The 100,499-nt window shown below is 64.0% G+C and carries 96 protein-coding genes and 1 tRNA gene; 53 read left to right on the top strand and 44 right to left on the bottom strand.

The features are described from left to right. Positions 1 to 95 precede the first annotated feature (95 nt). From mce to FJ414_RS22940, 6 genes are all read left to right on the top strand, one after another. Complete coding sequence (mce, locus tag FJ414_RS22965) at positions 96 to 500, top strand: methylmalonyl-CoA epimerase (RefSeq protein WP_140646677.1); 405 nt, start codon at positions 96 to 98, stop codon at positions 498 to 500. Next, positions 497 to 781 carry a DUF1467 family protein gene (locus tag FJ414_RS22960; protein ID WP_140646676.1) on the top strand — a complete coding sequence of 95 codons (285 nt, stop codon included), beginning with the start codon at positions 497 to 499 and terminating at the stop codon, positions 779 to 781. Before mce ends, FJ414_RS22960 begins: the two co-directional genes overlap by 4 nt. A 573-nt stretch (positions 782 to 1,354) precedes the next feature. Then, positions 1,355 to 2,683, top strand: coding sequence for a proline--tRNA ligase (gene proS / locus FJ414_RS22955; RefSeq protein WP_140646675.1), 1,329 nt, complete (start codon positions 1,355 to 1,357; stop codon positions 2,681 to 2,683). Next, positions 2,680 to 3,966, top strand: a complete 1,287-nt coding sequence (locus FJ414_RS22950) for a lipoprotein-releasing ABC transporter permease subunit (protein ID WP_140646674.1) — start codon at positions 2,680 to 2,682, stop codon at positions 3,964 to 3,966. Before proS ends, FJ414_RS22950 begins: the two co-directional genes overlap by 4 nt. Then, positions 3,966 to 4,646: an ABC transporter ATP-binding protein gene (locus FJ414_RS22945; protein ID WP_140646673.1), complete on the top strand. Its 681-nt coding sequence runs from the start codon at positions 3,966 to 3,968 to the stop codon at positions 4,644 to 4,646. Before FJ414_RS22950 ends, FJ414_RS22945 begins: the two co-directional genes overlap by 1 nt. 580 nt (positions 4,647 to 5,226) lie before the next feature. After that, positions 5,227 to 6,477 carry an SRPBCC family protein gene (locus FJ414_RS22940; protein ID WP_140646672.1) on the top strand — a complete coding sequence of 417 codons (1,251 nt, stop codon included), beginning with the start codon at positions 5,227 to 5,229 and terminating at the stop codon, positions 6,475 to 6,477. A gap of 155 nt (positions 6,478 to 6,632) precedes the next feature. Here the strand turns inward: FJ414_RS22940 and lipB are convergent, their stop codons facing one another. Continuing rightward, the gene (gene lipB / locus FJ414_RS22935) at positions 6,633 to 7,376 is read right to left on the bottom strand and encodes a lipoyl(octanoyl) transferase LipB (RefSeq protein ID WP_140646671.1); all 744 of its coding nucleotides are present in this window, start codon (positions 7,374 to 7,376) and stop codon (positions 6,633 to 6,635) included. A gap of 182 nt (positions 7,377 to 7,558) precedes the next feature. On the opposite strand from lipB, the gene FJ414_RS22930 reads away from it, so the two are divergent. Continuing rightward, positions 7,559 to 7,643, top strand: a tRNA-Leu gene (locus FJ414_RS22930). Between the two features lie 154 nt (positions 7,644 to 7,797). Here FJ414_RS22930 and sucD read toward each other — a convergent pair. From sucD to FJ414_RS22905, 5 genes are all read right to left on the bottom strand, one after another. After that, on the bottom strand, positions 7,798 to 8,697 hold the full coding sequence (sucD, locus tag FJ414_RS22925) for a succinate--CoA ligase subunit alpha (protein ID WP_040981997.1): 900 nt from the start codon (positions 8,695 to 8,697) through the stop codon (positions 7,798 to 7,800). A gap of 13 nt (positions 8,698 to 8,710) precedes the next feature. Then, positions 8,711 to 9,898 carry a malate--CoA ligase subunit beta gene (locus FJ414_RS22920; protein ID WP_140646670.1) on the bottom strand — a complete coding sequence of 396 codons (1,188 nt, stop codon included), beginning with the start codon at positions 9,896 to 9,898 and terminating at the stop codon, positions 8,711 to 8,713. Between the two features lie 21 nt (positions 9,899 to 9,919). Beyond that, entirely contained in the window at positions 9,920 to 10,882 is a 963-nt protein-coding gene (locus FJ414_RS22915; protein WP_140646669.1) for a CoA ester lyase, read from the bottom strand. A gap of 10 nt (positions 10,883 to 10,892) precedes the next feature. Further along, positions 10,893 to 12,083: an aminotransferase class V-fold PLP-dependent enzyme gene (locus FJ414_RS22910; protein ID WP_140646668.1), complete on the bottom strand. Its 1,191-nt coding sequence runs from the start codon at positions 12,081 to 12,083 to the stop codon at positions 10,893 to 10,895. A 135-nt stretch (positions 12,084 to 12,218) separates the two neighbouring features. Beyond that, a complete protein-coding gene (locus FJ414_RS22905) occupies positions 12,219 to 12,890 on the bottom strand; it encodes a response regulator transcription factor (protein WP_140646667.1) in 672 nt (223 codons plus the stop codon). Between the two features lie 361 nt (positions 12,891 to 13,251). Here FJ414_RS22905 and mgtE point away from each other — a divergent pair, with 361 nt between their 5' ends. After that, entirely contained in the window at positions 13,252 to 14,670 is a 1,419-nt protein-coding gene (mgtE, locus tag FJ414_RS22900) for a magnesium transporter (RefSeq protein WP_140646666.1), read from the top strand. A 143-nt stretch (positions 14,671 to 14,813) separates the two neighbouring features. After that, positions 14,814 to 15,200, top strand: coding sequence for a MerR family DNA-binding transcriptional regulator (locus FJ414_RS22895; protein WP_140646665.1), 387 nt, complete (start codon positions 14,814 to 14,816; stop codon positions 15,198 to 15,200). A 316-nt stretch (positions 15,201 to 15,516) separates the two neighbouring features. Here FJ414_RS22895 and FJ414_RS22890 read toward each other — a convergent pair whose 3' ends face one another. Both FJ414_RS22890 and FJ414_RS22885 read right to left on the bottom strand, forming a co-directional pair. Continuing rightward, a complete protein-coding gene (locus tag FJ414_RS22890; RefSeq protein WP_140646664.1) occupies positions 15,517 to 15,996 on the bottom strand; it encodes an isoprenylcysteine carboxylmethyltransferase family protein in 480 nt (159 codons plus the stop codon). After that, on the bottom strand, positions 15,993 to 16,994 hold the full coding sequence (locus FJ414_RS22885) for a DUF1624 domain-containing protein (RefSeq protein WP_140646663.1): 1,002 nt from the start codon (positions 16,992 to 16,994) through the stop codon (positions 15,993 to 15,995). The genes FJ414_RS22890 and FJ414_RS22885 overlap by 4 nt, the downstream gene beginning before the upstream one ends. Here FJ414_RS22885 and FJ414_RS22880 point away from each other — a divergent pair. After that, entirely contained in the window at positions 16,994 to 17,197 is a 204-nt protein-coding gene (locus FJ414_RS22880; protein ID WP_140646662.1) for a hypothetical protein, read from the top strand. The genes FJ414_RS22885 and FJ414_RS22880 overlap by 1 nt on opposite strands. A gap of 26 nt (positions 17,198 to 17,223) precedes the next feature. Next, positions 17,224 to 18,423, top strand: a complete 1,200-nt coding sequence (locus FJ414_RS22875; protein WP_140646661.1) for an MFS transporter — start codon at positions 17,224 to 17,226, stop codon at positions 18,421 to 18,423. On the opposite strand, the gene FJ414_RS22870 is transcribed toward FJ414_RS22875, so the two are convergent. Next, on the bottom strand, positions 18,392 to 19,582 hold the full coding sequence (locus FJ414_RS22870; RefSeq protein WP_140646660.1) for an aromatic ring-hydroxylating dioxygenase subunit alpha: 1,191 nt from the start codon (positions 19,580 to 19,582) through the stop codon (positions 18,392 to 18,394). The two genes, FJ414_RS22875 and FJ414_RS22870, sit on opposite strands and share 32 nt — an antisense overlap. A gap of 197 nt (positions 19,583 to 19,779) precedes the next feature. On the opposite strand from FJ414_RS22870, the gene FJ414_RS22865 reads away from it, so the two are divergent. The 3 genes from FJ414_RS22865 (at position 19,780) to cobO (ending at position 21,768) form a co-directional block, all read left to right on the top strand. Further along, positions 19,780 to 20,466, top strand: coding sequence for a gamma-glutamylcyclotransferase (locus FJ414_RS22865; RefSeq protein ID WP_140646659.1), 687 nt, complete (start codon positions 19,780 to 19,782; stop codon positions 20,464 to 20,466). Positions 20,467 to 20,597: 131 nt separating this feature from the next. Continuing rightward, positions 20,598 to 21,137, top strand: a complete 540-nt coding sequence (gene cobU, locus FJ414_RS22860) for a bifunctional adenosylcobinamide kinase/adenosylcobinamide-phosphate guanylyltransferase (RefSeq protein WP_140646658.1) — start codon at positions 20,598 to 20,600, stop codon at positions 21,135 to 21,137. A gap of 1 nt (position 21,138) precedes the next feature. Then, positions 21,139 to 21,768, top strand: a complete 630-nt coding sequence (cobO, locus tag FJ414_RS22855; protein WP_140646657.1) for a cob(I)yrinic acid a,c-diamide adenosyltransferase — start codon at positions 21,139 to 21,141, stop codon at positions 21,766 to 21,768. On the opposite strand, the gene cbiB is transcribed toward cobO, so the two are convergent. After that, on the bottom strand, positions 21,765 to 22,772 hold the full coding sequence (cbiB, locus tag FJ414_RS22850) for an adenosylcobinamide-phosphate synthase CbiB (RefSeq protein WP_140646656.1): 1,008 nt from the start codon (positions 22,770 to 22,772) through the stop codon (positions 21,765 to 21,767). The two genes, cobO and cbiB, sit on opposite strands and share 4 nt — an antisense overlap. Between cbiB and cobD the strand changes: the two genes are divergently transcribed. Both cobD and FJ414_RS22840 read left to right on the top strand, forming a co-directional pair. Next, the gene (gene cobD / locus FJ414_RS22845) at positions 22,771 to 23,826 is read left to right on the top strand and encodes a threonine-phosphate decarboxylase CobD (RefSeq protein ID WP_140646655.1); all 1,056 of its coding nucleotides are present in this window, start codon (positions 22,771 to 22,773) and stop codon (positions 23,824 to 23,826) included. The two genes, cbiB and cobD, sit on opposite strands and share 2 nt — an antisense overlap. Next, positions 23,823 to 24,332 (top strand): tyrosine phosphatase family protein, encoded by a 510-nt coding sequence (locus FJ414_RS22840; RefSeq protein WP_140646654.1) that lies wholly within the window; start codon positions 23,823 to 23,825, stop codon positions 24,330 to 24,332. Before cobD ends, FJ414_RS22840 begins: the two co-directional genes overlap by 4 nt. Before the next feature lie 12 nt (positions 24,333 to 24,344). Here the strand turns inward: FJ414_RS22840 and FJ414_RS22835 are convergent, their stop codons facing one another. Further along, positions 24,345 to 25,142 carry a creatininase family protein gene (locus FJ414_RS22835; RefSeq protein ID WP_140646653.1) on the bottom strand — a complete coding sequence of 266 codons (798 nt, stop codon included), beginning with the start codon at positions 25,140 to 25,142 and terminating at the stop codon, positions 24,345 to 24,347. Positions 25,143 to 25,203: 61 nt separating this feature from the next. Then, a complete protein-coding gene (locus tag FJ414_RS22830) occupies positions 25,204 to 25,587 on the bottom strand; it encodes a RidA family protein (RefSeq protein ID WP_140646652.1) in 384 nt (127 codons plus the stop codon). 253 nt (positions 25,588 to 25,840) lie between these two features. Here FJ414_RS22830 and FJ414_RS22825 point away from each other — a divergent pair, with 253 nt between their 5' ends. The 7 genes from FJ414_RS22825 to FJ414_RS22790 all read left to right on the top strand — a co-directional run bounded on the left by FJ414_RS22825 (position 25,841) and on the right by FJ414_RS22790 (position 32,626). After that, positions 25,841 to 26,845: an ABC transporter substrate-binding protein gene (locus tag FJ414_RS22825; RefSeq protein ID WP_140646651.1), complete on the top strand. Its 1,005-nt coding sequence runs from the start codon at positions 25,841 to 25,843 to the stop codon at positions 26,843 to 26,845. Positions 26,846 to 26,860: 15 nt separating this feature from the next. Then, positions 26,861 to 27,682 carry an ABC transporter ATP-binding protein gene (locus FJ414_RS22820; protein WP_140646650.1) on the top strand — a complete coding sequence of 274 codons (822 nt, stop codon included), beginning with the start codon at positions 26,861 to 26,863 and terminating at the stop codon, positions 27,680 to 27,682. Beyond that, the gene (locus FJ414_RS22815) at positions 27,669 to 28,520 is read left to right on the top strand and encodes an ABC transporter permease (protein ID WP_140646649.1); all 852 of its coding nucleotides are present in this window, start codon (positions 27,669 to 27,671) and stop codon (positions 28,518 to 28,520) included. The genes FJ414_RS22820 and FJ414_RS22815 overlap by 14 nt, the downstream gene beginning before the upstream one ends. Before the next feature lie 33 nt (positions 28,521 to 28,553). Next, positions 28,554 to 29,852 (top strand): cytosine deaminase, encoded by a 1,299-nt coding sequence (locus FJ414_RS22810; RefSeq protein ID WP_140646648.1) that lies wholly within the window; start codon positions 28,554 to 28,556, stop codon positions 29,850 to 29,852. Continuing rightward, positions 29,852 to 31,252: an FAD-binding oxidoreductase gene (locus tag FJ414_RS22805; RefSeq protein ID WP_181181685.1), complete on the top strand. Its 1,401-nt coding sequence runs from the start codon at positions 29,852 to 29,854 to the stop codon at positions 31,250 to 31,252. The genes FJ414_RS22810 and FJ414_RS22805 overlap by 1 nt, the downstream gene beginning before the upstream one ends. A 205-nt stretch (positions 31,253 to 31,457) precedes the next feature. Continuing rightward, positions 31,458 to 32,039, top strand: coding sequence for an NAD(P)H-dependent oxidoreductase (locus tag FJ414_RS22795; RefSeq protein ID WP_140646647.1), 582 nt, complete (start codon positions 31,458 to 31,460; stop codon positions 32,037 to 32,039). Next, positions 32,039 to 32,626 (top strand): NAD(P)H-dependent oxidoreductase, encoded by a 588-nt coding sequence (locus FJ414_RS22790; RefSeq protein WP_140646646.1) that lies wholly within the window; start codon positions 32,039 to 32,041, stop codon positions 32,624 to 32,626. Before FJ414_RS22795 ends, FJ414_RS22790 begins: the two co-directional genes overlap by 1 nt. 144 nt (positions 32,627 to 32,770) lie before the next feature. Here the strand turns inward: FJ414_RS22790 and FJ414_RS22785 are convergent, their stop codons facing one another. The 5 genes from FJ414_RS22785 to FJ414_RS22765 all read right to left on the bottom strand — a co-directional run bounded on the left by FJ414_RS22785 (position 32,771) and on the right by FJ414_RS22765 (position 40,434). Further along, positions 32,771 to 35,218 carry an FAD-dependent oxidoreductase gene (locus FJ414_RS22785; protein ID WP_140646645.1) on the bottom strand — a complete coding sequence of 816 codons (2,448 nt, stop codon included), beginning with the start codon at positions 35,216 to 35,218 and terminating at the stop codon, positions 32,771 to 32,773. Continuing rightward, positions 35,215 to 36,396, bottom strand: a complete 1,182-nt coding sequence (locus FJ414_RS22780; protein WP_140646643.1) for a pyridoxal phosphate-dependent aminotransferase — start codon at positions 36,394 to 36,396, stop codon at positions 35,215 to 35,217. Before FJ414_RS22780 ends, FJ414_RS22785 begins: the two co-directional genes overlap by 4 nt. After that, a complete protein-coding gene (locus FJ414_RS22775) occupies positions 36,396 to 37,295 on the bottom strand; it encodes a homocysteine S-methyltransferase family protein (protein ID WP_140646641.1) in 900 nt (299 codons plus the stop codon). The genes FJ414_RS22780 and FJ414_RS22775 overlap by 1 nt, the downstream gene beginning before the upstream one ends. Next, the gene (locus FJ414_RS22770; protein WP_140646640.1) at positions 37,292 to 39,745 is read right to left on the bottom strand and encodes an FAD-dependent oxidoreductase; all 2,454 of its coding nucleotides are present in this window, start codon (positions 39,743 to 39,745) and stop codon (positions 37,292 to 37,294) included. The genes FJ414_RS22775 and FJ414_RS22770 overlap by 4 nt, the downstream gene beginning before the upstream one ends. A 101-nt stretch (positions 39,746 to 39,846) precedes the next feature. Next, positions 39,847 to 40,434 (bottom strand): XRE family transcriptional regulator, encoded by a 588-nt coding sequence (locus tag FJ414_RS22765; RefSeq protein WP_246672481.1) that lies wholly within the window; start codon positions 40,432 to 40,434, stop codon positions 39,847 to 39,849. Between the two features lie 236 nt (positions 40,435 to 40,670). Here FJ414_RS22765 and FJ414_RS22760 point away from each other — a divergent pair, with 236 nt between their 5' ends. Further along, positions 40,671 to 41,375 (top strand): nitroreductase, encoded by a 705-nt coding sequence (locus tag FJ414_RS22760; RefSeq protein WP_140646639.1) that lies wholly within the window; start codon positions 40,671 to 40,673, stop codon positions 41,373 to 41,375. Positions 41,376 to 41,397: 22 nt separating this feature from the next. Here FJ414_RS22760 and FJ414_RS22755 read toward each other — a convergent pair whose 3' ends face one another. The 5 genes from FJ414_RS22755 to FJ414_RS22735 form a co-directional block, all read right to left on the bottom strand. Further along, the gene (locus FJ414_RS22755) at positions 41,398 to 42,840 is read right to left on the bottom strand and encodes an MFS transporter (RefSeq protein WP_140646637.1); all 1,443 of its coding nucleotides are present in this window, start codon (positions 42,838 to 42,840) and stop codon (positions 41,398 to 41,400) included. Positions 42,841 to 43,000: 160 nt separating this feature from the next. Then, positions 43,001 to 43,588 carry a sarcosine oxidase subunit gamma gene (locus FJ414_RS22750; protein WP_140646683.1) on the bottom strand — a complete coding sequence of 196 codons (588 nt, stop codon included), beginning with the start codon at positions 43,586 to 43,588 and terminating at the stop codon, positions 43,001 to 43,003. A gap of 7 nt (positions 43,589 to 43,595) precedes the next feature. Next, complete coding sequence (locus FJ414_RS22745; protein ID WP_140646635.1) at positions 43,596 to 46,604, bottom strand: sarcosine oxidase subunit alpha; 3,009 nt, start codon at positions 46,602 to 46,604, stop codon at positions 43,596 to 43,598. Beyond that, positions 46,601 to 46,879: a sarcosine oxidase subunit delta gene (locus FJ414_RS22740; protein ID WP_140646633.1), complete on the bottom strand. Its 279-nt coding sequence runs from the start codon at positions 46,877 to 46,879 to the stop codon at positions 46,601 to 46,603. The genes FJ414_RS22745 and FJ414_RS22740 overlap by 4 nt, the downstream gene beginning before the upstream one ends. 14 nt (positions 46,880 to 46,893) lie before the next feature. Continuing rightward, the gene (locus FJ414_RS22735; protein ID WP_140646632.1) at positions 46,894 to 48,153 is read right to left on the bottom strand and encodes a sarcosine oxidase subunit beta; all 1,260 of its coding nucleotides are present in this window, start codon (positions 48,151 to 48,153) and stop codon (positions 46,894 to 46,896) included. Positions 48,154 to 48,345: 192 nt separating this feature from the next. Between FJ414_RS22735 and FJ414_RS22730 the strand changes: the two genes are divergently transcribed. The 16 genes from FJ414_RS22730 (at position 48,346) to FJ414_RS22655 (ending at position 67,695) form a co-directional block, all read left to right on the top strand. Further along, the gene (locus FJ414_RS22730; RefSeq protein WP_140646631.1) at positions 48,346 to 50,835 is read left to right on the top strand and encodes a mechanosensitive ion channel family protein; all 2,490 of its coding nucleotides are present in this window, start codon (positions 48,346 to 48,348) and stop codon (positions 50,833 to 50,835) included. Between the two features lie 190 nt (positions 50,836 to 51,025). Beyond that, positions 51,026 to 51,289 (top strand): hypothetical protein, encoded by a 264-nt coding sequence (locus FJ414_RS22725; RefSeq protein ID WP_027167119.1) that lies wholly within the window; start codon positions 51,026 to 51,028, stop codon positions 51,287 to 51,289. A 249-nt stretch (positions 51,290 to 51,538) separates the two neighbouring features. Beyond that, entirely contained in the window at positions 51,539 to 52,972 is a 1,434-nt protein-coding gene (locus FJ414_RS22720; RefSeq protein ID WP_140646630.1) for a UbiA family prenyltransferase, read from the top strand. Beyond that, positions 52,972 to 54,324: an FAD-binding oxidoreductase gene (locus FJ414_RS22715; protein WP_140646628.1), complete on the top strand. Its 1,353-nt coding sequence runs from the start codon at positions 52,972 to 52,974 to the stop codon at positions 54,322 to 54,324. Before FJ414_RS22720 ends, FJ414_RS22715 begins: the two co-directional genes overlap by 1 nt. 123 nt (positions 54,325 to 54,447) lie before the next feature. Continuing rightward, the gene (locus FJ414_RS22710) at positions 54,448 to 54,876 is read left to right on the top strand and encodes an EamA family transporter (protein ID WP_140646626.1); all 429 of its coding nucleotides are present in this window, start codon (positions 54,448 to 54,450) and stop codon (positions 54,874 to 54,876) included. Next, the gene (locus FJ414_RS22705) at positions 54,873 to 55,880 is read left to right on the top strand and encodes an NAD(P)-dependent oxidoreductase (protein ID WP_140646624.1); all 1,008 of its coding nucleotides are present in this window, start codon (positions 54,873 to 54,875) and stop codon (positions 55,878 to 55,880) included. Before FJ414_RS22710 ends, FJ414_RS22705 begins: the two co-directional genes overlap by 4 nt. 32 nt (positions 55,881 to 55,912) lie before the next feature. Then, entirely contained in the window at positions 55,913 to 57,379 is a 1,467-nt protein-coding gene (locus tag FJ414_RS22700) for an aspartate aminotransferase family protein (RefSeq protein WP_181181686.1), read from the top strand. 12 nt (positions 57,380 to 57,391) lie between these two features. Further along, complete coding sequence (locus tag FJ414_RS22695) at positions 57,392 to 58,624, top strand: hypothetical protein (RefSeq protein ID WP_140646620.1); 1,233 nt, start codon at positions 57,392 to 57,394, stop codon at positions 58,622 to 58,624. Beyond that, positions 58,621 to 59,373, top strand: a complete 753-nt coding sequence (locus FJ414_RS22690; protein WP_140646618.1) for an FkbM family methyltransferase — start codon at positions 58,621 to 58,623, stop codon at positions 59,371 to 59,373. The genes FJ414_RS22695 and FJ414_RS22690 overlap by 4 nt, the downstream gene beginning before the upstream one ends. A 156-nt stretch (positions 59,374 to 59,529) precedes the next feature. Then, complete coding sequence (locus FJ414_RS22685) at positions 59,530 to 62,091, top strand: FAD-dependent oxidoreductase (RefSeq protein WP_140646616.1); 2,562 nt, start codon at positions 59,530 to 59,532, stop codon at positions 62,089 to 62,091. A gap of 107 nt (positions 62,092 to 62,198) precedes the next feature. Beyond that, positions 62,199 to 62,963: a site-2 protease family protein gene (locus FJ414_RS22680; protein ID WP_140646614.1), complete on the top strand. Its 765-nt coding sequence runs from the start codon at positions 62,199 to 62,201 to the stop codon at positions 62,961 to 62,963. Positions 62,964 to 63,022: 59 nt separating this feature from the next. Further along, positions 63,023 to 63,964 carry a phosphoribosylaminoimidazolesuccinocarboxamide synthase gene (locus tag FJ414_RS22675; RefSeq protein ID WP_140646612.1) on the top strand — a complete coding sequence of 314 codons (942 nt, stop codon included), beginning with the start codon at positions 63,023 to 63,025 and terminating at the stop codon, positions 63,962 to 63,964. A 79-nt stretch (positions 63,965 to 64,043) separates the two neighbouring features. Next, positions 64,044 to 64,886, top strand: coding sequence for a DUF1194 domain-containing protein (locus FJ414_RS22670; RefSeq protein ID WP_140646610.1), 843 nt, complete (start codon positions 64,044 to 64,046; stop codon positions 64,884 to 64,886). A gap of 223 nt (positions 64,887 to 65,109) precedes the next feature. Beyond that, positions 65,110 to 66,060 carry an ABC transporter substrate-binding protein gene (locus FJ414_RS22665; RefSeq protein WP_140646608.1) on the top strand — a complete coding sequence of 317 codons (951 nt, stop codon included), beginning with the start codon at positions 65,110 to 65,112 and terminating at the stop codon, positions 66,058 to 66,060. Positions 66,061 to 66,127: 67 nt separating this feature from the next. Beyond that, positions 66,128 to 66,901: an ABC transporter permease gene (locus tag FJ414_RS22660; protein ID WP_140646682.1), complete on the top strand. Its 774-nt coding sequence runs from the start codon at positions 66,128 to 66,130 to the stop codon at positions 66,899 to 66,901. Next, entirely contained in the window at positions 66,898 to 67,695 is a 798-nt protein-coding gene (locus FJ414_RS22655; protein ID WP_140646606.1) for an ABC transporter ATP-binding protein, read from the top strand. The genes FJ414_RS22660 and FJ414_RS22655 overlap by 4 nt, the downstream gene beginning before the upstream one ends. A 15-nt stretch (positions 67,696 to 67,710) precedes the next feature. Here the strand turns inward: FJ414_RS22655 and FJ414_RS22650 are convergent, their stop codons facing one another. From FJ414_RS22650 to FJ414_RS22640, 3 genes are all read right to left on the bottom strand, one after another. After that, on the bottom strand, positions 67,711 to 68,649 hold the full coding sequence (locus tag FJ414_RS22650; RefSeq protein WP_348639758.1) for a GlxA family transcriptional regulator: 939 nt from the start codon (positions 68,647 to 68,649) through the stop codon (positions 67,711 to 67,713). 305 nt (positions 68,650 to 68,954) lie between these two features. Next, entirely contained in the window at positions 68,955 to 69,089 is a 135-nt protein-coding gene (locus FJ414_RS32025) for a hypothetical protein (protein WP_112099240.1), read from the bottom strand. Between the two features lie 349 nt (positions 69,090 to 69,438). Further along, complete coding sequence (locus FJ414_RS22640; RefSeq protein ID WP_140646602.1) at positions 69,439 to 69,624, bottom strand: hypothetical protein; 186 nt, start codon at positions 69,622 to 69,624, stop codon at positions 69,439 to 69,441. A 219-nt stretch (positions 69,625 to 69,843) separates the two neighbouring features. Here FJ414_RS22640 and FJ414_RS22635 point away from each other — a divergent pair, with 219 nt between their 5' ends. After that, complete coding sequence (locus FJ414_RS22635; RefSeq protein WP_040981895.1) at positions 69,844 to 70,743, top strand: LysR substrate-binding domain-containing protein; 900 nt, start codon at positions 69,844 to 69,846, stop codon at positions 70,741 to 70,743. A 1-nt stretch (position 70,744) separates the two neighbouring features. Here the strand turns inward: FJ414_RS22635 and FJ414_RS22630 are convergent, their stop codons facing one another. Together FJ414_RS22630 and FJ414_RS31565 are read right to left on the bottom strand one after the other, a co-directional pair. Next, positions 70,745 to 71,710, bottom strand: a complete 966-nt coding sequence (locus FJ414_RS22630) for an alpha/beta hydrolase (RefSeq protein WP_140646600.1) — start codon at positions 71,708 to 71,710, stop codon at positions 70,745 to 70,747. 311 nt (positions 71,711 to 72,021) lie between these two features. Continuing rightward, positions 72,022 to 72,207 carry a hypothetical protein gene (locus tag FJ414_RS31565; protein WP_181166902.1) on the bottom strand — a complete coding sequence of 62 codons (186 nt, stop codon included), beginning with the start codon at positions 72,205 to 72,207 and terminating at the stop codon, positions 72,022 to 72,024. Positions 72,208 to 72,501: 294 nt separating this feature from the next. Here FJ414_RS31565 and FJ414_RS22620 point away from each other — a divergent pair, with 294 nt between their 5' ends. Then, positions 72,502 to 73,524 carry an acyltransferase gene (locus FJ414_RS22620; protein ID WP_246672480.1) on the top strand — a complete coding sequence of 341 codons (1,023 nt, stop codon included), beginning with the start codon at positions 72,502 to 72,504 and terminating at the stop codon, positions 73,522 to 73,524. Positions 73,525 to 73,533: 9 nt separating this feature from the next. Here the strand turns inward: FJ414_RS22620 and FJ414_RS22615 are convergent, their stop codons facing one another. Beyond that, positions 73,534 to 75,603, bottom strand: a complete 2,070-nt coding sequence (locus FJ414_RS22615; protein WP_140646597.1) for an ASKHA domain-containing protein — start codon at positions 75,601 to 75,603, stop codon at positions 73,534 to 73,536. 89 nt (positions 75,604 to 75,692) lie between these two features. Between FJ414_RS22615 and FJ414_RS22610 the strand changes: the two genes are divergently transcribed. After that, positions 75,693 to 75,935: a hypothetical protein gene (locus tag FJ414_RS22610; protein ID WP_246672479.1), complete on the top strand. Its 243-nt coding sequence runs from the start codon at positions 75,693 to 75,695 to the stop codon at positions 75,933 to 75,935. A 79-nt stretch (positions 75,936 to 76,014) separates the two neighbouring features. Here the strand turns inward: FJ414_RS22610 and FJ414_RS22605 are convergent, their stop codons facing one another. The 8 genes from FJ414_RS22605 to FJ414_RS22570 all read right to left on the bottom strand — a co-directional run bounded on the left by FJ414_RS22605 (position 76,015) and on the right by FJ414_RS22570 (position 81,493). Then, on the bottom strand, positions 76,015 to 76,989 hold the full coding sequence (locus tag FJ414_RS22605) for a methyltetrahydrofolate cobalamin methyltransferase (RefSeq protein ID WP_140646596.1): 975 nt from the start codon (positions 76,987 to 76,989) through the stop codon (positions 76,015 to 76,017). An 80-nt stretch (positions 76,990 to 77,069) separates the two neighbouring features. Beyond that, positions 77,070 to 78,161, bottom strand: a complete 1,092-nt coding sequence (locus FJ414_RS22600) for a methylenetetrahydrofolate reductase (RefSeq protein WP_140646594.1) — start codon at positions 78,159 to 78,161, stop codon at positions 77,070 to 77,072. Then, positions 78,158 to 78,748, bottom strand: a complete 591-nt coding sequence (locus tag FJ414_RS22595) for a methylenetetrahydrofolate reductase C-terminal domain-containing protein (RefSeq protein WP_140646593.1) — start codon at positions 78,746 to 78,748, stop codon at positions 78,158 to 78,160. The genes FJ414_RS22600 and FJ414_RS22595 overlap by 4 nt, the downstream gene beginning before the upstream one ends. Then, entirely contained in the window at positions 78,741 to 79,043 is a 303-nt protein-coding gene (locus FJ414_RS22590) for a virulence factor (RefSeq protein WP_127863411.1), read from the bottom strand. Before FJ414_RS22590 ends, FJ414_RS22595 begins: the two co-directional genes overlap by 8 nt. A 173-nt stretch (positions 79,044 to 79,216) precedes the next feature. Then, positions 79,217 to 79,795: a GNAT family N-acetyltransferase gene (locus tag FJ414_RS22585; RefSeq protein ID WP_348640019.1), complete on the bottom strand. Its 579-nt coding sequence runs from the start codon at positions 79,793 to 79,795 to the stop codon at positions 79,217 to 79,219. Then, entirely contained in the window at positions 79,720 to 79,986 is a 267-nt protein-coding gene (locus FJ414_RS22580) for a DUF1778 domain-containing protein (protein ID WP_140646592.1), read from the bottom strand. Before FJ414_RS22580 ends, FJ414_RS22585 begins: the two co-directional genes overlap by 76 nt. 53 nt (positions 79,987 to 80,039) lie before the next feature. Next, entirely contained in the window at positions 80,040 to 80,822 is a 783-nt protein-coding gene (locus tag FJ414_RS22575) for a formyl transferase (RefSeq protein WP_140646591.1), read from the bottom strand. 95 nt (positions 80,823 to 80,917) lie between these two features. Next, positions 80,918 to 81,493 (bottom strand): DUF4893 domain-containing protein, encoded by a 576-nt coding sequence (locus FJ414_RS22570; RefSeq protein ID WP_140646590.1) that lies wholly within the window; start codon positions 81,491 to 81,493, stop codon positions 80,918 to 80,920. 125 nt (positions 81,494 to 81,618) lie between these two features. On the opposite strand from FJ414_RS22570, the gene FJ414_RS22565 reads away from it, so the two are divergent. Beyond that, the gene (locus tag FJ414_RS22565; RefSeq protein WP_140646589.1) at positions 81,619 to 82,533 is read left to right on the top strand and encodes an NAD(P)-dependent oxidoreductase; all 915 of its coding nucleotides are present in this window, start codon (positions 81,619 to 81,621) and stop codon (positions 82,531 to 82,533) included. 10 nt (positions 82,534 to 82,543) lie between these two features. On the opposite strand, the gene FJ414_RS22560 is transcribed toward FJ414_RS22565, so the two are convergent. Continuing rightward, positions 82,544 to 83,173 (bottom strand): DUF1638 domain-containing protein, encoded by a 630-nt coding sequence (locus tag FJ414_RS22560; protein WP_140646588.1) that lies wholly within the window; start codon positions 83,171 to 83,173, stop codon positions 82,544 to 82,546. A 53-nt stretch (positions 83,174 to 83,226) separates the two neighbouring features. On the opposite strand from FJ414_RS22560, the gene FJ414_RS22555 reads away from it, so the two are divergent. Beyond that, on the top strand, positions 83,227 to 83,361 hold the full coding sequence (locus FJ414_RS22555; protein ID WP_140646587.1) for an entericidin A/B family lipoprotein: 135 nt from the start codon (positions 83,227 to 83,229) through the stop codon (positions 83,359 to 83,361). An 85-nt stretch (positions 83,362 to 83,446) separates the two neighbouring features. Here FJ414_RS22555 and FJ414_RS22550 read toward each other — a convergent pair whose 3' ends face one another. After that, on the bottom strand, positions 83,447 to 84,145 hold the full coding sequence (locus tag FJ414_RS22550) for a B12-binding domain-containing protein (protein WP_140495658.1): 699 nt from the start codon (positions 84,143 to 84,145) through the stop codon (positions 83,447 to 83,449). Between the two features lie 271 nt (positions 84,146 to 84,416). Between FJ414_RS22550 and FJ414_RS22545 the strand changes: the two genes are divergently transcribed. The 6 genes from FJ414_RS22545 to FJ414_RS22520 all read left to right on the top strand — a co-directional run bounded on the left by FJ414_RS22545 (position 84,417) and on the right by FJ414_RS22520 (position 90,962). Continuing rightward, entirely contained in the window at positions 84,417 to 85,991 is a 1,575-nt protein-coding gene (locus tag FJ414_RS22545; RefSeq protein WP_140646586.1) for a trimethylamine methyltransferase family protein, read from the top strand. Positions 85,992 to 86,080: 89 nt separating this feature from the next. Next, positions 86,081 to 86,770 carry a 4Fe-4S dicluster domain-containing protein gene (locus FJ414_RS22540; protein WP_140646585.1) on the top strand — a complete coding sequence of 230 codons (690 nt, stop codon included), beginning with the start codon at positions 86,081 to 86,083 and terminating at the stop codon, positions 86,768 to 86,770. Between the two features lie 103 nt (positions 86,771 to 86,873). Then, the gene (locus FJ414_RS22535; protein WP_140646584.1) at positions 86,874 to 87,605 is read left to right on the top strand and encodes a dienelactone hydrolase family protein; all 732 of its coding nucleotides are present in this window, start codon (positions 86,874 to 86,876) and stop codon (positions 87,603 to 87,605) included. Between the two features lie 182 nt (positions 87,606 to 87,787). After that, complete coding sequence (locus FJ414_RS22530; protein WP_140646583.1) at positions 87,788 to 88,348, top strand: RNA polymerase sigma factor; 561 nt, start codon at positions 87,788 to 87,790, stop codon at positions 88,346 to 88,348. A gap of 2 nt (positions 88,349 to 88,350) precedes the next feature. Further along, the gene (locus tag FJ414_RS22525) at positions 88,351 to 90,537 is read left to right on the top strand and encodes a VWA domain-containing protein (protein ID WP_140646582.1); all 2,187 of its coding nucleotides are present in this window, start codon (positions 88,351 to 88,353) and stop codon (positions 90,535 to 90,537) included. 140 nt (positions 90,538 to 90,677) lie between these two features. Next, the gene (locus FJ414_RS22520; protein WP_246672478.1) at positions 90,678 to 90,962 is read left to right on the top strand and encodes a hypothetical protein; all 285 of its coding nucleotides are present in this window, start codon (positions 90,678 to 90,680) and stop codon (positions 90,960 to 90,962) included. An 8-nt stretch (positions 90,963 to 90,970) separates the two neighbouring features. On the opposite strand, the gene bmt is transcribed toward FJ414_RS22520, so the two are convergent. The 3 genes from bmt to FJ414_RS22505 all read right to left on the bottom strand — a co-directional run bounded on the left by bmt (position 90,971) and on the right by FJ414_RS22505 (position 93,605). Then, positions 90,971 to 91,993: a betaine--homocysteine S-methyltransferase gene (gene bmt / locus FJ414_RS22515; protein ID WP_140646581.1), complete on the bottom strand. Its 1,023-nt coding sequence runs from the start codon at positions 91,991 to 91,993 to the stop codon at positions 90,971 to 90,973. A gap of 83 nt (positions 91,994 to 92,076) precedes the next feature. Continuing rightward, positions 92,077 to 92,679 carry an urea carboxylase-associated family protein gene (locus tag FJ414_RS22510; RefSeq protein ID WP_140646580.1) on the bottom strand — a complete coding sequence of 201 codons (603 nt, stop codon included), beginning with the start codon at positions 92,677 to 92,679 and terminating at the stop codon, positions 92,077 to 92,079. A 68-nt stretch (positions 92,680 to 92,747) separates the two neighbouring features. Further along, positions 92,748 to 93,605, bottom strand: coding sequence for a helix-turn-helix transcriptional regulator (locus FJ414_RS22505; RefSeq protein WP_140646579.1), 858 nt, complete (start codon positions 93,603 to 93,605; stop codon positions 92,748 to 92,750). Between the two features lie 242 nt (positions 93,606 to 93,847). Here FJ414_RS22505 and FJ414_RS22500 point away from each other — a divergent pair, with 242 nt between their 5' ends. Together FJ414_RS22500 and FJ414_RS22495 are read left to right on the top strand one after the other, a co-directional pair. Next, complete coding sequence (locus FJ414_RS22500; RefSeq protein ID WP_181181684.1) at positions 93,848 to 94,849, top strand: fatty acid desaturase; 1,002 nt, start codon at positions 93,848 to 93,850, stop codon at positions 94,847 to 94,849. Positions 94,850 to 94,926: 77 nt separating this feature from the next. Next, a complete protein-coding gene (locus tag FJ414_RS22495) occupies positions 94,927 to 95,763 on the top strand; it encodes a PhnD/SsuA/transferrin family substrate-binding protein (protein WP_140646577.1) in 837 nt (278 codons plus the stop codon). On the opposite strand, the gene FJ414_RS22490 is transcribed toward FJ414_RS22495, so the two are convergent. The 3 genes from FJ414_RS22490 to FJ414_RS22480 all read right to left on the bottom strand — a co-directional run. After that, on the bottom strand, positions 95,731 to 97,071 hold the full coding sequence (locus FJ414_RS22490; RefSeq protein WP_140646576.1) for a Xaa-Pro peptidase family protein: 1,341 nt from the start codon (positions 97,069 to 97,071) through the stop codon (positions 95,731 to 95,733). The genes FJ414_RS22495 and FJ414_RS22490 overlap by 33 nt on opposite strands. Positions 97,072 to 97,086: 15 nt before the next feature. Beyond that, entirely contained in the window at positions 97,087 to 98,598 is a 1,512-nt protein-coding gene (locus FJ414_RS22485; protein WP_181181683.1) for a glycosyltransferase family 39 protein, read from the bottom strand. Positions 98,599 to 98,683: 85 nt separating this feature from the next. After that, positions 98,684 to 100,499, bottom strand: a 1,816-nt coding sequence (locus FJ414_RS22480) for an FAD-dependent oxidoreductase (RefSeq protein ID WP_140646574.1), incomplete at its 5' end; no start/stop codon positions are given.

The raw sequence follows: 100,499 nt of genomic DNA, 5'->3' as shown, positions 1-100,499 counted from the left end.
TGTATAGTGCCTAGTGCCTACTGCCTACTGCCTACTGCCTACTGCCTACTGCCTACTGCCTACTGCCTACTGCCTACTGCCTAGGGAAACCGCCAATGCTTGGACGCCTGAACCATGTCGCGCTTGCCGTGCCGGATCTGGCCGCGGCAATGGCCGCCTATCGCGATACGCTGGGCGCGCGGTTGAGCGCGCCGCAGGCGCTGCCCGAGCATGGCGTGAGCGTCGTGTTCGTCGATGTCGGCAACACCAAGATCGAGTTGCTGGAGCCGCTGGGCGAGACTTCACCCATCGCCGCGTTCCTCGAGAAGAATCCATCCGGCGGCATGCATCACGTCTGCTACGAGGTCGACGACATCCTGGCCGCTCGCGATCATTTGAAGCAAAGCGGCGCGCGCGTGCTGGGCGACGGCAATCCGAAGATCGGCGCGCACGGCAAGCCGGTGCTGTTCCTGCACCCCAAGGATTTCTTCGGCACGCTGGTCGAACTGGAGCAGATATGAACTGGATACTGTTCGCCGCGCTGTTCTTCGTCATCTGGTGGATGGTGCTGTTCGTTGTTCTTCCGTTCAGCTTGCGCACCCAGGACGACGACCAGGATGTCACGCTTGGCACCGTTTCCAGCGCGCCGCGGGGCCCGCATATGCTGCGCGCCTTCGTCCGCGCGACGATCGTGACGGTGGTCGTGATGGGCATTCTCTACGGCTTGACGATGGGCCTGGGGTATAGCTTCGACGACGTCATGCGGATCATGCCGGACTTCACGCCGGACGTCAGTCACTGAAGGCGACAACGCAGTTTCCGCAAGTATTGAGCAGCATACGCGCGCCAAGGTTGAAATCGGAAGCCGGCTTCCGATTCAACGGCTAATCACGCCTGATGCTGTTTGGCAGATGGTTGCGCTAAGCAGATGATTGCACAAAAAAAATGCAAGGCACAAGGCCTTGCAATTTAAACGCGTCCGATCTGTTTCCGGTGTCCGGCGGCAGCGAGTTACCGCGCCTAGATCGCATCCTCCCAAGACTTTGACCGCGTAGGAGAGCAGATTTTTCTCCGCCCTCTCGGTTATCGGCGCACACTAGACCAAGGCAGGTGAAAATGTCACGAAGAATTTTGCCTCGAAACAGGCAATATCGTGCTGCACTGCACAATAGTGCGGCAGGGCTTGCTTGTGAATCGATCAAAAAGCCATTTGCGGCACTTTGCAGCCAAAATCGCCTTTTTGGTAAGGTGCAGAAGGCCCCGATACTTTGGGGCACTCGGGTTTCCATTCGGCCATGAAATGGCTATGAAGCCCGGGCAAGCAGCCTCGGTTGCGCCGATTCCCGCGCCGCCATTTTCACTCACGGACCAGTCCATGCGTTTGTCGCGCTATTTCCTGCCCATTCTCAAAGAAAATCCCCGCGAGGCCGAAATCGTCTCGCACCGGCTGATGCTGCGCGCCGGCATGATCCGGCAGCAGGGGCAGGGCAGCTTTTCGTGGCTGCCGCTGGGCAAGCGCGTGCTGGACAAGGTCTGCCGGATCATCCGCGAGGAACAGAACCGCGCCGGCGCGCTGGAAATCCTGATGCCGACCATCCAGTCGGCGGATCTGTGGCGAGAAAGCGGCCGTTACAACGACTATGGCAAGGAGATGCTGCGCATCAAGGACCGCCAGGATCGCGACATGCTCTACGGGCCGACCAATGAAGAGATGGTCACCGAGATTTTCCGCGCCTATGTGAAGTCCTACAAGGACCTGCCGCTCAACCTCTACCACATCCAGTGGAAGTTCCGCGACGAGGTGCGCCCGCGCTTCGGCGTCATGCGCAGCAGGGAGTTCCTGATGAAGGATGCTTACTCCTTCGACCTCGATTTCGAGGGCGCCAGGGCCGCCTACAACCGCATGTTCGTCTCCTATCTCAGGACGTTCACACGCATGGGGCTGCAGGCCATTCCGATGCGCGCCGACACCGGCCCGATCGGCGGCGATCTCAGCCATGAGTTCATCATCCTGGCCGACACCGGCGAGAGCCAGGTGTTCTGCGACCGCGCCTATCTGTCGCTCGACGTGCCGGGCGCCGGCACCAACTTCTCCAACGATGCCGAGATCGGTGACATCGTGAAGAAGTGGACGACGCCTTATGCCGCCACCGACGAGATGCACGACGAAGCGGCCTGGGCGAACGTTTCGCCAAGCGAGCAGGTCTCGGCGCGCGGCATCGAAGTCGGCCACATCTTCCACTTCGGCGAGAAATACTCCAAGCCCATGGGCGCCAAGGTGACCGGACCCGACGGCAAGGACCACTACGCCTCCGGCGGCTCCTATGGCATCGGTCCGTCTCGGCTGGTCGCGGCGATCATCGAGGCGAGCCATGACGAGAACGGCATCATCTGGCCGGAGGCGGTGGCGCCCTTCGATATCGGCCTGATCAACATGAAGGTCGGCGACGGCGAATGCGACCGCGTCTGCGACGAGCTTTATGCGGCGCTCACTTCGGCCGGCAAGGACGTGCTCTATGACGACACCGACCAGCGGCCCGGCGGCAAGTTCGCCACCGCGGATCTGATCGGCCTGCCATGGCAGGTGATCGTCGGACCGCGCGGCGTGGCCGCCGGCGAGGTCGAGATCAAGAACCGCAAGTCGGGCGAGCGCGCCACACTGCCGATCGCGGAAGCCAAGAAACGCCTGGGTATCGCCGCATGAGCGAGCCGGCGGCAGCGGCCAGGTCAGCGGCGGGCGCTTTCTCCGGCTTCGAGCGCATGGTGGCCTGGCGCTATCTGCGCTCGCGCCGCAAGGAGACGGTGATCTCGGTCATCGCCTCGATCTCCTTCCTCGGCATCATGCTGGGTGTCGCGACGCTGATCGTCGTCATGGCCGTGATGAACGGTTTTCGCGCCGAATTGCTGACCCGCATCCTCGGCGTCAACGGCCATCTCATCGTGCAGCCGCTCGATTCGCCGCTGGAGGATTACGCCCAGGTGGCGAGCCGCATCAACGGTGTTTCGGGCGTCAAATACGCCATCCCGCTGATCGACGGCCAGGTCCTGGCGCAAGGCAATGTCGGCGGCGGCACGGGCGCGCTGGTGCGCGGCATCCGCGGCGAGGATCTCGGCAAGATTTCGATCGTCGCCAGCAACATCAAGCAGGGCACGCTCGACGGTTTCGACACCGGCGACGGCGTGGCGATCGGCAAGCGTATGGCGGAAAGCCTCGGACTGGTGCTCGGCGACACGATCACGCTGATCTCGCCGGACGGCGACGTGACGCCGCTCGGCACCACGCCGCGCATGAAGGGCTACAAGGTGGCGGCGATCTTCGAGGTCGGCATGTCGGAATATGACAGCTCGATCGTCTATATGCCGTTCTCCGAAGCGCAGCTCTATTTCAACATGGACGGCCGCGCGCAGACCATCGAGATCTATGTCGACAATCCCGACAATGTCGACGCGCTGAAGCCGCTGGTCGAGCAGGCGGCGCAGCGGCCGGTCGATCTCGTCGACTGGCGCCAGCGCAACGAGACCTTCTTCTCGGCGCTGCAGGTCGAGCGCAACGTCATGTTCATGATTCTCACGCTGATCGTGCTGGTGGCGGCGCTCAACATCATTTCCGGCCTCATCATGCTGGTGAAGGACAAAGGCCACGACATCGCCATCCTGCGCACGATGGGCGCCTCGCGCGGCGCGATCCTGCGCATCTTCCTGATGACGGGGGCGGCGATCGGCGTCACCGGGACCATCGCCGGCGTGCTGCTCGGCGTCGTCATCTGCCTCAACATCGAATCAATCCGCCAGTTCTTCTCCTGGATGACCGGCAGGATCCTGTTCAACCCCGAGCTCTATTTCCTCAGCCAGCTGCCGGCGAAGATGGATCCGCGCGAGACGACCTACGTCGTCATCATGGCGCTGGCCCTGTCGTTCCTCGCGACGGTGTTTCCGGCCTGGCGGGCCGCCCGGCTCGATCCGGTCGAAGCCTTGAGGTACGAATGATGGCCGAGGCCATTATCGAGTTGAAGGGTGTCGAGCGGCACTATGTCCAGGGGCCGCGCAAGCTCACCATCCTGAACGGCGCCGACTTTTCGCTGCGGCGCGGCGAGATGGTGGCGCTGGTGGCGCCGTCGGGCACTGGCAAGTCCACACTGCTGCATACGGCGGGGCTGCTGGAGCGGCCCGATGCGGGCGACGTGATCCTCGCCGGCCGTGCCTGCGGCCGGCTGTCGGACGAGGAGCGCACCGCGATCCGCCGCAACGATGTCGGCTTCGTCTACCAGTTCCATCATTTGCTGCCGGAGTTCTCGGCGCTCGAGAACATCATGATGCCGCAGCTGATCAAGGGGCTTTCCTCCAAGGACGCTTCGGAGCGGGCAGCCCAGCTTCTCGACTACATGCAGATCGGCAAGCGTGCGCAGCACCGGCCGGCCGAGCTTTCAGGCGGCGAGCAGCAACGCGTCGCCATTGCCCGCGCGGTCGCCAATGCGCCGCTGGTGCTGCTGGCCGACGAGCCGACCGGCAATCTCGATCCGGTCACCGCCTCCTATGTGTTCGATGCGCTGGAAGCGCTGGTCAGGCAGTCGGGCCTCGCGGCGCTGATCGCCACCCACAACCACGAGCTGGCCTCGCGCATGGATCGGCGCGTGACGCTGGCCGAGGGTAAGGTCGTGCCGCTTTAGGCCAAACCGATATTCGGATGAGGCTGGCCTGCGGATGGCAGCTTCCGGCCTTCGCCGTCCGAAGCCCTCATAAGTGTCTCCGCTCTATGAAGGCTACCGCCGGCGTGGGCCGGTTCTCGGAACCCGCCATCCTCGACTCAGTCCGATCCGAATCTCGGCTCGGCCTGGCTCTGCGCAAATACCCCCAATCGTGCGCTAACCTTTCCTTAACCCTGCAGAAATGGACGGCCCGGATTCGTTCGGCGCGGTGTGTGGCGGCCGTTGACATTCGAACAAAATCAGAACAAACTACGAACATACTAACAACGGAGAGAGTTATGTCTGATCTGGTTCAGGATGTCGTCTCGCTGGTTTGCATGAGCACCTTCCTCGTTTCCATGGCGATCTGGATCGGCGCCATGTGATCGGGCGGCCTAGCCGCTGCCGGGACGGGCAAATGCCCGACCGTTGTTCGGGCGGGCAAGAGCCCGCCCTGGGATAGGCAAGGGCCCGCCCGGTGATGGGCAAGAGCCCACTCCTTGTTAAGTCTTTCTTGGCCGCGCCGACGCTAGGTTGCTCCCTCAGGATAGGAGCGAATTTGGTGTCGGTCATCGTTACGGTCACCCTCGTGGCCGGCAATCTCGGATTGATCTTTCTTTTGATGACCGTGCCGCTCGGACTGTGCACGGTGACGGTCAGCCGCGTGATCAAGGCCGACCGCGATCGCCTCTGGCAGGCGCTGTGGCCGTTCGGCGGCGGCGCCGGATGGTCCGGCGAGATCCTTTCCGCCGAGCCGCTGGACGGCGAGGGGACGGCGCTGATCAAGCTGTCCTGGGAAGGGCGCGACGGCCGGCCGATCGAACGCAAGGCGCGGTTCGAGGATGTGAGGGAAGGCAGCCGCTTTTCGATGCGGGTTATCGAGGACACTGCGCTCGATCCGTCGTTCTGGGCAAACTATCGCGAGACCGCCGAACTCGTGCCCAAGGATGATATGACGCGGGTCACGCTTACTCAAACCGATCGCTACCGCGGCGTCGCGTTCCTGGTCTTCCGTTTCTTCGCCATGCGCCGCGAGCTCAGCAAGCTGGAGGTCTGGGCGGCTACCGGCACGTATCGCAAGGGCGGCTGGTTCGAGCATCCGCTGAGCCAGATCGGCTTTGCCGTGCTTTCGGCCCTGATCCTGTGGCCGTTCTTCGGCCTCAATATCGGCGGCCTGGCCCTTGCCGCGATCCTGACCTCGGTGGTCGCCCTGCACGAGCTCGGCCATATGGCGGCCTTCCGGCTGACGGGGCATCGCCGGGCACGGATGATCTTCATTCCGCTGCTTGGCGGCATTGCCATCGGTGGCAGGCCCTATGACAGCCGCTTCGAGGTCGCCTTCGTGGCGCTTATGGGCGCAGGCTTCTCCGCTTTCCTGGTGCCGGTGCTGATCGCCGCCAGCGGCTTCGCCAACGGCGAGGGACATCGGCTTGTCGCCATGCTACTGGCAACGCTCGCCGGCTGCGCATCCCTGTTCAACATCGCCAATCTGGTGCCGGTGTGGAAATTCGACGGCGGCCAGGTGCTGCGTCAGATCTGCCCGGGTCCGGCAGCACTCGCGCTGGCGTCCTTCCTGCTGCTCTCGGCGCTTCTGGCGCTCGGCTGGCGGGCCGGTTTTTCGCCGAGCTTCCTGCTGATCGCCGGCGCGGTGTTCGCGATCCTCAGCCTGATCACCATGGGCAGCGGCGTGAAGCCCCGACACGAGCTGAAGCCGATCCGGCCCCTCGACCGGCTGGCCATGGCCGGCGCGCTGCTCGCCGTCTTTGCCATCCACGGCTACGGGATGCTGTGGGCATCCGCGCAGCTGATGTAGAGTATGTTGATATTCAGATGAGTCCGGCCTGCAAACGGCAGCTTCCTGCGCTTCCGGTGCTCACGTACTTAAGTACGCTCCGCTCCGGTTCTCGGAACCCACCGTTTTCGGCTCGGCCTGACCTGAATCTCAACACACTCCAGGCGGAGCGATGTTCAGCCGGCCTTGCGAGCAGGCTCTGCAGCCGGAACGGCGGAAGGCCCGAACACATCCTCGAAGGCGGATTTCAGCGCCAGATCGAGGTCGGCCATCGTGACGGGCAGGCCGAGATCGACAAGGCTGGTCACGCCGTGGTCCGAAACGCCGCAGGGCACGATGCCGCTGAAATGGCCAAGCTCCGGTTCGACATTGAGGGCGATGCCGTGGAAGCTCACCCAGCGCCGTAGCCGGATGCCTATTGCCGCGATCTTGTCTTCGGCGGGTGAGCCGTCCGACAGGGCAGGGCGATCCGGCCGCACCACCCAGACGCCGACGCGGTCCTCGCGCCGCTCGCCGCGCACGTTGAAGGCGGCAAGCGTGCCGATGATCCATTGCTCGAGCGCCGCGACGAAGGCGCGCACATCCTCGCGCCGGCGCTTCAGATCGAGCATGACATAGGCCACGCGCTGGCCGGGGCCGTGATAGGTGTATTCGCCGCCGCGGCCCGCGGCAAAGACCGGGAACCGGTCGGGGTCGATAAGGTCCTCGATGCGGGCGCTGGTGCCGGCGGTGTAGAGCGGCGGATGCTCGACCAGCCAGACCATTTCGCCTGCCGCGCCGCTGCGGATCGCTTCGGCGCGAGCCTCCATGAAGGCAAGGGCATCCGGATAGGCGGTAAGGCCTGGCTCGATCACCCATTCAACCGGCGCCGAGCCGGGCAGGGGCAGGAACGACGTGGCGATCTGGCTGCGTTCTGTCATGGAACTTTCTCGATGCTCCTCCCATATGGCGGCAATCGGTCAAAACGTCCAGTTTCACCAGCATGAAGCCGGGCCGCGGAGGGTTGTGCAAATCAGCGACGAATATTCCGCTCAGCGCACTTGTTTCGCCGGAAACGATTTGCTACAGGCCCCGAGCCGGACGGTTCCGGCTCCTACCACGTGCGGTCGTGGCGGAATTGGTAGACGCGCAGCGTTGAGGTCGCTGTGGGGCAACCCGTGGAAGTTCGAGTCTTCTCGACCGCACCAAAATCTCCCCAAAAAGGCCAATGGAATCCGGCGCTGGCAGGCGACTGTCGCCACGGCTGCGTTGTCTTGCTCGCCAAACGAAAGCGGCGGCGGGTCATGAAGACCGCCACCGCCTGGAATTCCCGACCAATCCAAAGCCATCAGGCAGGACCGATTAAGCCGCCTTCTTCGTCCGCGCCAGCGTGTCGGCCACCACTTCGCCGAAGGAGGCGGGGGTCGGCACGATGACGACGCCGGCTTCCTTCAGGATCTCGACCTTTTCCTGCGCCGACTCGCCGAAGGCGGAGATGATCGCGCCGGCATGGCCCATGCGCCTTCCCTTCGGTGCGGAAAGCCCGGCGATGTAGGCGATCAGGGGCTTGCGCATATTGTCGCGCGCCCAGATCGCGGCTTCGGCTTCCTGCGGGCCGCCGATCTCGCCGATCATCACCACGGCGTCGGTGTCGTCATCCCGCTCGAAGAGCTGCAGGATGTCCTTGAAGGACGAGCCGTTGATGGGATCGCCGCCGATGCCGACGCTGGTCGACACGCCGATGCCCAGCGCCTTCATCTGCGAGGCGGCCTCGTAACCCAGCGTGCCGGAACGGCCGACGATGCCGACGCGCCCCGGCAGGTAGATGCTGCCCGGCATGATGCCCATCAGCGCCTGTCCGGGGGTGATGACGCCGGCGCAGTTCGGGCCGACCAGCCGCATGCGGTCCTCGAAGCGGTAGCGGCGCATGTAGCGCTTGACCCGCATCATGTCCTGCGAGGGGATGCCGTCGGTGATGCAGACGCAGAGTTTGATCCCGGCGTCCGCGGCCTCCATGATCGAATCGGCGGCGAAGGGCGGCGGCACGAAGACGATGCTCGCCTCGGCGCGGGTCTCGCGCACCGCGCCCTTGACCGTGTTGAAGACAGGCAGGCCGAGATGCGTCTGGCCGCCCTTGCCGGGAGTGACGCCGCCGACCAGCTTGGTACCGTAGCGCTTCATGTCGTCGGCATGGAAGCTGCCGATCTTACCGGTGAACCCTTGCACGATCACGCGCGTGCTGCGGTTGAGCAGGATTGCCATTTCTCGACCTCCCTCAGGCTGCTTTTTTGTTCTTGGTGGCTTCGCGCCAGGCGGCGACGGCCTTTTCGGCGGCTTCGGCCAGCGTGTCGGCGACGATCACCGCCTCGCCGGAATCGGCCAGGATCTTGCGCCCTTCCTCGACCTTGGTGCCGGAAAGGCGCACCACCAGCGGCACATCGACGCCGACCTCGCGGATCGCCTTGATGACGCCTTCGGCGACCCAGTCGCAGCGGTTGATACCGGCGAAGATGTTGACCAGGATGGTCTCGACATTCTTGTCGCCGAGCACCGCGCGGAAGGATTTCGCCACCCGCTCCGGCGAGGCGCCGCCGCCGATGTCGAGGAAGTTGGCAGGCTCGCCGCCGGCGATCTTGATCATGTCCATCGTCGCCATGGCGAGGCCGGCGCCGTTGATGATGCAGCCGATATTGCCGTCCAAGCCCACATAGGAGAGGCCGCGGTCGCTGGCGAACGTCTCGCGCGGGTCTTCCTGGCTCTTGTCGCGCAGCTCCGAGATTTCCGGGCGACGAAACAGCGCGTTCTCGTCGAAGGACATCTTGGCGTCGAGCGCGACGAGGCTGCCGTCGCGCGTCACCACCAGCGGATTGATCTCCAGCATCGTGGCGTCGTAGTCGCGGAACACACGGTAGCAGCCGAGGATGGTTTCGGTCGCCTTGCCGATCAGATTGTCCTCGAGCCCGAGGCCGAAGGCGATCTCGCGCGCCTGGAAGCGCTGCATGCCGACGCCCGGATCGACAGTGGCGCGGATGATCGAATCCGGCGCCGCCTCGGCGATCTCCTCGATCTCCATGCCGCCGGCGGCCGACGCCACGATCATGACGCGCTCTTCCTTGCGGTCGAGCACGAAGCCGAGATAGAGTTCCTGCGCGATGTCGACCGCTTCCTCGAGATAGAGCCGCGAGATCAGCTTGCCGCGCGGGCCAGTCTGCTGGGTCACCAGCTTGCGCCCGAGCATGGCTTCGGCCGCGTTGGAGATCTCCTCGTCGTTCGAGCAGAGCTTGATGCCGCCGGCCTTGCCACGGGCGCCGGAATGGACCTGTGCCTTCAGCACCCATTTCGCGCCGCCGATCTCCCTGGCACGGTAGGTCGCCTGTTCGGGGCTGTAAGCGAGGCCGCCGCGCGGCACATGCACGCCGTGGCGGGCAAGCAGTTCCTTGGCCTGGTATTCGTGGATGTCCATCTTGTCCTCCCGGTATTTTTTCTATTGCGCGGCAGCGTGCTGCTGACCGGCGCGCTCGATAGCCTCGTTGACCACCAGCACGTTGCGCGCCATGCGCTCCGAAGCGGCGTCGATCATCTTGCCGTCGAGGGCGGCGGCGCCCTTGCCGAGCGCTTCCGCTTCCTTCAGCACTTCGAGGATGCGGCGGGCGCGCGTGACTTCCTTTTCCGGCGGCGAGAACACGTCGTTGGCCAGGGCGATCTGCGAGGGATGGATCGCCCATTTGCCCTCGATGCCGAGTGCCGCGGCGCGCCGGGCGGCGGCCTTGTAGCCTTCGGGGTCGGAGAAATCGCCGAACGGCCCGTCGATGGCGCGCAGGCCATAGGCGCGGCAGGCGACCGTCATGCGCGACAGCGCGAAATGCCACTGGTCGCCGGGATAATCGGGGTTGAGGCCGCCGATATTGACGGTGCGCGCCTTGTTTGAGGCGGCATAGTCGGCGACACCGAAATGCATGGCTTCCAGCCGGCCGGGCGCGGCGGCGATCGCTTCGACATTGGCCATGCCGAGCGCCGTCTCGATCAGCGCTTCGAGACCGACACGGGTCTTGAAGCCCTTAGCCATCTCGATCTGGTTGACCATGGCCTCGACCATATAGAGGTCGGCCGGCACGCCGACTTTCGGCACCAGGATCGTATCCAGCCGGTCTCCGGCCTGCTCCATGACATCGACGACGTCGCGGTACATGTAATGCGTGTCGAGGCCGTTGATGCGAACCGAGACGGTCTTGCCCTTGGCGCGCCAGTCGATGTCGTTGAGCGCCTGGATGATGTTCTTGCGGGCGCGCTCCTTGTCGGGCGGCGCGACCGCATCCTCGATATCGAGGAAGACGAAGTCGGCGGCGCTGTTCGCCGCCTTGTCGATCATCTCCGGGCTCGAACCCGGGACGGCGAGCTCGCTGCGCTGGAGTCTCAGCTTCTTCAGATGGTTGATGGTGTGGCTCATGGTCCGCTCCTCACGCCGCCTTGGCGACAGGGACGCCGGCCGTGCGGCGGAAGTGCTCGATCGCCGCGGCTACGCCCGAGCCGGGCGCCAGACGCACGCCGCAATCGAGCAGCGCCATTTCGGCCGCCGACAGCGAGGCGCAGACCATCACCTCGTTCAGCCAGCCGAGATGGCCGATGCGGAAGACTTTTCCGAACACCTTGTTCAAGCCGCCGCCGAGCGACGTCTGGTAGGCCTGGTAGGCGCGCTTGACGACATCGCCGCTATCGATGCCTTCCGGCACCATAATGGCGCTGACCGTGTCGGAATGCCATTTCGGCGCCTTGGCGCAGAGCTTCAGGCCCCAGGCGTCGACCGCCTTGCGCACGCCTTCGGCAAGGCGATGGTGGCGGGCGAAGATGTTGTCGAGCCCTTCCTCCTCGATCAGGTCAAGCGAGGCGCGCAGGCCGCGCAGCAGCTGAGTCGCCGGGGTGTAGGGGAAATAGCCGGCATCGTTGGCGCGGATCATGTCGTCGAAGGAGAAGAAGCAGCGCCGGTGCGTCGAAATCCGCGAGGCGGCCAGCGCCTTCTTGCTGACCGACAGGAAACCGAGGCCGGCCGGCAGCATGAAACCTTTCTGCGAGCCGCTGACGGCGCAGTCGACGCCCCATTCCTCCTGGCGGAAGTCGATCGAACCGATCGAGGAAACGCCGTCGACGAAAAGCAGGGCAGGGTGATTGGCGGCGTCGAGCGCGGCGCGGCAGCCGGCGACGTCGCTGGTGACGCCCGTCGCGGTCTCGTTCTGCGTGCAGAAGACCGCCTTGATAAGGTGCGCCTTGTCGGCCTTCAGCCGTTCCGCATAGATTTCGAGCGGAACGCCGGTGCCCCATTCGCAGTCGATGATTTCGACCTCGAAGCCGAGGCGCTCGGCCATGTCGACCCACAGATGCGAGAACTGGCCGAAGCGCGACATCAGCACCTTGTCGCCGGGGCTGAGCACGTTCGTCATCGCCGCTTCCCAGGCGCCGGTGCCGGAAGAGGGGTAAATGAAGACGCGGCCGCTTTCGTTCTTGAAGACTCGTTTGATGTCCTCGAAGAGCGGCAAGGTCAGGTCCGGGAAGGAGGCGGCGCGCATATCCTCCATCGGCAGGTTCATGGCCTGCCGGACTTGTTCTGGAATGTTGGTAGGCCCCGGGATGAAAAGATGCGTGAACCCAGCCATGCGCGAAATTCCTCCGATCGTTTGGGATTGTGGAGGCAGTTTCGTTTCGATGAGGCCTTGCAACAACACCTTGCCGGGTAAGTTGTTGGCCCTTGCGGGTGGGTTGATCCTACCCGATTGGCCTACCCGGGCGGCCTAACCGAAAGGCGGTTTGGACGTGCGGCGTTTCTCGCTGGAATAAAGCGCGACGGCCATGGCGCGATTGCGCACGTCCAGCTTGTCGTAGAGATTCTTCAGGTGATACTTCACCGTGTTCTCGGAAATCCCGGTCCGCGTTGCGATCTGCAGGTTGGTCCAGCCGTCGGAAAGCACCGCCAGCAACTCGCGCTCGCGCACGGTGAGCCGGGACAATGGGGTGTCGTTGACCTTGTTGATGTCGATATAGGGGATGCAGATGCGGCCATGCGCGACCGCAAGGATCGTCTCGAAGATCACCGGCGGATCGTCGAACTGGAAGCAGTAGCCCTGCGCGCCAAGACGTACGCATTGCTTTAGAATGCCGATATCGTGGTCGTTGGAAAAGATCGTGATGCGCACGCCAAGCTCGCGGCCCTGAACTTCCGTAAGCACATCGGCGCCATCCATGTCGGCGAGCTTCCAGCCGACGACGGCGACGTCGAATTTCGTGGCGGCGGCCAGTTCCAGAAATTGTGCGCCGCTGTGCACGGCATCGAGCAGATCGAAACGCCCGTCGCATTCCAGCATTTCGCGCAGCGCCGAAACAACGAAAGGATTGCGCTCGGCGACGACCACGCGAACGCGCCGCTCGGTATTTCCTTGGTTCGTCTTTGCGGACTTGATGTTCAAGGGCAGCGTTTGTCCTCGGACCGTTTAGCGATGCATTGATCCTGCTGGATCATGCATCATGACAATTCTGCCTCAATGGGGAAGGGGTGCTCTTTCCCCAGCGACATGCGCTGTCGCGTCGGCTGAAGCGATTGTCACGCCTGCGAGGCGGGCGCCGTATACTGCTCTTGTGGGGGTGCGAGTGGAAGACAACCGCCACATTTCCTTGGCTATTCCGTGCGCTAGAGCGACATCTTTCCAAGACGAATCCTATTGCCGCGCTATCTGCCGCACAGGGTTTGGATTTCCCGAAAAGCGGTTTCCACTTTTCGGGATCATGCACTAGACCTCATTTCGGGATTCCTCATTGCGGGAGGCGCTGGTGGAAGGCCAGGACAGACAGACGACCGGCGCCGCGCCCGCCGAGGAACACCATGCCGACATCTATGGCGAGGACGGCGCTGTTCGCGCCTCCTTCCTTGCCCAGATCGGCGCGGCCATCGCCGACCGCGATACGATCACCCTCAAGCGCGAAGTCGACGACCTGCACCAGTCGGAGCTCGGCGACGTGCTGGAGGCGCTTCACCCCGAACAGCGCCGCGCACTGGTCGAACTGCTCGGCTCCGATTTCGACTTCTCCGCGCTGACCGAGGTCGACGAGGCGATCCGCCTCGACATCGTCGACAACCTGCCCAACGCGCAGATCGCCCAGGCGGTGCAGGAGCTCGATTCCGACGACGCCGTCTACATCCTCGAGGACCTCGAGAAGGAAGACCAGGACGAGATCCTGTCGCAGCTGCCTTTCACCGAGCGCATCAGGCTGCGGCGCTCGCTCGACTATCCGGAGGAGACCGCCGGCCGGCGCATGCAGACCGAGTTTGTCGCCGTGCCGCCGTTCTGGACGATCGGCCAGACCATCGACTACATGCGCGAGGACAAGAACCTGCCCGAGCGCTTCAGCCAGATCTTCGTCATCGACCCGAGTTTCAAGCTGCTCGGCGCCATCGACCTCGACCAGATCCTGCGCACCAAGCGCGCGATCAAGGTCGAGGAGGTCATGCATGAGACCCTGCACGCGATCCCGGCCACGATGGACCAGGAAGAGGCGGCACGGGAGTTCGAACAATACAACCTGCTTTCCGCCGCCGTGGTCGACGAGAACGTGCGGCTGGTCGGCGTGCTGACCATCGACGACGTGGTCGACGTCATCCAGGAGGAGGCGGAAGAGGACCTTCTGCGCATGGGCGGCGTCGGCGACGAAGAACTGTCCGACACGGTGCTCGCCACCTCGCGCTCGCGCGTGCCCTGGCTGCTGGTCAATCTTGTGACCGCCTTCCTCGCCGCTTCGGTGATCGGCCTGTTCGACCGCACGATCGAGCATATCGTGGCGCTGGCGGTGCTGATGCCGATTGTCGCCGGCATGGGCGGCAATGCCGGTTCGCAGACCATGACCGTCACCGTGCGCGCGCTGGCAACCAGGGATCTCGATATCTACAACGCGGCCCGCATCATCCGCCGCGAGGTCGGCGTCGGTTTCATCAACGGCATGGTGTTCGCGGTGCTTATCGGCATGGTCGCCGGTTTCTGGTTCCGCGACCCCAATCTGGGCGGCATCATCGCGGCGGCGATGATCATCAACATGTTCGCCGCCGCGCTGGCCGGCATACTCATCCCGCTGGTGCTCGACCGCTTCAAGATCGATCCGGCGGTGGCCTCCGCGGTCTTCGTCACCACCGTCACCGACTGTGTCGGTTTTTTCGCGTTCCTGGGGCTGGCGACGTGGTGGTTTAGAGTGCCCTAAACCAACATGCCCGGCGTTAATTGACTTTTACGTAAATGCCGTGCGAGGTTGCCCTTGGGTCACGCGCCGATTCCGGCGCGGGATGGGTCTGATCGGAGGGAAGGGCGACGCTCCAGCGGCGATGCCCGGGCTTGGGAGCAGGAATGCGGGAATATTATACGATCACCGAGCTGACACGCGAGTTCGACGTGTCGACGCGGACGTTGCGTTTTTACGAGGACGAAGGGCTGGTGCAGCCTGTAAGGCGCGGCCGCACGCGGCTGTTCCGGCCGTCCGACCGGCACCTGATCCGCCAGATCATGCGCGGAAAAAGGCTCGGCTTCTCGATCAACGAGATCCGCGAGATCATCCAGATGTACAAGGAGCCGCCCGGCGAGATCGGCCAGCTCAAGCTGATGATCAAGCGCATCGAGGAGAAACGCGAGGACCTGCGCCAGAAGCGGCGCGACCTGGAGGAGACGCTGGCCGAACTGGACCAGGCTGAAGAGTCCTGCGTGGAGCGGCTGGCTGAGCTGGGTGTGAATACGTGAAGCGCGGTGAGCAGGAGTTTTGCAGGGCCACTATCGCAAACGTTCGAGATTAGCCGGTGCCTCTCAGCTTCGTCATCCACGGGCGAAGCGGACGCGGAGACCCGAGGATCCATTCCGTGACCTTGATCGAAGAGCGCAGCAGAGCAGAAGTCTGCACCGTTGCAACGCCTTGATGTCACCTGTGGTCTGCGAGCGTCGCTTCGCTCCTTGCTCCGCCATAGAATGACGACGGGAGAGACGTTGCGCCTAAAGGCGAAGCACCCAACCTTAGCCGCTAAAGAAGCATGACCCCGCACCGATCCAAGCGAGGCAGCCCTCAAATCCAGCGTCGGACCCGCTTGGCGTAGTCGCGGTATTTCTTGCCGAACTTCGCCGCCAGGATCTTTTCTTCCTTCTCGATCGCCAGCTTTTGCGTCGCGAAAGCGGCGAGGAAGGCAAAGAGCAGGAACCAGGCGATGCCGGTGATGAAGGCGACGCCGATCAACAGCAGCGTGTTGGCAAGATACATCGGGTTGCGGGTGATGCCGAAGGGGCCCGACGTCACCAGATGATCGGGCTCGGCGTTCGGATCGAATGTTGTTTTCGCCCGCATCATGACGCGGATGGCCGTGATCCACAGCATGGCGACGCCGAACAGCGCCACCCAGCCGACGCCGAACAGGAGATCGCCGAAGATGTCGCCGATCCAAGGCAGCGGGTAGAGCATGCCGAGGGCGACGCTGAGCGCGATCGCCACGACATAGATCACCGGCGGCCAGGGAATGATCCCGTGTCTGGACTTTACGATGCCCGTCATTGCTGCCCTCCCTCCATCTGGTCCTCCGTCGCGGCGGTGCAGGTTTCCGCCAGGTCGGCCAGATGCGATTTCCAGACGCTGGACTGGTCGTTGGCGTAGAGCTTGTCGAGAGACCCTTCGCCCTTCAGCGTGTCCAGCATGCAGCCACAATAGCTCGTACAGAACTTGCTGTCCCGCTGCTGTTCGCACTGCGCCTGGCAAGCCGGCAGGAAGCCGGCTTCCCTATCCTGAGGGGCTGCCGGCATGACCTGCGAGAACAACCATACCGAGCCGAACAGAAGCGGTTGGTGGATGAGGTAGAAGGCAAGGCTGTGCCGGCCGATGAAGGTCAGCGGGTTCGACCAGCGGTCGGGCGCCCATGTTCCCAAGCGGGCGAGCAGGCCCGACGCCGAAGCGAGCTTCACCGTGGCCACGCCCGCAAGCACCGCGCCAAACCATGGGAAAAGCGGCACATAGTCGTTGGAACGCGGGTTGCTGGCGGAAAGGCCCACCCACCACAGCGCCGGATGGTCGAACAACTCCGACCGCAGATAGTAGGGTGCCGCAATGACGGCCGCGGCGATGATTGCCGTCAGCAGCCAGGGCAGCCTGAGAAAGGCGAGGCCGAGCAGGCTCGCCAGCGCGATCTCGTGCAGGATGCCGAAGAAGATGAAGCCGTCCGGGGTGACGAAATAAGTGACCGTCGAAATGGCGATCGCCGCCACGGCGACCATGGCAAAACGCTTCCAGAAGCCTGGCCAGCGGATCTGACGGCCATGGGCGAGGAAGAGGCTGACGCCGACCAGGAACAGGAAGGTCGAGGCAATGCAGCGCGCGTAGAACTTCCACCAGCCGAAGGCGGTGAGGGCTGGCGCGGTGTAGCCGAAATTTTCGAGGTCCCAGGTGAAGTGGTAGCTCGCCATCGCGATCAGTGCGATGCCGCGCAGGATGTCGATGGCCTGGATGCGGCCGCGCTTGGGGGGATCCTGAACGGGTTCGCCGGTCGTTTGAACGCTCATTGATCTCGCAATCCGATTCAGTCCTGCCGAACGACTATCACGGTTCAAGCCGACGACAGAAGCAGGCGGCCATCAATGCGTTTCATGGCAGCCATGAAATTTCGCTTTATGCCAGCGCCGGAAAGCCTTTGGCAGGCTTCGCTTTTCGGCCTCTGGGGGTCGGTTTCCTGCTACAGGCCAGCAACTGGCCCGGCCAGATTTGAGGGGTGATTCACGTCCCGGAGGGCCGATGTCCACCCATGTGCGCCATCCGATCTGGCTTCCGGCCTTGCGGCCGGCGGATGCGCGCACCTTCGCTTCACTCTATGCGGTGGAATCCTTCGCTCGCGCCACCGTCTCCAGCGTGATCCCGATCCAGGCCTACGAGATCCTCCACAATGAGCGGATCGTCTCGATGCTCTACACCATCGTGTCGTTGATGGGCCTTTCGGTCACGCTGTTCATGCCGATGCTGATCCGCCGCTTCGCGCGGCGCTGGGTCTACACGGCCGGCTGCGTGCTGCTGGCGATCGGCTCCGCCTTCTTCGTCACTCATACGCTGCCCGGACAGATCGCCGGCATGCTTTGCCGCGTCATGGGGGCGAGCGCGCTGTCGATCACGCTCAACCTCTACATCATGGACCACATCCGCAAGACCGACTTCATGCAGGCGGAATCGCTGCGCATGGCGTGGTCGATGTTTGCCTGGACTGGCGGCCCGACGCTCGGCATCTTCCTCTACACGCATTTCGGCATCTATGCCGCGCATGGCGCGGTCGTGGTGTTCGCGTTCGCGCTGCTTTGCCTGTTCTGGTTCTACCGATTGACCGACAACCAATCGATCCGGCCCGGCAAGTCGCGCCCGGCCAATCCGCTTGCCAATATCGGCCGCTTCGTGAAGCAGCCGAGGCTCAGGCTCGCCTGGCTGATCGCCTTCGGCCGCTCCTGCTTCTGGACGACGTTCTTCGTCTACGGTCCGCTGTTCATGGTGATCACCGGCCAGGGCGAGCTCGCCGGCGGACTGCTGGTTTCGGCCGGCAACGCGCTTCTGTTCGTGGCGATCTTCTGGGGCAGGGCCGGCAAGCGCTTCGGCGGAAGGCGGGTCATGACCTTCGCCTATTTCGCCATGGCCGCCATGCTGTTTGCGGCAGGTGGCGTCGGCGAGGCCGCACCGCTGCTCACGGCCGCGCTGCTGCTGGGTGGCGCGCTCTTCACCATCGCGCTCGACGCGCTCGGCTCGACCGCCTTCATGCGCTCGGTGCGCACTTATGAAAGAGCGCAGATGGCGGCGGTCTACCGCACCTATCTCGACTTCTCCGAACTGACGCCGCCGCTGGTCTATTCGGTGGTGCTCGCCTTCTTCGGCCTCGGCTCGGTGTTCGTCACGCTCGGCATCCTGGCCGCCTTCTGCGGCTTCGTCACCTGGCGCTATCTGCCGAAGGCATTTTGAACGCCGCGTGACGGCCGCGCACCCAATCGTGGAAGCGGTGCAGGTCGTATTCTTCCGGCATCAGCACACCGGCCTCGTGGCGCATCGAGCGCAGGCCTTTCTGGTTGACCTCGCAGATCGCGGCGTCTTCCTCCAGCACCTGGGTGCCGAAGGCGACGATGTTGTCGATGTCGGTCTCTGCCAGCGCATCCGGGGCGAACAGCCATTCGGCGGTGAGCTCGGTCTGCTCGGGGCCGAGCGGGGAGAGCCGCACGGTGCGCATGTAGTCGACATGGCCGACGATGAACATCGAGGGCAGCGAGGTGGCGTAGGTCTGGCCGGCGGCGCGCTCGGCCGGGGTCAGGCCGGAAAAGACCGGGCCGTGCACATGGCCGTCCTTAGACCAGGTTTCGGCGCCGGCGCGCAGGCGGCCCGAGAATTCCGGATCGTCATTGTCGGCATGGCGCGACCATTCGGGATCGTCATGCCTTGCCATCAGGCCGCGGCCATAGATCGGCACCAGCCGCGACAGGTCCTTATGGACGCCCGGGCAGTGCAGGCATTCGTTGAAATTTTCCCAGAAGATCTTCCAGTTGCAGTTCATCACCTTAGTCAGCCGGTAGCCGGTGACGAGCGTTTCCAGCGGCCAGTTGGAAAGGTCGCCGGAGGCGCGATCGAAAGAGGTTTCCGCCGAGCCCTCGGGCTCCTCGGCGAGGTTGATGAAGACGAAGCCGCGCCAGAGCGAGAGCGCCACGCGGTAGAGCGGATAATCGGCCTTGTCGAAGCCGTCGGGCAAAGATTTCGACGGCACGCGCACGAGATCGCCGCGCAGCGAATAGGACCATGCGTGGTAAGGGCATGTCAGCAGCCTGGCCTTCAGCCGCCCGGCGCTTTCCTGGCAAAGCTGCGAGCCGCGATGCCGGCAGGTGTTGTGGAAGGCGCGCAAGACGCCGGTCTCGTCGCGCAGCACGACGATCTCCTGGCTGCCGATACCGAAGGTTCGGAAGGCGAGGGGCTCCGCCAGATCGGTCTCGCGGCAGACCATCAGCCAGCTCCGGTACCAGATGGCGCCCAGATCGCGCCGGTAGGCGTCGGCGTCCCAATAGGCTGCCGACGGCAAGGTCGGCTGCAGGCTGGTCAGGCCGTTGTAAGGGTCGCGCTCGCTCGGATTGGGCTGCATCGGCTTCTCCCTGCCAGAGCAGCCCAGCGCTCAATGGGATCGCTGACCTGCTCTAACTCTTTGTTTTTATGCAATTCCGGACGGTTACGCACTTTTCCTGGAATTGCTCTGATGCCAGCCGACACCCGGGCAAAGCTGTTGTCAATTGCCGGCTCCGCGCATTGTGGCGGCCACGGGAGGACCTTAAGGTCGAACGCATGCTGCCAAGAACCATGTCGCTTACCGAGGAACTGGTCGCCCGTTGCTTTCGCACGGTCGAGGATGCGGGACCGGATCCCGATGCCGCGCATCTGGATGACGCCGACTATGACGCAATGGCGCGCATGCTGGAGGCTCAGCTTCCAGCCACCGAACCGCTCTGGCTGTTTGGCTATGGCTCGCTGATCTGGAAGCCCGAGATCGAGCATGTCGAGGAGCGGGTGGCCCTGCTGCGCGGCTGGCATAGGTCCTTTTGCATGAACATGACGCGTTGGCGGGGGACCAAGGCAAGTCCGGGCCTGATGATGGCGCTGGACCGCGGCGGGCAGTGCAAGGGCGTCGGCTTTCGGCTCGGCGACGGCCACAGGCGAGAGCAACTCGACAAGATCCTGCGGCGCGAGGTGACGCTGAAGCCGACCAGCTACCATCCGCGCCTGCTCAATATGACGAGCGATGGCGGCGCGCTGCGGGCGCTGGCCTTCGTCATCAACCGCCAGGGCACCACCTATGCCGGCCCGTTAAGCGAGGAGGCGATTGTCGAAAGGCTGGCGACCTCCTGCGGCCATTGGGGCTCGGGCGCCGACTATCTCTACAACACGGTGAAGAATCTCGAGCAGCGCGGCATCCACGATGCGCATCTGTGGCGGTTGCAGCAGCTCGTCGCGGCGCGGATCGCCGCCGCGTAGCACCCGTGACCTGTGCCGCAATCGCGCCGGGCGGTGGCGGAATTTGGTTTGCCGGCCGGAGGGCTTCTGCCTAAAGTCGCGCCGTCGGCCTGATGGCCGCGACAATATTCATCCAACGGTGAAGGCAGGGAATGACTGGCGCGACAGCCGCGAGCGCAGCTTCCAATCGGAAACTGACTTTCGTCCTCGGCGGCGCGCGCTCGGGGAAGAGTTTGCATGCCGAAAGTCTGACGACGGCCTTTTCGTCACCCTGGGCTTACATAGCCACGGCACAGGCTTATGACGACGAGATGCGCGAGCGCATCGCGCTGCATCGGTCGCGGCGCGGCGAAGGCTGGGTCACCGTCGACGCGCCGCTCGAACTGGTCGGCGCAATCGAAGCCTTGCCGGACCACCAGCCGGTGCTGATCGATTGCCTGACGCTGTGGCTCACCAATCACATGCTGGCCGAACATGATGTCGAGGCCGAATGCCAGCGGCTGGCGGATATGCTGTCGCGGCCGCGCGGGCCGTGGTTCGTGGTCTCGAACGAAGTCGGACTAGGCATCGTGCCCGACAATGCGCTGGCGCGCCGGTTCCGCGATGCCGCCGGCCGGCTCAACCAGCAGGTCGCGGCGGTAGCCGACAGCGTTCTCATGATGGTGGCGGGGCTGCCGCTCAAGGTGAAATGACATGGCCGAAATCGAAGACAAGACCATTGACGACAGGGACGTCGAACGCCACCGCGCCAAGATGGCGAAGCGCAAGGCGGTGCAGGATGCCGAAGTGGCCGGCAAGACGATCGAGAAAGGGTTGCTGATCGTCAATACAGGCCCGGGCAAGGGCAAGACCACGGCCGCGTTCGGTCTGGCGCTGAGGATGCTTGGCTATGGCAAGCGCGTCGGCGTCGTCCAATTCATCAAGGGAAAATGGCACACCGGCGAGAAGGACGCTTTCGCCGCGTTCGGAAACCGCGTCGTCTGGCATGCGATGGGCGAGGGCTTCACCTGGGAGACGCAGGACCTCAAGCGCGACATCGCCGCCGCCGAAGCCGCCTGGGCCAAGGCGCTGGAACTGATGGCCGATCCGTCGATCAGCCTCGTGGTGCTCGACGAACTCAACATCGCGCTGCGCTACGACTATCTCGACCTGGAAAAAGTGGTCGCGGCGCTGAAGGCGCGCCGGGACGATCTGCATGTCATCGTTACCGGCCGCAACGCCAAGCCGCTGCTGGTCGAGGCGGCCGATCTCGTCACTGAAATGGGGCTGACGAAGCACCATTTCTCGGCGGGCGTGAAAGCCCAGCAGGGAATCGAGTTCTAAAGTGCGCTGGCGCCCTGACCACTGATCTGGATGGTCAGATAGATCACAACCGCCGACAGGGTCGCGAACAGGCCGAGCAGCAGCCAGTCGGCCACGCGATAGAGCTTCAGCGCCTGGCGGATGTCGGTGCTTTCGGCCTCGCGGCGGCCGCCTTCGCCCATGAAGGCGTCCTCCACGACCTCGCCGTCATAGCTGCGCGGTCCGGCGAGGGACAGCCCGAGCGCGCCGGCCATCGCCGCCTCCGGCCAGCCGGCATTGGGCGAGCGGTGTTTCCTGGCATCGCGTCGCATGACCTGCCAGGCGCCGCGCGGATCGGCGCCTGGGACAAGAAAGGCCGCCAAGACGATGAGCAGGCCGGTGAGCCGCGATGCGGGCAGGTTGACCAGATCGTCGAAGCGGGCGGCGGCCCGGCCGAAGGCCTCATATTGCGGCGTGCGGTGGCCGATCATCGAATCGGCGGTGTTGGCGGCCTTGTAGGCCGCGCCGCCGCCAAGGCCGCCGATGCCGGTCCAGAAGGCAGGTGCGACGATGCCATCGGAGAAATTCTCGGCCAGGCTTTCGATCGCGGCGCGCGCGACGCCCGCTTTGTCGAGCTTTTCGGGATCGCGGCCGACGATGCGTGAGACGGCGATGCGGCCGAGCGTCAGGCCGCCGGTCTCCAGCGCGTCGGCGACCTCCTCGACATGCTCGGCGAGGCTTTTCTGCGACAGCAGCGAGGAGCCGAGGATCGCGGCAATGACGAGGCCCGTGGGGAACATCATCCAGAGCAGGACATGCAGCCCCAGGCCGATCAGGCCGGGCACCAGCAGAATGACGAGCAAGGCCTGGACGCCGCGGCGGCGACGCAATTCGTCGGAATCCGTCGCGCGGTTGAGCCGGCGATCGAGAAAGGATATCAGCCTGCCGATCCAGGTTACCGGGTGGCCGATGGCGTTGAACAGCCAGTCCGGGTAGCCGAGGGTACGTTCGACGGCGAGTGACAGGAAAGCGATCAGGATTGACATGAAGCTTCTAAGCGGAGCGATTGCAGCGGTTGATCATGGCGGCAGCCTTGGCCGCGCAAGCGCGCTTTTTCCTCATGCGCCAAAACCTTTCGTGGACCTCTCGACAGGTATCAATCCGCACTCCTATCCGCTTTTCGATCTGCCCGCCACCGCCCTGTCCCGATTGCCGGAGGCAGGACAACTGCGTGAATTGGCCGAAATTGCGGCTTCGGCCTATGGCGCGCCGTCAGCGGCACATGTGGCGGCGGCGCCCGGCACGCAGATTTTGCTGCCGCGCGTCGCTTCGCTGGTGCGACCCGGCAAGGCGCTGGTGCTCGGCCCGACCTATGCCGAACACGCCCGGGCCGCGGCCATCGCCGGCCATGCGGTTGCGGAGGTCAGCGATTTCGACGCGCTGGGCGAGGCGGACCTTGCGGTGCTGGTCAATCCCAACAATCCTGACGGGCGGCTGATCGAAAAGGCCCGCCTGCTCGACCTTGCCGCGCGGCTTCGCGCCAAGAGCGGGCTGCTCGTCGTCGACGAAGCTTTCATGGATGTCGGCCCGATCGAGCAAAGCCTGGCCGGCGATGTCGGGGCGGGCGGTATCGTCGTGCTGCGCTCATTCGGCAAGTTCTTCGGCCTCGCCGGCGTGAGGCTCGGCTTCGCGCTGACGGATCAGCTGACGGCCGAGCGGCTGGATGCGCAGCTGGGGCCCTGGGCGGTGGCCGGTCCGGCGCTCGAATATGGCATCCGCGCGCTGTCGGATGCGGGATGGCAGGAGGACATGCGGGTACGTCTCGCCTCCGATGCCAAACGACTCGACGCGCTGCTTGGAAAGTCCGGTGTGCCAATCTCCGGCGGCACATCACTGTTCCGCTATGTGTCTTTCAACGATTCTCCAAGCCTGTTTTCGGCGCTCGGCGAGCGTGGCGTGCTGGTCCGTCACTTCGCTGAGCGGCTTCACGTTCTGCGCATCGGACTGCCGGGCAGCGAGGCGGAATGGCAGCGCCTCGAAGGCGCCCTTGCCACGTGGGCCGCGTGGCGCAAGGATGCACCGAAGGAGTTCGGGCAATGATCCACGTCTGTTCGCTGTCGAAGGTCGACGAGACCGTGGCAAGGACCGGTGCGCAGCGGTTGTTGTCGCTGCTCGCCGCCGGCACCGAAGTGCTCCGCCCGGCCTCGATCCCGGCGGAAAACCACCTGCATCTCGTCATGCACGATATCGCCGTCGCGCAGGAAGGCATGACCATGCCCGGCGAGGAGCATGTGCGGGCCTTGCTCGATTTCGCCTATCGCTGGGACCGGGCAAAGCCGCTGGTGGTACATTGCTATGCCGGCGTCAGCCGCTCGACCGCGTCGGCCTATATCATAGCGGCGGCGCTTTCGCCCAAGCGCGACGAGATGGAACTCGCCCGGACGCTGCGTTTCCTCTCGCCGACGGCGACGCCCAATCCACGGCTGATCGCCGTTGCCGACATGCTGCTTCAGCGCGACGGCCGCATGATCGCGGCGATCGAGGCGATCGGGCGCGGCGCCGATGCGTTCGAGGGGATACCCTTCGAACTAACGATTGAAAGTTGAGTCGCGTTTTATCTACGACAGCCAGTCTGCAAGCTTTGCCTTGCGGACATCCCTGACCAGGTTGATAAAGCCGTCGGCTTGCATTTCCGCCGTCAGGCGGCCCTTCTCGGCCGTGGCGATAGAGGCATCGCCGACCACGCCATTCGGGTTGAGGTCGCTGGCGATCCAGGCGAAGGCGTGCGTTCCGGTGTGTCGCAGCAGGGCGAATTCCTTTTCGGCGCGGGCGACATTGGAGACGAAGTCATCCGCCTTGGTCATGTCGACGAGATCAGGGCGGAAGTGCAGCATCAACGAGGTCTCGACATCGCCACCATGGATGCCGTGGCGGTCCTCGAGCTCGGTGTACATGCCGGCCGGGCGGCCGAAACGCTGCCAGCTCGTCTTCACCGACAGCATTTTGGCGCGCACGCGCAATTCGCGCGAAACGATGCCCATGATCTCTTCATTGCCGCCATGAGAATTGACGATGATCAGTTTCCGGACCCCGGCGCGGGCGACGGAGAGGCCAAGCTCGGTCCAGGCATCGACCAAGGTGGTGGCCGGCAAGGTGAGTGTTCCCGGCGCGTGCAAGTGCTCGTTCGACTTGCCGACCGCCTGCACCGGCAGGATGCGGATGTCGAGATCGTCGGGCAGGCGCGCGACCACCGCCTCCAGCATGCCGACCATGATCGAGGTGTCGGTCGAGACCGGCAGATGCGGGCCGTGCTGCTCGATCGCCGCCACCGGCAGCACGGCGATAGTCGCTTCGGCGTCGATCGAGGCATATTCGGTCGTCCGGTAGTCGCCCCACCACACACGTCTTGTCGTCACTTTTCGTCTCCCGATTGGTCTGCTGTCCGGCCTGAGGTCTAAAGACTATCCCCGGCAACAGCTAGCCTGCTGCCAGAACTTCGACCTCGACCTTGAATTCCGGACGCGCAAGGCCGGAAACGATCATCAGCGTCGAGGCCGGCGCCGGGTCCGAAAACAAGCGGTTGCGGACATCCATATAGGCCTGCAGATGTGCGCGGTCGGTGACGAAGGCGTTGATGCGAACGGTGTCGTTCAAGGTCAGCCCGGCTTCGCTCAGAATCGCGGCGATGTTCTTGAAGCAGAGCTCGGCCTGGGCGCCGGCGTCCTCGGGAACATGGTCGTCAGCCCCGATGCCCAGTTGTCCGGAGCACAGCACCAGCCGTTTTCCGGCGGGTATCTCAACGCCGTGGCTGTAGCGGGCGAAGGGCGGCTTGATCGTCTTGGGGGCGAGGTATTTCAGCATGGCATTCTCCTGTGCGCCCGCAGACTAAGGCTCGATTCGTGAAACCTTCAAGATGCGGTGCATGCCGCCAGAGCGATTATGGACAGCCGTCCAAAAAATAGGCACGATGCCTCGCGTACAGCATGACCCTTCCGGTCTCGGCAATGACTGCCGCGCAAGCGGGCGGCCCGGGCGGTGGCATGTGTCTTGCTTCTTGAACCAATGGTATCGAGCCCAGCGCGTTGCGCGCCGGAGCCAAGAGAGGGTGAGTTTTATGATCGGAAATGGGAAGGTCCTGGCGGGCTCGATCGCCTTGCTGGTGGCGGGCACACTGAGCGCGGCCGCGAACGAGAAGGTGACGTTCGGCACCAACTGGCTGGCCGAGCCGGAGCATGGCGGCTACTACCAGGCCGTTGCCGACGGCACCTATGCCGCCTGCGGCCTCGACGTCACCATCATGCAGGGCGGCCCGCAGGTCAGCGGCCGGCCGATGCTGCTTGCCGGCAAGATCGATTTCTATATGGGCGGCAATCTGCTTTCGGCCTTCGACGCGGTGCAGCAGGGCATTCCGATGCGTGTCGTCGCGTCCGACTTCCAGAAGGATCCGCAGGTCATCATGTCCCAGCCGGGGCAGGGGCTCGACAAGTGGGAGGACCTGAAGAGCGCCGACCAGTACATCATGGGTGACGAGGGTGCGCAGACCTTCTTCCAGTGGATGGTCACAGATCTCGGCTTCGATGCCGCCAAGCGCGTGCCCTATACGTTCAATCCGGCGCCCTTCATCGCCAACAAGAAGTCGATCCAGCAGGGCTATGTGACGTCCGAGCCGTTCGCGGTGCAGAAGGCGGGCGGCTTCGTGCCGAACCAGTTCCTGCTCGCCGACTATGGCTGGGATACGTATTCGACCACCATCGAGGTGATGCAGGATACGATCGACAAGCGGCCGGAGGTTGTGCAGTGCTTCGTCGATGGCTCGGCCAAGGGGTGGTACAAGTACCTCTACGGTGACAACAAGGCCGCCAACGATATGATCAAGAAGGACAATCCGGACATGACGGATGAGCAGATCGCCTTCTCGATCGAGCAGATGAAGAAGTTCGGCGTCGTCGATTCGGGCGATTCGGAAAAGCTCGGCATCGGCACAATGAACGAAGCCCGCATCCAGAGCTTCTACGACAAGATGGTCAAGGCCAAAGTCGCGCAGCCGGGCATCGACATCAAGAAGGCCTACACGCTGGCCTTCATCAACAAGGGTGTCGGGCTGGAGCTGAAGAAGTAAGGCGGCCTGCCTGAGATGATCCAGGAGAAAGTGGCTGAGACGCCGGCGGCATCGGGAGAGACCCCGATGCTGCTTGCCCTGCGCAATGTCGGCAAGGTCTTTTCCAACGGCGTGACGGCGCTGAGCAAGGTCGACCTTACGATCCGCGAAGGCGATTTTCTAAGCCTGCTCGGCCCCTCCGGCTGCGGCAAGTCGACGGCGCTCAGGCTGATCGCCGGCCTGTCGACGCCGACCTCCGGCCAGCTCGACTGGCGCGGCTCGATCGACCGCTCGAACACCGGCTTCGTCTTCCAGGAGCCGACGCTGCTGCCCTGGGCCAGCGTCTTCAACAATGTCTGGCTGCCGCTCAGGCTGAAGGGCGTGTCGCGCGCCAAGGCGGAGCCGGCCGTGATGGAGATGCTGTCGCGCGTTCATCTCACCGGCTTCGAGAACGCCGTGCCGCGTGAGCTTTCGGGCGGCATGAAGATGCGCGTCTCGATCGCGCGGGCCATGGTGACCAAGCCGCGCATCCTTCTGATGGACGAGCCCTTCGCCGCGCTCGACGAGATCACCCGCTTCAAACTCAACAATGATCTCTTGGAGCTTTGGCAGGACGAGCGCTTCACCGTCGTCTTCGTCACGCACAGCGTGTTCGAAAGCGTGTTCCTGTCCAGCCGCGTCGTCGTCATGGCCGCGCGTCCGGGCCGCGTCTTCGGCGAACTCGCCGTCGATGCGTCTTATCCGCGTGACGAAGCGTTCCGGACCTCGCCGGACTATGCCGCGCTTTGCCGGCAGGCCTCGGACGTGCTGGTGAACGCCATCAACTCAACCGCCGGACCGCGCCATGACGGCCATTGAAGACGCCACGCTGAAGCTCGATCCGGAAGAGGCGCGCCGCGCCCGCCAGGAGCGGCTGGAGCGCATCGGCAGATGGGTGCTGCCGCTGGCGATTATGGTGTTGGCGATCGTGCTGTGGGATCGCATCTGCGTCTGGAACGAGATCCCGCAATATATCCTGCCGCGGCCGGGAGTGGTGCTGCAGACGCTGCACAACGACGCGGGGCTGTTGTTCTCGTCGCTCTTGGTGACGCTCAGGATCACCTTCCTCAGCTTGGCTCTCGCCGTGATCGGCGGCGTCGGGCTAGCGGTGCTGTTCGCGCAATCGAAATGGGTGGAGATGTCGTTCTTCCCCTTCGCCATCGTGCTGCAGGTGACGCCGATCGTCGCCATCTTCCCGCTGATCAACATCTATGTGAACAACCAGACCGTCAAACTGCTGCTCTGCGCCTGGATCGTCGCTTTCTTCCCGATCCTGTCAAACACCACGCTCGGTCTGAATTCGGTCGACCGGAACCTGCGCGACCTGTTCAAGCTCAACGGCGCGACGCGCTGGCAGCAATTGCGCTATCTGCGCCTGCCGGCGGCGATGCCCTATTTCCTCGGCGGGCTGAAAATCGCCGGGGGCCTGTCGCTGATCGGCGCGGTGGTGGCCGAATTCGTCGCCGGTGCGCAGGGGCAGTCGTCCGGGCTTGCATCGCGCATCATCGAGGCCGGCTATCGGCTCAACGCGCCGCGCCTGTTCGCTGCGCTGATCCTGATCTCGCTGACCGGCATATTGATCTTCCTGGTGCTGTCGCTGGTGTCGCATCTCATCCTGCGCCGCTGGCACGAGAGCGCGCTGAAGCAGGAGCGCTAGGGTGGTTCGTCTCGTCACCCAAGGGGGTTGCAGTTGATTCCGGACAAAGCGTCATACCGGCTTGCCAATGTCCGGCTGCATGCATCGCTGACGCCCGGCCTCGCCACGGCCTTCGACAGCGACGGCTTCGCGCTTGCCGACATATCTGTCGCCGACGGCAAGATCTCCAGCATTGCCTCGCATGGCAAATCGAAGCTCCCGGCCGACGCGATCGACCTTGCCGGCCGGATCGTGCTGCCGTGCTTCGTCGATTGCCACACCCATATCGACAAGGGCCATATCTGGCCGCGAAAGCCCAATCCGGACGGCACTTTCATGGGCGCGCTCAATGCCTCCGGCGTCGACCGCGCCGCGCGCTGGAGCGCCGAGGACGTCGCGCGGCGCATGGATTTTTCGCTGCGCTCGGCCTACGCGCATGGCACCAAGGCCGTCCGCACGCATCTCGACAGCGTGCCGCCGCAAGAGGAGATCTCCTGGCCGGAGTTCGAGGCGATGCGCGAGAAGTGGCGCGGGCGCATCGAGCTGCAGGCCGCCTGCCTGCTCGGCATCGAAGGCGTGCGCGACAAGAAATGGTTCGAGAAATTGGCGAAACGCGTCGCCGCGGCCAAGGGGGTGCTCGGCGTCGTGACCTATATGGTGCCCGACCTCGAGGAACTGCTTGACCAGGTGTTCGCCCAGGCGATCGAGCATGGGCTTGATCTCGATTTCCATGCCGACGAGACCGACGACGTCGCGGCCATCTCGCTGAAGAAGATCGCCGAGGCGTCGCTGTGGAACGGCTTTGAGGGCAACATCCTGGTCGGCCATTGCTGCTCGCTCTCGCGCCAGCCGGACCTCGAGGTTCTCGACACGCTGGACAAGGTGGCGAAGGCGCGGCTTGCCGTGGTGTCGCTGCCGATGTGCAATCTCTATCTGCAGGACCGCCGCAGCAATCACACCACCCCGCGCTGGCGCGGCGTGACGCTGCTGCACGAGATGAAGGCGCGCGGCATCAAGGTGGCGGTTGCTTCCGACAACACGCGCGATCCCTTCTACGCCTATGGCGATCTCGATATGCTGGAGGTCTACCGCATGGCGACGCGCATCCTGCATTTCGACCACCCGGTCGGCGACTGGCCGAAGGCTGTAGCGGCGACGCCGGCCGAAGTGATGCGGCTCGACGGCGCCGGCACGCTGGCCGCCGGCGGCAGCGCCGACTTCGTTGTCTTCAAGGGGCGGAGCTGGACCGAATTGCTGTCGCGGCCCGAATCGGATCGCATCGTGGTGCGCGACGGCAGGGCGATCGAACGCCAACTGCCCGACTATGCCGAACTCGACGAACTGATGGTGTGATGATGGATATCGCAGAGCTGAAGCGCGATCTCGACGGGATCAAGGTCGACGACCATCCGGCCATCGTCCAGCAGAAGAGCCGCGACTTCTATTGGTACAGCCCGGTGCTGAAGGCGCAGCTCGACCATGTCACCGGCGATCTGATCGTCACGCCGAAGAACGAGGACGAGGTCATTCGCGTTCTGGCTGCCTGTCATCGGCACGGCGTGCCGGTGACGCCGCGCGGCAGCGGCACCGGCAATTACGGGCAGGCGATGCCGCTGTCGGGCGGCGTGGTGCTCAACCTTGCCGAGATGAACGAAATCAAGACGATCGCGCCGGGGCGCGTGGTGACTGGACCTGGCGCGGTGCTGGCCGACATCGATAAGGCGACGCGGGTGCAGTCCGGCCAGGAACTGCGCATGTCGCCTTCGACCTACAATACTGCTTCCATTGGTGGCTTCGTCGCCGGCGGTTCGGGCGGCGTCGGCTCGATCCGCTGGGGCGGCTTGCGCGACCTCGGCAACGTCATTCGCCTGCGGACCGTGACGATGGAGGCCGAGCCGCGCGTCATGGAACTGACCGGCGAGGACGTGCTCAAGGTCATGCACGCCTACGGTACCAACGGCATCATCACCGAGGTCGAGATGCCGCTGACGGCCTCCTACGATTGGATCGACGTCATCGTCGGCTTCGACGATTTCATGGATGCGGCCGGTTTCGGCAACGATCTCGCCGTTCAGGACGGCATTTTGGCCAAGCTGATCACACCGATCGCCGCGCCCATCCCTTACGACTATTTCAAACGGCACCAGAAATTCTTCCGGCGCGAGCAGAGCATCGTGGTGTGCATGATCGCGCCGCACGCGATGGACGCCTTTGTCGCATTCGTGCGCAGCGGCAAGGGCGAGATCGTGTTCCGGGCCGACCAGGGGGCCGATCTCAAGGGGCTGCCGCCGGCCTATGAGCTGACCTGGAACCACACGACCCTGCGGGCGATCCGGGTCGATCCGACGATCACCTATCTGCAGACTCGCTATCCGTCGCCGGACCATCTCGCCCATGTCAAGGCGATGGTCGACCGTTTCGGCGACGAGGTGCCGGCGCATTTGGAATTCATCCGCTTCGACGGCGCCATCGGCGTCGCAGGACTGCCGCTGGTGCGCTACACCACAGAAGAAAGGCTCGACGAGATCATTCGCATCCATGAGGACAATGGCTGCTGGATTTTTAACCCGCACCGCTACACGCTGGAGGAAGGCGGTATGAAGCGGACCGATGATGTGCAGCTTGCCTTCAAGCGCGATACCGATCCGCAAGGCCTCCTCAACCCGGGCAAGATGATCGCCTGGGAGAATCCCGGCTACGACTACCGCTCCGGCAAGCCGTTCCTGTTCAAGGGACTGCAGGGAGCTGGGTGAGGAGAGGTTTGCGCTTGAACACCCCCCTCTGTCCTGCCGGACATCTCCCCCGCAAGGGGGGAGATTGGCAGCTTGGGCGCTGCGGCCAACCTGCCGCGCTGATAATTGGCGAAAGCGATGCGGCAGTCCGATCTCCCCCCTTGCGGGGGAGATGCCCGGTAGGGCAGAGGGGGGTGCCTCGCGCTGACGTTCGGGATGTTGTCCCGTGAAAATCCTCGTGCTCTTCGCGCATCCGGTGGAGACCAGCTTCAACGCCGGCCTGCACCGGACGATCGTCGAGCGGCTCGCCGCGGCGGGTCATGCTGTCGACGATTGCGACCTCTATGCCGAGGATTTCGATCCGCGGCTGACGCGCGCCGAGCGGCTCGGCTACCACGACCCGCGCGGGCCGGACGACCCGGTCGCCCCCTATGTCGAAAGGCTGCGGAATGCAGAAGCGCTGGTGCTGTCTTTCCCGGTCTGGAATTACGGTTATCCGGCGATCCTGAAGGGCTTTTTCGACCGGGTCTTCCTGCCCGGCGTGTCGTTCAAGCTGGTCGACGGCAAGGTGCGGCCGACGCTGCACAATATCCGTAAAATGGCGGCCATCACCACCTATGGCGGCAGCCGTTTTCGCGCCATGCTGATGGGCGACCCGCCGCGCAAGATCGTCAAGCGCATGCTGCGGGCCACGATCAAGCCCGGCGCTTCCGTCTCCTATCTCGCGCATTATTCGATGAACCTCTCCACCGACGAGACGCGCGACGCCTTCATGGCGAAGGTCGCCGCCACGATGGACGCCTTCTGATGCGCGTGCTGGTGGTCTATTGCCATCCGGTGCCGGAGAGCTATTGCGCGGCGATCCGCGATACTGCCGTCGAGGTGCTGAAGGCAAAGGGTTGCGATGTAAGATTGCTCGACCTCTATGCCGAGAATTTCGACCCGGTGATGAGCTGCGAGGAGCGGCGCTTCTACAACGACCGGGCGCCGGAAGACCCGGCGCTCAAGCCGCATTTCGAGCATCTGAAATGGGCGCAGGCGATCCTCTTCATCTATCCGACCTGGTGGTACGGCCTGCCGGCGATGCTGAAGGGCTGGTTCGATCGGGTCTGGGCGACCGACATCGCCTTCCAGCTGCCGGCCGGAAAGGGCCGCATCAAGTCGCTGATGACGCATGTCACCAAGGTCGGCGTCATCACCACTTGCGGCGCGCCGACCTGGTGGAGCGTGGTCGTTGGCCAGCCCGGCCGCAAGACCATCCTGCGCGGCATGCGGGCGCTCTGCGCCACGCGCTGCAGGACGTTTTTCCTCGCCCACTATCTGATGGATTCCTCGACGCCGAAGAGCAGGGCGGCGTTTTTGGCGAAGGTTAGGGCGAGGCTGGAGCGGTTTTAAGATTAGCGTCCTTCTCCCCGTTCAACGGGGAGAAGATGCCGGCAGGCAGATGAGGGGCGGCGCTTCACTTGCAGAACTTGGCGCTGCCCCTCATCCGCCCTTCGGGCACCTTCTCCCCGTAAACGGGGCGAAGGGAAGGTGGCGCTACATCCTTACCCGTTCCGCCTTAGGATCATACATCGGCTTCAGCGAGGCTTCCGCCGCGAAGCGCTCGCCGGCGATCTCGATCTCGTAGGATGAGGCAAGCACGTCCGCCTCGCTTTCGCCCTCGCACGGCACGTAACCCAGGCCGATCGCGCCGCCGAGATGGTGACCGTAATTGCCGGAGGTGATCGGGCCGACGATCTTGCCGTCGCGCAGGATCGCCTCGTTGTGGAAGAGCAGGGGCTCGGGGTCTTTCAGGCGGAACTGCACCAGCCGGCGTGACAGGCCGGCTTCCTTCTTCCTGAGCACCGCGTCGCGGCCGATAAAGCCGGCTTTGCTCGTCTTGACGGCAAAGCCCAGGCCGGCCTCCAGCACATTGTCCTCGTCGGTGATGTCGTGGCCGAAATGGCGGAAGGCCTTTTCGATGCGACAGGAATCGAGCGTATGCAAGCCGCAAAGCTTCAGGCCGACATCGGCGCCGGCTTCAGCGATCGCCTCGAAGACATGGGCGGCCTGCTCCGTCGAGACGTAGAGTTCCCAGCCGAGCTCGCCGACATAGGTGACGCGATGCGCTCGGGCGAGGCCCATGCCGATCTCGATCTCCTGGAAAGTGCCGAACGGATTGGCTTCGTTGGAAAAATTGTTCGGGCTGACCTTCCGGATCAGGTTTCGCGCTTCCGGTCCCATCAGGCAGATGACGGCTTCGGCGGTGGTCACGTCGGTGATGACGACGAATTCGTCGGCGACATGCTTGCGCAGCCAGGCAAGGTCGCGCTGCAAGGTGGCGCCCGGCACGACGAGGAAATAAGCTGTTTCGGAAAGTCGCGTCACGGTGAGGTCGCTCTCGATGCCGCCCTTGGTATTGAGCATCTGCGTGTAGACGATCTTGCCCGGAGCCACGTCCAAATCGTTGGCGCAGAGACGCTGCAGGAAGGTACAGGCATCGCGGCCCTCGACGCGGATCTTGCCGAAGGAGGTCATGTCGAACAGGCCGACGCCGTTGCGCATGGCCTGATGCTCGTCGCGCTGGTTGTCGAACCAGTTCTGCCGCTTCCAGGAATAGCGGTATTCGCGCTCCTGGCCGTCACGCGCGAACCAGTTGGCGCGCTCCCAGCCCGCCACCTCGCCGAAGACGGCGCCGCGCGCCTTCAAATGTTCATGCAAAGGCGAGCGGCGCACACCGCGCGAGGTCGCCATCTGGCGATAGGGGAAATGGTCGGCGTAGAGCAGGCCGAGCGTTTCCGACACGCGCTCCTTGAGATAGCGGCGGTTCTTCTGGAAGGGCTGGGCGCGGCGGATGTCGACTTCCCAAAGGTCGAAGGGCGCCTCGCCGTCGTTGATCCATTGCGCCAGCGCCATGCCGGCGCCGCCCGAGGAGACGATGCCGATCGAATTGTAGCCGGTCGCCATCCAGTAGCCGGCAAGTTCCGGCGCCTCGCCGAGATAGTAGCGATCGTCGGGGGTAAAACTCTCCGGACCGTTGAAGAAGGTGTGGATGCCGGCGGTGCCCAGCATCGGCATGCGGTTGACGCCCATTTCGAGGATCGGCTCGAAATGATCCATGTCCTCGGGCAACTGATCGAAGCAGAAATCCTCGCGGATGCCGTCCATGCCCCAGGGCTTCGCCACCGGTTCGAAGGCGCCGAGCATCATCTTGCCGGCGTCCTCCTTGTAGTAGGCGCACTCGTCCGGCACACGCAGCACCGGCAGGCGGGAGAGGCCGGGGATCGGCTCGGTGACGAGATAGAAATGCTCGCAGGCATGCAGCGGGATGGTGACGCCGTTCTGCCGGCCAAGCTCGCGCGCCCACATGCCGGCGCAGTTGACGACGATGTCGGTTTCGATCGTGCCTTGCTCTTCGCCCTGCGCCCAGGAGACGCCGGAGACGCGACCGTTCCTGGTGTGGACCTTGGTGACCTTGACGTTCTCGATGATCGCAGCACGCCGCTGGCGTGCGCCCTTGGCCAGCGCCATGGCGATGTTGGCCGGATCGCACTGGCCGTCGAGCGGCAAATGCACCGCGCCGACCACGTCCGAGACATTGAGATGCGGGTACATCTCCTTGACTTCGCTCGGCGAAATCTCGCGCACGTCGACATCGAAGGCGCGGGCGAGCGATGCCTGCCGATAGATCTCGTGCTTGCGCTCTTCGGTCAGCGCGACGGTGATCGAGCCGACCTGGCGCATGCCGGTGCTGACCTCGGTCTCGGCTTCGAGCTTGACGTAGAGGTCGGCCGAGTATTTCGCCAGCCGCGTCATGTTCTGCGAGCCGCGCAATTGGCCGATCAGTCCGGCTGCATGCCAGGTGGTGCCGCTGGTGAGCTGCTTGCGCTCCAAGAGCACGATGTCGGTCCAGCCGAGCTTGGCTAGGTGATAGGCGACCGAGCAGCCGGAGACGCCGCCGCCGATGATGACGGCGCGGGCCTTACTGGGGATGGCCTTGGTCATGCTGCCTCGCGGCGGTAGTTGGAGGCGAAGCGGCGCACGCGAAGCGCTGCTTCCTTGAGGATGGGTTCGGGCTGGCAGAGGCTGATGCGGATGTGCCCGGCCGCAGCCTCGCCGAAGCTCGATCCGGGCATCACGCCGACCTTTTCCTTGTCGAGCAGCGCCCAAGCGAATTTCTCGTCGTCGGGCTCGACGGCGGAGACATCGAGCATGATGTACATGCCGCCTTCGGAGCCGCGCACGGTGACTTCGTTGGCGCCGCGTATGGCATCGAGGAAGACGGTGCGTCGCGCGGCATAGCGTTCGGCGATGTCCTTCACGCCATAGTGGTTCTCCAACGCCTCGGCGCAGGCGATCGAAATGAAGGCCGGCAGGCCATAGGTCGTGACCAGATTGAGGTCGGTCATCAGCGCGATCATCGCTTTCGGCCCAGTCAGCCAGCCCATGCGCCAACCGGTCATGCCGTGGCTTTTCGACATGGAGTTGATGACCAGCGTGCGCTCGGCCATGCCGGGCAGCGAACGCGGCGAGATATGCTCGCCGCCGCCAAGCGTCCAATAGACTTCGTCGGACAGCAGCCAGAGATCGTGCTCCTTGCAGACTTCCGCCAGTTGTTCGAGCCGCTCGCGCGAATAGACGGCACCTGTCGGATTGTTCGGCGTGTTGATCAGGACGGCGCGCGTGTTGGGCCTGAGCGCCGCGCGGATCATGTCCGCGCGGGGCTGGAAGCCATCTTCGGCAGGCGTCTCGACCACGGTGAAGCTGGCGCCCGCGGCGCTGAAGGTGTTGGGATAGGTGGCGTAATAGGGCGCGACGACGATGGCGTGGTCGCCAGGGTCGAGCACGCCCTGCACGGCAGCGTAAAGCGCTGCCTGGCCGCCAGGCGTGGCGATGACCTCGTCGGGTTCCGTGAGGATGCCGGCGCAAGCGGTCGCGGCGGCGGCCATCGCCTTGCGCAGGCGCGGCAGGCCAGGCAGCGGCGTGTAGTGATGGTTGCTGCCGCGGACGGCGGTGACGCAGGCTTCGATCGTTTCCGAAGGCGTGTCGAAGTCGTGGTCGCCGACCGACAGCATGATGATGTCCTCGCCGGCCTGCTTGCGGGTCCAGGCGGAGAAATGAACCTCCCAGCCATCCTTGCCGGAGGGCACGATGCCGGTAATGCGCTTGGACGGTCTGGGCATCAGGAAACTCCCGAAATCTGGTGGCCGGCCCGCGTGAGCTTGTCACGCAGGGCGGCGATATGGGCGGGGCCGACCTCGCAGCAGCCGCCGACAATGCCGGCGCCGGCATCGACCCAGCCGATGGCCTGGTCGGCATAGGCTTGCGGATCGAGATCATGGCGGGCGTGCAGCACGTCCACCGTCCCGCCATGCTTCAATGCCTCGACCGAAGTGAAGCCGTTGGCATAGGCACCCACCTGTCCCCCCAGGGCAACGAGTTCGGGCAAGGCGGCGGCGATGGCTTCGGGCCGGCAGCAGTTGAGCAGCCGGGCCGCGACCGGCAGGTCGTCGAGAGCGTTGACGGCGGCAGCAATGGTTTCGCCGCTGCGCAGGCGGGGCGTGCCGTGGTCGGCGAGCGTCCAGGACACCCATACGGGCTTGCCGCTTTCCGAGGTGGCGATGACCGCTGCGCGGGCCTCCTCGGCGGAAGCCATCGTCTCGCACAGGAACAGATCGACGCTGTCGGCCTGCTCGGCGACGATGCGGCGATAGATATCGAGCGTCTCTTCGAAGGAGATGGTCAGCGCCGGCGCGTAGCTTCCGAACAGAGGCGACAGGCAGCCGGCTATGGCTGCGTCGCCCGCTTCGTCGCGAGCCTGCCTCGCCAGTTCGATGCCGCGCTTCTGCAACGGCTTGAACAGATCTTCGGCGCCCTCGCGCGCCAGGCGTTCCGGCGTTGCCGAATAGGTGTTGATGGTGATGACACGTGCGCCGGCACGGATGAATTCCGCGTGCAGGTCGCGCACCAGGTCCGGTTCGTCGATCAGCACCCTGGCCGACCACAACGGCGTCGGCTCGGACCTGCTGCGCCGAACCAGTTCCTGGCCCATGCCGCCATCGGTGAGGATGACGGAGGTCATGCCCGCAACCTCTCATTCTTCGGATCCCACAGCGGCTCGTCGTTCTGGACGACGGCCTTGAAGCGATCGCCAAAAATCTCGATTTCGATGGCCGTGCCCGGTTGCGTGAGATCGGCGCGCAGCATGCCAAGCGCAATCGACTTGCCGACGCGGTGGCCCCAGCCGCCCGACGTCGTCTCGCCGACGATGCTGCCGCCGTGCCAGAGCGTCGACATATAGGGCGCGTCGCAATCGCTGGGATTTTCGACGACCAGCGTGACGAAACGCTTCGTCACGCCCTGCTGCTTTTCATTGAGCAAAGCCGCCTTGCCGCAAAAGTCGGGCTTGTCCCATTTGACGAAGCGCTCCAGGCCGCCCTGCAGGATCGAATAGTCGGTCGAGAGATCGCCCTTCCAGGCGCGGTAGCCTTTCTCCAGCCGCAGCGAATCCAGCGCATACATGCCGAAGGGTTTCAGCCCGTGCCTCTGGCCGGCGGCCCAGACGGCATCGAAGACTGCCGTCGTGTCGGCGACCTTGGTGTGGATCTCCCAGCCGAGCTCGCCGGCGAAGGAGACGCGTACCAGTTTCGCCCAGCGTCCGGCGATGGTCGTGTCCTGATGCGTCAGCCAGGGCAGCGTCAGGTCGGCCTCGCAAACCTCGCCCAGAATCTTTCGCGAATTCGGACCGGCGAGGATCTGGGTCGAGTATTCCTCCGTCCGGTCGGTCAGCGTGAAAGCTGCGTCGGCGGGCATGCGCGACTTCAGCCATTCGAAATCGTGCCACTGCGCCACCGCGGCGGTGATCAGCGTCATCTTGTCCTCGCCGTGGCGTACCACCGACATTTCGGTGACGATGCGGCCCTTGTCATCGGCGAAATAGACGAGGCCGATGCGGCCGGGCTTCGGCACCAGGCCTGTGACCTGCCTTGCCAGCCAGTCGGTCGCGCCCGGACCTTCGAGGTTGAAACGCGAGAAGCCAGGCAGGTCGAGGATGCCGGCGGCGTCGCGTACGGCGAGGCATTCTTCGCGCACCGCGCGGTGCCACGGACCTTCGCGGCGGAAAGTCAGCGTCGCTTCCTCGGACGTGTCGTCGCCCGGCCCGGCATACCAGGTGGCGCGCTCCCAGCCATTATAGGCGTCGAACTGGCCGCCCAGCGCCTTGATGCGCTCATGCAGCGGCGAAAGCTTGCGGTTGCGCCCTTCGGGCCAGGCATGACGCGGGAACTGGATGGCGTATTCGTTGCCATAGATTTCCATGCCCTTGGCGACGCAATAGTCGGGGGCCGAGGCAAAGCTCGTGAACCGGCGCGGATCGCAGGACCACATGTCCCATTCGGTCTGGCCCTCGGTGACCCACTCGGCCAGCACCTTGCCGGCGCCGCCGCCTTGCGCGATGCCGAAGGTGAAGACGCAGGCCTCGAAGGCATTCGGCACGCCGGGCATCGGCCCGATCAGCGGGTTGCCGTCCGGCGCGTAGGGGATCGGCCCGTTGATCACCTTGGAGAGGCCGGCGGTGCCGAGGATCGGCACGCGGGCGACGGCATCGGCGAGGTAGTGCTCGAGGCGGTCGAGATCGTCGGGGAAAAGCTGGAAAGAAAAATCCTCCGGCATCGGATCGTTGTGGGTCGCCCAATGCGCGCGGCAATCGCGCTCATAGGGGCCGAGATTCATGCCGGTCTTTTCCTGGCGCAGGTAGTAGGAGGTGTCGACGTCGCGCAGCAACGGCAGTTTCTTGCCCTGTTCCTTCGACCATGCGGCGAGTTCGGGGATTTCCTCGAACAATATGTACTGGTGGCTCATCACCATCATCGGCACTTCGCGGCCGAACATTTTTCCAACCTCGGCGGCGCGATAGCCGGCCGCGTTGATGACGATCTCGCAACGGATTTCGCCCTGTGGGGTGGTAACCACCCATTCGCCATTCTCGCGGCGCACGCCGGTGACCGGGCAGAAGCGGATGATTTTCGCGCCCATGTCGCGCGCGCCCTTGGCAAGCGCCTGGGTCAGCTGCGCCGGGTCGATGTCGCCGTCGCTCGGATCGTAGAGCGCACCCTTCAGCTCATGCGTCTCGATAAAGTGGTAGCGGCGCTTGATCTCGTCGAGGCCGACGACGTCGATGTCCATGCCCTGGTATCTGCCCATGCCCTTGGCGCGCTGGAATTCCTGCATGCGCTCATTGCTATGGGCAAGCCGGAGCGAGCCGGTGACATGGTAGTTCATCGGATAGTCGACCGCTTCGGCCAGACCCCGGTAAAGCTCGGTCGAATAGCGCTGCATGTTCATCAGCGACCACGACGAGGAAAAGGTCGGCACGTTGCCGGCGGCATGCCAGGTCGAGCCGGAAGTCAGCTCGTTCTTTTCCAGAAGCACGCAATCGGCCCAGCCGGCCTTGCAAAGGTGGTAGAGCGATGAGCAGCCGACGACACCGCCTCCGATGATCACCACGCGTGCCGTGGTCGGCAAACCCGCCATGTTCTTCCTCCAACTCAAAGCGCGACACGTCGCGCTTTGCTTCCTGTTGATGCTTGCCGTTGTCCCAAAACCGCTGGGCACTTTTGGGCGGCATGCAGTGTTCAATAGACAGGCGGTGAAACCACCCAAATGACGACCGCTGCCTCGACCCCAGGATTGCGCCAGCGGAACGGCTTGCCCTCGAAGCGGAACGAATCGCCTTCGCCGAGACGATGCCAGACGCCGTCGATCTCGATCTCGAACGTGCCCGACGCGACATAGCCTGCTTCTTCCGTCGGGCGGCGCGCTTTGGTCTTCAGCTCCGCGCCCGGCGCGAAGACCGAGCGCAGCATCTCGAAGCTACCGCCGAGATCGGGCGACAGAAGCTCCTCCACCAGGCCGGATTCACTTGTGCCAAGCGAACGGCGGCTGCCGGCGCGCACGACCACGCCGCGCTCCTGCTCGATAGGGACATCATGGCTGAAGAACAAGCTGATCGGAACATCGAAGAGGCTGGCGAATGCCCTCAAGTCACCGAGCGAAGGAACCGAGAGGCCGCGCTCGACCTGGCTGACCCAGCCGACCGAACGGCCTAACTTGAGCGCAATTTCAGCGAGCGTGAGGCCGCGCGCCTTGCGGAGCGCACGGATGTCGCCGGCCAGCAGCCGGTCACCATTGTCCTGCTCCGATTTGGTCGCGGTCGGGGTCAAAGGTTGCTCGTGAAAAAATCTGGATAAATTTCATGAGAGGGTAAAACCATGAAAAAATCAAGGAGATTTTCATAGGCCACAAGATTTGCTTGCGCGTTTTCGGCGGTTGATGCAAAGGCTCGCGCACGAGCGGCGAGTGGGGCGTCCGGTCAGGGACCAGTTTTAGCTTATAGTCTGCGGATGGTCGTTAAGGAAACCGGGTTGCGGGTTTCTGGCCATGCCGAAAGGGACGACCCATGCTTGAGAAGAACATCCGGATCGCGTCGGATGCGGAGATCGTCGATGAGGCGATCATGTCGCGCCGGTCGGTGCGCGCCTTCCTGCCCGATATGGTCGATGACGACACGATCCGCGCGATCCTGGCCGTCGCCGCGCGCGCGCCGTCCGGCACCAACATGCAGCCCTGGCGCGTCTATGTGACCAAGGGCGAGGTCAAGCAACGCATCAGCGACGCCATCCTCAATTCCGGCATCCGCGCCGAAAAAGCGGAGTGGGACGAGTACCGCTACTATCCCGACCAGTTCTTCGAACCATACCTCACGCGCCGCCGTGCCAACGGCTTCGGGCTCTATGGCGTGCTAGGCATCGGCCGCCGCGAGGTCGACAGGATGCGCGCCCAGCACGACCGCAACTTCATCTTCTTCGACGCGCCGGTCGGCATGATCTTCACGATCGACCGGAGATTGAACCAGGGGTCGTGGATCGACTACGGCATGTTCCTGCAGAACATCATGGTGGCGGCGCGGGGCAGGGGGCTGCATACCTGCCCGCAGGCGGCCTTCGCGCCCTATCACCGCCAGATCAGGCCGGTGCTCGGTATTCCCGACGAGGAGATCGTCGTCTGCGGCATGGCGCTCGGCTATGAGGACACGTCGAAGCCCGAAAACGAGTTCCGCACCGACCGCGCGCCGCTCGAGGACTGGGTAAGCTTCGCGGAATAATGGCACCGAGTTTCTCGGTCGGCTAATCGGTGCTCATATGCGCGCCGTGCCCGCTGACATGGGCGCCATCCTGCGGCGTCAGCCTGAGATAAGCCGACAGCGCGCAAAGCGTGATCAGCCCTTCGATGACGAACAGGATGCGATAGTCGTTGACGCTGGCCTTGCCGCCGCCGGCAAGCAGCGACAGCAGTGCAGCGGCGAGGCCGACGCTGATCGCCACCGCAAGCTGCCACAAGATGTAATAGAGCGCGCTGAAGCGCGCGAGCTGCTCCGGCGCGATATCCGAATAGGAAAGGTTGCCGGTCGAGGCCCATTGCACCGAACGGAAGACGCCGAAGGCGAAGATGTAGGCCAGGACGATCCAGGCCGGCAGGCTCTCTTGCATCAGGGCAAAGCCCGCGACCAGCAAAGCGACGATCGGCGTGTTGGTGACCAGCACGCGCCTGAAACCGAAGCGGTTCAACAGGCGCGGCATGAAGAAGCGCATCATCAACGACCCGATCGCGGCGACGAAGGTCAGCGATCCGGCCTGCACGGCGCTCATGCCGAAGCCGAGCTGGAACATCAGCGGCAGCAGGAAAACCACCGAGCTCAGGCCGATCGTGTCGAGGGCGCCGCCGGTGAGGAAGGAGATGCGGAAGGTGCGGATGCGCAGCAGGTTGAGATCGAGCAGCGGGTTGCGGGCGCGCAGGCAATAGAAGGCGGCAACCGCCAGGATGACGATCGCCAGGCCAAGCTCGATGCCGATGAGACTGCTTGCGGCATCCTTGGCGGCAAGCGAATCCATGCCGAAGACCAGCAGCCCCATGCCGCTGCCGACGAGCAGGAAGCCCGGAAAATCGAACGGCGTGCGGACCGGCTTGGTCGTCGTGGGAAACATGGAGGCGGCCAGCATCGCGGCGGTCAGCGCGATCGGGATGTTGATGTAGAAGATCCAGCGCCAGGAGACGTAAGTGGTGAGCGCGCCGCCGACGAGCGGGCCGACAAGCGGCCCGGATTGGCCGGCCAGCGAGATATACATGTTGATCTTCAGCGTGCGGTCGCGCGGGAAGCTCGACAGGATCACGACCTGGCCAAGCGTGCCCATCAGCGCGCCGCCGCAGCCTTGCAAGGCGCGCGAGCCGACCAGCATCCAGATGTTTTCCGAAAGGCCGCACAGGGCCGAGGCGCCAGCAAAGACGAGCAGCGCGAAGCAATAGACGTTGCGCAGGCCGAAGCGGTCGGCCAACCAGCCGCCGAGCGGCATGGTGACGATGAGGCTCGCGACGTAGACCGTGATCAGCAGGCCAAGCTGGCTTGGCGGGCGATCGAGGCTCTCGCCGATGCCGGGCAGCGCGGTAACCACGACATTCTGGTCGAGGCTGGTCATGAACACGCCGCAGGCGACGGTCGCCGGCAACAGCATCGACGGACCCCCCGCCGGAGCAAAGCGGGTCGTGGCCGTCGCCGAAGTCTCAACAGTCATGGAAGAGTATGGTCGAACTGGTTGCCTGAGCGGACGTTTGCCCTGGCAAACGCCGATGATTCCTATCTATCGTCCCTGCTGGCCCAACGCTCAAGCAGCAGTTGTAATCGTCCGTAGTGCCAGATGCCGGCTGGACCATTCCTGATCTTGCCGCGCCGGGCTATTGCACTTCGTAACCGACCTCCTCCGAGGCGTGGCACAAAGCCTTCCAGAACGAGCGCGCGAAAGAGCGGAAGACGTAGATGTCGAACTGGTCGGCGCCTGTGCGCTGGATCTGCGCAAAGACGTCGTGATGGTTGGTCGAACGTCCAGCGCCGAGCGGGAAGGCCGGCAAGGCGAAGTCGATGGCGAAGAATTTCGCCATTACCCATTCGGCCTTCGGGCCGGCGATGCGGATCGCGGTGCGGCCGTGCGAAAGGTCCGTCAGTGTGCCGATGGCCGGCGTGATCGATCCGGCAAAGGCCTGAGCCAGGCCTTCGGCCTCGTCCACCACGGTGAATTTCCCCGGCGCGAAGCCGAAAACGGCGCGGGCGCCGTTGCTCGCGCCGCCGCCGGCGCCGTCGGGCAGCGCGAGCCCGGTGACCTTGCGGACAATTTCGATCAGCCGCTTCTCTTCGCCCGGCCATGCGGCGAGCTGCAGGATCGAGCCCGGCCGCGTCTCGGACAGGATGACATCGACGCCATGTTCGAAATTGCCGTGCGACCCCGGATGATAGTCGGGCTCGAGCGGCGATTGGCGTTCTGGCAACTGGTGCTCAGCCATGCATGCGGCTCCCGTCCGGATCGTAGAAGTGGTTGGAGACGATCTCGATCGGCCCGAACCGGTTGCGCAGCGGATCCGAGACGAACGCGCGGGTCCCGTGACGCGCCTTGCCGCCCTTGACCAGGGCCAGCGCGACATATTTGCCCAGCGCCGGCGAATAGCAGCAGGCGGTGATGTGGCCGAGCGAGTCGTGCGGATTGGCCTCGTCCAGTTCCTCGACGATGTGTCCGCCGCCGTTGAGCGGCCGGTTGTCGAGGGCGATCAGCCCGACCAGTTCGAGCCGGTCGGGCGCGATCAGGCCTTCACGGTCCATCATGGCCGAGCCGATGAAGGGCTTCTTCTTCGACAGCATCCAGTCGAGATGCAGATCGCGCGCGGTGGTGCGGCCGTCGATCTCGGCGCCGGTGACATGGCCCTTCTCGATGCGCATCGTGCCCAGCGCCTCGAGCCCGTAGGTGACCAGGCCGAAAGGCTTGCCGGCCTCGATCAAGGCTTCCCAGACGCGGGTGCCGTAGCCGGCGCCGGAATAGACCTCGAACGCCATTTCGCCGGAGAAGGACAGCCGGCAGATCATCACCGGAACGCCGGCGATCCGGCCATGGACGATGCCCATGAAGGGCAGGCTGGCGTTGTCGACGGCGGTGCCGGTGACGCAGGAGGCAAGGATGGCGCGCGCGTTCGGTCCGCCGATCGCCGCGCCCGCCCATTCGTCGGTGACGGAGGTGACGGTGACCTTCAGCTCCGGCCAGATGACGTCGAGGAAATATTCCAGATGCTGCATCACCTTGCCGGCATTGGCGGTGGTGGTGGTCATCAGGAATTCCTGCTCGCCAAGCCGCCAGGTGGTGCCGTCGTCGAAGGCAAGCCCATCCTCGCGCAGCATCAGGCCGTAGCGGGCCTTGCCGACCGCGAGTGTGGAAAACATGTTGGTGTAGACGCGGTCGAGGAACTCGGCCGCGTCGGGCCCTTGCACGACGATCTTGCCCAGTGTCGAGACGTCGACGATGCCGGCGCTTTCGCGTGTCGCTTTCGCTTCGCGGACATAGGCCTGCTCGACCGTCTCGCCGGCAAGGCCGTAGATCATCGGGCGGTACCAGAGGCCGGCCGAATACATCCTCGCGCCATTGGCAAGGTGCCAGTCATGCATCGGCGTCAGTCGTTCGGGCTTGAGGTCGCCGAAGCGCTCGGCGGCCAAGGAGCCGATCGACACCGCCGTGTAAGGCGGGCGGAAGCGCGTCGTGCCGACTTCGGGGATCGGCTTGCCGAGCGCCTCGGCCATGATGGCAAGGCCAGGCACATTGGAGTTCTTGCCCTGGTCGGTCGCCATGCCGAGCGTGGTGTAGCGCTTCAGATGCTCGACCGAGACGAAGCCTTCGCGATGCGCCAGCCGCACGTCCTCGGCGGTCACGTCGTGCTGGAAGTCGACAAAGCTCTTGCCCTTGGCCTTGATCTCGAAGACCGGCGCCGGGTCGGGATCGCCGGGGGCCGCCTCGACGACGGGCAGGGGAGCGGATGACGCTGCACCGCCAGCCGCCTGAAGGCCGGCCGCGCGGCCTTCGGCGATGGCTTCAGCAGTCGAAAAACTGCCGGTGAAGGCGCCGGCGCCAATCCATTGCTGATTTGGCCAGCGCTGCGTCGGCTTCGGCGGCAGGAAGGCCTGCCGGGCCGGGTTCCATTCGGCCTTCGCTCCGGCCTGGCTGGCAAGATGGATGGTCGGCGACCAGCCGCCGGACATCAGAAGGCTGTCGGCATGGATGCTGCGTTCGTCGCCGCTCAGCGCACCGCTCGTGGCGTCGAAGCGCTGCACCTTGAGGCCGGTGAGGGCCTTGCCGCCCTCGGTCGCAACCACGGCGTGGCCGTCCAGCAGCTCGGCCTCGGCCTCGCCGGCGAGCCGGCGCATGTCGTTCGAGACGTCGGCGCGGACATCGACGATGGCAACAATGGTCGCGCCGGCCTTCTTTAACGCAACGGCCGAGCGGTAGGCGCTGTCGTTGTTGGTGAAGAGCGCGATGCGCTGTCCCGGCAGCACGCCATATTCATTGACGTAACGTTCCGCCGCATGCGCCAGCATGACGCCGGGACGGTCGTTGCCCGGAAACACCAGCGGCCGCTCGAAGGAACCGGTGGCGAGCACCACCATGCCCGCGCGGATCGCCCAGTAGCGCTGGCGCGGCTCACCCTTGGCGGCCACTTCCTTGTGATCGGTGACGCGTTCGAGCGCGGCCAGCGTGTTGCCGTCGTAATAACCCCACACCGTCGTGCGCGGCAAAAGGCGGACATTGTCGTTGCCTTCGAGCTGGCCAACGGTGCGCTGGGCCCAGTCGGCGGCAGGCATGTCGTCGATGGTTTCGCCCGACCAGTTGGCGGAGCCGCCGAAGTTGGCCTCGAGATCGGCGAGGATGACGCGGGCGCCCTGGTCGGCGGCGGCCTTTGCCGCCATCAGGCCGGCCGGACCGGAGCCGACGACCAGCACGTCGCAAAAAGCGTTCATGCGCTCGTAGCGCGCCGGATCGGGCGCGGTGCCAGCCTTGCCGAGGCCGGCGGCGCGACGGATGAAATGCTCGCAGAACATCCAGAAGCGCGTGCCCTTCAGCGGGCCGATCACTGGCCCCATGAAGGTCTTGTAGTAGAAGCCGGCCGACAAGATCTTGCCGCCGAGCTGGTTGATCGCGCTTACATCCCAGGCAAGCGAAGGCGTGCGGTTCTGGCTGACGGCGACGAGACCGTCGTAGATCTCGACCATGGTGGCCGGGATGTTCGGCTCGCGCACTTCGCCGCGCAGCACCGTCACCAGCGCGTTCGGCTCCTCGACGCCGGCGGCAAGCAGACCGCGCGGGCGGTGATATTTGAAGGAGCGGCCGAACAGCGTCACGCCGTTGGCGAGCAGCGCCGAGGCCAGCGTGTCGCCGGCATGGCCGGTGTAAGGCGCGCCGTCGAAGGTGAAGCGGATGGTGCGCAGCCGGTCGATCCGGCCGCCGGTCTCCGTGCGGCGAGGGCTCACGAGCGGCCCCCCGCCTTGTGGCCGCCACGAGCGAAGGCGGTGCTCAGGATCTCATGCGTGATGGTGTTGCGCACGACCCTCAGATGCGCGCGGCAGCCGCCGGAATGCTGCCAGATCTCGTTGTGATCGCCGGCCGGGTTCAGCCGGTCGTAGACATAGGCGTTCCAGGCGTCGAGGTTCTGCGAGGCCGGCTGCGGCCGCTCGCGGTTACCGTCGCCCTGGTAGGTGAATTCGATGACGTCGCGCGGCCCGCAATAGGGACAGGTGATAAGCATTCTCTTTCAAAACCCTAATGCAGCCGCGGGTTCGCGCCCTGGCCTTTGTCGTCGATGATCAGGCCACGATAGAAGCGGTCGAGCGTGAAGGACGCGTTGAACTCGTGCGGCTCGTCCTTGGCAATCGTGTAGGCAAAGCACCAGCCCGACGCGGGCGTCGCCTTGAAGCCGCCGTAGCACCAGCCGCAATTGAGATACATGCCCGGCAGCGGACCGGTGGTGATGATCGGCGAACCGTCCATCGTCATGTCGCACAGCCCGCCCCAGGAGCGCAGCATGCGCACGCGGGCCAGGCCGGGGAACAGCGCCAGCATCTCGCTCATCACCTCGTCGACAATCGGCAGGCTGCCGCGCTGGGCGTAGCTGTTGTAGCCGTCGAGGTCGCCGCCATAGACGAGGCCGCCCTTGTCGGATTGCGAAATGTAGAAATGGCCCATGCCGAAGGTGAGAACGGTGTCGACGATGGGCTTCAGCGATTCCGAGACGAAGGCCTGCAGCACGTGGCTTTCGATCGGCATGTGCGAAATGCCGGCAAGCTGCATGACCTGGCCGGTGCTGCCGGCAACCGCAAGCGCGACCTTCTTGGCGCGGATTTCGCCGCGCGTCGTCGAAACGCCGGTGATGCGGCCGCCGTCGCGCAGGAAGCCGGTAACCTCGCAATTTTCGATGATGTCGACGCCACGCCGGTCGGCGCCGCGCGCATAGCCCCACGCGACCGCGTCGTGCCGGGCGGTGCCGGCGCGCGGCTGCATCAGCCCGCCAAGAACCGGGAAGCGCGCCGAACCCGAGACGTCCAGCGCCGGCACAAGCCGCTTGATCCGGTCGACGCTCATCAGTTCAGCGTCGACGCCGAGATGCCGCATGGCGTTGCCGCGCCTGGCATAATCGTCGAGCTGGGCGGGCGTATGCGCGAGGTTGAGGCAGCCGCGCTGCGAGAACATGACGTTGTAGTTGAGGTCGTGCGAGAGATTCTCCCACAGCTTCATCGAATGTTCGTAGAAGCGGGTGTTTTGCGGCAGGAGATAGTTGGAGCGCACCGCCGTGGTGTTGCGGCCGACATTGCCGGAGCCGAGCCAGCCCTTTTCCAGCACCGCGACGTTGGTGATGCCGTGTTCCTTGGCGAGATAATAGGCAGTCGAGAGGCCGTGGCCGCCGCCGCCGATGACGATCACGTCATAGGAAGCCTTGGGGTCCGGCTTGCGCCAGGCGGGCTTCCAATCCTTGTTGCCGGTCAGCGCGTTCTTGAGCAGCGAGAAGGCTGAATATTCCGCCATTCTTCCTATCGTCCTTATGATGCGAGCGGCAGACTATAGAGCAGGCGGGAAGCGCAAAGCCAAGATTGCGCCATCGCTTTTCGACAGGCCGACTCCCGCCGATGCGGCTGGACGGCTTGCCGCCCGATATGGCGGTCTTTATCAAGGGCGGAAATTTCGAGGATTTTTCGGCTGCGAGTCGCCAACAAACTCATGTTCTTCCGCCTGCTGCGCCTGATCCTGGTCGTCATCGTCGCTGTCTTCGGGCAGCCGGCGCTGGAGGCGTCGGCGCAGGCGATCGGCCATGGCTCATCGCAGCTCATCGCCGACCAGACCAAGGCCATCCAGGACCTGACGGCCAAGACCGACGGCCTGGAGAAGAAATTAGGCGACCCCGATGAGGACGATGCGGGGCTGGTCGACATCCGGTTGCAGCTCGAGGATATTTCGCGGGCGGCGCTGAACAGCGCGCTGGCATTCCGGCAGCGCCTCACCGACATCAACAACCGCGTCGAGGTGCTCGGCTTGCCACCGGCGCAGGGGCAACCTGCCGAGCCGGCGATCGTCAACAACGAGCGCAGCGCGCTCTCCTCGGAAAAGGCTCAGATCAACGCGGTCGTCGCCAGCGCGCAAAACCTGTCGATCCGCGTCAACGGGCTGGTCGACAAGATCGCCGTCATGCGCAGCGAGCTTTTCCGCAGCGTCATCACCAAGCACTATGACCTGACCGAGGCGCTGAGCCCGCAAGCCTTTTCCGACGCGCACGACCAGTTCTCGGGCCTCTACAAGTCGGTGTCGTCGTGGCTGAGCTTCGCCGTCAGGTTCAAGTTCCAGGCGATCCTCGCGGCGACGCTGATGGCGCTGGCGCTGGCGGCGGTGCTGTTGATCGGCGGCAGGCGCCTGTTCGGCCGCATATTCGAGGCCGACCCGACCGTCGAGGATCCGTCCTATCTCAGCCGCCTGTCGGTGGCCTTCTGGTCGACGCTGCTGCCGACCCTGGCGCTCGGTGTCTTCTTCGCCTCGGCGGTGTTCTTCTTCAATTATTACAATGTGCTGCGGGGCGATATCGGCACGTTCCTCAATGCCTTGCTGACGGTGATCGGCATGGTGTTCTGCGTCAACCGGCTGACCAACGCGGCGCTCGAACCGCGCCTGCCCAACTGGCGGCTGATCCCGGTCGCGACCGGTCCGGCGCGCTGGCTCGTCGGGCTGACGACGGCCATGGCGCTGGTACTCGGGTTCAATTACTTCCTGTCGGTCGTCAACGAGAAGATGGGTTCGCCGCTTTCGCTGACGATCGCCAGGGGCTTTGTCGCCACCATCATCGTCGGCGTCATCCTCATCCTGATGGGGTTGCTGCGGCCTTTCAGGGCCGCCGACGGGTCATGGCGCCCCTGGCCGGCCTGGCTTCGTTTCATCGCCATCGGGCTCGGCCTATTCACCATCGCGGCGGCACTGCTCGGCTATATCGGCCTGGCACTTTTCGTCTCGTTCCAGGTCGTGGTGACCGGCACCGTTCTGGTGACGGCCTATATCGGCTTCCTGTCGGCACGTGCGATCGGGGAGGAGGGTGGTTTCGCCGACACTTCGGTCGGGCGATGGCTTTCGGAAAATTCCAGCTACGAGGATACCGCCCTCGACCAGCTCGGCCTGGTGGTCAGCATCGCCATCAACCTGATGATCGTGCTGGTGTTCCTGCCGCTGATCCTTTTGATGTGGGGCTTCCAGCCCGGCGATATCGAGGCCTGGGCCTACAAGCTGGCGACAGGGGTCTCGATCGGCTCGGTGACCATCTCCTTCCTCGGCATCCTCAGCGGTATCGTGGTCTTCGTCATCGGCTATTTCCTGACGCGCTGGTTCCAGGGCTGGCTGGATGGCTCGGTGATGGCGCGCGGCAAGGTCGATGCCGGCGTGCGCAATTCGATCCGGCTCGGTGTCGGCTATGCCGGCGTGGCGATTGCCGGCCTGGTCGGCATCTCGGCCGCAGGCATCGATCTTTCCAATCTCGCGCTGGTTGCCGGCGCGCTTTCGCTGGGTATCGGCTTCGGCCTGCAGAACGTCGTGTCGAATTTCGTTTCGGGCCTGATCCTGCTTGCCGAGCGTCCGTTCAAGGTCGGCGACTGGATCGTCGCGGGCGACGTCAGCGGCACGGTACGCAAGATCAGCGTGCGCGCCACCGAGATCGAGACCTTCCAGCGCCAGGCGGTGATCCTGCCCAACTCGAACCTGATCAACAATGCGGTCGGCAACTGGACGCATCGCAACAAGCTCGGGCGCATCGACATCAAGGTCGGCGTCGCCTATGGCAGCGACGTCAAGCGCGTCCATGCCATCCTGATGGACATTGCGCGCGCCCATCCGATGGTGCTGAAGAATCCCGAGCCGTTCGTTCTCTTCGCCAATTTCGGGGCGGCCGCGCTCGAATTCGAAATCCGCGTGTTCGTCGCCGACATCATGAACGGCAGCGTCGTGCAGAACGACATCCGCTTCGCCATCTTCGATATCTTCGAGGAGGAGCGGATCGAGATACCCTCGACGCCGCGCGCCGTGGTCGAAACGAAGAAGCACGAGGCCTGGCCGATCGACGACGACAAGATCGAGGCCGAATTCGCCGAGCGGCAGAGGCTGGAGGCGGAAGCTGCGGCAGAGCGGGAGCGGCTGGCCAAGATGAAGCGCAAGGGCCGCAAGCCCGATCCTAGTTAAGGTGCACCAATATTCGGGTGGGGCCGGCCTGCAGACCACGCAAGCTGCGCTCATCCGACGCCGAAACCGATTGTGGCATGAATGCGGCATTCAGTTGCGGTTCAGGTAACATCTCATATAAGCTTCGATGCAAAGGGCGAGAATGCCTTGCAAATTTGAACAGAGGCGGTGTGTGAACACCGGAAATGCAATGTGGAAGTCTGTCGTTGCCGCCATCGCTTTGCTGGCTCTGGGCGGTTCGGCTTTCGCCGCCAGCGCGATCAACAGGGACGCTCAGACGCGGACCCTGGTCGTGACCGAAGGCGGCGCCAAGAGCGAGCTGACGCTTGCCGCCGGCGAGACGGTGGAATTCTGCTCGAACGGCTGCTTCGTCACCCTGCCCAATGGCGACCTCGAAGCCCTGACCGGCTCGGAAACGGTCGAAATTTCGGGCGGTGCGGCCCGCATCAAGTAACCGTCGCCGCAAGATTGGCGCAGCAAGATTTGGCAAAGGCCGGACCGATGTCCGGCCTTTTATCGTTTTCGGTAGCCGTCGCTTAACGATGACGCCCGAAAACCGGTATGACCACGCGCTGCAACCGGGCGTTTTAACGTTCGCTGCGTCATCACCCGCTATATCCGACCCGAGGACGCCGGCACGCGGCGTGGGTTGAGTTGGCGCGTGGTCCCTTTCCGGGATCTTGCGATCGATCGGGGCAGGACAATGGACGCGAGGTCGGACAGGAACGCAATCCCGCTTGCGGTCGATCTCGACGGCACGCTGATTGCGACGGACCTTCTGTGGGAAGGGCTGTTCATCCTGTTCAAGAAGAACCCGCTCTATCTCTTTCTTGTGCCGCTCTGGCTGACCGGCGGTCCCGCACGGCTGAAGCAGGAGATCGCCAGGCGCGTCGACATCGATCCGGCCTCGCTGCCCTACCGCCAGGACCTGCTCGACCGGTTGCGCGCCGAGCACCGGGAGGGTCGCGTGATCGTGCTGGCGACGGGAACGCCGCACAAGTTCGCGGAGGCGATCGCGGCGTATCTCGGCATCTTTGATCAGGTGCTGGCGACCGATGGCCCGCACAACATGACGTCGGGCAGGAAATGCGCGGCACTTGTCGCCGCCTATGGCGACGCGGGCTTCGACTATGCCGGCAACAGCCGTCATGACCTCAAAGTGTTCGACGCCGCGCGCAACGCGCTCGTGGTGGCGCCCGACCGCAGCGCCCGGCGCTGGCAGGCGGCGCATAGCGCCGAGGCCATGCCGGCGCCGAAGCCGACGCTGAGGACCTACGTCAAGATGCTGCGCATGCATCAGTGGCTGAAGAACTCGCTGATCGCCGTGCCGATGGTGCTGTCGCACGAATATTTCAACCCAAACATGATCTGGCAGTGCCTGCTGGCGTTCGTCTCCTTCAGCGCCATGGCATCCGCCATCTATATCCTCAACGATTTCTTCGACCTGGCGCTCGACCGCAAGCATCCGACAAAGCGCAACCGGCCCTTCGCCAGCGGTGCACTGTCGATCCCGTTCGGTCTCGGCGCGATCGTCGCGCTGCTTGCGATCGGCGTCGCCGCCGGCCTCTTCCTGCCGATCGAATTCCTCGGCGTGCTTGCCGGCTACTTGGTCGTCACCACCGCCTACTCGCTGTCGTTCAAGCGCATGCTTCTGGTCGACGTGCTGACGCTTGCGGGCCTCTACACGATCCGCGTGCTGGCGGGCGCGGCGGCCACCGGCGTCGACGTCTCCTTCTGGCTGCTCGCCTTTTCGATCTTCTTCTTCCTGTCGCTGGCGCTGGTGAAGCGGTTTGTCGAATTGCGCACCACGGCCATTCCTCCGGGCGAGCGCATCGCCGGTCGTGGCTACCGCACCGAGGACCAGGAAATCGTCGCCCAGGCCGGCATGGCCTCTGCCTTTTCCTCGGCGCTGGTCCTGGCGCTCTATATGGATAGCCCGGCGGTTCGCGAGCTCTATCCGCATCCCTGGCTGATATGGCCGCTGGCGCCGATCGTGCTCTACCTCACGATGCGCGTCTGGATCCTCGCCCGGCGCGACGAGATGCATGACGATCCGGTCGTCTTCATCATCCGCGACTGGCGCAGCCAGATCGTCGTCGCCATCGGCGCGGTCTTCCTCGTCGCCGGAGGCTGGTGATGAGGAACGAGCGCTTCGGCAGCTTCGGACTGGCGACGGCGCCGGCGCGCAGGGCGATCCCGGCGGACGAGGCGATCGCCTTGCTGAGGCGCGGCGAGGCGAAAGCCGGATCGCTGCTCGGTTACGGCAATGGCCGCTCCTATGGCGACAGTTGCCAAAACGATGCCGGCATGGTGGTCGACATGCGGCCGCTCAACCGCATCCGTTCCTTCAACGCCGAGACCGGCGTGCTCGAAGCGGATGCTGGTACGCTGCTTTGCGACATCATCGCGCACGCCGCGCCCTACGGCTTCTTTCCGGCCGTGGTTCCAGGCACGCAGTTCGTCACGCTGGGCGGCGCGATCGCCAATGACGTCCACGGCAAGAACCACCATCGGCGCGGCAGCTTCGGCTGCCACGTCGAGGCCCTGACACTGCTTCGGTCCGACGGCCGAACCTATCGCTGTTCGCAAACCGACAATGTCCGTCTGTTCGCGGCAACGATCGGCGGCATGGGGCTGACCGGGCTTATCCTTTCGGCATCGATCAAGCTGATGCGGGTGCCCTCGCTCGACATCACGGAAAAGGCGACGCGGTTTCGCGATCTCGGCGAATTCTTCGATCTTGCCGAGGCTGCCGACCAGGCCAACGAATATGCCGTCGCCTGGATCGATCAGCTTGCCGGGGGCAAAAGGCGCGGGCGCGGGCTCCTGTTCACCGGCAATCATGCCGAGCACGGCTCGCACGCCGCCGCGCGTGCCGGCAGCCGGCTTTCCGTGCCGGTGCAGCCGCCCTTCAATGTCCTCAACCGGCCTTTCCTCACCGTCTTCAACGCGGCCTACCGCTGGAAAAAGGGCAGGTCCGCGGCTCCGCGCCAGGCGGGCTATCAGGGTTTCTTCTTTCCGCTCGACGGCATCCGCGACTGGAACCGGCTCTACGGGCCGCGCGGGCTTTTCCAGCACCAGAGCGTGGTGCCGGAGGCCAATGCGCGCCGCATCGTCCCGGCGTTGCTCGAGGCGGCACGGCGGGCGAGCGAGGGATCGTTCCTGACCGTGCTCAAGCGCTTTGGCGATGTCCGCTCGCCGGCGCTGCTGTCGTTCGCGCGGCCGGGCTACACGCTGACGCTCGATTTCCCCAACCGGGGCGAAAGGACGTTGCGACTGCTTGCCGAACTCGACCGCGTCGCCGTCGAGGCGGGTGGGGCGGTGAACCCTTACAAGGACGCCCGGATGGGTCCAGAGACGTTCGCCGCGTCGTTTCCGCAATGGCAACGCCTGGAGGCACTTCGCGATCCGGCTTTCACATCAAGCTTCTGGGCGCGTACCGCCAAGAGATTGGAGATCGGACAAGGGAGAGCTGAAGCCGCAGAATAGATAAAAGTCGAATAAAACATGGTAAATAAATCGTTACGCCATGGTTTGTTCAAAGCACTATCGTGGCTTCACGAAATATTTGCAGGTTTGTAATAGGACCGCCCAAGGGGCGGGGTGGCAACAATGAAATACATAATCTTCATTCTCTTCACGGTCATGACCAATGCCGCGGCGCAGCTGATGCTGAAGCAGGGCATGATGTCGATAGGCCCTATCTCCTTCGAAGGCGCCAATCCGCTCGTCAAGCTCCTGCAGATCGTGTTCAGCCCCTGGGTGTTCCTGGGCCTCTGCACCTTCGTCATCTCGATGGCATCGCATCTTTATGTGCTGTCCAAGGTCGAGCTCAGCTTCGCCTATCCGTTCCTCAGCCTCGCCTATGTCGCCGTGGCGATCTTTGCCTATTTCGTCTTCCGCGAGGACCTCAACGGCTGGCGCATCGCCGGCATCGCCTGCATCTGCGTCGGCACGATCCTGATCGCGCAAAGTGGCCATGAGGACCAGACGGCTTCCATCGCGCCTGACAGAACCCAAGCAAGCGAGATCGTTCGATGAGACATGTGATTTTCGGCGGCGACGGCTTCGTCGGCCGTCACCTTGCCCCCAAGCTTGTCGCGGACGGGGAGAACGTCGTCGTCGCCGACATCGTCAAGAGCGACCTACCGCACTATCGCTCGGTGCGCTTCATCACATGCGACGTCACCGATCCGGCCTCGGTCGCGGCGGTCGGGCTCAAGGCCGACGACATGGTCTACAATCTGTCGGCCAAGATGCTGTCGCCGATCCAGGTGCGCGCCAAGCGGCATGATTTCTTCTTCCCGGTGAATTTCCACGGCACCGAGCACATCATGCAGGCGATGGACAAGGCCGGCGCCTCGAAGCTCGTCCACTACACGACCGACATGATCTACGGCCACACGGTGGTGCTGCCGATGACCGAGGATCATCCGGTCTCGCCGCTCGGCGAGTACGGGCTGTCGAAGCAGAAGACCGAGGAACTTGCCGGCGAATGGCGCAAGCGCGGCATGTCGATCTCGCTGTTCAGGCCGCGCCTGATCATCGGCCCTGGACGCCTCGGCATCCTGGAAAAGCTGTTCAAGCTGATCGACTGGAACCTGCCTGTGCCGATGATCGGCTCGGGCAGGAATCCTTACCAGTTCATCTCGGTGTTCGACTGCGCGGAAGCCGCCCGCGCGGCCTGGAAGGCCGGCGTGCCGAACGAGGCCTACAATCTCGGCTCGCTCAGTCCGCCACCAGTCAAAAAACTGCTCGGCGACCTGATCCGCCATGCCGGCTCGAGGTCGATCCTGTTGCCGACGCCGGGCTGGGCGGTCAAGCGCACGCTCGACCTGCTCGACCTATTGAACATGCCGATCATGGATCCGGAACAGTATCTGATCGCCGACGAGGAATGCGTGCTCGACGTGTCCAAGGCCGAGCGCCAGCTCGGCTGGGTGCCGCAATATCGCGACGAGGACATGCTGATCGCCGCCTACAGCGAATATCGCGCCAAGCAGGACGGCCAAGCCGTCGCCACCAGACACGTTCCCGCCGAATAAGGCGACGAAGGGAGATTTTTCAGATGACCGTCATGGCCAAGCCGGAACATACCGGAACGCGCACGCTGGTCGATGCGCCGGCGCTATCACCAGCGACCATCGCCAAGCCCGACCTGATCAGCGTCGAGCAGGCCAAGGCGCTGGATGTCGCCCGCATCACCGACCTGTTCAAGGCGCATCTCAATCCCGGACAGCTGCATTTCATGAAGCTGCTCGGCTTCCACAAGATCAAGATCGAGCGCGCCGAGGGCATGTTCTACATCGACCAGAACGGCCGCAAGATCCTCGACTTCTTCGGTGGCTTCGGCTCGCTCGCCTTCGGCCACAACCATCCGCGCATTCTGGAAGCGCGGAAAAAGTTCCAGGAGGAGAAGCGCCAGGAAATAGCCATCGCCTTCATGTCGCAATATGCGGGGGCGCTGGCGCACAACATCGCCAAGTGCTCGCCGGGCGAGCTCGACATGGTGTTCCTTGGCTCCTCCGGCTCGGAAGCGATGGAAGCGGCGGTGAAGCTCGCCGAGCGCTCCGCCGGCCCTAAGCGGCCGAAGGTGGTCTATGCCGAGAATTCCTTCCACGGCAAGACGAAGGGCGTGCTGGCGATCACCGACGGCCAGCTCTACCGCGCCGACTTCAAGGTGGCCGACAATGTCGTGCGCGTTCCCTTTGCCGACATCGACGCCGTCGAGCGCCTGTTCAAGAGCGATCCGGAGATCGGCGTCATCGTGCTCGAAACCATCCAGGGCGGCGGCGGCATCATCCAGGCGCCGGCGCAATATTGGCAGAAGCTGCGTGCGCTTTGCGACCAGCATGGCGTGCTGTGGGTCGCCGACGAAGTGCAGTGCGGTTATGGCCGCTCGGGCCGCTTCTATGCCTTCGAGCATTACGGCGTGGTGCCGGACGTGACGGCGCTGGCGAAATCGCTGGGCGCCGGCAAGGCCGCGGTCGGCGCCATGATCGCCAAGCGCGACGTCTACATGAAGGCCTATGGCACGCCGAAGACGGCGATGATCCATGCCATGGCGACGTTCGGCGGCATGGGCGAGGCCTGCGTCACCGCGATCGAGGGCATCAACGTGCTTTATGACGAAGGCCTGATCGACAATGCTGCGTCGACGGGCGAGTACCTTCTCCAGCGGTTGCGGGCGCTCAAGGAGAAATACCCCAAGATCATCAAGGACGTGCGCGGCAAGGGTTTCATGATCGGGCTCGAGTTCCACGATTTCTCGCAGACCCTGCCGATGGTGCTGCGCCCGGTCGTGAGCGTGCTCGACGACAAACTGAAGGGCTCGCTGTCGGGCTTCGTCGGCTCGCTTTTGTTGCGCGACTACGACGTGCTCGTCGCCTTCACCGAATACAACCGCAACGTCATCCGGCTCGAGCCGCCGCTGATCTGCCAGTCCGAGCATGTCGACCGCTTCGTCGATGCCTTCGACAGCCTGTTGTCGCGCGGCATCGTGGCGATCGTGAAGGATTTCGTAAAAAGCCAGGTCGGCAAATAGAGGCCGCTGAGCATGCTGACCAAGCCGTCCGCTCCGACCAATCCGCTGGAATGGCTGACCGGCGCCGGCCTGGCGTGGGGCGAGGGGGCTTACGCGAAATGGGCGGCATCGATCGGGGCGACCGCCTTCTCGCTCTATATCCTGCTCACCGCCGCGACCGCCTGGTTCATGCCCGACGCCAACTGGGACATGCTGCCTTATCTGGCGATCGCCGAGGAGGGCGCCTATCCCGATCCGCAGGCGCTGCATGACTATGCCTATGAGACGGTCAAGGCGGGCGTATCGACAGGCGATTACAAGACGCTGACCGACGATGGCGGCGGCTTCCGCAGCCACATGACGGAGAATGCCGCAGACTTCCATTCGCTGCTCGGCATGTACCGCATCAAACTCCTCTATGCCGAGATACTGTCCGGTCTCAGCCATGTCGTGTCGCCGGTCGAGGCGATGCGGCTGGTTCAGGTGTTCTCTGTGCTGCTGTTCGGCGCCATCGCGCTCGCCTGGCTGCGCGCGCAAGGCGCGCTGGCGCTGGCGCCCGTGGTCGGCGCGATCCTGATCATGGCCGATTTCGGCGACGCGGCACGCGCTTCGACGCCGGACCTGTTTTGCTCGGCACTGTTCCTCGGCGGGCTCTTCGCCTATGTGCGCAAGCGCGAGGCGGCGACGGCGGTCCTGCTTTTCCTGGCGTTCATGGCCAGGCCCGACAACATCGTCTTCCTCGCCATTTTCGCGATGCTGCTCGTCGCTTTCCGCGAGAGGGCGTGGGGCGCGTTGGCCGGCTTTGCCGCGTCCTTCATCGCCTATTTCGCCATTTCGCACTGGGCCCAGCATCCCGGCTGGTGGCCGCATCTTTGGTTTTCCAGCATCGAGCAGCACTACAACATGGACGGGTTCGAGCCGCCGCTCTCGGTGGCCGCTTATCTGAAGGCTTTCGCGGCGTCGGTGGTGCGCGCCGTCAGCGTCAACAACTGGGTCGGCGTTTCGGTGCTGGCGCTGGCTGGCTGGTTCGGGCTCGAGCGTGCCGGCTTCCGGCTCGACCGCCGCGCCGGCATCCTGCTGGCGGCGCTGGTGCTTGGCGTGCTGGCGAAGTTCGCCGTCTTCCCGATCCACGACACCCGCATCTATTTCCCCAACCTTCTGCCGCCCTTCCTCCTGCTTGTCGCGCCGCTCATGGCGCTGTGGGCATCGGCAAGCCAAAGCGGCCGCCGCGCGGCGCTGCAGGTCATTTCCGGAGACAAGTCATGAGCTCGCTTTCCAACCTGGCGCGCATCTTCCTGTCACTCGGCCTGCCCGCCGGACTTCTCGACCGCAGCCCCTCGCTCCACGGCACGAAATTTCTGGCCAAGGCGGCGTTGAAGGCCCGCTTCGGCGGCCGGCCGTTCCAGATGGTCAATGTCGGCGCCTGCGACGGCGCGCTGTTCGACGACGTGACGCCGTGGCTGCACCGCATTCGCGGCGCCCGCGCCATGCTGGTGGAACCGATCCCGTATAACCAGAAGCGGCTGCGCGCCAATTACCCGGATGCCGAACGCTTCGTCATCGAGCCGGTTGCGGTGACGAGGACCAAGGGCACGATCACCGTGCACACTTTCGATGCCGCCGCGCTCGAGGCCGGCACGCTGCCGCTCGAGTTCATCGGCTGCTCGTCGGTCACCGACACCAATCTGATGTCGGGCAAGAACGCCTGGGGCGAGGCGGATGCCAACTTCAACAAGTTCGCGCCGCATCTGAAGGATATCGAGGTGCCGTCGGAGACCTTGCAGACGCTGCTCGACCGCAACGGCATCACCCACATCGACGCCTTCCTGGTCGACTGCGAAGGCGCCGACTGGATGGTGTTCGAGCAGCTCGACCTCGGGCGCTACCGCCCCGGCATGGTCAAGGTCGAGGTCGGCGCGCTTCCGGCCGCCGAGATCGGCCAGGTCGTGGTCAAGCTGAAGACCGCCGGCTACCAGCTCGGCTTCCAGGCCGAGGATATCTGGGCATTCGTCTGAAGTGTAACCGCACCCAGTGCCACGCTTGCGCGCGGGGTCGCGCCGTACCTGCGACGTGTCGCAAACAGGCGGTAGCTCAATCCGCGACCTCTGCATATTGTGCGCCATTCGAAGGGCGCGCAAATGCGCCGGTCCATCATTCCGGAGTCGCGGGCAATGGCAGAGTTTCCGAAAAAGGCGAAGGTCGTCATCGTCGGCCTGGGCGGTATCGTCGGCGCTTCGGTCGCGCATCACCTGATCGAGCGCGGCTGGGATGACATCGTCGGCATCGACAAGTCGGGCATCCCGACCGATATCGGCTCGACAGCGCACGCCTCGGACTTCTGCTACACGACCAGCCACGATTTCCTCTCGTGCTGGACGACGCTCTATTCCATCGATTTCTACGAGAAGATGGGCCACTACGCGCGCGTCGGCGGCCTCGAGGTGGCGCGCGTCGGTGACGATGCCCGCATGGACGAGATCAAGCGCAAGATCGCCTCGGCCAAATCCTTCGGCACCCGCGCGCGGCTGATCGAGCCGGCCGAGATCAAGCAGAAATTCCCGCTGATCGAGGAGCATCTGGTGCAGGGCGGCCTGTGGGACCCGGATGCCGGTCTCGTCATCCCGCGCTCTCAGACGGTCGCCGGCAAGCTGGTCGACCAGGGCGTCGCTTCCGGCAAGCTGCAGGCTTTCGCGAACACTTCGGCCAAGTCGCTGGTCGTCGAGAACGGCCGCATCAAGGGCGTGGTGACGGAGCGCGGCACGATCGAGGCCGATTATGTTGTGGTCTGCACCGGTATCTGGGGCCGGCTCACCGCGGCGCTGGTCGGCGAGGATTTGCCGGTGATGCCGATCGACCATCCGCTCACCTTCTTCGGCCCCTACAATGAGTTCGCCGGAACCGGCAAGGAGATCGGCTGGCCGCTGCTGCGCGACCAGGGCAACTCGGCCTACATGCGCGACACCGGCGATCCGAAGACCGCCGAGGGCGGCCAGATCGAGTGGGGCTATTACGAGGAAACCAATCCGCGTCTGTGCCATCCGCGCGACCTTCTCGAAAAGGACCAGGCGCGGCTGTCGCCGTCGCAGCGCGACCTCGACATGGAGCAGATCATGGCGCCGCTGGAGCGCGCCATGGAGCTGACGCCCGTTCTTGGCGAGCTCGGCTACAATGAGGGCCATTCCTTCAACGGGTTGCTGCAGGTGACCACCGATGGCGGCCCGTCGATGGGCGAAAGCCAGAAGGTGAGGGGCCTGTGGTACGCCGTCGCCATCTGGGTCAAGGACGGCCCGGGCATGGGCAAGCTGATCGCCGACTGGATGACGGATGGTAGGACCGAGGTCGACCATCATGCGATCGACTATTCGCGCTTCTATCCGCACCAGACGCAGGAACAGTTCATCTGGGATCGCTGCACCGAGACGGCGATGAAGGTCTACAATCCGGCGGTGCATCCGCGCGAACCCTTCTCCAAGGGCCGCAACATCCGCCGCTCGCCGTTCTGGGAGCGCGAGAAGGAGCTCGGCGGCTATTTCATGGAGCTGGGCGGCTGGGAGCGCGCGCATGGCTACGCCGCCAACGAGCATCTGCTGGAGAAGTACGGCAACCGCGTGCCGGTGCGCGAAAATGAATGGGACAATCGCCATTTCTGGCGCGTCTCCAATGCCGAGCATTTGGCGATGAGCGAGGATTGCGGCATCGTCAACCTGTCGCATTTTTCCATGTACGACGTCGAGGGGCCTGACCATGTCGCGTTGCTGGAATGGCTGTGCGCGGCCAAGATCGGCGGCGACAACAATATCGGCAAGGGCATCTACACGCACTTCCTCGACGAGGAAGGCATGGTGCGCGCGGACTTCACGGTCATCCGCATGGCGGACCGCTGCCGGGTGATCGACGGCGCCGACGCCGGTCCGCGCGACTTCCGCTACATGCAGCGCACCGCGCAGGACAAAGGCTTCAACGCCACCGTCACCGACGTGACGGAAAAATACGTCACCATCGGCATCTGGGGGCCGAATGCCCGCACGACCCTGCAGAAAGTGGTCGAGAATCCGGACGGCCTCTCGCTCGAGAATTTCCCGTTCGCGGCGATCAAGCCGATCAGGATCGGCGGCAAGGACGTCACCGCCTTCCGCATCTCCTATGTCGGCGAGCAGGGCTGGGAACTGCATATGCGCTACGAGGATGGTCTCGCCGTCTGGGACGCGCTGTGCTCGACCGGCGTCATGCCTTTCGGCGTCGAGACCTACGCCAACACGCGCCGTATGGAAAAGAGCCTGCGGCTGCAGAACGCCGATCTGCTCACCGAGTACAATTTGCTCGAGGCCGACCTTGCCCGCCCGAAGGTCAAGGAGAACGACTTCTGCGGCAAGGCCAAGCACCTGGAGTATCGCGCCCGTGAGCACCAGCCGGCGATGCTGTGCACGCTGGTGATGACCGAGAACAAGGACGCCAAGGGCGTTGCGCGCTATCCGGTCGGCATCATGCCGGTGCAGGATCCAGCGACCGGCGAGACGCTGGTCGACGAGCTCGGCCGCCGCTCCTTCACCACCTCGGTCGCCTACGGCCCGACGATCGGCAAGAACATCGCACTCGCTTACCTGCCCTGGGCTTTCGCCCAGGAGGGCCGCAAGCTGCAGGTCGAGTATTTTGGTGAGACCTATCCGATCGCGGTCGCCGGCGTCGGCTACAAACCGCTCTACGACCCGGAGAACCTCAAGCCGCGCAGTTGAGATCGTGGACGTTGAAGCACGGATGCGAAAGCCCGGCTTCGACCGGGCTTTTCTCTTTTGTGTGCCAGGATTCTCGCATAGCGTTGCGCCGGGCGGAGTAGGCAAGCTTGCAACGGTTCGGCTGGGACAGGAAGAACGACGCATTCGTCTTCACGATGAAGGGGGACGTTCCCGTTCGTGTCAGCTGGACCTTTGCCATTCCCGCCGCCTTGCCGTTCCTGCATGAATGGTCGAGGTATCCCAGCAGCGCGCTGACTCATACGGTCATCTTTGCCGCGCTGCTGTTCCTGTCGGTGTTTCTGCATGAACTCGCCCATGTCTGGGCAGCGCGGCGACAAGGCATCGGCACCCAACGGATAGATCTGTACCTCTTCGGTGGAATTGCCTGGTTCAAGCCCGGCGCGGCTTCGCCTTACGGCTGGGCGTGGATCTCCTTCGCCGGGCCGCTGGTGAACATCGTCCTGGCGGCGGGCTTTGCCGCTGCCTATTGCCTTTTTGCCCGGCCCTTGTTGCCGGCCGAGCCAGACGGTCTTTTCAGTTGGCCGCCGCCGAGACCGGACACGCTTCTTGAGTGGACGCTTTGGCTTGGCGCCCTGGTGAACGCGGTTCTGGCCATTCTCAACCTCCTTCCGGCCTATCCGCTCGATGGTGGCGCGATCGCCAGGCATCTGCTCGCGCCGCGCTTCGGCGCGGAGACCGCCACGCGGATCGTCGGCTTCTGCGGCGTCGTGCTTTCGATCCTGCGTTTTGCGGTCATTGTGCCCGCGGCCACAGCCGGTTTCCTGATCTGGATTCCGCCGTCTTTCAGGCCGAACTGGAGAGCGTTTCGCGCTGCCGGCAATAAGAAGCCCGCTCCGCAGCATCCGGCTTGATGTGCAGGGGGCCAGCGGCTTATGTGGCCGCATCAGAAGCCCGCGAAAGCAACACGCCCATGCGCATCCTGTCCGACGCCTTCATTCCCGAGCTGCCCAACCGCTACAATGGCAAGGTGCGCGAAAACTACGATCTGCCGGACGGGCGCCGCATCATCATCGCCACCGATCGTCTGAGCGCATTCGACACGATCCTGGCCTCGATCCCGTTCAAGGGAGAAGTGCTCACCCAGACGGCGCGCTACTGGTTCGAGGAAACCGCCGACATCTGTCCCAACCATGTGCTGGAATATCCCGATCCCAACGTCGTCGTCGGCACGCGGCTCGACATGCTGCCGGTCGAGATCGTGGTGCGCGGCTATCTGGCGGGAACCACCAGCACCTCGATCCTGACCAAGTACAGAAAGGGCGAGCGGAGTTTCTACGGCCACAGTTTTCCGGACGGGCTGCGCGACAACGAAAAATTGCCGGAAGCGATCATCACGCCGACCAGCAAGGCCGCCCATGGCGGCCATGACGAGCCGTTATCGGAAGCCGAGATCATCGCAGAGCGGCTGCTCACGCAGGCGCAGTGGGACACCGTATCGCGCTATGCGCTTCAGCTGTTCGCTCGCGGCCAGCAGCGCGCGGCCGAACGCGGCCTGATCCTGGCCGACACCAAATATGAGTTCGGCACGGCGCCGGACGGCGCCATCGTGCTTGCGGACGAAATCCACACGCCCGACAGCAGCCGCTACTGGATCGCGGCGAGCTACGACGAGGCGTTCGAAGGCGGCGGGCGGCCGCAGAGTTTCGACAAGGATTTCATCCGGTCATGGGTGTCGGCGCGTTGCGATCCCTACAAGGATCCGATCCCCAACATTCCGGACGAGATCGTCAACCAGGCCTCGGCGGTCTATATCCAGGCCTACGAGGCGATCACCGGCGCGAAATTCGCGCCCGATCTTTCCGGCGATACGGTGCTGGAGCGCATCCGTTCGAACCTCGCGCGGTATTTTTAGGAAGGTTCCGCCGCCGGCAGAATCCGATGCCCCGGATTCCGGGCTTTTGCGCGCGGCGATTTTCGCCTAACCTTGCTTCATGTCTGCTTATGCCCGCGCAAGGCATATCTTTTCAGGCAGTGCCGCGCTGGCGCTGGCGCTCTGGCTGACGCCGCCAGCTTCTCCCGCAGAACCGGTCGATGTCGAACTGGTGCTGGCGGTCGATGTTTCGCTTTCGATGTCGCCGGCCGAGCTGGAGATCCAGCGCCACGGCTACGCGGCGGCGCTGACCCATGAGAATGTGCTGAAGGCCATCGCCGACGGCGCCTATGGCAAGATCGCCGTCACCTATGTGGAATGGGCGGGTACCACCTGGCAGCGCGTGATCGTGCCGTGGACGGTGATCGCCAACCGCGCCGATGCCGAGAAGGTGGTGGCGCAACTCAACGCGCGGCCGCCGGACAGCGCCCGGCGGACCTCGATCTCCGGCGCGCTGAGCTTCGGCAGCGACCTGTTCGCCGAGAGTGGTTTTGAAGGCACGAAGCGCGTCATCGACGTCTCGGGCGACGGACCCAACAACCAGGGCGCGCCGGTCGACCTCACGCGTGACGCGGTGGTCAAGCAAGGCATCACCATCAACGGTTTGCCGCTGATGACGCGCGGCGGGTTCAGCGGCGCCTTCGATGTGGAAAATCTCGACCGCTACTACAGCGACTGCGTCATCGGCGGACCGGGCGCTTTCATGATCCCGGTCAATGACTGGACGCAGTTCCCCGAAGCGATCCGCCGCAAGCTGGTGCTCGAGCTTGCCGGTCCCGCCTCGCCGCGATGGGCGGCGGAAGAGGCCGCGCATCCGCCGGTCGTGCTCGCCGACGACGCGCCGGCCGCCGACTGCATGGCGGGCGAGAAGATGTGGCGCAATCGCGGCTGGGGCATGCCGTGACGGATCGAGAAGCCGCTCCAGGCGCGCCGCCCGGCATTAGATCAGAATGACGAATCGTCATCCCGATCTAACTCTTTGGAGCATGATCTCTTCCGAAAACCGGATCCACTTTTCGGGACCATGCTCCAGCTTGGACCAAGGTCGAGTGCGGCTTCTGCTTCATTGACAAGCCTTTTGGCGTCTGTGAGACAATTTGCGCTCACCACAAAAAAGGGGAACCACAATGAACAGAACCTCCATCTTCGCGGCGGCGCTGACGGCGGTCGCCGTGCTCAGCGCGCCGGCCATGGCCGCTACGTCGCTCACCATCGGCATCAGCGGCTGGACCGGCTTCGCGCCGCTGACCTTGGCAAAGCAGGCGAGGCTCTTCGAAAAGCACGGGCTCGACGTCACGCTCAAGAAAGTGCCGCAGGCGAGTCGCCCGCTGGCCATCGCCAGCGGCGACCTGCAATGCGCGGCGACCACGGTCGAGACCTGGATGGTGTGGAACGCCAGCGGCGTCTCCACCAAGCAGATCTTCCAGCTCGACAAATCCTATGGCGCCGACGGCATCGTCGTGCGCAACGACATCAAGACCGTCGCCGATCTTAAAGGCAAGAATGTCGCCTCGTCCGCGCCCGGAACCTCGCCTTATTTCCTGCTCGCCTGGGTGCTCAACAAGAACGGCATGTCGACCAAGGACGTGACGGTGGTCAACCTGGAACCGGATGCGGCGGCGCAGGCCTTTCTCGCCGGCCAGAACGATGCCGCGGTCACTTACGAGCCCTTCATCTCCGCCGTGCGCGACAAGGCCGACCAGGGCCATATCCTGGCGACCACGCTCGACTACCCGATGGTGATGGATACGGTCGGCTGCACACCGGACTTCCTCAAGACCAATCCCGACGCAGCCAAGGCGCTCGCCGACAGCTATTTCGACGCGCTCGACATGATCAAGAAGGACCCGCAGAAATCCTATGAGATCATGGGCGCCGACGTGAAGCAGTCGGCCAAGGAGTTCGAGGATTCGGCCAAGTACCTGAAATGGGCCGACAAGGCAGAGAACAAGCAGTTCTTCACCAAGGATTTCCAGGATTTTTCCAAGACGGCCGCCGAGCTGTTGCTGCAGATGGGGTTGATCAAGGAAGCGCCAGATGTGACGACGCTTGCCGACACCAGCGCGGTCGCCAACTGATCGCGCATTTTTCGATCGACGGCGGCGACAAGCCGCCGTTCTTCCTCTTCAAGGACAGGGCCTGATGCTGCGTCCCTTGCACCCCGTTGCGCCGGGCACGCGAACCGTGCTCGGCATCGCCTTCTTCGTGCTGTTCGTGGCCTTCTGGGCATGGATCACGCTCGGCGGCCATGTGAACCGGATCTTCCTCGCCGATCCGCTGTCGATGCTGAAGGATGGCTGGCGGCTGCTCACCGAGGATCGTTTCTGGCTCGACATCCTGATCACCATCTGGCGCGTCTTCGGCGGCTTTGTGCTGGCCTCTATCGTCGCGGTGCCGATCGGCATCGCCATGGGCGCCTGGAAACCGGTCGAAGCCTTTCTCGAACCGTTTGTCTCCTTCGCCCGCTACCTGCCGGCGTCCGCCTTCATCCCGCTGCTCATCCTGTGGGCCGGCATCGGCGAGATGGAGAAGCTTCTGGTTATCTTCGTCGGCTCGGTGTTCCAGATCATTCTGATCGTGGCGGTCAAGGTCGGCAGCACGAGGCGGGACCTTGTCGAGGCCGCCTATACGCTTGGCGCGACCGACAACGGCATCGTCAAGCGCGTCATCGTGCCGGCCAACGCGCCAGAGATCGCCGAGACGCTGCGGCTGGTGCTTGGCTGGGCCTGGACCTATGTGATCGTCGCCGAGCTGATCGGCTCGTCGTCGGGCATTGGTTACATGATCATCAACAGCCAGTCGCGGCTGGCGACGGGGCAGATCATCTTCGGCATCATCGTCATCGGGCTGATCGGGCTTTTGTCCGACTTCGCCTTCAAGGCGCTCAACCGCTGGCTCTATCCATGGAGCCTGGCGTGAGCAAGCTTCTCATCGAAGGCGTTTCGCGGACCTTTGCCGGGGTCGGGGGCGGAGAGCCGGTGCGGGCGCTGCAGCCGGTCGACCTCGCGGTCGCGGCCAATGACTTCATCACCATCCTGGGGCCGTCCGGTTGTGGGAAATCTACCCTGCTCAGGATCGTCGCCGGGCTGGAGGCGCCGAGCACCGGCCGCGTGCTGCTCGACGGCAAGGCGGTCACAAGGCCGGGACCGGACCGCGGCATGGTGTTCCAGTCCTATACGCTGTTTCCCTGGCTGACGGTCGCCGAGAACATCGGCTTCGGCCTGCGCGAGCAAGGCAGGCCCGAGCGCGAACGCAACGAGATCGTCGCTTCCTATGTCGATCTCGTCGGGCTGAAGGGTTTCGAGAACCATTGGCCGAAACAGCTGTCGGGTGGCATGCAGCAGCGCACGGCGATCGCGCGGGCGCTGGCCAACGATCCCGAAATCCTGCTGCTTGACGAGCCGTTCGGCGCGCTGGACAACCAGACGCGCGGGCTGATGCAGGAATTGCTGCTCGGCATCTGGGAGCGGCGCAAGAAGACGGTGCTGTTCGTCACCCATGACATCGAGGAGGCGATTTTCATGGCGTCGCGGGTGATCGTGATGAGTGCCCGGCCCGGCCGCATCAAATCGGACGTGCCGGTCGACCTGCCGCATCCGCGCCATTACACGCTGAAGACCAGCCCCGAATTCTCGGCGCTCAAGGCGCAACTCACCGAAGACATCCGTGTCGAGGCGATGCGGACGGCGCAGGGGCAGTCGATCGGGGCTTGATCCGGAACCTTCGGATCAAGCAGCCAAGAGTTGCTTGCGGTCGACGCGCTCCTGCTGGGGCGAACGGGCGTAGAGCTCGCGGTAGCATTTGGAGAAATGCGAGGCGGAGACAAAGCCGCAGGCGACCGCCACTTCGACCACCGGCATCGACGACTGGATCAGCAGGTGCCGGGCGCGGTCGAGCCGGATCTCCAGATAGTAGCGGGCAGGGGAGCGGCCCATCTCGGTGCGGAACAGGCGCTCGATCTGCCGCCGGGAAAGATCGACATGGTCGGCGATCTCGATCAGCGACAGCGGCTCGGAAAGGTTGGCCTCCATCAGCTCGATGATGGTCAGCACCTTGGAGTTCTGCACGCCGAGGCGGGCGCGCAGCGGCAGGCGCTGGCGGTCGGTCGGGCTGCGCACGCGGTCGGTCAGCACCTGCTCGCAGACGCGGTTGACGAGGCTCTCGTCGAAATCGTCGCCGATCAGCTTCAGCATCATGTCGAGCGCGGCGGTGCCGCCGGCGCAGGTGTAGACGTTCTGGTCGACCTCGAAGAGGTCGGCAAAGACATTGGCCTTCGGGAACGCCTCGGAAAAGCCCGGCAGGTTCTCCCAATGGATGGCGCAGCGCTTGTTGGACAACAGGCCGGCGGCGGCCAGGATATGCGCACCGGTGCAGAGGCCGCCGACGGCGACGCCGCGATTATACTCCTCGCGCAGCCAGGCGAAGGCCGACTTGTTCTGGTAGCGCTCGACATTGATGCCGCTGCAGACGATCGCCATGTTCGGCCGATCCGGCCCGGCCATCTTCTTGCGCTCTTCCTCGAGCGAGGTGTTGACCGCGCATTCGACGCCGTTCGAGGCGCGCACCGGCTTGCCGTCTATGCTGGCCAGCCGCCAACGATAGGCTTCGTAGCCGAGCATCCGGTTGGCCGAGCGCAGCGGATCGAGCGCCGTCGCGAAGGCGATCATGGTGAAATCGGGAATGAGGAAGAATACAAACGATCTCTTGATCGGATGCTTTACGGCATTCACGGGGAAACCTCACGCAGCCATGACGCGAACAGGATGTCGCGAACAGCATAGCGACAACAGGAAAAACCATTCCTGTCAATCGGGTAGGCGGCTAAGTGAAGATTAAATTTGCGACACGGGTCGCAAATGGGCAATTCATGCAACCGAAAGGCGTGAGGACACCGACGGCAGCAGCAAACGACCAAACGAAAACGCCGCCTCGGCGGAGCCGGGCGGCGTTGAATTCGGTATGCCGGATTGTCTCAGGCAATGAAGCCGAGACGGGCAGCAGCCACGGCGCCGGTCTGGCCGGGCATGGTCTTGGCGAGGCGCTGACGCTCCAAAGCGGTTGTCAGGTTCATTTCGCGGCGGGCAAACAGGCGGGCAAAAAGCTTCATTGTCATCTCCATTGGGTTGCTCAGACGGGTCGCCTTCGCTTGATGGAGTGGGGCAGCTCGTTTGCTGGCGTGGATATAGGCTCACTTCAGCAGAAACTAAATCGCAAAAACGAACCGCTTGATATGAAAAGCGACATCATTTGCGACGTTTTTGGGCAGCCTGCCCAAGATTTCCTATTATTTACAAGGCTTTAATCGGCTTGTTAACCCGCTATGCGGGTGGTTCATATGCGTCATGCTGTGATCGCATGGCTGGAAAAGTCGTTTGAGTGCAAACAAAGGCGCTAAAAACAAGCAAAAGGCCTGCCGAGCTGACGCGGCAGGCCTTCAGAACTCCATACACACTTGATTACTTCGCTCCGGCCCAACTTCCGACGCCGAAGCGCAAGCCGGTCTTGGCATCGGCAGCTTCCGGCCAGCCGATATCCTTCTGCAGTTCGATCGGCAGCGCATGGATGGCGCGTTCGGTCTGGTAGCGGGCGCGGGCCGCGCTGAATTCGGTCGCAAGCCGACCGATGGATGACAGGATAGACATTTCTTTCTCCTCTATGCGGGCAGGGAGGCGCCCGTCACTGCGTTAAGCCAGGTCTGTTTCAGCTTCATTTCACGTCGATTGCAGGACTGTGTCAGGGTCGTTTCATGGCTGCTTTTGGCAGCATCCTGCATCGATCGAGTTGACTATGCGCCTGGAGTGATGTTCAATCAAACGAAATGAAATGATGGATTGCATCAGAAAAATTGAAGGCAACCTGCCATGAACGCCCCGCTCAATCATCCCTTGCCGCTGCTTGATCTCGATGTGCTGCGCACTTTCGTGGCGATCGCCGAGACCGGCAGCTTCACCACCGCCGCCAATGCGGTGTTCCGCACGCCATCGGCCGTCTCCATGCAGATCAAGAAGCTGGAGGACATCCTCGGCCGTTCCGTCTTCGCGCGCGACGCGCGTTCGGTGACGCTGACCACCGATGGCGAGATGCTGCTCGGCTATGCGCGCCGGCTTTTATCGATCAACCGCGAGGTGGTGTCGAAATTCATCATCCCCGACATCGTGGGCGTGGTGCGGCTCGGTTCCCCGGACGATTATGGCGAGCGCGTGCTGCCGCATGTGCTGAAGCGTTTTGCCCAGTCGCATCCCTCGATCGCCGTCGACGTCACCATCGACCAGAGCATCAATCTGCGCCGCCGCATGGACGACCGCGCGCTCGACATCACGCTGCTCACCAATTCCTACAAGACCAGCGCGATCGGCGCCGAGGTGCTTTTGACCGAACCGATCGTGTGGGCGGGCGCCAAGGGCGGCTGCGCGCATCTGCGCGAGCCGCTGCCGGTGTCGCTGTGGGAAGAAGGCTGCGCATGGCGGGCAGGGGCGCTGGAAGCGCTTGGCCGCGAGGGCCGCAACTACCGCATCGCCTATATGAGCGCCCACACGGCCGGCCAGCGCGCCGCCATCATGGCCGACCTTGCAGTGGCGCCGCTGCCGAAGTCCTTCCTCGGCGACGAGATGGTCTCGCTGGGCGCCAAGGACGGCATGCCCGAGATCGGCACCTACAATCTCGCCATGGTGGTGGCGCCCGATGCGAGCGCGCCGGTGAAGGCCGTCGCCGACCATATCCGCGCGACGTTCGAACTGTTCCGGGAAACCGGCAAGTTCTGAGCTATTCGGCCGCCGGCGCCGGGCGCCCCGCGAAAGCGGCTTTCGTCCTGCGTCGCGCACGAGCCTGGCGCGCTGCTGGAACATTATCGAGAAATGCAACGATGCTGTCGCGCGCGCGGCGCGCCTCGGGCATCTCGATCAGGGGCCAGACGTGGAACATGCCTTCCTCGTAGACCAGGTCGACCTCGACGCCGGCAGCGCGTGCGCGTTCGGCGAAGATGAGATTATCTGGTGTCAGCATGTCGCGTGAACCGGTCAGCAGCAGCGTCTTAGGCAGCACGGACAGGTCGCCGTAAAGCGGGCTGATGTGCCAGTCGGTGCGATCGAAACCGGCGCTGTAGAGCCGCACCGCTTCTAGCCCACCCGCAATACCCAGCCACGGATCCTGCCGCTCGGCCTCGAAGACTTCCGGATTTGCAAGCGAAACGTCGAGACCGGGCGAGATCAGCACATGGCGCGACGGTGCCGGCAGGCCCTCCTCGGCGGCTATCATGGTCAGCACGACGGCCATGTTGCCGCCGGCGGAATCGCCCATGAAGACAATGTCTTGCGCCTCGGTCTCTTCGAGCATGCGCCGGTAGACGTCGCCGACCATGCCGAACATGTCATGGAAATCGTGCTCCGGCGCGATGGGGTAGACCGGCACGGTGATGCCGAAGCCGAGACGCTCGGCCATTTCGGCGATCAGCCCCCAATGGTAGGAGGTGATCTGAAAGACATAGGCGCCGCCATGCATGTAGAGGATGCGCCGGCTTTCGCCCGCCTTCGGCGCGATCTCATAGACGGGAAAGCCGTCGATCTCGGTCTCGGCGATGTCCAGCCGTGCCTTGAGCAAGGCCGGCGGATGATAATCCTCTGTCTTGCGGGCGTAGGCGATCCAGCGCTGCAGGTTCTCGGGACTGGAAAACGCCTTCTTGCGGCTGTGCCTGAGAACGAACGAAACGAGATGGCTTTTCAAACTGGGCATGCAGATACACGCACTTCGGCAGAGCCGACTAAGAGAATTCCCCCCGCTCTGCGAAGATTGTACCTCAGTTAAAAATGTCAAGGATTCACGCTGGCACATCGGCGTGATCCGATGGTGCCAGTTCTTTGTTTGCGCGATTTCGGGCGGAAGGCTACGGCGAATTGCCGAGCCTAACCGCTGCGCACGTTTCCTGGAATTGCTCTAGCGCCGCTTCGACAGCAGCGCCGCGCGCAATTTGTTGTCGACGTTCGCCGAGGCCGCGTCGCGGCCACGGCGCTTGCCGAGCAGCCTGCATTTGTCGGCGAAGGTCATCAGCGCGGTGTGCCCAGAAGCAGCGCATGAAGGGCTGCCTGCGGATCGCTCGGCGGCGAAGCCGGCCAGCCGATATCCTTCTGGACATGCGCCGGCAGGCTGTTCAGCGCGCGGATCGCCTTGTTCCTGGCGTGAGCCAGCCTGATGGTCACGCCGAAACGGCTGAGGTTGTCGTACATCGACATTTTCATCTCCCTTGAAGAGCAGCGGCGGCCGAGGATTGTCCGCAGCCGCCGTTCGATGTCGGTTAAATCGCTCACGCATGTATCGGAGCGATTTCGCGAAAACAGCGTTTCGGTTTCCGGACAGCGCGAATCCGGAAACATTTGCATACAAACGAATTGGACCGGCGGGCATTCCGGCTTCCATCCGGATAGAAGCCATCCGCGGGTTGACAGCAGCGCTCGGCTGCTTTGTTATTGTGCGATGCGATATCGACTGTATGCACTGCAGCATAGCGCGATCTGGACCAGAGCATCGTGACGAGCATCCACAGTATTCAATATCTGCGGGGCCTCGCCGCCTGCGCGGTGGTCTGCTTCCACGTCAGCGAACAGTTCGGCGGTCCGTTCCACGTCGGAGCAGCCGGCGTCGACGTTTTCTTCGTCATCAGCGGCTTCATCATGTGGGTGACGACGGCCGGCAGGCCGGCCGATCCTTGGCGTTTCATGGGTCGCCGGATCACCCGCATCGTGCCTCTCTACTGGATCGTCACGCTGCTGACCGCGGCAGGCATCCTGATCAAGCCGCAATTCTTCTACGGCCATTTCTTCAGTATGGCGAATTTCGTCGGCTCGCTGTTCTTCCTGCCTGTCCTGCAGGAGCGGGCGCTGCATCCCATCGTCATACAGGGTTGGACGCTTTGCTATGAGATGATGTTCTATCTCGTTTTCACCCTGGTCCTGTTCCTCGGGGAGCGCTGGCGGTTCGGAGTTCTCGTGGGCGCCCTTGTGGTCATCGTCGCGCTGCATTTCGTCTTACCCGTGGGATACGCGCATGCCTTCACCGATCCTGTCGTGCTCGAGTTCGCGGCCGGCGTCGTCGTGGGGCGCTTGTGGCTCCAGGGCGCCAGGCTGCCGCTCGGAGTGGCGCTGGCGATGGCTGTCTTAGGATTTCTGCTCCTTGCGGCCAGTCCGCTGTTCGATGCCGACATGGCTCGCGCCTTGCACTGGGGGCTTCCGGCCACGCTGGTCGTGGCTGGCGCGGTGTTTGCCGAGCGGGCGCGGCCGTTCAAGCCCGCGGCCTTGCCCAGCTTTCTCGGCGATGCGTCCTATTCGATCTACCTATGGCATGTCGTGGCCGGCGTCCTGGCGACGGGTGTCGTCTTGAGGGCCGGCCTCCCGGCGGTCTTGCAGCCGGCAGCGATCCTGGCCATCACGCTGGCGCTCTCGGCAGTGCTTTATCTGATCGTCGAAAAGCCATTGATCGGGCTGCTGCATCCGCAACGTCCCAAGGGCGCCGTGAAGGCAAGCACTGCCGCGGCCGCAGGGGCCGCGGAATGAGCTGAAACGTTAGTCGCGGCCGCGCCGTGCCGCGCGCTCCTCGCGTGAACGCCGGCGTGGGGTAGCGTCGCCGGCGTTGCCGTCCTCGCTCATCGCCTTGCGCGGCGGCAGCTTCACCGCGGCCGCCAGCTTCGGGAAGGGGTCAACCTTGTTCGGCAGCGCCATGGCGTAGACGAAGTGCTCCTGGAATTTCGGCTCCAGCGCCGTCTCGATCTTCTCGATCCGGCTCACCGTCTCCTCGATCTCGCGACGGTAGCCGCGATTGAGCAGCGCCATGCGCGCGCCGGCGCCTGCGGCGTTGCCGACGGCCGAGACCTTGTCGAGGTCGCAGTCGGGGATGAGGCCGAGCACCATTGCGTATTTCGGATCGATGAACGAACCGAACGCGCCGGCGAAATGGATGCGGTCGACGTGCTCGGTGTGCTGCTTTTCCATCAACAGCTTGGTGCCGGCATAGAGTGCTGCCTTGGCAAGCTGGATGGCGCGCACGTCGTTCTGGGTGATGGTGATCCTGGGTTCGCCTTCCTTCAGCACATAGGAGAAGGTGCGGCCGTTGGGAACGATGCGCGGCGAGCGCGCGGCCAGCGATCCGTCGACGACGCCATCTTCGGAGATGATGCCGGCAAGGTACATTTCCGCCACGATCTCGATGATGCCGGAGCCGCAGATGCCGGTGACGCCGGTCGCCTGCACGCTGTCGAGGAAGCCCGGCTCGTCCGACCACAGCTCCGAACCGATGACGCGATATTTCGGCTCAAGCGTGTCCGGGTCGATGCGCACGCGCTCGATGGCGCCGGGCGCGGCGCGCTGGCCGCCGGAGATTTCCGCGCCCTCGAAGGCCGGGCCGGTGGGCGAGGAGGCCGCGACCACACGCGTCGAGTTGCCGAGCACGATCTCGGCATTGGTGCCGACGTCGACGATCAGCATCATCTCGTCCTGGCGGTGCGGGCCTTCCGACAGGGTGACGGCGGCGGCGTCGGCGCCGACATGGCCGGCAATGCAAGGCAGCATATAGAGGCGCGCGCCCTGGTTGAGCTTCAGGCCGATGTCGGAGGCCTTGATGCGCACCGCGCCGGAGACGGCAAGCGCGAAAGGCGCGCCGCCCAACTCGGTCGGATCGATGCCGAGGAACAAGTGATGCATGATCGGATTGCCGACGAAGACGGAATCCAGGATGTCGGCGCGCTGGACGTTGCCTTCGGCGCAGACCTTGTCGACGAGGCCGGAAACCGCTTCGCGCACGGCGACCGTCATGCCTTCGCGACCGTCCGGATTCATCATCACATAGGAGACGCGGCTCATCAGATCCTCGCCGAAGCGGATCTGCGGATTGGACGTGCCGGAAGATGCGGCGACTCGGCCCGACAGCAGCGACACCAGATGCATGGCTATGGTGGTCGAGCCGATGTCGCAGGCAAGGCCATAGGCTTCGTTCTTGAGGCCGGGCCACAACGCGATGACACGCGCGATGTCGCTGTCGGCGTCCTTGTGGATGGCGGCCGTCGCGGTCCAGTTGCCCTTACGCAGGATGCCCTGCACCTGCGGCAGCAGATAGAAATCGAATTCGAGGTTCTTGAGGCCCCAGTCCTTCATCAGGGCGATCTTGAGCCGGTCGAGGTCGCCGAGCGGCTTGTGCATGTCGGGCTCCTCGATCTCGACATAGCACATGCGGATCGCCGTATCGCGGGCGATCACCCTGGTGTCGGCGTCCTTTCGGATGGTCTGGGCGTTGATGACCGTGTCCTGCGGCACGTCGATGACGAGGTCGCCGAGGACCTGCGCCGAGCAGGAGAGGCGGCGCCGTTCAGGCAGGCCGCGCACGCGCTCGTAGCGCTCTTCCTTGGCGCCCTTGGGCGAGATGTGGTCGTTGGACGAGACGATCTTGTGCTTGGCGAAATTGCCTTCCTGCACCTCGATCTGGCAGCGCCCGCAAGTGGCGCGGCCGCCGCATACGCTTTCGACATAGACGCCGAGCTGGCGCGCCGCATCGAGCACGGGCGTTCCAACGGGGAACCGGCCGCGCTTGCCCGACGGCATGAACAGCACGAGCGGATCGGTGATGTTGGGCGGAGGGTTCATGCTGGCACGCGTCTCGATGGCAATTGTCGATGCCGTTTAACGGATCGTTTTACTGTTGGGTGGAGAGTCTGCTGGTCCAGGGGCCAACCATGTCGGATCTTCTGCTTTCCGCCGTCTTCACCGCGTTCACCATGGTGCGCGTGATCAAGGGCTCGTGGCTGCGCAATCCGCAATACCTCGCCACCGGGATCCTCGGCGCGATCGTCGGTGCGCTGCTGCTGCACGCGTTCTGGCCCGCCTATGACGATGATTTCATCGTCGGCGGCGTAACAGGCCTCTTCGGATCGTGGGCGGGAATGGCGCTGTTCGACGCCATATTGGGCATGGCCTGAACGCAAAGCAGAGCTGTCCGGCCGCATCCACGATGCGATCGGACCAGCCTTGTTTGCGGTGCGGCTCACGATTGCGCGCTTATCCCCTGGCCATGCGGGCTTCACGGCCGCCGCGGCGACGGCCGCCATTGCCGCTGCCTTCGCCCGGCGCGTTGACGGCCGTTGGAGCCGCAACGGCTTGACCGCCTTCGACCGGCTTATAATCCTTGTAGGTGCGGATCCAGTTGGTGCAGTTCTCGTCGGTGCCGTTGAGCACATTGGCGCCGCGCACGGCTTCCATTTCCTGCGGACGGACCGGGTTCATGATGGCGCTGGTCATGCCGGCGCCGATCACCATCGGGATGAAGGCGGCGTTGATGCCGTGGCGGTGCGGCAGGCCGAAGGAGATGTTGGAGAGGCCGCAAGTGGTGTTGACCTTGAGCTCTTCGCGCAACCGGCGCAGCAGCGCGAACACCTGGCGTCCGGCATCGCCCAGCGCGCCGATCGGCATCACCAGCGGGTCGACGACGACGTCATGGGCGGGAATGCCGAAATCGGCGCAGCGCTGGACGATCTTCTTGGCGACGGCGAAGCGGACGTCCGGGTCCATCGAGATGCCGGTCTCGTCGTTGGAGATGGCGACGACCGGGACGTTGTATTTCTTGATCAGCGGCAGGATGGCCTCGAGCTTTTCTTCCTCGCCGGTGACGGAGTTGACCAGCGGGCGGCCCTTGGCGACCTTCAGCGCGGCCTCGATCGCGGCGGTCACCGAGCTATCGATCGACAGCGGCAGGTCGACCAGGCCTTGCACGATCTCCAGCGTCTGCACCAGAAGCGCCGGCTCGGTCGCATTGGGGTCGACGGCGGTGACGCCGGCATTGACGTCGAGCATGGTGGCGCCGCAGGCGGCCTGCTCCAGCGCGTCTTTGATGACGGTCTCGAAATTTCCGGCCACCATTTCGGCGGCGAGCTTCTTGCGGCCGGTCGGGTTGATGCGTTCGCCGATCACGCAGAAGGGCTGATCGAAGCCGATGACGATTTCTCGGGTCGCCGAGGCGACGATGGTGCGGGTCATGAAATCTCTCCGTCGGGATATAAAGAGTTCTTTATATCGTTATCTGATCTCGTTCAAGCGGATGGTGACTGGCCACGCTGTCAATGCGCGGTCTTCACCATATCCACCTGGGTTTCGGTAATCTCGTCGTGCAGCAGGTGGTCGAGTCGGTCGGCGACCAGTTGGTCGTCGCGCCGGCGCTCCCGCTTCCAGGGCTGGCGGCCTTTCAGCACGCCGGATTCATCGACGATCTCGGCGACATATTCCTCTTGGCGGTAGGCCATCACATGGATGCCGGCGACGCCGGGGATTTCCTTCACCTCGTTGATGATGTCGATGCAGAGCTGCTTGCCTTCCTTCTTCTGGTCCTGCGCGCCTTCCAGCCGCTTGATCACCGCGTCGGGGATATGGATGCCCGGCACGTTGGAGCGGATCCACTTCGCCGTCTTGGCGGAAGCGAGCGGTCCGACGCCGCAAAGCAGGAAGAGCTTTTCAGTGTGGCCGAGGTCGCGCGCCTTCTGCATGAAGGTTCTGAACATCGGCACGTCGAAGCAGTACTGCGTCTGTGCGAACTGCGCGCCGGCGGCGATCTTCTTGCCGAGATGGATCGGGCGGAAGTCGTAGGGCGGCGCGAAGGGGTTGACGGCGGCACCGAGGAAGACCTGCGGCGGCGTCGTCAGCTTGCGGCCGGACAGGAACTTGCCATTGTCGCGCATGATGCGGATGGTTTCGAGCAGCGACATGGAATCGAGGTCGAACACCGGTTTGGCGCCGGGCTGGTCGCCGGCCTGCACGCCGTCGCCGGTGAGGCACAGCATGTTGGCGACGCCCATGGCGGCGCCGCCCAGCACGTCGCCCTGGATGGCGATGCGGTTCTTGTCGCGGCAGGCGATCTGCATGATCGGCGCATAGCCCATGCGGGTGAGCAGCGCGCAGATGCCGACGGACGACATGTGACAATTGGCGCCCGAGGCATCGACGGCATTGATGGCATCGACCCAGCCATCAAAAATCTTGGCGCGGTTGTAGACGTCTTCCGGATCGGCGCTGTCGGGTGGATTGAGCTCGGTCGTTACAGCAAACTCACCGCGGCGCAGCACGCGCTCCAGCCGGCCGCGCGATGTGTGGCCGGGCAGGGGCTCAAGCGGCAGGTGGATGCCGGCCGGGTTCTCGTCGACCTGGCGGGCGGTCATGCCGAAGCTCCGGGGTTCGGGGTCGTTTCACGCGCGGCGGCGGCCTGCGCGGTCACCCGCAGCCACGCCGAGGTTTCGCGCAGCGACTGATCGACCGGCTTCTGCACGGTGAGGATATTGTCGCCATGCACCATGTTGCGCGAGCCTTCCCAGGCCTTGACCCAGACGCAAGGCATGTCCGGCTCGACCTCGCAATTGCCGTTGGCGCGCACGCCGCCGCAAGGCCCGTTGCGCAGCTGCTTGGGGCAATTCATCGGGCACGACATGCCGGTGGAGGAGAGCACGCACTGGCCGCACATGCGGCAGTCGAACATGAAGCCCTTGACCCGCTTCTCGACGAATTTCACCGGGGCTTCGACGCGGCCGTAGCCGATGCCCTTCCACAAAGGATGCAAGAGCAGGAAAATGTCGGCGAACCGGCTGTAGAACCATTCGAGCAATCGCGAATGCCGGATGGACCACAGGCGCACGGCGAAAGTGCGCTGGACGCGCCGCTGTGGCGACACGTCGGCAGGCTTGTAGTCGGATTTCGGCGCTGCCTTCTTGACCAAGGTGGCCTGGGTAACCGCCGGCTGCTTGTCAGACATTTTCTTTCCCGCCAGCCTTGACCAGAGCGACTAGCCGCTCGCGGTCATATTTCGCGTCGAGTTCCTGATAGGCCTTCTCGACCTCGGCCTCGATGTCGTCGCCGACCGGGATCGGGTCGGCCTTGCGCCATTCCGCCAGATAGTCGTCGGTGCCGCCGGCGCCGGTGCGCATGGCGCACATGTCGATCGCCTCGGTGAAACGCAGCGGCAGCTCGCGCTTGGCGTTCTGCCGGCCCTTCTTGACGATGACCTGGGCGGGGATGTCGCGCCAATAGACGACGATCAGATCGGCCATGAATTCTCACTCCTCGAGGTTGTCGAGCATTGCCGCATGCGCCGTTGGGCCGCTTGTTATGGGACGACGCGCGCGCCTTCAAAAGCGACGCTGGCGATGGCCCAAACGGAAGGGAGAAGTTCTTTGGTCGAGCATCCCCCTGTGTGCTGCACCGCTTGCTCTCGAAACTTGCCTTATTCGTAGCCGAAGCCGCTTTCCCTTAAGTCGGCGATACGCACGATCATGCTTCGTTTCGGATCGAATGGCAGGTCTACGAAATCGAAGCCGCGGTAGAAGTTTCTCACGGACTCATCAAGTGGGTGGGTAAGGACGCCAAAACAGCCGATCTCAGTGGAAAACCGAACCGCGGTCCTAAATGCGAAGAGGAACAGTGAGCGTCCGCATCCGCGACCTTGAAAGCGGATATCCACGGCCAGCTGGCCGAGCAACACAATCGGAATGGGATCGGGGCGATTACGCTGTGCCGACTTCGGCAGATAGGCCCGCTCGATCTGGCCGGCGCTCAGCGCAACATAGGCAGCAATCGCGCCGCTCGCCAAATCGCAGATGACGCTGGTGCGCGATGCCCCATCCTGCTGGTTGCGCCAGGCATGGCGACGAAGCCAATTGTTGAGCGACTCGCGGCCGCAGTCGAAAGCATCTCTGTTGTCGTCAACCGCAAGCGGTCGAGGCGAGGTCAGTCCTGCCATACGGGCCGTGACGCTGCGAGCCTTTGCAAACCAGGCAGCTTTTTCGGCGCCGATTTCGCCCAAGCCTCGAACCGCTCCCAGTCGGCTGCGGGGATCGTCACGATACGCCCATCCAACACCTCCATTTCGGCAGCTTCAACAGCCTTACGGCGGATGAAGTCGCTAAGATTGGTGTTAGCCTGACTTGCGGCGGCTTCGAGTATTTCGCGTTCGTCCAGAGTGACGCGGACGCTAAGAGGAGCCAGGTTCGACATCGTAATCTCGCTTTCTGTATGACAATAGCATACAAATCGCCAAGCCGACAATGTTACCAGACGCGCTTGGTCAGGCCGGTCCAGAGGTAGAACCAGATCGTCGGGTGGTACCACTGCTTCGACGGCAGGCCAGGGTCGATCGTTTCCAGTCTGCCGGCCAGCGCATTGCCGACCGCCTCGACGCAGATATCGCGCGAAAATCCTGCCTGCCGCAGCGCGTAGCTGGCGATCGTATCGCCGGTCCTGGGCTTGCCGCGCGCCTGCTTCAGCACGCCGCCGGTGTCGACGCCGGCATCGACCAGATGCACTGTGGTGCCGAAACTCCCTCGATCGCCGGAGGCCAGCGCCCAGTAGCCGCCATTCATGCCGCGATATTTTGGCGCGATGCCAGCGTGATAGTTGAGCACCGGGCAAGGCATCTTGGCCAGCGTATCCTTCGACAGCAGCCTGCAGCCGGCAAGCAGCACAACGCCAGGATCGATGCTCACGATCCCCTTCAGGCATTCCGGCCCGTTGGCTGAAGGGACATGGATGATCGCCTGGCCTTGCCTCGGCTCGGTTGCGAGCTTCTCCTCGGCGATCAGTCGCTCGGCATGGCGAGCCAGGAAGCGCTTGCCAAGCCTGGTCAGCACCATGGTGCCGAGCTGGCCGATCGCCGAGATCCAGCCCTGGCGCCGGGCGCGGCCCATGAGCAGGCGCTTTTTGGATTCAGGGGATTCGAGGATGACGCTGACGGGGCCGACGCGATCGGCAAGCGCATTGACGATGGCCCAGATATGCGGGCCACCTTCGGTGACGACCACGATCGGTCGCGTAATCGATTCCGACGCTGCCATGGCAAGCACCCGCTCTGAAGATCGGGCGCATGCTATGCGGACCGGGTTAATCCCTGGTGTGCCGGAGGCGTTTCAGCCGGCGTCGAAGGGCCGGCTCAGCGCTTCAATTCCATGATGTCGAGCTTCGATTCGTAATAGGGCGCGGGGAATTCGATCCGCCATTCGGTGGCGCTGTTGCGGAAGGCATAGCCGACCTGGTCGCTTTCGGGGCCGCTGCCATAGGGCTTGGCCTTGTCGTCATTGACCGAGAACGAGCCGAGATAGATGGCGCGCTTGTCGCCATCGTCGAAGAAACGGCCGGCGGTGCGCTGCGAGCCGCTGATCTTCGCAAGCCGCCAGCCGGAGCCGTCGTCGGTCACCTTGCACTTGAACCAGCCATAGATGACGAGCGGGCTGATGCCGCCCGCCTTGATGGTGCGGCACTTCCAGTTGCCGGTGAGATCCTTGTCGGAGATGGCGACAAGTGGTTTGGCGAGCAGTTCATCCAACTGCTTGACCTCGGCCGGATCGCCGGCCTTTGCCTCTTCGAGGGCCGCCTTGCGCGTCTCGCCATACTTGTCCAATCGCGCCTTGTCGGCAGCCGTGATCAGCTTCTGCACTTCGCCATCGGCGAGGGACGGCAAAGTGAGGGCGACAAGACCGAGGGCGGCAAGGAGCAGGCGAGGCATCATGACGTGTTTCCTCAAATCAATGGCTGGAACAAAGTTCTTTCTATCACTGGCGCACAACTTACCGGTTCGCGATCGCCTGTCATCCGTGCTTAACAGCGTGTGCTCGAAAAATGGCGGTTTGATCGATGCGAATCTTGCTCACGGGATCGTCCGGCTGGCTGGGCAGCGCGCTCAGGCCGAGGCTCGATGCGCTCGGCCATCACGTCGTCGGACTTGATCCGGTTCTCTCGGCGCGCACCCAAGTCGTCGGCTCGATCGCGGATCGCGATCTTGTCCTGAAGACCGTCCGCGAGAACAGCATCGAGGCCATTATTCACAGTGGGGCGCTGCACAAGCCGAACATCGAGCATCATGAGACTAGCGCCTTCGTCGCCACGAATGTGCAAGGCACGCTCAACCTGCTCGACGCGGCCGTGGCCTGCGGCGTGCAGCGCTTCGTCTTCACCTCGACGACCTCGCTGATGATCTCGCAGGCGATCCGCGCCGGTTTCCGGGGTGGCGCGCGCAAGGCGGCCTGGCTGACCGAAGAGATGTCGCCGGAGCCGCGCAACATCTATGGCGTGACGAAGCTTTCCGCGGAGCATCTCTGTCGCCTCTATCACATCGAGCATGGGTTGCCGGTGGTGGTGCTGCGCACCGCGCGCTTCTTTCCCGAGACGGACGACATGGCACATGCCATCGAACAGTCCGATGCCAACACCAAGGCCAACGAATTGCTGTTCCGGCGGCTGACGGTAAAGGACGCGGCCGAGGCCCATGTGGCGGCCCTGGAGAAAGCGCCGAGCCTTGGCTTCGACGTCTTCATCATCTCGGCGCCAACGCCGTTCCGGCCGCAGGATTGCGTCGAGTTGATCGCCGATGCGCCGACGGTCGTCGCGCGCTATTTCCCGGACTATTCGAGGCTCTATGCGAGGAAGGGCTGGACGATGTTCTCCTCGATCGACCGCGTCTACGATCCGTCGCGGGCGCGAGAGCGACTGGGCTTTGTGTGCAGAACGAGTTTTGCCGATGTGTTGAGGGCGCTGGAAGCGGAGGCGTGAAGACCGACCTTCAGGCGCCCTGTGCCGCCCGCGCCAGTTCGCTTGTCAAATCGCCATATCCCGTCGGCCGGCGCTCATAGGCGAGGCCGAGCATGACGGCGGCTTTCTCGGCGACCTTGTCGAGCTCCGGATCGTCGGTCTGGGCGAGATAGATCAGCTTCTCGTAATTGCCGAAATAGTCCTTGATCAGTTCGGGATGCCGGTCGAGACCGAGCGGCTTGATGAAGAAGGCCTCGAACTGGCGGCAGAGGAAGTCGGTCATATAAAACGACATCATGTCGTCGTCGGCGATCTTCGCGTAGGCATCCATGCCCTGGTAGAAGGCAAAGCAATGCGGCCCGGCCATGCGCTCGACGCCGTGCTTCTCGATGACGCGGTCGAGCAGGCCGCCGGTGCCGCAATCGGCATAGCCGACGAAGATGTGCTGGTAGCCTTCCGCTCTGGCTTTCTCGATCGCCTTGTCCATCGCCGGCGCGATGCGGTCCGGATAGAAATGGAACTCGGCCGGCAGGCAGGTCAGCTCGAGATGGTCGAGCTTTAGCTGTTGCTTGACGGCCAAAACTTCGCGCGCAATCATTCCGCAGGCGATGACGAGCAGCCTGTCCATTTGATTCGATTTCGTTTTTTGCGTCTTGACCAAGTCGGGCCGGCTTTCGCTGCGGGGCTTAATATCTGTCGAGGGAGACACCGTCCATGAAACTGCTACGCATCGCGCCGATCGCCATCCTGGCCTGCGCGCTTGCCCTCACGGCCTTCGCGAACACCATCCGGGGCGTCGGCAAGGACGTCAAATCGACGGCAAGGGCGGTCAAAGACACTGTCAACTGATCGGCAGCCTCTCCCATCATCTGGGAACAAAAAAGCCGCGCTGCAAGGCGCGGCTTTTCTTGTCGATCCATCCTGATGCCTTGGGTCAGGCGGAAGCGCGAACGTTGTGCTTGCGCTTCATGTAGTCCTTGGCGGTCTCGACGGCCACCGCGGCATCGCGGCAATAGGCGTCGGCGCCGACGGCCTTGCCGAATTCCTCGTTGAGCGGCGCGCCGCCGACCAGCACGACATAATCGTCGCGGATGCCCTTTTCCTTCATCGTATCGATGACGACCTTCATATAGGGCATGGTGGTTGTGAGCAGCGCCGACATGCCGATGATGTCGGGCTGGTGCTGCTCGATCGCGTCCAGGTACTTCTCGACGGCGTTGTTGATGCCGAGATCGATGACATCGAAGCCAGCACCCTCCATCATCATGCCGACGAGGTTCTTGCCGATGTCGTGGATGTCGCCCTTGACGGTGCCGATCACCATCTTGCCCTGCTTCGGCGCGCCAGTGGCGGCGAGCAGCGGACGCAGGATGAACATGCCGGCCTTCATGGCATTGGCCGAGAGCAGCACTTCCGGCACGAACAGGATGCCGTCGCGGAAATCCTCGCCGACGATGCGCATGCCTTCGACCAGTGCCTCGGTCAGCACCTTGTAGGGCGCCCAGCCGCGCTCGAGCAGGATTCGCGTGCCTTCCTCGATCTCTTCCTTCAGCCCATCATAAAGATCGTCGTGCATCTGCTGCACGAGCTCGTCGTCGGAAAGCTCGGAAAGGATGATCTCGTCGTCGGACATTTCTCTCGGGCTCCTTGCTGCTCGGAATGACTGCGGCAGCCTAAAAATCGATGCGCCAATACCTAACCCGCGAGGGCAGGGCATCCATAGCTGATTTGCGACTTCCCGCAAAAGGAAAGCGACTGAAAAATTGGCGCTTTTCTTGTCGATTTTGCGACAGGCGTTGGCGCTGGCTGGCCGTTTCCAATAGGGTGCATGGCTACGATCCGGGCAAGAAGCGGCAGCGATGGGCCGCAGGCCAGTTCAGGCCAGATTTATAGGAAGAACGATCATGAGCGATAACGCGGCAGTCGAGCAGGAAGCGTCGGGCGGACGGCGCGGACGCGGCGCCAGCGGCGGCGCGGCGGCACGCCGGGCTGCCCGTTCGGGCGGCGGTCCGGGCACGCAGCTCACCTACATCAAGCGCAAGATCAACGTCTACGAGGTCCTCAACGAGGAAGGCCTGGCGTTGATCGAGAAGAACACCAACACGGTGCTGGAAGAAATCGGCATCATCTTTCGCGACGACGCCGAAGCGCTGGCGCTGTGGAAAGAAGCGGGCGCCGACGTCAAGGGCGAGCGCGTGCACTTCCCCAAGGGCCTCTGCCGCTCGCTGCTGAAGACCGCGCCTTCGATCTACACCCAGCATGCGCGCAACCCGGAGCGCTCGGTGCAGATCGGCGGCAACGCGACGGTGTTCGCGCCGGTCTACGGCCCGCCTTTCGTGCGCGACCTCGACGGCAACCGCCGTTACGCGACCATCGAGGATTTCCAGAATTTCGTGAAGCTCGCCTATATGGCGCCATCGATCCACCATTCGGGGGGCACGGTGTGCGAGCCGGTCGACGTGCCGGTCAACAAGCGCCATCTCGACATGATCTACGCGCACATCCGTTACTCGGACAAACCGTTCATGGGCTCGGTGACGGCGCCGGAGCGGGCCGAGGACACGGTGGCGATGGCCAAGCTCGTGTTCGGCGACGACTTCGTCGAGAACAACACGGTGCTGACAAGCCTGATCAACGCCAACTCGCCGATGGTGTTCGACGAGACCATGCTCGGCGCCCTGAAAGTCTATTCGCGCCACAACCAGGCCTGCATCGTCACGCCCTTCATCCTGGCCGGCGCGATGAGCCCGGTGACGGTTGCCGGCACGCTGACGCAGGTGCTGGCCGAGGTGCTCGCCGGCGCTTCGTTCACCCAGCTGATCAGGCCCGGCGCGCCGGTGCTGTTCGGCACCTTCGCCTCGTCGATCTCGATGCAGTCGGGCGCGCCGACCTTTGGCACGCCGGAGCCGTCGCTAGTCTCCTATGGCGCCGCGCAGCTCGCGAGGCGGCTCGGTTTGCCGTTCCGCACCGGCGGCTCGCTCTGCGCCTCGAAGGTTCCGGACGCGCAGGCAGCCTATGAGAGCGCCAACACGCTCAACTCGACGATCCTTGCCGGCACCAATTTCGTGCTGCATTCGGCCGGCTGGCTCGAGGGTGGTCTCGCCTCCTGCTACGAAAAATTCATGATGGATATCGACCAGCTCGGCATGCAGCAGAAGTTTGCCGAAGGCGTCGACCTGTCGGAAAACGGCCAGGCGATGGACGCCATCCGCCAGGTCGGTCCGGGCAGCCATTATCTCGGCTGCGACCACACCCAGGCGAATTTCCAGACGGCATTCTACCGCTCCAACATCGCCGACAACAATTCCTACGAGCAGTGGCTGGCCGAAGGCGAGAAGACCGCGCCGCAGCGCGCCAACGAGCTTGCCCGCCGCTGGCTGGAAAGCTACGAGGCGCCGCATCTCGATCCGGCCATCGACGAGGCGCTGAAGGATTTCATCGCCAAGAAGAAGGGCTCGATGGCCGACGCCTTCACGTGAAAGGAGCCCGAGTCAGGCGGGGCTAAAGTCGCCAACATCATTCACAAGGAAGTCTGGCGGAGCGCATTCTCCGACCCGGACCGGAAGGGATGATTTTTGCGCGCGACCTGGTCGGGCAGATCGCGACCGCGCTCGCGGTCGACGGCTTGATCCTCCGTGGCGGCTTCCGTTTCACTGATGGGGAGGCTGCGCCAACCGGTCCATCAGGCGCTTCCGCCAAATCTGCGCTGCTCGTCGGGCAAGCAGGCGCGGCGCCATGGCCGTATTTTCAGCGCTGGCTGGAACAGCAGGCGAGGGACATCGCCAATCCGCTCGACACTTGGTCGCGCGAGGTGATCGGCTCGGTCGCGCAAGGCTGCGACGCCCGCGCTGTTTCGCCTTCAGACCGGCCCTATCTGCCGTTCCAGCAATGGGCGATGCGGGCCGAAGGGTTGAAACCGTCGCCGCTCGGCGTTCTGATGCACCCGCAATATGGGCTATGGCATGCCTATCGCGGCGCATTGCTGTTCGAGGACGAGATTTCTTTTCCCGAACCTCATGCAGCGATTCATCTCTGCGACATATGTGTCGAAAAACCCTGCCTGAAATCCTGTCCGGTCGACGCCTATTCCGGGCAGGGCTTTGCCCATGAAGCCTGTCTCGACCATGTTCGCGGCTCCCGCGGCGAGCCCTGCCGGGTGGGCGGCTGCCTCGACCGCAACGCCTGCCCCTATGGCACAAGCTATCGCTATCCGCCGGAGGTGCAGGCCTTTCATATGGCGGCCTTCGCGCGGCTCTAGGAGGTAGGCCGGCCGCACGAAATCTTGAACGGCCTGGTCCGGGAATGGCTTGCCGGAACGGCGCGTGCCGATATCTAACGCGCGACAGGCAACGGAGAGCATCATGACTGGAAAGCAGATCGAGTTCGAAACCAGGGACGGCAAGGCAAAGGCTGGCCTTTTTCGACCGTCCACCAAGGCCAGCGCCGGCGTCATCCTTTATATGGACGCCTTTGGGCCGCGCCCGGCGCTTGACGAGATGGCCGAGCGGCTCGCCGGTCACGGCTATGCCGTGCTGGTGCCCGATCTTTTTTACCGCAACGCGCCCTACGGTCCGTTCGACGCCAAGACCGCCTTCACGGCGGAGGAAACCAAGACCAAGCTGATGGCGCTGGTTACCGGCACCACGCAGGAAATGACCATCCGCGACAATGCCGCCTTCCTTGATGCGCTCGCCGCCGAAGGGGTCGATGGGCCGATCGGCGTCGTTGGCTATTGCATGGGCGGCGCGCGGGCGCTCAATGCGGCCGCGACCCACCCCGACCGCATCGTCGCCGCGGCAAGCTTCCACGGCGGCAATCTCGCCAGCGACGCGCCCGACAGCCCGCACCGCAAGGCGGCCTCGATCGAGGCGCGCGTCTATGTGGGGGTTGCCGGCGTCGACCGCAGCTTCCCGCCGGAGCAGTCGGCGCGGCTGGCGGAAGCGCTCAGGGTCGCCGAAGTCGATCATGTCATCGAGAATTATGTCGGCGTCGGCCATGGCTGGTGCGTCAAGGACCACAGCGTCTATGACGAGGCGGGTGCCGAGCGCCATTGGAAGCGGCTGACGACGTTTTTCAAAGAGACGCTGGGTTAGCCTTCTTTCGCATATCGCGGAGGGGCGCCGTGCAGCGCGAGCCTTCGAATGTTCGCGCCGCCCCTCATCCGCCCTTCGGGCACCTTCTTCCCGTAAAACGGGGAGAAGGAAAAAGTGCCTTCTCAAAAAATCTTTGCATCGCCCCAAGGATTGGCCATTAGCCTTCGTCCAACAGGCAAATGATGGCGATGATGCTGGACGACAGCGAAGCCTCCGATGCCGAACTGATCGGGCGGGCGAGGGGCGGAGACAGGGGAGCTTTCGGCAAACTGCTCGAAAGGCACTATGGCTTCGTCTATCGCGCCGCCTATCGCTGGTGCGGCGGGAAAGCCGATGCCGAGGACATAGCCCAGGACGTCTGCGTGCGGCTTGGCCGCGCAATCTGCGACTATCAGGGCAGCGGCGCCTTCACGACATGGCTCTATGCCATGACGCTGAACGCGGCGCGCGACATGATGCGCAAGCGCGCCCGCGACACCGCCAAGACCGATGCCTACGGCGCCTATACGTCGATTGCCGGCGAAGCACCGGCTGAGGCCGACGATCCAACCGAGGCGCTGTGGGCGGCGGTGCGGATGCTGCCAGACAAGCAGCGCGACGCGGTTCTGCTGGTCTATGGCGAAGGTCTCAACCACGCTGCGGCGGCGGAGGTGATGGCGATCTCGGAGGCGACGGTTTCCTGGCACATCCATGAAGCGAAGAAACGGCTGAAAGTGCTGATGCGTTCAGCCGGGGAAGTGTGACCATGGTCGACGACAACGAACTCGAAAGGCTGCGCGACATCGCGGTACCGGCGCCGGGCGGCGTGGCGAAGGCGCGCGCGTTCGCCGCCGCGATGCAGGCTTTCGACTTGGACGAAAGAATTTCGGCTGTCTCCCAAGGAACGCCCGCAGGCCTTCGTCTCACGGAGCGAGCAAGAATGCTCTGGAGAGACATCATGCAACGGAAACTCATTGCCACGCCGGCCATCACCGCGCTGGTCGCGCTGCCTATTGCCGGCTATGCCGCTTTCGAGATGCTGAAGGAACAGCCGCGGGTCATCGGCGGCAACGGCAGCGTCACCGAGACGGTGGCAGACAAGCCGGCGGCGCAGAAGCCTGCGCCGGAACAGCCCGCGATCAACGAGCCGCTGGCAGCGGCGCCCGCAAATGAAAAGAAGACGGACGAGACCCGGGCCAATTCACAAATGACGCCGGCGGGGCCGCAGCCGGCGACAGAGGTCGACGGCCTGCTAAGGCAGGAGGCTGCGCCGGAGAGCAAGCGCGCCCTGCAGCCTGCGCCGGCGGAGAGCGGCCAGCTCGCGGCCAGCGGCAAGGGCGGGTCGTCCAACAGGGTAATCATGTCCATGACACCGCCGCCAAGCGTCGACGAGGTTGAGCGGGCCGACAAGACGCCGGCAGGCGGCGCGGCCGCCGTTCCAGCGTCTCCGCCCGCCCTCGCCGATTCCAAGCTGATGGTGCAGCCCGCGCCCATGCCGGCCGACCAGCTGCAGCCGCAGGAGGAAAACCGCGATCGCATCGAGACCTTCAAGACCAATCCGGTGCATGAGACTGCGCAGGATCCGGTCTCGACCTTCTCGATCGATGTCGACACGGCCTCCTATTCCTTCGTGCGGCGCTCGCTGAAGGAAGGCGCTCTGCCCGACCCGGACACGGTCCGCGTCGAGGAGATGATCAACTACTTCCCCTATGACTGGAAGGGCCCCGAATCGGCTTCAACGCCGTTCAACTCGACCGTCACCGTCATGCCGACGCCGTGGAACGAGCACACCAAGCTCATGCATGTCGCGATCAAGGGTTTCGACGTGAAGCCGGCCGAGCAGCCGAAGGCCAATCTGGTCTTCCTGATCGACGTGTCGGGGTCGATGGACGAGCCGGACAAGCTGCCGCTGCTCAAGTCCGCCTTCCGCTTGCTGGTGAGCAAGCTGAAGGCCGACGACACCGTTTCGATCGTCACCTATGCCGGCAATGCCGGCACTGTGCTGATGCCGACCAAGGCGGCCGAAAAGCAGAAGATCCTCGCGGCAATCGACAATCTGGCGCCCGGCGGCTCGACGGCCGGCGAGGAAGGCATCCGCGAGGCCTACAAGCTTGCCCAGCAATCCTTCGTCAAGGACGGCGTCAACCGGGTGATGCTGGCCACAGACGGCGATTTCAATGTCGGCCAGACCGATGACGACGACCTCAAGCAACTGATCGAGAAGGAGCGCAAGACCGGCGTGTTCCTGTCGGTGTTCGGCTTCGGCCGCGGCAATTTGAACGACCAGATGATGCAGACCATCGCCCAGAACGGCAACGGCACGGCAGCCTATATCGACACGCTGGCCGAAGCCGAGAAGGTGCTGGTCGAGGATGCCTCGTCGACGCTGTTCACCATCGCCAAGGACGTCAAGATCCAGGTCGAGTTCAACCCGGCCAAGGTCTCGGAATACCGTCTCGTCGGTTATGAGACCCGGGCTTTGAAACGCGAGGATTTCAACAACGACCGCGTCGATGCCGGCGATATCGGCTCGGGCCATTCGGTGACGGCTGTCTATGAAATCACGCCGAAGGGCAGCGGCGGCGAGCAGGTCGACCCGCTGCGCTACGGCCAGGCCAAGGTCGACAATGGCGGCATCGCAAATGCCGACGAATATGCCTTCGTCAAGATCCGCTACAAGCTGCCGGACGAGAATGTCTCGAAGCTCATCACCACGCCGGTGACCGCAGCCAACGAGGTATCGTCCTTCGACGCGGTCGGCGCCGACCAGCGTTTCTCGGTCGCGGTCGCGGCTTTCGGGCAGAAGCTGCGCGACGAGGACCAGACGGCGAATTTCGGCTACGACCGCATCGCGGAGATCGCCAATGCCGCGCGTGGCGCCGATCCGTTCGGCTACAGGGCTGAGTTCCTATCGCTGGTGCGCCTGGCCTCATCGCTGGACGGCAACAAGTAGGCCATTGCGGATTGAAGGAAGGCCCGGCGGGAGAAAATCCCGCCGGCCTTTTTGCGATCGTTAAACTGCGCTGCTTTTCCGGAACCTCGCCGCAACGAGCTTCTGTTAGTCAACGCTGATAGAGATTTGAGGGATCAGCAGTGCATATCACGACAATCGGGAACGCGAACTCGACGGCGCTCAATGCCCCGGTGCGCGGACCGTCCGCTCCTTCAGCGGAATCCGCGCGCATCAGGAACGATGTCGACGCGGCGCGCAACACAGCACTTTCGGCCCTCAACAACGACCGTTTTCGCGTGATGCTGGAACAGATCAGCGACCCCGGCGCATCGGGCGCCCTGATGACAATGGGCGCCGACAATCAGGGCAGTGCCGGCACCGATCTCAATACCGCGCTGTCGCGCTACGCTGAAAACAGCAAGTAGAAATCGTATCAGGCGCGACTGCGCCGGCGCTCGCGGCGGGCTTCGCTGGTCTCGGCGGTGTTTGCCGTCGCCACCTTGTTGCGCATCGGGCCGATGCGCTCGACGATCGTCTCGACGGTCGGGCGGGTCGACTTGGTGTGCGCGTCCAGCGCCTTGCGCATGGCGGCAAGGTGCGCGAACGAGGTGCCGCAGCAGCCGCCGACAATCCTGGCGCCGGCATCGACCGCCAGCCGCACATAATCGGACATCAGCTCCGGCGTGCCGGAATAATGGATCTCCGCGCCGCGGAATTCCGGAATGCCGCAATTGCCCTTGACGATCACGGTCGCGTCCGGCTTCGCCTCGGTCATGTCGAGCAGCGAAGCCAGGATATCGGAAGCGCCGACGCCGCAATTGGCGCCTACACCGAGGGGGGCCTGCGCCAGGCCATCGGCGACGGCGTGGATATCCTTCGGCAGCAGGCCCATCATGGTGCGGCCGGCCGTGTCGAAGGAGCCGGTATAGGTATAGGGCAGGCCGACACGGATGGCGGCTTGCGCCGCGGCGCGGATCTCGTCCGGCGCCGACATCGTCTCGATCCAGGCGACTTCGGCGCCGCCGGCCTTGAGACCCTCGATCTGTTCGGCGAAGGCCTCGACCGCATCGTCGTAAGTCATGGCGCCGAGCGGCACCAGCAATTCGCCGGTCGGGCCGACGGAGCCGGCGACGATCACCTTGCGGCCGGCCTTGTCGGCGACGGAGCGGGCAATCTCGGCGGCGCGCTTGTTCAGCTCGTGAACGCGATCCTGCGCATGATGCAGCTTCAGCCGGTGGCGGGTGCCGCCGAAGGAGTTGGTGAGAATGATATCGGCGCCGGCGTCAACGAAATTCCGATGCAGGCTGGCGATCGTCTCGGGCGAAGTCTCATTGAGCAGCTCGGGCGCCTCGCCGGCCTCGAGACCCATCGCGAACAGATTGGTGCCGGTGGCGCCGTCGGCCAGGAGCACGCCCTTTTCGGCAAGCAGGGCGTCAATCGGGTTGGTCGCGGTCATGACTTTGACTTTCGTGTTCGAATTCAAATAACGATATAAAGAAGTCTTTATGTCCAGTCAACGAGCTTGCGACTGCGAAGCCCTTACGAAGCCGGAGTGATCTCGACCTCGATCTCGGTGCAGGCATCGCCGTTGGTCGGGTGATGATCGACCGAGCAGGCGGTGACGACAAGCAGGAGGTCCTGTTCGGCGCGCAGCGTCACGTAGCCGCCCGGCGGATTGATCGATGCCTCGACCACCAAAGTCCCGTCAGGCTGCGGCATGGAGTTCTGGAAGAGATCGACCGGGTCGGGCGCGAAGGGCAGTTCGATGCCTTCCGCGCCGAGCGCCTTCATCAGATTGTCGCGGCAGTTCGGGTGGTTGGGCAGGCCGGCCCGTTCGTAGAGCGCGCTGTCGCAGGCCGGGTAGAGCATGTCGTGCGGTCCGGGCGAGGCGTCCTCGATCAGCGTCAGCACGATCTTGCCCGCGGCGCTGTAGAAATGGTCGCCGGGTTTCGGAAACAGCCGCTCGGTGATGTCGCGGGTCTGCGAGGTGCTCAGCCAGTCGAGCCTGCCTTCGGTCGAGAAGGCCCAGAGGTCCGAGACCTGCTGGCCCTTGGGATCGACGATGCGGATCAGATCGCCGCGCCTGACGCGCATGGAACGGCCCGACTGAGGAGGAACAACGATGTGACGCGGTGCTTGCATGGGTTTCCCGAAACGATGAGCGGCGGCCGGCCTAAAGCCGATCGCCAAGGTGGGGCCGATGGAGCCGATTAGACAGAGCCTGACAGGAAGGACATTGCGGCCAGCTTCTGCGCAAAACTCGCCGCCTCATGCGCGTTGATGTCGGCAGCCCGGATCAGGTTGTCGAAATGGCTGGTGAGCGTGCGGACCGGCTGGGTGGCGTTCAACACCAGGTACATGTCGCCGACATAGATAGCGGCGCGATAGGGGCCGAAGATCGTATAGGGGATCGAATAGCGCATGCGGCCGTCATAGAGAAACAGCCGGAAAGTCGGGTAAAGGTCGTCGAGCAGCGTTGCCATGTGCAGCAATTGCTTGCGCCGTTCGGCCTCCGGGAAACGGTCCCAGACACCGAGACCGCGCGCGAAAATCTCCAGCGTATGGCGCGGCATGCAGACCTCCATATCGGTCTCCGGCCGCCTTGTGTAGTCGATGCGGTATTGCGTCTCGCCGGCTTGCGCCTCACGGCTCTTGTTGGTGATGCCGGCCTCGTATTCCACCAGTGCCTCGGTGCGCAGAAGGTCGGGAATGCCGGCGGGCACGTAGCGGATCTTCGTGCCGGCGGCCTCGGCATGCCATTTGGCCAAAAGCGTGCGATCGAAGCCGTCGGGCGCCTCCTCGATCTCCAGGCTTTCTCTTATTTCGCCGGTGACGCCTTCGTCCTGGCTCAGGCCAAGCAGCCAGTCGAGCGACACCTTGAACTCGGCGGCGATGTTGAGGAGGGTCTCGGCGCGGGGCAGGCGGGTCGAGGCGCCGGACAGCAGTTGCGACAGCGCCGAACGGTCGATCCCGACCGCTGTCGCGAAGGCCGACTGGTTCAAGTCGGACCGTGTCAAGAGCAATTTCAGGCGCTCTCGAAAGGTCGTCGACAGATCGCGCTTGTCCACCACGCTGCTCCTGCTTCGGAGAGGAAAAATTTGCGCCGGAGCGTGGCTCAGGCGGAAATGAATCCCCATATTTGTTTACAATGTATAACATATGCAGCCAGAAATGCGCATTCGCAACAGTTTGTGCGCATTGTCGCGTTGATGTAACGCAAGGCTCCTGACACAATGTTGTCAGGAATCGAGTTGGTTCCGGCGACTGGAGGGCAGTGGTCGATAGCATGGCAAGAAGCATGAATACCGGCATGAACAAGAGACGTAGCACCGCACCGGCGGTCGAATGGCCGACAGTCTTCCTCACACTCTTCTGCTACGGCGCGTGGCTCGCCATCGGCTTCCTTCTGTGGCCATCCCATCCGCTTTTGGCGCTTGCCGTCCTGCCGTTTATCCTGGCTCTGCAATCGTCGATCATGCACGAAGTGCTGCATGGTCATCCGACCCGCAACGCCAGGATCAATGAAGCCTGCGTCTTCCTGCCGATCGGCATGGTGTGGCCGTTCCGCCGCTTCAAGACCATCCATCTTCGCCATCATGCGGACGAGCGCCTGACCGATCCGCTCGACGATCCTGAGAGCTATTACCAGGCGCTTTGGATGCATGACGGGCTGCCGCCGACAATGAAGCTTCTGCTCAAGATCAACAACACCATGATCGGCCGCTTCGTTCTCGGTCCGTGGTTGTCCTCGGTCGGTTTCTTCATCGACGACGCCAAGCAGATCCTCGCCGGCGACAAGGCGATCCGCAAGGCTTGGCTGCTGCATGCCATCGGTCTCGCGGTTGTGGTGCCGATCGTCACGTTTGGCTTCGGCATTCCGCTGTGGCTCTATATCCTGGTGCCGGTGTGGCTCGGCCAGTCGCTGATCTCGATCCGCACCTATGCCGAGCACCAGTGGTCGGAGCATCCGGAAGGGCGCACGGTGATCGTGGAGCGTTCGCCGCTCTCCTTCCTGTTCCTGAACAACAACCTGCATTTCGTTCATCACAAGAGCCCTACCATTGCCTGGTACAGGTTGCCGAAGCTGTTTCGCGAGCGCCGCGAAGAGTGGCTGCGGATGAACAACGGTTATGCCTATCCGAACTATTTCGCGATGCTGAAAGCCCACGCCTTCAAGGCCAAGGAGCCGATCGTCCACCCGGTGCTGCGGCGCGCGCCGGAGCCCGGTCGCGCCTTCAAGCCGCGGGTCAGGGCGCGCAACGTCAATGGGCTCGGCACGGCCCCGGTTCCGGCGGAGCCGCCGAAAGAGTAGTTTCGACTTTCCGCGACCGCTTTTTTCGCGGCGGAACGCAGGCGCCGAAGATCGCCTGTCTTTGAAAGCCATTCGACATGAGCAAGTACGTTGCGGCCCTGCCGATGTATGACTGGCCCGAGGCGCGTGGCGAAGTCGACGCCCAATGGGCGCGGCTCCGCGATGCCTTCCGGCAAAGGGGCATCGATGCGCCGGAGGCGGTCGTGCGCAGCAATCGCGAACTGCCGGCGGTGCCCGGCGGCATTCGCGATGACGCCGGCAAGCCGATCGCACCCGACCCGGCGACGCTACCCCCGGACGAGTTCGATTTTCTCCAGCTCTGGCTGAGCCCGGCGCTGCTGTTCGGGCAAACATGCTGGGGGCCAATGGAACTCGGCCTCGCCCCGCATGTGCAGGTGATTGCCCAGCCAAGCTACGATGCGTTCGAGGGCGGGCAGGGCGAGCTTTATTCCAGCGCGTTGGTGATGGTCGCGGACGGCGGACCGCCAGTCGTCTCGCCGGCGGATGGCAAGGCTGTCGTCCCGCTCGATCTCATTCGTGGCAAGCGCTTCACCTTCAACAATCCGGACTCGATGTCCGGGCTGATCGGGCTGACGCGCGACCTGCAAGCCATGGACAAAAGCCTGGACATCTTCGCCTCATGCAGCGAAAGCGGCGGCCACCGGTCGTCGATCGTGGCGGTCGCGGAAGGCAGGGCCGATATCGCGGCCATCGACTGCGAAAGCTGGGCGTTGGCGCGGCGTTTCGAGCTGGCGGCGAAAGGCGTGAAGGTGGTCGGCTGGACGGCGCGGCGCAAGGGGCTGCCCTACATCACCGCCAGAACGACGCCGGAAAAAATCGTTGCCGCGATGCGCGACGCCGTCGCGGCCGTCGAAAGCGGATCAGAGCAGCCGCTCGTCCAGCGGGTAGGCTGACAGCTTCTCATTGCCGCTCTCGGTGATCAGGATCTGCTCCTCGATCTTGACGCCTTCGCGTCCGCCCAGCCTGCCGATATAGCTTTCGACGCACAGCACCATGCCGGATTCGAGCACGCCGTCCGGCGTGTCGGCGGTCCAGTCGCCGGCATGCGGCAGCGTCGGATATTCGTCCGCCAGGCCGACCCCGTGATAGAGCACGCCGTAGCGTGTCGGATAGCAGTCGTTCGGCGGCACCGCCGAGCGCTCGACGAGGTCGCGGAAGGAGATGCCCGGCCGCATCAAATCCGTGTTGTGGGCGATCTGGCCGGCGGCGATGCGGAACAGATCGCGCTGCTCGTTCGACGGCTGCCTGTCGCCGCAGAGCCATGTGCGCGAAAGATCGGCGCAGAACCCGTATGGACCGATCAGGTCCGTGTCGAAGGCGACGAGGTCGCCATCCTCGACGATGCGCGAGGAGCATTCCTGAAACCAGGGATTGGTGCGCGGTCCCGAGGACAAAAGACGCGTCTCGATCCATTCGCCGCCGCGCGCGATGTTGCCTCGATGCAGCTCCGCCCATAACTCGTTTTCGGAGATGCCCGGCTTCAGCGCCACTTGCATCTCGCCCATCGCCGCCTCGCAGGCGACGATCGAGCGGCGCATGGCGAGGATCTCATCCGGCGATTTGATGAGGCGCGCATTCTCCATCACCGCCTCGCCATTGCCTGTCGCGATACCGCGGCGGGCGAGTTCTTCCACGCCTTCGGGATTGATGTGGTCGACGGCGATGCGGCGGTTGCCGCCGCCATGCTCGGCAACGAGTTCGGCGATGCCCGCGCCCCAGCGCCGGACCTTCTGCTCGGTCAGCTCGCCGCTGTAGAGATATATCCACGACACGGCCGGGCGCACCTCGTCGACGACACCCGAATGGTCGGACAGGTGCTCGCAGGAGAAATAGTCGAACAGCACCACCGGCCCTTCGGTGGCGACGAAACAATGGCGTGTCGGGTTGTGCGCGACCCAGAGCTGCATGTTGGTCGAGTCCGTCGCGTAGCGGATGTTGACCGGGTCGTAGAGCAGGGCGCCGGCATAGTCGCGGCGCTTCAGCTCGGCGCGAATGCGGTCCAGCCGGTATCTGCGCATGGCGGGCAGATCGGGCGCTGCGATGCCTGCCGCGACCCATTCCGCCTCAGCTGTCTCGCCATAGCCCAGCACATGCTGGTTGAGTGACGCCGCCTTCTCGCGCGAGGCATCGCGCAGCGCTTCGACCGAGCCTGGTTCGAAGGGCATGATCTTGCGGTGGCGGCCGAAGCGTTGCGTGTCCATTCGATCCCCTGAAACTTACTGCGCGGCCTTCTTGTGCAGTTTGGTGATTGTGACCTTGCGCGGCGGAAAGCCGAGCGCCTGCGGCACTTCAATAGTGCGGTGGACGGTGTCCATCGCGTAGCCGGCCCTCGCCAGCTCTTCGAAGACGTCCGAGGACGATTCCCTGTCATCGGTCAGGACAAGCACCGCCGGTTCGCGGATCGATCTGGCGAAGTCCGGCGTCTCGTCGTCGAGCGCGATGAGATCGGCATCGATCAGGCGCAGATTGCCGACCCAGAACCAGCTCGAGACCACGGTCTTGACCGGCCCGTCGGCATTGATCTGATCGTAGAGCGACCGGTAATCCGTGCGCACGATACCGCCGCGGCTATCGCCGCCATGCAAGTGCATGTACCAGCTCAGCGGCAGCACGAGGATGGCAAGCACTGCGCCGACGAAGACGATGGTGGCTTGGGTTTTTCGGCCCCTCTGGCCCATGGCGTCGAAGCGCATGGCAAGGACCGCGGGCAAGAGGATAAAGACGGGAAGCATCCAGCGGTCGCGAAACTGCGTGATGCCAGCCGCCAACACGACTGTGACCATGACCACAACACCAAGGACGATCGCCCGCCACAACAGCTTTTCCGGCCACCTTACCGGCTGAGGCGGCTCCGTCCGTCTTCTTATCGCCAGGGCGTAGGCGACGGCGAAGATCGCGACCGGCAGTCCAGCGAAATTGACGATCGCGTTGACCAGCCTACGGATGCCGAGAAATGCCGTTTTCGCAACGCTGCCGCCTCCGGCCACGCCCAGGCCCCCTTGATGCGAGAGCAGATCCTCCAGATGCGTGAGGCTCCAATAAAGCGTCGGCAGGCAGGCCAGGACCGCCACCGCCACGCTAATCAGGAAACGGCGGTCGAGGATCGCTGCGCGCGTTTCGCGAACCGAAAGAGCCGCCAGGAACAAGGCGGCAAGGAAGATGACGATGTTGTATTTCGACAGCATCGCGGCCGCCGCCGCCATGCCCAACAACGCATAGGCGATGGCCGATCGCCGCTTCTCAACCTCGGCCAGCGCCAGAAGCAGCACCGAGGTGAAACAGAATATGGCGACCGAGTGGGTGAGGGCGTGCTGCATCTCCCAGAAGATCTGGGGAAACAGAAGCAGCCCGAACATGCCGGCCGCGGCGGCGCGGTTCGAGTAGCCGAGGCGGCGTATGGCGGTGAAATAGGCGGCCAGCCCCGCGGCCAGCAGGGCGTATTTGACGATCTTGAGGGCAAGGACGCTGGTTCCGACCAGCGAGGCAGCGAGCATCGCCAGCCAGGTGTACAAAGGCGGCTGCGAACTGCCGTAGCCGGCAGCCAGGAACCGCATTTCCATCAATTGCTCGGAATCGTCGACGCCGACACCCGTGCCCGCAACATGGGACAACAGGGCCATCACGACGATCTGGGTCAGGCAGTAGAGGAGGACCGAGGCGACCGCGGCGCTGAATGGACCGACCCGTTCATCGCACAGCCAATCGGTCCATTTCTCTAGCTGCCGCAAGGGGGTGGTCTTCTCATGCTGATGCGCCGGTAGCGGGCTCGGACCATGCCACAGCAACCGACGCAATCCAACAATTCGTAGGGCTTCAGGTCCGCATCTTCTCGCCGCTCGGGTCGAAAGGCGGCTCGACATTGATGCGGGCCGGGCGGCGGTGGCCGAGGATTTCGATCTCGAACAGGCCGGCGCTCTCGTCCTCGGCAAGGGCCGCGGGGACATAGCCCTGCGCCATCGACTTCTGGACGTAATGCGCATAGCCGCCCGACGTGACCCAGCCGACGACGCGCCAGTCTCCGTCGACGATGCCGCGCACGGCGGAAGCACCTTCCGCGGCTTTCGAGCCACGCACTTCCTTGCCGGATGTGTCGAAGCGCGGCGCGCCATAGCCATGCGGCTTCTCGACCGTGCCGTAGTCCTTGCCGACCTTGGCCCAGATCGGCTCGTCGCCCATCACGTCGGCATCCGCCGCGTCGACGATGAAGGAGACCCGGCGCAGCTTCGGACCCTCGGCATGCTCCTTCGCTGACGCCTCGCGGCCGATGAAGTCGTTCTTCTCAAGCTTGATGAAGCGGTCCATCGAGCCCTCGAACGGTCCGTAGATCGGGCGCAACTCGCGGAACCAGGTCGGGAAGTTCTTTTCCAGGCGCATCGACAGCAGCGCGCGCATGCCGAAATCGACCAGGCCGAATTCCGCGCCCGCTTCCTTGATCGCCTTGTAGACCAGACGTTGATAGGCGGGCGCCATCCAGATCTCGTAGCCGAGGTCGCCGGTATAGGTGATGCGGTTGACCATGCAGGGCGCGCCGCCGACCGCCATCTCGCGGAAGTCCATGAAGCGGAAGGCCTTGGTCGAGACGTCGACATCGACCAGCTTCTGCAACAGGTCGCGCGACTTCGGCCCGGCGATCGACAGGCCGACCAGCGTCTGGTCGAAGCGGTGGATACGCACCTCTGACACCCTTGGGCCGTCCTTCGGCAGGTGTTTCTCGAACCAGCGCATATGGTATTTCTGCGCGGCCGACGAACCCCAGATCATGAAGCGGTCCTCGCCGGACTTGGCGATGGTGAAGTCGCCGATCAGCTTGCCGAATTCGTTGACCATCGGGGTGAGCACGATGCGGCCGACCTTCGGCATGCGGTTGGTCATCAACCGGTTGAGGAAATCCTCCGCGCCCGGTCCCGAGACCTCGTATTTGGCGAAGTTGGCGATCTCGGTGACGCCGACCCTATCGCGCGTGGCGCGTACTTCCTCGCCGATCGGGCCGAAATCGTTGGAGCGGTGGAAGGAGACGATGTCCTTGGGCTCCGTCCCCTTCGGCGCGAACCAGAGGGGCGTCTCCAGGCCCCAGGAGTCGCCCATCACGGCGTTGTTGGCGAGCATGGTGTCGTAGAGCGGCGTCGTCTGCGCCGGACGGGCAGCGGGAAGCTCCTCGTTGGGGAAGCGAATCGAGAAGCGGCGCGAATAATTCTCGCGCACCTTGGCGTTGGTGTAGCGCAGGCTCGCCCATTCGCCGAAGCGGGCGACGTCCATGCCCCAGACGTCGAAGCCCGGATCGCCATGCACCATCCAGTTGGAGAGCGCGAGGCCGACGCCGCCGCCCTGGCTGAAGCCGGCCATGACTGCGCAGGCGCACCAGAAATTGGTCAGGCCCTGCACCGGGCCGACCAGCGGGTTGCCGTCGAGCGCGAAAGTGAAGGGGCCGTTGATGATCTGCTTGATGCCGGCCTTCTCGATGCCGGGGAAATGCTTGAAGCCGATTTCCAGCGACGGCGCGATGCGATCGATGTCGGGCTGCAAGAGCTCGTGGCCGAAATCCCACGGCGTGTTGATCGGCGACCACGGCTTGCAGGCCTTCTCATAGGTGCCGAGCAGGATGCCGTTGCGCTCCTGGCGGGTGTAGATC

This window comes from Mesorhizobium sp. B3-1-6, assembly GCF_006439555.1.
Lineage (GTDB): Bacteria > Pseudomonadota > Alphaproteobacteria > Rhizobiales > Rhizobiaceae > Mesorhizobium.
The sequence above is the reverse complement of the archived record's forward strand: the minus strand, read 5'-3'. Positions and strand labels throughout refer to the sequence as shown.

What these genes read in the sequence shown, in the direction of transcription:
- mce (WP_140646677.1), top strand. Translation starts at nt 96, where the DNA reads ATGCTTGGACGCCTGAACCATGTCGCGCTTGCCGTGCCGGATCTGGCC.
- FJ414_RS22960 (WP_140646676.1), top strand. Translation starts at nt 497, where the DNA reads ATGAACTGGATACTGTTCGCCGCGCTGTTCTTCGTCATCTGGTGGATG.
- proS (WP_140646675.1), top strand. Translation starts at nt 1,355, where the DNA reads ATGCGTTTGTCGCGCTATTTCCTGCCCATTCTCAAAGAAAATCCCCGC.
- FJ414_RS22950 (WP_140646674.1), top strand. Translation starts at nt 2,680, where the DNA reads ATGAGCGAGCCGGCGGCAGCGGCCAGGTCAGCGGCGGGCGCTTTCTCC.
- FJ414_RS22945 (WP_140646673.1), top strand. Translation starts at nt 3,966, where the DNA reads ATGGCCGAGGCCATTATCGAGTTGAAGGGTGTCGAGCGGCACTATGTC.
- lipB (WP_140646671.1), bottom strand. Translation starts at nt 7,376, where the DNA reads ATGACAGAACGCAGCCAGATCGCCACGTCGTTCCTGCCCCTGCCCGGC.
- sucD (WP_040981997.1), bottom strand. Translation starts at nt 8,697, where the DNA reads ATGGCAATCCTGCTCAACCGCAGCACGCGCGTGATCGTGCAAGGGTTC.
- FJ414_RS22920 (WP_140646670.1), bottom strand. Translation starts at nt 9,898, where the DNA reads ATGGACATCCACGAATACCAGGCCAAGGAACTGCTTGCCCGCCACGGC.
- FJ414_RS22915 (WP_140646669.1), bottom strand. Translation starts at nt 10,882, where the DNA reads ATGAGCCACACCATCAACCATCTGAAGAAGCTGAGACTCCAGCGCAGC.
- FJ414_RS22910 (WP_140646668.1), bottom strand. Translation starts at nt 12,083, where the DNA reads ATGGCTGGGTTCACGCATCTTTTCATCCCGGGGCCTACCAACATTCCA.
- FJ414_RS22895 (WP_140646665.1), top strand. Translation starts at nt 14,814, where the DNA reads ATGCGGGAATATTATACGATCACCGAGCTGACACGCGAGTTCGACGTG.
- FJ414_RS22890 (WP_140646664.1), bottom strand. Translation starts at nt 15,996, where the DNA reads ATGACGGGCATCGTAAAGTCCAGACACGGGATCATTCCCTGGCCGCCG.
- FJ414_RS22885 (WP_140646663.1), bottom strand. Translation starts at nt 16,994, where the DNA reads ATGAGCGTTCAAACGACCGGCGAACCCGTTCAGGATCCCCCCAAGCGC.
- FJ414_RS22875 (WP_140646661.1), top strand. Translation starts at nt 17,224, where the DNA reads ATGTCCACCCATGTGCGCCATCCGATCTGGCTTCCGGCCTTGCGGCCG.
- FJ414_RS22870 (WP_140646660.1), bottom strand. Translation starts at nt 19,582, where the DNA reads ATGCAGCCCAATCCGAGCGAGCGCGACCCTTACAACGGCCTGACCAGC.
- FJ414_RS22865 (WP_140646659.1), top strand. Translation starts at nt 19,780, where the DNA reads ATGCTGCCAAGAACCATGTCGCTTACCGAGGAACTGGTCGCCCGTTGC.
- cobU (WP_140646658.1), top strand. Translation starts at nt 20,598, where the DNA reads ATGACTGGCGCGACAGCCGCGAGCGCAGCTTCCAATCGGAAACTGACT.
- cobO (WP_140646657.1), top strand. Translation starts at nt 21,139, where the DNA reads ATGGCCGAAATCGAAGACAAGACCATTGACGACAGGGACGTCGAACGC.
- cobD (WP_140646655.1), top strand. Translation starts at nt 22,771, where the DNA reads ATGAAGCTTCTAAGCGGAGCGATTGCAGCGGTTGATCATGGCGGCAGC.
- cbiB (WP_140646656.1), bottom strand. Translation starts at nt 22,772, where the DNA reads ATGTCAATCCTGATCGCTTTCCTGTCACTCGCCGTCGAACGTACCCTC.
- FJ414_RS22840 (WP_140646654.1), top strand. Translation starts at nt 23,823, where the DNA reads ATGATCCACGTCTGTTCGCTGTCGAAGGTCGACGAGACCGTGGCAAGG.
- FJ414_RS22830 (WP_140646652.1), bottom strand. Translation starts at nt 25,587, where the DNA reads ATGCTGAAATACCTCGCCCCCAAGACGATCAAGCCGCCCTTCGCCCGC.
- FJ414_RS22825 (WP_140646651.1), top strand. Translation starts at nt 25,841, where the DNA reads ATGATCGGAAATGGGAAGGTCCTGGCGGGCTCGATCGCCTTGCTGGTG.
- FJ414_RS22820 (WP_140646650.1), top strand. Translation starts at nt 26,861, where the DNA reads ATGATCCAGGAGAAAGTGGCTGAGACGCCGGCGGCATCGGGAGAGACC.
- FJ414_RS22815 (WP_140646649.1), top strand. Translation starts at nt 27,669, where the DNA reads ATGACGGCCATTGAAGACGCCACGCTGAAGCTCGATCCGGAAGAGGCG.
- FJ414_RS22805 (WP_181181685.1), top strand. Translation starts at nt 29,852, where the DNA reads ATGATGGATATCGCAGAGCTGAAGCGCGATCTCGACGGGATCAAGGTC.
- FJ414_RS22790 (WP_140646646.1), top strand. Translation starts at nt 32,039, where the DNA reads ATGCGCGTGCTGGTGGTCTATTGCCATCCGGTGCCGGAGAGCTATTGC.
- FJ414_RS22785 (WP_140646645.1), bottom strand. Translation starts at nt 35,218, where the DNA reads ATGACCAAGGCCATCCCCAGTAAGGCCCGCGCCGTCATCATCGGCGGC.
- FJ414_RS22780 (WP_140646643.1), bottom strand. Translation starts at nt 36,396, where the DNA reads ATGCCCAGACCGTCCAAGCGCATTACCGGCATCGTGCCCTCCGGCAAG.
- FJ414_RS22775 (WP_140646641.1), bottom strand. Translation starts at nt 37,295, where the DNA reads ATGACCTCCGTCATCCTCACCGATGGCGGCATGGGCCAGGAACTGGTT.
- FJ414_RS22770 (WP_140646640.1), bottom strand. Translation starts at nt 39,745, where the DNA reads ATGGCGGGTTTGCCGACCACGGCACGCGTGGTGATCATCGGAGGCGGT.
- FJ414_RS22760 (WP_140646639.1), top strand. Translation starts at nt 40,671, where the DNA reads ATGCTTGAGAAGAACATCCGGATCGCGTCGGATGCGGAGATCGTCGAT.
- FJ414_RS22755 (WP_140646637.1), bottom strand. Translation starts at nt 42,840, where the DNA reads ATGACTGTTGAGACTTCGGCGACGGCCACGACCCGCTTTGCTCCGGCG.
- FJ414_RS22740 (WP_140646633.1), bottom strand. Translation starts at nt 46,879, where the DNA reads ATGCTTATCACCTGTCCCTATTGCGGGCCGCGCGACGTCATCGAATTC.
- FJ414_RS22735 (WP_140646632.1), bottom strand. Translation starts at nt 48,153, where the DNA reads ATGGCGGAATATTCAGCCTTCTCGCTGCTCAAGAACGCGCTGACCGGC.
- FJ414_RS22730 (WP_140646631.1), top strand. Translation starts at nt 48,346, where the DNA reads ATGTTCTTCCGCCTGCTGCGCCTGATCCTGGTCGTCATCGTCGCTGTC.
- FJ414_RS22725 (WP_027167119.1), top strand. Translation starts at nt 51,026, where the DNA reads ATGTGGAAGTCTGTCGTTGCCGCCATCGCTTTGCTGGCTCTGGGCGGT.
- FJ414_RS22720 (WP_140646630.1), top strand. Translation starts at nt 51,539, where the DNA reads ATGGACGCGAGGTCGGACAGGAACGCAATCCCGCTTGCGGTCGATCTC.
- FJ414_RS22715 (WP_140646628.1), top strand. Translation starts at nt 52,972, where the DNA reads ATGAGGAACGAGCGCTTCGGCAGCTTCGGACTGGCGACGGCGCCGGCG.
- FJ414_RS22710 (WP_140646626.1), top strand. Translation starts at nt 54,448, where the DNA reads ATGAAATACATAATCTTCATTCTCTTCACGGTCATGACCAATGCCGCG.
- FJ414_RS22705 (WP_140646624.1), top strand. Translation starts at nt 54,873, where the DNA reads ATGAGACATGTGATTTTCGGCGGCGACGGCTTCGTCGGCCGTCACCTT.
- FJ414_RS22700 (WP_181181686.1), top strand. Translation starts at nt 55,913, where the DNA reads ATGGCCAAGCCGGAACATACCGGAACGCGCACGCTGGTCGATGCGCCG.
- FJ414_RS22695 (WP_140646620.1), top strand. Translation starts at nt 57,392, where the DNA reads ATGCTGACCAAGCCGTCCGCTCCGACCAATCCGCTGGAATGGCTGACC.
- FJ414_RS22690 (WP_140646618.1), top strand. Translation starts at nt 58,621, where the DNA reads ATGAGCTCGCTTTCCAACCTGGCGCGCATCTTCCTGTCACTCGGCCTG.
- FJ414_RS22685 (WP_140646616.1), top strand. Translation starts at nt 59,530, where the DNA reads ATGGCAGAGTTTCCGAAAAAGGCGAAGGTCGTCATCGTCGGCCTGGGC.
- FJ414_RS22675 (WP_140646612.1), top strand. Translation starts at nt 63,023, where the DNA reads ATGCGCATCCTGTCCGACGCCTTCATTCCCGAGCTGCCCAACCGCTAC.
- FJ414_RS22670 (WP_140646610.1), top strand. Translation starts at nt 64,044, where the DNA reads ATGTCTGCTTATGCCCGCGCAAGGCATATCTTTTCAGGCAGTGCCGCG.
- FJ414_RS22665 (WP_140646608.1), top strand. Translation starts at nt 65,110, where the DNA reads ATGAACAGAACCTCCATCTTCGCGGCGGCGCTGACGGCGGTCGCCGTG.
- FJ414_RS22650 (WP_348639758.1), bottom strand. Translation starts at nt 68,649, where the DNA reads ATGATCGCCTTCGCGACGGCGCTCGATCCGCTGCGCTCGGCCAACCGG.
- FJ414_RS32025 (WP_112099240.1), bottom strand. Translation starts at nt 69,089, where the DNA reads ATGAAGCTTTTTGCCCGCCTGTTTGCCCGCCGCGAAATGAACCTGACA.
- FJ414_RS22640 (WP_140646602.1), bottom strand. Translation starts at nt 69,624, where the DNA reads ATGTCTATCCTGTCATCCATCGGTCGGCTTGCGACCGAATTCAGCGCG.
- FJ414_RS22635 (WP_040981895.1), top strand. Translation starts at nt 69,844, where the DNA reads ATGAACGCCCCGCTCAATCATCCCTTGCCGCTGCTTGATCTCGATGTG.
- FJ414_RS22630 (WP_140646600.1), bottom strand. Translation starts at nt 71,710, where the DNA reads ATGCCCAGTTTGAAAAGCCATCTCGTTTCGTTCGTTCTCAGGCACAGC.
- FJ414_RS31565 (WP_181166902.1), bottom strand. Translation starts at nt 72,207, where the DNA reads ATGTCGATGTACGACAACCTCAGCCGTTTCGGCGTGACCATCAGGCTG.
- FJ414_RS22615 (WP_140646597.1), bottom strand. Translation starts at nt 75,603, where the DNA reads ATGAACCCTCCGCCCAACATCACCGATCCGCTCGTGCTGTTCATGCCG.
- FJ414_RS22610 (WP_246672479.1), top strand. Translation starts at nt 75,693, where the DNA reads ATGTCGGATCTTCTGCTTTCCGCCGTCTTCACCGCGTTCACCATGGTG.
- FJ414_RS22605 (WP_140646596.1), bottom strand. Translation starts at nt 76,989, where the DNA reads ATGACCCGCACCATCGTCGCCTCGGCGACCCGAGAAATCGTCATCGGC.
- FJ414_RS22600 (WP_140646594.1), bottom strand. Translation starts at nt 78,161, where the DNA reads ATGACCGCCCGCCAGGTCGACGAGAACCCGGCCGGCATCCACCTGCCG.
- FJ414_RS22595 (WP_140646593.1), bottom strand. Translation starts at nt 78,748, where the DNA reads ATGTCTGACAAGCAGCCGGCGGTTACCCAGGCCACCTTGGTCAAGAAG.
- FJ414_RS22590 (WP_127863411.1), bottom strand. Translation starts at nt 79,043, where the DNA reads ATGGCCGATCTGATCGTCGTCTATTGGCGCGACATCCCCGCCCAGGTC.
- FJ414_RS22580 (WP_140646592.1), bottom strand. Translation starts at nt 79,986, where the DNA reads ATGTCGAACCTGGCTCCTCTTAGCGTCCGCGTCACTCTGGACGAACGC.
- FJ414_RS22575 (WP_140646591.1), bottom strand. Translation starts at nt 80,822, where the DNA reads ATGGCAGCGTCGGAATCGATTACGCGACCGATCGTGGTCGTCACCGAA.
- FJ414_RS22570 (WP_140646590.1), bottom strand. Translation starts at nt 81,493, where the DNA reads ATGATGCCTCGCCTGCTCCTTGCCGCCCTCGGTCTTGTCGCCCTCACT.
- FJ414_RS22565 (WP_140646589.1), top strand. Translation starts at nt 81,619, where the DNA reads ATGCGAATCTTGCTCACGGGATCGTCCGGCTGGCTGGGCAGCGCGCTC.
- FJ414_RS22555 (WP_140646587.1), top strand. Translation starts at nt 83,227, where the DNA reads ATGAAACTGCTACGCATCGCGCCGATCGCCATCCTGGCCTGCGCGCTT.
- FJ414_RS22550 (WP_140495658.1), bottom strand. Translation starts at nt 84,145, where the DNA reads ATGTCCGACGACGAGATCATCCTTTCCGAGCTTTCCGACGACGAGCTC.
- FJ414_RS22545 (WP_140646586.1), top strand. Translation starts at nt 84,417, where the DNA reads ATGAGCGATAACGCGGCAGTCGAGCAGGAAGCGTCGGGCGGACGGCGC.
- FJ414_RS22540 (WP_140646585.1), top strand. Translation starts at nt 86,081, where the DNA reads ATGATTTTTGCGCGCGACCTGGTCGGGCAGATCGCGACCGCGCTCGCG.
- FJ414_RS22535 (WP_140646584.1), top strand. Translation starts at nt 86,874, where the DNA reads ATGACTGGAAAGCAGATCGAGTTCGAAACCAGGGACGGCAAGGCAAAG.
- FJ414_RS22530 (WP_140646583.1), top strand. Translation starts at nt 87,788, where the DNA reads ATGGCGATGATGCTGGACGACAGCGAAGCCTCCGATGCCGAACTGATC.
- FJ414_RS22525 (WP_140646582.1), top strand. Translation starts at nt 88,351, where the DNA reads ATGGTCGACGACAACGAACTCGAAAGGCTGCGCGACATCGCGGTACCG.
- bmt (WP_140646581.1), bottom strand. Translation starts at nt 91,993, where the DNA reads ATGACCGCGACCAACCCGATTGACGCCCTGCTTGCCGAAAAGGGCGTG.
- FJ414_RS22510 (WP_140646580.1), bottom strand. Translation starts at nt 92,679, where the DNA reads ATGCAAGCACCGCGTCACATCGTTGTTCCTCCTCAGTCGGGCCGTTCC.
- FJ414_RS22500 (WP_181181684.1), top strand. Translation starts at nt 93,848, where the DNA reads ATGAACAAGAGACGTAGCACCGCACCGGCGGTCGAATGGCCGACAGTC.
- FJ414_RS22495 (WP_140646577.1), top strand. Translation starts at nt 94,927, where the DNA reads ATGAGCAAGTACGTTGCGGCCCTGCCGATGTATGACTGGCCCGAGGCG.
- FJ414_RS22490 (WP_140646576.1), bottom strand. Translation starts at nt 97,071, where the DNA reads ATGGACACGCAACGCTTCGGCCGCCACCGCAAGATCATGCCCTTCGAA.